General features: G+C 65.2%; 106 protein-coding genes and 1 tRNA gene (2 of these 107 only partly in view). 64 read left to right on the forward strand and 43 right to left on the reverse strand.

Annotated features, from left to right (window positions below; all coding sequences use genetic code 11):
• The 5 genes from AEB_RS10645 to AEB_RS10665 form a co-directional block, all read left to right on the forward strand.
• On the forward strand, positions 1-450 hold the 3' portion of the coding sequence (locus AEB_RS10645; protein ID WP_119084588.1) for a peroxiredoxin. 96 nt of this gene lie to the left of the window's left edge; 450 of the gene's 546 nt are visible here — the last part of the coding sequence; its start codon lies off the left edge, out of view; it ends in the stop codon at positions 448-450.
• Between the two features lie 91 nt (positions 451-541).
• Positions 542-1,669 (forward strand): peptide chain release factor 2, encoded by a 1,128-nt coding sequence (gene prfB / locus AEB_RS10650; RefSeq protein WP_119083177.1) that lies wholly within the window; start codon positions 542-544, stop codon positions 1,667-1,669.
• Between the two features lie 56 nt (positions 1,670-1,725).
• Positions 1,726-2,448, forward strand: a complete 723-nt coding sequence (locus AEB_RS10655) for a methyltransferase domain-containing protein (RefSeq protein ID WP_119083178.1) — start codon at positions 1,726-1,728, stop codon at positions 2,446-2,448.
• Between the two features lie 36 nt (positions 2,449-2,484).
• Positions 2,485-3,891 carry an NAD(P)H-dependent flavin oxidoreductase gene (locus AEB_RS10660; RefSeq protein ID WP_119083179.1) on the forward strand — a complete coding sequence of 469 codons (1,407 nt, stop codon included), beginning with the start codon at positions 2,485-2,487 and terminating at the stop codon, positions 3,889-3,891.
• 124 nt (positions 3,892-4,015) lie between these two features.
• Positions 4,016-4,480 (forward strand): SH3 domain-containing protein, encoded by a 465-nt coding sequence (locus AEB_RS10665; protein ID WP_119083180.1) that lies wholly within the window; start codon positions 4,016-4,018, stop codon positions 4,478-4,480.
• Between the two features lie 21 nt (positions 4,481-4,501).
• Here the strand turns inward: AEB_RS10665 and AEB_RS10670 are convergent, their stop codons facing one another.
• On the reverse strand, positions 4,502-4,891 hold the full coding sequence (locus tag AEB_RS10670) for a hypothetical protein (protein WP_119083181.1): 390 nt from the start codon (positions 4,889-4,891) through the stop codon (positions 4,502-4,504).
• A gap of 96 nt (positions 4,892-4,987) precedes the next feature.
• Positions 4,988-6,184, reverse strand: a complete 1,197-nt coding sequence (locus AEB_RS10675) for a thiolase family protein (RefSeq protein ID WP_119083182.1) — start codon at positions 6,182-6,184, stop codon at positions 4,988-4,990.
• Between the two features lie 187 nt (positions 6,185-6,371).
• Between AEB_RS10675 and ndhC the strand changes: the two genes are divergently transcribed.
• The 23 genes from ndhC to AEB_RS10780 all read left to right on the forward strand — a co-directional run bounded on the left by ndhC (position 6,372) and on the right by AEB_RS10780 (position 26,419).
• A complete protein-coding gene (gene ndhC / locus AEB_RS10680; RefSeq protein ID WP_119083183.1) occupies positions 6,372-6,746 on the forward strand; it encodes an NADH-quinone oxidoreductase subunit A in 375 nt (124 codons plus the stop codon).
• A complete protein-coding gene (locus AEB_RS10685; protein WP_231958677.1) occupies positions 6,737-7,351 on the forward strand; it encodes a NuoB/complex I 20 kDa subunit family protein in 615 nt (204 codons plus the stop codon). Before ndhC ends, AEB_RS10685 begins: the two co-directional genes overlap by 10 nt.
• Positions 7,351-8,325: an NADH-quinone oxidoreductase subunit C gene (locus AEB_RS10690; RefSeq protein WP_119083184.1), complete on the forward strand. Its 975-nt coding sequence runs from the start codon at positions 7,351-7,353 to the stop codon at positions 8,323-8,325. The genes AEB_RS10685 and AEB_RS10690 overlap by 1 nt, the downstream gene beginning before the upstream one ends.
• Positions 8,325-9,539 carry an NADH-quinone oxidoreductase subunit D gene (locus tag AEB_RS10695; protein WP_119083185.1) on the forward strand — a complete coding sequence of 405 codons (1,215 nt, stop codon included), beginning with the start codon at positions 8,325-8,327 and terminating at the stop codon, positions 9,537-9,539. Before AEB_RS10690 ends, AEB_RS10695 begins: the two co-directional genes overlap by 1 nt.
• Before the next feature lie 23 nt (positions 9,540-9,562).
• On the forward strand, positions 9,563-9,868 hold the full coding sequence (locus AEB_RS10700; RefSeq protein WP_119084590.1) for a nuclear transport factor 2 family protein: 306 nt from the start codon (positions 9,563-9,565) through the stop codon (positions 9,866-9,868).
• On the forward strand, positions 9,868-10,536 hold the full coding sequence (locus tag AEB_RS10705) for a complex I 24 kDa subunit family protein (protein WP_119083186.1): 669 nt from the start codon (positions 9,868-9,870) through the stop codon (positions 10,534-10,536). The genes AEB_RS10700 and AEB_RS10705 overlap by 1 nt, the downstream gene beginning before the upstream one ends.
• The gene (locus tag AEB_RS18175; RefSeq protein ID WP_172593063.1) at positions 10,536-10,706 is read left to right on the forward strand and encodes a hypothetical protein; all 171 of its coding nucleotides are present in this window, start codon (positions 10,536-10,538) and stop codon (positions 10,704-10,706) included. Before AEB_RS10705 ends, AEB_RS18175 begins: the two co-directional genes overlap by 1 nt.
• Entirely contained in the window at positions 10,703-10,852 is a 150-nt protein-coding gene (locus AEB_RS18180; protein ID WP_172593064.1) for a hypothetical protein, read from the forward strand. The genes AEB_RS18175 and AEB_RS18180 overlap by 4 nt, the downstream gene beginning before the upstream one ends.
• Positions 10,852-12,144: an NADH-quinone oxidoreductase subunit NuoF gene (nuoF, locus tag AEB_RS10710; RefSeq protein ID WP_119083187.1), complete on the forward strand. Its 1,293-nt coding sequence runs from the start codon at positions 10,852-10,854 to the stop codon at positions 12,142-12,144. The genes AEB_RS18180 and nuoF overlap by 1 nt, the downstream gene beginning before the upstream one ends.
• Before the next feature lie 62 nt (positions 12,145-12,206).
• Positions 12,207-12,923 carry a hypothetical protein gene (locus AEB_RS10715; protein WP_145985294.1) on the forward strand — a complete coding sequence of 239 codons (717 nt, stop codon included), beginning with the start codon at positions 12,207-12,209 and terminating at the stop codon, positions 12,921-12,923.
• A gap of 9 nt (positions 12,924-12,932) precedes the next feature.
• Positions 12,933-14,939, forward strand: a complete 2,007-nt coding sequence (gene nuoG, locus AEB_RS10720) for an NADH-quinone oxidoreductase subunit NuoG (protein WP_119083189.1) — start codon at positions 12,933-12,935, stop codon at positions 14,937-14,939.
• Entirely contained in the window at positions 14,936-15,979 is a 1,044-nt protein-coding gene (gene nuoH / locus AEB_RS10725) for an NADH-quinone oxidoreductase subunit NuoH (protein ID WP_119083190.1), read from the forward strand. Before nuoG ends, nuoH begins: the two co-directional genes overlap by 4 nt.
• Complete coding sequence (locus AEB_RS10730) at positions 15,976-16,455, forward strand: hypothetical protein (RefSeq protein WP_119083191.1); 480 nt, start codon at positions 15,976-15,978, stop codon at positions 16,453-16,455. The genes nuoH and AEB_RS10730 overlap by 4 nt, the downstream gene beginning before the upstream one ends.
• A complete protein-coding gene (nuoI, locus tag AEB_RS10735) occupies positions 16,452-16,937 on the forward strand; it encodes an NADH-quinone oxidoreductase subunit NuoI (RefSeq protein ID WP_119083192.1) in 486 nt (161 codons plus the stop codon). Before AEB_RS10730 ends, nuoI begins: the two co-directional genes overlap by 4 nt.
• A 27-nt stretch (positions 16,938-16,964) precedes the next feature.
• On the forward strand, positions 16,965-17,585 hold the full coding sequence (locus AEB_RS10740) for an NADH-quinone oxidoreductase subunit J (RefSeq protein ID WP_119083193.1): 621 nt from the start codon (positions 16,965-16,967) through the stop codon (positions 17,583-17,585).
• Entirely contained in the window at positions 17,582-17,887 is a 306-nt protein-coding gene (nuoK, locus tag AEB_RS10745) for an NADH-quinone oxidoreductase subunit NuoK (protein ID WP_119083194.1), read from the forward strand. Before AEB_RS10740 ends, nuoK begins: the two co-directional genes overlap by 4 nt.
• A gap of 7 nt (positions 17,888-17,894) precedes the next feature.
• Positions 17,895-19,955 carry an NADH-quinone oxidoreductase subunit L gene (gene nuoL / locus AEB_RS10750; protein WP_119083195.1) on the forward strand — a complete coding sequence of 687 codons (2,061 nt, stop codon included), beginning with the start codon at positions 17,895-17,897 and terminating at the stop codon, positions 19,953-19,955.
• Positions 19,955-21,487, forward strand: a complete 1,533-nt coding sequence (locus tag AEB_RS10755; protein ID WP_119083196.1) for an NADH-quinone oxidoreductase subunit M — start codon at positions 19,955-19,957, stop codon at positions 21,485-21,487. Before nuoL ends, AEB_RS10755 begins: the two co-directional genes overlap by 1 nt.
• Positions 21,487-22,950: an NADH-quinone oxidoreductase subunit NuoN gene (gene nuoN, locus AEB_RS10760; protein WP_119083197.1), complete on the forward strand. Its 1,464-nt coding sequence runs from the start codon at positions 21,487-21,489 to the stop codon at positions 22,948-22,950. The genes AEB_RS10755 and nuoN overlap by 1 nt, the downstream gene beginning before the upstream one ends.
• A gap of 1 nt (position 22,951) precedes the next feature.
• Positions 22,952-23,677: a biotin--[acetyl-CoA-carboxylase] ligase gene (locus tag AEB_RS10765; RefSeq protein WP_119083198.1), complete on the forward strand. Its 726-nt coding sequence runs from the start codon at positions 22,952-22,954 to the stop codon at positions 23,675-23,677.
• A 3-nt stretch (positions 23,678-23,680) separates the two neighbouring features.
• Positions 23,681-24,460: a type III pantothenate kinase gene (locus AEB_RS10770; RefSeq protein WP_119083199.1), complete on the forward strand. Its 780-nt coding sequence runs from the start codon at positions 23,681-23,683 to the stop codon at positions 24,458-24,460.
• Complete coding sequence (locus tag AEB_RS10775) at positions 24,457-26,106, forward strand: ribonuclease J (RefSeq protein WP_231958678.1); 1,650 nt, start codon at positions 24,457-24,459, stop codon at positions 26,104-26,106. The genes AEB_RS10770 and AEB_RS10775 overlap by 4 nt, the downstream gene beginning before the upstream one ends.
• A gap of 4 nt (positions 26,107-26,110) precedes the next feature.
• Positions 26,111-26,419 carry a DUF1467 family protein gene (locus AEB_RS10780; protein ID WP_119083200.1) on the forward strand — a complete coding sequence of 103 codons (309 nt, stop codon included), beginning with the start codon at positions 26,111-26,113 and terminating at the stop codon, positions 26,417-26,419.
• A 12-nt stretch (positions 26,420-26,431) separates the two neighbouring features.
• Here AEB_RS10780 and AEB_RS10785 read toward each other — a convergent pair whose 3' ends face one another.
• The gene (locus AEB_RS10785) at positions 26,432-29,209 is read right to left on the reverse strand and encodes an ATPase (protein ID WP_119083201.1); all 2,778 of its coding nucleotides are present in this window, start codon (positions 29,207-29,209) and stop codon (positions 26,432-26,434) included.
• A gap of 69 nt (positions 29,210-29,278) precedes the next feature.
• On the opposite strand from AEB_RS10785, the gene AEB_RS10790 reads away from it, so the two are divergent.
• The 4 genes from AEB_RS10790 to AEB_RS10810 all read left to right on the forward strand — a co-directional run bounded on the left by AEB_RS10790 (position 29,279) and on the right by AEB_RS10810 (position 33,209).
• Positions 29,279-29,584, forward strand: a complete 306-nt coding sequence (locus AEB_RS10790; RefSeq protein WP_119083202.1) for an Hpt domain-containing protein — start codon at positions 29,279-29,281, stop codon at positions 29,582-29,584.
• Between the two features lie 77 nt (positions 29,585-29,661).
• Complete coding sequence (locus tag AEB_RS10800; protein WP_145985295.1) at positions 29,662-30,837, forward strand: hypothetical protein; 1,176 nt, start codon at positions 29,662-29,664, stop codon at positions 30,835-30,837.
• Between the two features lie 62 nt (positions 30,838-30,899).
• Positions 30,900-31,826 (forward strand): hypothetical protein, encoded by a 927-nt coding sequence (locus AEB_RS10805; protein WP_119083205.1) that lies wholly within the window; start codon positions 30,900-30,902, stop codon positions 31,824-31,826.
• A gap of 3 nt (positions 31,827-31,829) precedes the next feature.
• Entirely contained in the window at positions 31,830-33,209 is a 1,380-nt protein-coding gene (locus tag AEB_RS10810) for a sensor histidine kinase (protein ID WP_119083206.1), read from the forward strand.
• A gap of 3 nt (positions 33,210-33,212) precedes the next feature.
• On the opposite strand, the gene AEB_RS10815 is transcribed toward AEB_RS10810, so the two are convergent.
• The 3 genes from AEB_RS10815 to gltX all read right to left on the reverse strand — a co-directional run bounded on the left by AEB_RS10815 (position 33,213) and on the right by gltX (position 36,175).
• Positions 33,213-33,419: a hypothetical protein gene (locus tag AEB_RS10815; RefSeq protein ID WP_119083207.1), complete on the reverse strand. Its 207-nt coding sequence runs from the start codon at positions 33,417-33,419 to the stop codon at positions 33,213-33,215.
• A 3-nt stretch (positions 33,420-33,422) separates the two neighbouring features.
• The gene (locus AEB_RS10820) at positions 33,423-34,652 is read right to left on the reverse strand and encodes a citrate synthase (protein WP_442858062.1); all 1,230 of its coding nucleotides are present in this window, start codon (positions 34,650-34,652) and stop codon (positions 33,423-33,425) included.
• Between the two features lie 83 nt (positions 34,653-34,735).
• Complete coding sequence (gltX, locus tag AEB_RS10825; RefSeq protein WP_119083209.1) at positions 34,736-36,175, reverse strand: glutamate--tRNA ligase; 1,440 nt, start codon at positions 36,173-36,175, stop codon at positions 34,736-34,738.
• 29 nt (positions 36,176-36,204) lie between these two features.
• On the opposite strand from gltX, the gene AEB_RS10830 reads away from it, so the two are divergent.
• Positions 36,205-38,394 carry a ComEC/Rec2 family competence protein gene (locus AEB_RS10830; RefSeq protein WP_119083210.1) on the forward strand — a complete coding sequence of 730 codons (2,190 nt, stop codon included), beginning with the start codon at positions 36,205-36,207 and terminating at the stop codon, positions 38,392-38,394.
• 31 nt (positions 38,395-38,425) lie between these two features.
• Here AEB_RS10830 and lexA read toward each other — a convergent pair whose 3' ends face one another.
• The 4 genes from lexA to AEB_RS10850 form a co-directional block, all read right to left on the reverse strand.
• A complete protein-coding gene (lexA, locus tag AEB_RS10835) occupies positions 38,426-39,127 on the reverse strand; it encodes a transcriptional repressor LexA (protein ID WP_119083211.1) in 702 nt (233 codons plus the stop codon).
• Between the two features lie 69 nt (positions 39,128-39,196).
• Positions 39,197-40,402, reverse strand: a complete 1,206-nt coding sequence (locus AEB_RS10840) for a molybdopterin molybdotransferase MoeA (protein ID WP_119083212.1) — start codon at positions 40,400-40,402, stop codon at positions 39,197-39,199.
• Positions 40,399-40,869, reverse strand: coding sequence for a cyclic pyranopterin monophosphate synthase MoaC (moaC, locus tag AEB_RS10845; protein WP_119083213.1), 471 nt, complete (start codon positions 40,867-40,869; stop codon positions 40,399-40,401). Before moaC ends, AEB_RS10840 begins: the two co-directional genes overlap by 4 nt.
• A 187-nt stretch (positions 40,870-41,056) precedes the next feature.
• A complete protein-coding gene (locus tag AEB_RS10850; RefSeq protein WP_119083214.1) occupies positions 41,057-41,428 on the reverse strand; it encodes a tRNA-binding protein in 372 nt (123 codons plus the stop codon).
• A gap of 158 nt (positions 41,429-41,586) precedes the next feature.
• Between AEB_RS10850 and AEB_RS10855 the strand changes: the two genes are divergently transcribed.
• Positions 41,587-41,934 carry a PilZ domain-containing protein gene (locus AEB_RS10855; protein ID WP_119083215.1) on the forward strand — a complete coding sequence of 116 codons (348 nt, stop codon included), beginning with the start codon at positions 41,587-41,589 and terminating at the stop codon, positions 41,932-41,934.
• Between the two features lie 15 nt (positions 41,935-41,949).
• On the opposite strand, the gene trpC is transcribed toward AEB_RS10855, so the two are convergent.
• The 5 genes from trpC to AEB_RS10880 are packed head-to-tail and all read right to left on the reverse strand — an operon-like array spanning position 41,950 to position 47,849.
• Positions 41,950-42,738, reverse strand: coding sequence for an indole-3-glycerol phosphate synthase TrpC (gene trpC / locus AEB_RS10860; RefSeq protein WP_119083216.1), 789 nt, complete (start codon positions 42,736-42,738; stop codon positions 41,950-41,952).
• A gap of 48 nt (positions 42,739-42,786) precedes the next feature.
• Positions 42,787-43,782: an anthranilate phosphoribosyltransferase gene (gene trpD / locus AEB_RS10865; RefSeq protein WP_119083217.1), complete on the reverse strand. Its 996-nt coding sequence runs from the start codon at positions 43,780-43,782 to the stop codon at positions 42,787-42,789.
• The gene (locus AEB_RS10870; protein ID WP_119083218.1) at positions 43,779-44,378 is read right to left on the reverse strand and encodes an anthranilate synthase component II; all 600 of its coding nucleotides are present in this window, start codon (positions 44,376-44,378) and stop codon (positions 43,779-43,781) included. Before AEB_RS10870 ends, trpD begins: the two co-directional genes overlap by 4 nt.
• 7 nt (positions 44,379-44,385) lie before the next feature.
• A complete protein-coding gene (trpE, locus tag AEB_RS10875) occupies positions 44,386-45,906 on the reverse strand; it encodes an anthranilate synthase component I (RefSeq protein WP_119083219.1) in 1,521 nt (506 codons plus the stop codon).
• 14 nt (positions 45,907-45,920) lie between these two features.
• A complete protein-coding gene (locus AEB_RS10880) occupies positions 45,921-47,849 on the reverse strand; it encodes a peptidylprolyl isomerase (protein ID WP_119083220.1) in 1,929 nt (642 codons plus the stop codon).
• A 210-nt stretch (positions 47,850-48,059) separates the two neighbouring features.
• On the opposite strand from AEB_RS10880, the gene tpiA reads away from it, so the two are divergent.
• The 3 genes from tpiA to AEB_RS10895 all read left to right on the forward strand — a co-directional run bounded on the left by tpiA (position 48,060) and on the right by AEB_RS10895 (position 51,119).
• Positions 48,060-48,818 (forward strand): triose-phosphate isomerase, encoded by a 759-nt coding sequence (gene tpiA, locus AEB_RS10885; RefSeq protein WP_119083221.1) that lies wholly within the window; start codon positions 48,060-48,062, stop codon positions 48,816-48,818.
• A gap of 97 nt (positions 48,819-48,915) precedes the next feature.
• Positions 48,916-49,326, forward strand: a complete 411-nt coding sequence (gene secG, locus AEB_RS10890) for a preprotein translocase subunit SecG (RefSeq protein ID WP_119083222.1) — start codon at positions 48,916-48,918, stop codon at positions 49,324-49,326.
• Positions 49,327-49,484: 158 nt separating this feature from the next.
• Positions 49,485-51,119: a CTP synthase gene (locus AEB_RS10895; protein WP_119083223.1), complete on the forward strand. Its 1,635-nt coding sequence runs from the start codon at positions 49,485-49,487 to the stop codon at positions 51,117-51,119.
• Between the two features lie 288 nt (positions 51,120-51,407).
• On the opposite strand, the gene AEB_RS10900 is transcribed toward AEB_RS10895, so the two are convergent.
• A complete protein-coding gene (locus tag AEB_RS10900; RefSeq protein WP_119083224.1) occupies positions 51,408-51,896 on the reverse strand; it encodes an Hsp20 family protein in 489 nt (162 codons plus the stop codon).
• A gap of 156 nt (positions 51,897-52,052) precedes the next feature.
• On the opposite strand from AEB_RS10900, the gene grxC reads away from it, so the two are divergent.
• From grxC to AEB_RS10920, 4 genes are all read left to right on the forward strand, one after another.
• Positions 52,053-52,316 carry a glutaredoxin 3 gene (gene grxC, locus AEB_RS10905; protein WP_231958679.1) on the forward strand — a complete coding sequence of 88 codons (264 nt, stop codon included), beginning with the start codon at positions 52,053-52,055 and terminating at the stop codon, positions 52,314-52,316.
• Positions 52,317-52,351: 35 nt separating this feature from the next.
• The gene (locus AEB_RS10910; RefSeq protein WP_119084592.1) at positions 52,352-53,149 is read left to right on the forward strand and encodes a carbon-nitrogen hydrolase family protein; all 798 of its coding nucleotides are present in this window, start codon (positions 52,352-52,354) and stop codon (positions 53,147-53,149) included.
• 2 nt (positions 53,150-53,151) lie between these two features.
• Positions 53,152-53,643, forward strand: a complete 492-nt coding sequence (locus tag AEB_RS10915) for a DUF1178 family protein (protein ID WP_119083226.1) — start codon at positions 53,152-53,154, stop codon at positions 53,641-53,643.
• 41 nt (positions 53,644-53,684) lie between these two features.
• A tRNA-Arg gene (locus AEB_RS10920) sits at positions 53,685-53,761 on the forward strand.
• Between the two features lie 129 nt (positions 53,762-53,890).
• On the opposite strand, the gene AEB_RS10925 is transcribed toward AEB_RS10920, so the two are convergent.
• Positions 53,891-54,643, reverse strand: a complete 753-nt coding sequence (locus AEB_RS10925; RefSeq protein WP_231958680.1) for an SDR family NAD(P)-dependent oxidoreductase — start codon at positions 54,641-54,643, stop codon at positions 53,891-53,893.
• Positions 54,644-54,737: 94 nt separating this feature from the next.
• Here AEB_RS10925 and AEB_RS10930 point away from each other — a divergent pair, with 94 nt between their 5' ends.
• Positions 54,738-55,643 carry a LysR family transcriptional regulator gene (locus AEB_RS10930; protein WP_119083227.1) on the forward strand — a complete coding sequence of 302 codons (906 nt, stop codon included), beginning with the start codon at positions 54,738-54,740 and terminating at the stop codon, positions 55,641-55,643.
• Between the two features lie 376 nt (positions 55,644-56,019).
• On the forward strand, positions 56,020-58,287 hold the full coding sequence (locus tag AEB_RS10935; protein WP_172593065.1) for a putative bifunctional diguanylate cyclase/phosphodiesterase: 2,268 nt from the start codon (positions 56,020-56,022) through the stop codon (positions 58,285-58,287).
• Between the two features lie 99 nt (positions 58,288-58,386).
• Here the strand turns inward: AEB_RS10935 and AEB_RS10940 are convergent, their stop codons facing one another.
• The 3 genes from AEB_RS10940 to AEB_RS10950 all read right to left on the reverse strand — a co-directional run bounded on the left by AEB_RS10940 (position 58,387) and on the right by AEB_RS10950 (position 64,291).
• Positions 58,387-59,967 (reverse strand): DUF6351 family protein, encoded by a 1,581-nt coding sequence (locus tag AEB_RS10940; protein WP_119083229.1) that lies wholly within the window; start codon positions 59,965-59,967, stop codon positions 58,387-58,389.
• A gap of 23 nt (positions 59,968-59,990) precedes the next feature.
• Positions 59,991-60,980 (reverse strand): zinc-dependent alcohol dehydrogenase family protein, encoded by a 990-nt coding sequence (locus tag AEB_RS10945; RefSeq protein ID WP_119083230.1) that lies wholly within the window; start codon positions 60,978-60,980, stop codon positions 59,991-59,993.
• A gap of 149 nt (positions 60,981-61,129) precedes the next feature.
• On the reverse strand, positions 61,130-64,291 hold the full coding sequence (locus tag AEB_RS10950; protein ID WP_231958681.1) for a TonB-dependent receptor domain-containing protein: 3,162 nt from the start codon (positions 64,289-64,291) through the stop codon (positions 61,130-61,132).
• Positions 64,292-64,982: 691 nt separating this feature from the next.
• On the opposite strand from AEB_RS10950, the gene AEB_RS10955 reads away from it, so the two are divergent.
• A complete protein-coding gene (locus AEB_RS10955) occupies positions 64,983-66,287 on the forward strand; it encodes a MarR family winged helix-turn-helix transcriptional regulator (RefSeq protein WP_119083232.1) in 1,305 nt (434 codons plus the stop codon).
• A gap of 20 nt (positions 66,288-66,307) precedes the next feature.
• Here the strand turns inward: AEB_RS10955 and AEB_RS10960 are convergent, their stop codons facing one another.
• Both AEB_RS10960 and hppD read right to left on the reverse strand, forming a co-directional pair.
• A complete protein-coding gene (locus AEB_RS10960; protein WP_119083233.1) occupies positions 66,308-66,859 on the reverse strand; it encodes a hypothetical protein in 552 nt (183 codons plus the stop codon).
• 86 nt (positions 66,860-66,945) lie between these two features.
• On the reverse strand, positions 66,946-68,049 hold the full coding sequence (hppD, locus tag AEB_RS10965; RefSeq protein ID WP_119083234.1) for a 4-hydroxyphenylpyruvate dioxygenase: 1,104 nt from the start codon (positions 68,047-68,049) through the stop codon (positions 66,946-66,948).
• A gap of 125 nt (positions 68,050-68,174) precedes the next feature.
• On the opposite strand from hppD, the gene AEB_RS10970 reads away from it, so the two are divergent.
• From AEB_RS10970 to AEB_RS10980, 3 genes are all read left to right on the forward strand, one after another.
• Entirely contained in the window at positions 68,175-68,495 is a 321-nt protein-coding gene (locus AEB_RS10970) for an FtsB family cell division protein (RefSeq protein WP_119083235.1), read from the forward strand.
• A gap of 129 nt (positions 68,496-68,624) precedes the next feature.
• Positions 68,625-69,731: a pyruvate dehydrogenase (acetyl-transferring) E1 component subunit alpha gene (gene pdhA, locus AEB_RS10975; RefSeq protein WP_119083236.1), complete on the forward strand. Its 1,107-nt coding sequence runs from the start codon at positions 68,625-68,627 to the stop codon at positions 69,729-69,731.
• The gene (locus tag AEB_RS10980; protein ID WP_119083237.1) at positions 69,731-71,116 is read left to right on the forward strand and encodes a pyruvate dehydrogenase complex E1 component subunit beta; all 1,386 of its coding nucleotides are present in this window, start codon (positions 69,731-69,733) and stop codon (positions 71,114-71,116) included. The genes pdhA and AEB_RS10980 overlap by 1 nt, the downstream gene beginning before the upstream one ends.
• A 54-nt stretch (positions 71,117-71,170) precedes the next feature.
• On the opposite strand, the gene AEB_RS10985 is transcribed toward AEB_RS10980, so the two are convergent.
• Genes AEB_RS10985 through AEB_RS10995 form a run of 3 tightly spaced genes read right to left on the reverse strand, consistent with a single transcriptional unit; the run spans position 71,171 to position 74,252 of the window.
• Positions 71,171-71,827, reverse strand: coding sequence for a TadE/TadG family type IV pilus assembly protein (locus AEB_RS10985; protein WP_119083238.1), 657 nt, complete (start codon positions 71,825-71,827; stop codon positions 71,171-71,173).
• Positions 71,824-72,411, reverse strand: coding sequence for a TadE/TadG family type IV pilus assembly protein (locus tag AEB_RS10990; protein ID WP_119083239.1), 588 nt, complete (start codon positions 72,409-72,411; stop codon positions 71,824-71,826). Before AEB_RS10990 ends, AEB_RS10985 begins: the two co-directional genes overlap by 4 nt.
• A complete protein-coding gene (locus AEB_RS10995) occupies positions 72,408-74,252 on the reverse strand; it encodes a TadE/TadG family type IV pilus assembly protein (RefSeq protein ID WP_119083240.1) in 1,845 nt (614 codons plus the stop codon). The genes AEB_RS10990 and AEB_RS10995 overlap by 4 nt, the downstream gene beginning before the upstream one ends.
• Before the next feature lie 104 nt (positions 74,253-74,356).
• Between AEB_RS10995 and AEB_RS11000 the strand changes: the two genes are divergently transcribed.
• Together AEB_RS11000 and AEB_RS11005 are read left to right on the forward strand one after the other, a co-directional pair.
• On the forward strand, positions 74,357-75,004 hold the full coding sequence (locus AEB_RS11000) for a hypothetical protein (RefSeq protein ID WP_119083241.1): 648 nt from the start codon (positions 74,357-74,359) through the stop codon (positions 75,002-75,004).
• A 16-nt stretch (positions 75,005-75,020) separates the two neighbouring features.
• Positions 75,021-75,482: an EF-hand domain-containing protein gene (locus tag AEB_RS11005; protein ID WP_119083242.1), complete on the forward strand. Its 462-nt coding sequence runs from the start codon at positions 75,021-75,023 to the stop codon at positions 75,480-75,482.
• A 13-nt stretch (positions 75,483-75,495) separates the two neighbouring features.
• Here AEB_RS11005 and trmFO read toward each other — a convergent pair whose 3' ends face one another.
• Complete coding sequence (trmFO, locus tag AEB_RS11010) at positions 75,496-76,827, reverse strand: methylenetetrahydrofolate--tRNA-(uracil(54)-C(5))-methyltransferase (FADH(2)-oxidizing) TrmFO (protein WP_119083243.1); 1,332 nt, start codon at positions 76,825-76,827, stop codon at positions 75,496-75,498.
• Positions 76,828-76,874: 47 nt separating this feature from the next.
• Between trmFO and AEB_RS11015 the strand changes: the two genes are divergently transcribed.
• Positions 76,875-77,558, forward strand: coding sequence for a lysoplasmalogenase family protein (locus tag AEB_RS11015; protein WP_119083244.1), 684 nt, complete (start codon positions 76,875-76,877; stop codon positions 77,556-77,558).
• Positions 77,559-77,604: 46 nt separating this feature from the next.
• On the opposite strand, the gene gyrA is transcribed toward AEB_RS11015, so the two are convergent.
• The gene (gene gyrA, locus AEB_RS11020; protein WP_119083245.1) at positions 77,605-80,385 is read right to left on the reverse strand and encodes a DNA gyrase subunit A; all 2,781 of its coding nucleotides are present in this window, start codon (positions 80,383-80,385) and stop codon (positions 77,605-77,607) included.
• A gap of 278 nt (positions 80,386-80,663) precedes the next feature.
• On the opposite strand from gyrA, the gene AEB_RS11025 reads away from it, so the two are divergent.
• On the forward strand, positions 80,664-81,962 hold the full coding sequence (locus tag AEB_RS11025) for a hypothetical protein (RefSeq protein WP_119083246.1): 1,299 nt from the start codon (positions 80,664-80,666) through the stop codon (positions 81,960-81,962).
• Between the two features lie 90 nt (positions 81,963-82,052).
• Here the strand turns inward: AEB_RS11025 and ychF are convergent, their stop codons facing one another.
• The 6 genes from ychF to AEB_RS11055 form a co-directional block, all read right to left on the reverse strand.
• Entirely contained in the window at positions 82,053-83,153 is a 1,101-nt protein-coding gene (ychF, locus tag AEB_RS11030; protein WP_119083247.1) for a redox-regulated ATPase YchF, read from the reverse strand.
• A 90-nt stretch (positions 83,154-83,243) separates the two neighbouring features.
• Positions 83,244-83,525, reverse strand: coding sequence for a PEP-CTERM sorting domain-containing protein (locus AEB_RS11035; protein ID WP_119083248.1), 282 nt, complete (start codon positions 83,523-83,525; stop codon positions 83,244-83,246).
• Between the two features lie 134 nt (positions 83,526-83,659).
• On the reverse strand, positions 83,660-84,229 hold the full coding sequence (pth, locus tag AEB_RS11040) for an aminoacyl-tRNA hydrolase (RefSeq protein WP_119083249.1): 570 nt from the start codon (positions 84,227-84,229) through the stop codon (positions 83,660-83,662).
• Between the two features lie 89 nt (positions 84,230-84,318).
• A complete protein-coding gene (locus AEB_RS11045; protein WP_119083250.1) occupies positions 84,319-84,957 on the reverse strand; it encodes a 50S ribosomal protein L25/general stress protein Ctc in 639 nt (212 codons plus the stop codon).
• A gap of 106 nt (positions 84,958-85,063) precedes the next feature.
• Positions 85,064-85,930, reverse strand: a complete 867-nt coding sequence (locus tag AEB_RS11050; protein ID WP_172593067.1) for a TraB/GumN family protein — start codon at positions 85,928-85,930, stop codon at positions 85,064-85,066.
• A complete protein-coding gene (locus tag AEB_RS11055; protein ID WP_119083252.1) occupies positions 85,927-86,835 on the reverse strand; it encodes a TraB/GumN family protein in 909 nt (302 codons plus the stop codon). Before AEB_RS11055 ends, AEB_RS11050 begins: the two co-directional genes overlap by 4 nt.
• A 128-nt stretch (positions 86,836-86,963) precedes the next feature.
• Between AEB_RS11055 and AEB_RS11060 the strand changes: the two genes are divergently transcribed.
• Genes AEB_RS11060 through ppdK form a run of 3 tightly spaced genes read left to right on the forward strand, consistent with a single transcriptional unit; the run spans position 86,964 to position 93,038 of the window.
• Positions 86,964-87,875 carry a glycine--tRNA ligase subunit alpha gene (locus tag AEB_RS11060; RefSeq protein WP_119083253.1) on the forward strand — a complete coding sequence of 304 codons (912 nt, stop codon included), beginning with the start codon at positions 86,964-86,966 and terminating at the stop codon, positions 87,873-87,875.
• Complete coding sequence (gene glyS / locus AEB_RS11065) at positions 87,872-90,313, forward strand: glycine--tRNA ligase subunit beta (protein WP_119084594.1); 2,442 nt, start codon at positions 87,872-87,874, stop codon at positions 90,311-90,313. The genes AEB_RS11060 and glyS overlap by 4 nt, the downstream gene beginning before the upstream one ends.
• A gap of 55 nt (positions 90,314-90,368) precedes the next feature.
• On the forward strand, positions 90,369-93,038 hold the full coding sequence (ppdK, locus tag AEB_RS11070) for a pyruvate, phosphate dikinase (protein WP_119083254.1): 2,670 nt from the start codon (positions 90,369-90,371) through the stop codon (positions 93,036-93,038).
• 3 nt (positions 93,039-93,041) lie between these two features.
• Here the strand turns inward: ppdK and AEB_RS11075 are convergent, their stop codons facing one another.
• Positions 93,042-93,824 carry a methyltransferase domain-containing protein gene (locus AEB_RS11075; protein ID WP_119083255.1) on the reverse strand — a complete coding sequence of 261 codons (783 nt, stop codon included), beginning with the start codon at positions 93,822-93,824 and terminating at the stop codon, positions 93,042-93,044.
• Positions 93,825-93,901: 77 nt separating this feature from the next.
• On the opposite strand from AEB_RS11075, the gene AEB_RS11080 reads away from it, so the two are divergent.
• The 3 genes from AEB_RS11080 (at position 93,902) to AEB_RS11090 (ending at position 97,173) form a co-directional block, all read left to right on the forward strand.
• Positions 93,902-94,636 carry a ComF family protein gene (locus AEB_RS11080; RefSeq protein ID WP_119084595.1) on the forward strand — a complete coding sequence of 245 codons (735 nt, stop codon included), beginning with the start codon at positions 93,902-93,904 and terminating at the stop codon, positions 94,634-94,636.
• Between the two features lie 357 nt (positions 94,637-94,993).
• Entirely contained in the window at positions 94,994-95,377 is a 384-nt protein-coding gene (gene hisI, locus AEB_RS11085) for a phosphoribosyl-AMP cyclohydrolase (RefSeq protein WP_119084596.1), read from the forward strand.
• Between the two features lie 23 nt (positions 95,378-95,400).
• On the forward strand, positions 95,401-97,173 hold the full coding sequence (locus tag AEB_RS11090; RefSeq protein WP_119083256.1) for an acyl-CoA dehydrogenase C-terminal domain-containing protein: 1,773 nt from the start codon (positions 95,401-95,403) through the stop codon (positions 97,171-97,173).
• Positions 97,174-97,176: 3 nt separating this feature from the next.
• On the opposite strand, the gene AEB_RS11095 is transcribed toward AEB_RS11090, so the two are convergent.
• From AEB_RS11095 to tyrS, 6 genes are all read right to left on the reverse strand, one after another.
• Positions 97,177-98,562 carry an FAD-binding oxidoreductase gene (locus tag AEB_RS11095; RefSeq protein ID WP_119083257.1) on the reverse strand — a complete coding sequence of 462 codons (1,386 nt, stop codon included), beginning with the start codon at positions 98,560-98,562 and terminating at the stop codon, positions 97,177-97,179.
• Between the two features lie 5 nt (positions 98,563-98,567).
• On the reverse strand, positions 98,568-99,269 hold the full coding sequence (locus AEB_RS11100) for a dienelactone hydrolase family protein (RefSeq protein ID WP_119083258.1): 702 nt from the start codon (positions 99,267-99,269) through the stop codon (positions 98,568-98,570).
• Positions 99,266-100,183 (reverse strand): cysteine synthase A, encoded by a 918-nt coding sequence (gene cysK / locus AEB_RS11105; protein WP_119083259.1) that lies wholly within the window; start codon positions 100,181-100,183, stop codon positions 99,266-99,268. The genes AEB_RS11100 and cysK overlap by 4 nt, the downstream gene beginning before the upstream one ends.
• Positions 100,180-101,511, reverse strand: coding sequence for an MFS transporter (locus AEB_RS11110; protein WP_231958985.1), 1,332 nt, complete (start codon positions 101,509-101,511; stop codon positions 100,180-100,182). Before AEB_RS11110 ends, cysK begins: the two co-directional genes overlap by 4 nt.
• Positions 101,512-101,580: 69 nt before the next feature.
• A complete protein-coding gene (locus AEB_RS11115; RefSeq protein ID WP_119083260.1) occupies positions 101,581-101,919 on the reverse strand; it encodes a PilZ domain-containing protein in 339 nt (112 codons plus the stop codon).
• Between the two features lie 73 nt (positions 101,920-101,992).
• Positions 101,993-103,225: a tyrosine--tRNA ligase gene (gene tyrS / locus AEB_RS11120; RefSeq protein WP_119083261.1), complete on the reverse strand. Its 1,233-nt coding sequence runs from the start codon at positions 103,223-103,225 to the stop codon at positions 101,993-101,995.
• Positions 103,226-103,272: 47 nt separating this feature from the next.
• Between tyrS and AEB_RS11125 the strand changes: the two genes are divergently transcribed.
• The 4 genes from AEB_RS11125 to AEB_RS11140 all read left to right on the forward strand — a co-directional run bounded on the left by AEB_RS11125 (position 103,273) and on the right by AEB_RS11140 (position 107,318).
• A complete protein-coding gene (locus tag AEB_RS11125) occupies positions 103,273-103,815 on the forward strand; it encodes a DOMON-like domain-containing protein (protein WP_119083262.1) in 543 nt (180 codons plus the stop codon).
• Complete coding sequence (locus AEB_RS11130; protein WP_119083263.1) at positions 103,812-105,011, forward strand: exo-beta-N-acetylmuramidase NamZ family protein; 1,200 nt, start codon at positions 103,812-103,814, stop codon at positions 105,009-105,011. The genes AEB_RS11125 and AEB_RS11130 overlap by 4 nt, the downstream gene beginning before the upstream one ends.
• 82 nt (positions 105,012-105,093) lie before the next feature.
• On the forward strand, positions 105,094-105,837 hold the full coding sequence (locus tag AEB_RS11135; protein ID WP_119083264.1) for a glutathione S-transferase family protein: 744 nt from the start codon (positions 105,094-105,096) through the stop codon (positions 105,835-105,837).
• An 80-nt stretch (positions 105,838-105,917) separates the two neighbouring features.
• The gene (locus AEB_RS11140; RefSeq protein ID WP_119083265.1) at positions 105,918-107,318 is read left to right on the forward strand and encodes a methyl-accepting chemotaxis protein; all 1,401 of its coding nucleotides are present in this window, start codon (positions 105,918-105,920) and stop codon (positions 107,316-107,318) included.
• 15 nt (positions 107,319-107,333) lie between these two features.
• Here AEB_RS11140 and AEB_RS11145 read toward each other — a convergent pair whose 3' ends face one another.
• The 3 genes from AEB_RS11145 to AEB_RS11155 all read right to left on the reverse strand — a co-directional run bounded on the left by AEB_RS11145 (position 107,334) and on the right by AEB_RS11155 (position 111,869).
• Positions 107,334-108,623 (reverse strand): serine hydrolase, encoded by a 1,290-nt coding sequence (locus AEB_RS11145; protein WP_119083266.1) that lies wholly within the window; start codon positions 108,621-108,623, stop codon positions 107,334-107,336.
• Between the two features lie 27 nt (positions 108,624-108,650).
• A complete protein-coding gene (gene parE, locus AEB_RS11150; RefSeq protein ID WP_119083267.1) occupies positions 108,651-110,627 on the reverse strand; it encodes a DNA topoisomerase IV subunit B in 1,977 nt (658 codons plus the stop codon).
• A gap of 81 nt (positions 110,628-110,708) precedes the next feature.
• A complete protein-coding gene (locus tag AEB_RS11155; RefSeq protein WP_119083268.1) occupies positions 110,709-111,869 on the reverse strand; it encodes a penicillin-binding protein activator in 1,161 nt (386 codons plus the stop codon).
• Positions 111,870-111,889: 20 nt separating this feature from the next.
• On the opposite strand from AEB_RS11155, the gene rsmI reads away from it, so the two are divergent.
• The 3 genes in view from rsmI to gshB are tightly spaced (at most 10 nt apart) and all read left to right on the forward strand, a layout consistent with a single transcriptional unit that may run on beyond the window.
• Complete coding sequence (rsmI, locus tag AEB_RS11160; protein ID WP_119084598.1) at positions 111,890-112,756, forward strand: 16S rRNA (cytidine(1402)-2'-O)-methyltransferase; 867 nt, start codon at positions 111,890-111,892, stop codon at positions 112,754-112,756.
• Positions 112,753-113,103 carry a YraN family protein gene (locus tag AEB_RS11165; RefSeq protein WP_119083269.1) on the forward strand — a complete coding sequence of 117 codons (351 nt, stop codon included), beginning with the start codon at positions 112,753-112,755 and terminating at the stop codon, positions 113,101-113,103. The genes rsmI and AEB_RS11165 overlap by 4 nt, the downstream gene beginning before the upstream one ends.
• A gap of 10 nt (positions 113,104-113,113) precedes the next feature.
• A protein-coding gene (gene gshB / locus AEB_RS11170) for a glutathione synthase (RefSeq protein ID WP_119083270.1) crosses the window boundary here: on the forward strand, positions 113,114-113,673 show its 5' portion. Its footprint extends 400 nt past the window's final position; the window shows 560 of its 960 coding nt (coding positions 1-560); it begins with the start codon at positions 113,114-113,116; its stop codon lies beyond the right edge, outside the window.

Below are 113,673 nucleotides of genomic sequence, written 5' to 3' on the forward strand. Positions count from 1 at the left end.
GAGATCGTCACCAGCGGCGCGCTTGCGGGGAAGACCTTCTCCTTCGATCTGCAGAAGGCGCTGAAGCAGGGACCGGTGGTGCTCTATTTCTTCCCCAAGGCGTTTACCCAGGGCTGTACGCTGGAAGCGCATGCCTTCGCGGAGGCCATGCCGCAGTTCAAGGCCGCTGGCGCGCAAGTGGTGGGCCTTTCCGCCGACGACCTGCCGACGCTGCAGAAGTTCTCGACCGAGGAATGCCGCGATGCCTTCCCGGTTGCCCAGGCGAGCGCACAGACGATCAAATCCTATGACGTGGCCTTCGCGCGCGACGGCAAGGACACGGGCCTCTCGGACCGCACCTCCTACGTCATCGCACCTTCGGGCAAGGTCGTGATGGTCCATTCCGACCTCGACTGGCGCAAGCATGTGGAGCTCACGCTTGCGGCGGTGAAGTCGCTCGGCAAGCCTTAGCTTCCGACGTCCCGCTCGCTTCGGCGGGCGCTCCCCACCACTTTCGCATTCCGGCGGCCTGCGCTAGGGGCCGCTCCCAAGGAGATTTGCCATGCGTGCCGAAGGGCAGGCTAATATTGACCGGATCGAAGCGGCGTTGGCGCTTGTGCGCAAGTCGCTCGACTGGGACCGCGCGCTGCGCCGGCTGGACGAACTCAATGCGCGGGTGGAAGACCCGACGCTGTGGGACAATCCCAAGCAGGCGCAGGCGATCATGCAGGAGCAGAAGCGCCTCAGCGCCGCTATCGGCACCGTGCGTTCGATCACGCAGGAGATGAACGACGCGGTGGAATTCGTCGAACTCGGCGAGGCCGAGGGGGACGACGAAACGATCGCGGAAGGCCTGGCCACCCTGCAGGCGCTGGCCGATCGCGCGGATAAGGACAAGGTGCAGGCGCTGCTGGCCGGCGAGGCCGATGGCTTCGACACCTATCTGGAAATCCACGCCGGCGCCGGCGGCACCGAAAGCCAGGACTGGGCGGAGATGCTCCAGCGGATGTACACCCGCTGGGCCGAGCGCAAGGGCTACAAGGTCGAGCTGGTCGATTATCACGCGGGCGACCAGGCCGGGATCAAATCGGCCACGCTGCTGCTGAAGGGCGAGAACGCCTATGGCTATGCCAAGACGGAAAGCGGCGTCCACCGGCTGGTGCGCATCAGCCCCTATGACAGTTCCGCCCGCCGCCACACCAGCTTCAGCTCGGTATGGGTGTATCCGGTGATCGACGACGATTTCGAGGTCGAAATCAATCCGGCCGACCTCAAGATCGATACCTATCGCGCCTCGGGCGCGGGCGGCCAGCATGTGAACACCACCGATTCCGCGGTGCGCATCACGCACCAGCCGAGCGGCATCGTGGTCGCCAGCCAGATCGACCGATCCCAGCACAAGAACCGCGAAATCGCGATGAACATGCTGAAGGCGCGCATCTTCGAGGAAGAGATGCGCCGGCGCGAGGAAGCCGCCAGCGCCGAGCACGCCTCCAAGAGCGATATCGGCTGGGGGCACCAGATTCGCAGCTATGTGCTGCAGCCCTATCAGCTGGTGAAGGACCTGCGGACCGGCACCACCTCCACCAGCCCGGACGACGTGCTGGATGGCAAGATCGACGATTTCATCGCCGCCGCGCTCGCGCAGCGCGTGACGGGCGAAGCCGTCGAAGTGGAGGATGTCGAATAGCGTCTTCCCGGCGGTGGTTTTGCCGACCGCGTGAAGAGACGCTAGATGTGCAGCCCATGCAGCGCCTGATCGCCCCCGTCCTGCTGGCCTCCTGCCTGGCGGCGTGCCAGCCGGCCGCCGACGACGGCAGGCCGCCCAGCGCGCGCGAGTTCCCGCGTGCCTATCGCGGTGTGTCGGCCCCGGCGGGCAGCAGCGTCAGTTCCGAAAAGGCGCGTGACGACCGGCGCGAGGCCGAGACGGTGATGGAGCTTGCCGACATCCGCCCCGGCATGACGCTGGCCGATCTGGGCGCGGGCGAGGGCTATTATACCGTGCGGCTTGCCGATCGCGTGGGGCCGCGCGGGCGCGTGCTGGCCGAGGATATCGATCCGGGCGTGCGCCGCCGGCTGGCCGACCGCGTGGAACGCGAACGGCTGGACAATGTTTCGGTACAACTGGGCACCGTGGACAATCCGAAGCTGCCGGAAAATAGCTTCGACCGGATTTTCATGGTGCATATGTATCATGAGGTCGCCGAACCCTATGCCTTCCTGTGGAACATGCGTTCCGCCCTGCGCGAAGGTGGCAAGGTGATCGTGGTGGAGGTGGATGGGCCGCCTTCGCAACATGGGCTGGAGCCCAAGCTGCTGTTTTGCGAATTCGACCATGTCGGCTTCCGGCTGGAGGAATTTGTTCGCAAGCCGGAACTTGCAGGCTATTATGCGCAATTCGTGGCTGAAGGCCTGCGGCCTGAGCCGCAGGACATCGAACCATGCAGCCAGCCGGGCGACCAGAATTGAAATGCACCGGGTAACCGGTGTGGTGCGGGGATTTAGATGGATTTCAAAGGGTTAAAGCCCATTCTCTATGGCGGGCGGGAAGTCTGGCCGCTGATCGAAGGCGGCAAGGGCGTATCGGCCACCAATCATGCGAGCTCTGGTGCCTGGGCGGCGGCCGGCGGCATCGGCACGGTGAGCGCGGTGAACGCCGACAGCTATGATGCGGAAGGCAAGATCATCCCGCAGGTCTATGACCAGCTGACGCGCAAGGAGCGGCACGAGCAGTTGGTGCGCTATGCGATCGACGGCGCAGTGGAACAGGTCCACCGCGCCTACGATATTGCCGGCGGCCGCGGTGCGATCAACATCAACGTGCTGTGGGAAATGGGCGGGGCGCAGGCCGTGCTCGAAGGCGTGCTCGAACGCACGCGCGGGCTGGTGGCCGGGGTGACCTGCGGCGCCGGCATGCCCTATCGCCTGGCGGAGATCGCCGCGCGCTTCAACGTCAACTATCTGCCGATCATCAGCTCCGCACGCGCCTTCCGCGCGCTGTGGAAACGGTCCTATCACAAGGTGGCCGATCTCATGGCGGCGGTGGTCTATGAAGATCCGTGGCTGGCTGGCGGCCACAACGGCCTGTCCAATGCGGAAGACCCCACCAAGCCGGAAGATCCCTATCCGCGGGTGAAGGCGCTGCGCGAAACGATGCGCAAGGAAGGCATTCCCGAATCGGTGCCGATCGTAATGGCGGGCGGGGTGTGGTTCCTGCGCGAATGGAACAACTGGATCGACAATCCCGAACTGGGCGCGATTGCCTTCCAGTTCGGCACCCGGCCGCTGCTCACGCATGAAAGCCCGATCCCGCAGGGTTGGAAGGATCGGCTGCGCACGCTGGAACCCGGTGACGTGCTGCTGCATCGTTTCAGCCCCACGGGCTTCTACAGCTCGGCCGTGCGCAATCCCTTCCTGCGCAATCTCGAAGGCCGCAGCGAGCGGCAGATTCCCTATTCGCGTGTCGAAGCGGGCGAGCACACGGTGCAGCTCGACGTTGGCGTGAAAGGCAAGAACTTCTGGGTCACGCCCAAGGACCGCGACCGCGCCCGTGCCTGGGTGGCGCAGGGCTATTCCGATGCGCTGAAGACGCCGGACGACACGGTGGTGTTCGTGACGCCGGAAGATCGCCAGACGATCCGCGAAGATCAGGCCGCCTGCATGGGCTGCCTGTCGCATTGCGGCTTCTCGTCGTGGAAGGACCACGATGATTACACCACCGGCCGCCTGGCCGATCCGCGCAGCTTCTGCATCCAGAAGACGCTGCAGGATATCGCCCATGGCGACGATGTGGAGCAGAACCTGATGTTCGCCGGCCATGCGGCCTATCGTTTCAAGCAAGATCCCTTCTATTCCAACAATTTCACCCCCACGGTGAAGCAGCTGGTCGATCGCATCCTGACCGGGGATTGAGGCGCTATCCGGTGCTGCGGCGTCGCTCCGTTCGGCGGCCCCGAGCAGTGCCGGATTGGGAAACTCGTGCGAGCAGGGCGGGGCGCGCTTGAAGCGAATCCACGCGCGGCGCTAAGGAGCGGAAATGCGCCGCTTTCTTGCCGCCCTTCTGCTGCTCGCCTGCCTGTCCGCCCCCGCCATGGGGCAGGAACGGGAGACGCCCTATTGGGCGACCTTGCGCGCGAGCGAGGTGAACATGCGCGTTGGGCCCAGCTCCGACTATCCCGTCTCCTGGGTCTATCGCCGGCAAGGGCTGCCGGTGAAGGTCATTCGCCTGAACCAGGGCTGGCGTCTCGTGCAGGACCCCGATGGTGCGGAAGGCTGGATCGTCGCCCGCCTGCTCAGCCCCGAACGCGGGGCCATCGTGATCGGCGAGGGCATGGCGGAAATCCACAAGGATGCCGCTGCCGGATCGCCCGTGCTGTGGCGGGCCGAACCGGGCGTGGTCGGCCGGCTCGGCGAGTGCGAGCAAGGCTGGTGCCGGCTCGATATGGACGGCCGCAAGGGATGGGTGCGCGAGGACCGCATCTGGGGCGGCGGGGAGCCGTAATCTCGCCCGCTGCCAGGGGTTTCAGGCGGTCTTTTCGGCGGTGAGCGTCTGGCCGTTTTCCGACGTGATCGTCAAAGTCCCGTCCGCTGCCGGCTTGGTGAGGGTGTAGCAGGTTTCGCCCTCGGCCGTGCCGGCGGACAGGCACAGGCGGTCGCCTTCCTCCTGCCAGCTGCCCTGGGCGATGATGTCTCCGCCGACGCTGTCGATATAGGTGCCGTCCGCGGCCAAAAAGCGGGACAGCGCGCGGCCATCCTCCAGCGTAATCTCATAGGATCCGGCCATGGCGCTGGGCGGCGCCTCCTCCACCAGCGGAGCATTATCGGTTTCCTGCTCGGCGGGCTCCTGTGCGGAACAGGCGGCGAGCAGGCTGAGCGATCCGGCCAGGGTTCCGGCAAGAGCGAGTGTCTTCATGGTTCCTCTCCGTGTTGAGGGGTAGGGTAACATGGCGACGCTGGCGCTGACACCGCCGGGCGGCGGCGCGAGGCTTTGCCCCGCGCCGCTTGGGCATCAGAGGATTTCCACCGCCACGGCGGTCGCTTCCCCGCCGCCGATGCACAGGCTGGCAATGCCCTTCTTTCCGCCGCGCGCCTTCAGCGCCGCCAGCAGGGTGACGATGATGCGCGTGCCGCTGGCACCGATGGGGTGCCCCAGCGCGGTGCCGCCGCCGTTCACATTGATCTTCTCATGCGGGATGCCGATGTCGCGCATGGCGAACATGGCCACGCAGGCGAAGGCCTCGTTCACTTCGAACAGGTCGATCTCGTCCACGCTCCAGCCGGTCTTCTTCAGCAGCTTCTCGATCGCGCCCACCGGCGCAATCGTGAATTCCTTCGGCTCCTGCGCATGGGCCGCCATGCCCACGATCCGAGCGACAGGCGCAAGGCCCTTGTCCTTCGCCACGCTTTCGCGCGTCACCACCAGCGCGGCCGCGCCGTCGGAGATGGAGGAGGACGTCGCCGCCGTGATCGTGCCGTCCTTGGCGAAGGCGGGCTTGAGCTGGGGAATCTTTTCCGGCCGGCCCTTCGAGGGCGCTTCGTCCGTATCGACGGTGACCTCACCCTTGCGGGTGGCAATCGTCACCGGCGCGATCTCCTCCGCGAAGGCACCGCCGGAAATGGCCGAGTTCGCCCGTGCGAGCGATTCGATGGCATATTCGTCCATGTCCTCGCGCGTGAGCTGGTACTGATTGGCCATGGTCTGGGCGAAGGAGCCCATCGCCGCGCCGGCCTCATAGGCATCTTCCAACCCGTCCAAGAACATGTGGTCATAGGCCGTGTCATGGCCGAGCCGTGCGCCCGAGCGGTGCTTTTTGAGCAGGTAGGGGGCGTTGGTCATGCTCTCCATGCCGCCCGCGATCACCATGTCCACCGCGCCGGCGGCCAGCGCTTCCGCGCCCATGATCACGGTCTGCATGCCGCTGCCGCAGACCTTGTTCACCGTCGTGGCCTCCACGGACTTCGGCAGGCCGGCCTTGATCGCCGCCTGTCGCGCCGGCGCCTGGCCGAGACCTGCCGGAAGCACGCAGCCCATATAGATGCGATCCACGTCCTCGCCGCTCACGCCCGCGCGCTCCACCGCCGCCTTCACCGCCGTGGCGCCGAGATCGGTTGCGGAGGCATCCGCCAGCGAGCCCTGCATGCTGCCCATGGGCGTGCGCGCATAGGAGAGGATGACGATGGGATCGGCGTCGCTGAAATTCGGCATGGACGGGCTCTCCTGAGCAGGGATGTGATGGGAAGTGCGATTTAGGAAGCGGATGTGACATTGGCAATTAATACCCCGCACACCCGCTGCGCCGCCGGGGTCGGGCGAAAAGCGCGCCATGCCCCTTGAATGCCGCAATGCAGGGGGATAGGGGCCTCACGTCCGGTATTCCTAGCGAGTCAGCCCTTTGGTCGATCTCACCCAATATCTTCCGATCCTGATCTTCCTCTTCATTGCGGTGGGTCTGTCGTCCCTGTTCGTGTTCCTGCCGATCGGCGTGTCGCGCCTCACCGGCAGCTACAAGCCGTCGGCGGAAAAGCTCAGCGAGTATGAATGCGGCTTCCCCGCCTTCGAAGATCCGCGCAGCCAGTTCGACGTGCGCTTCTATCTGGTGGCGATCCTGTTCATCATCTTCGACCTGGAAGCGGCATTCCTGTTTCCTTGGGCGGTGAGCCTCGATCTCACCGGATGGGCGGGCTGGCTGACCATGATGATCTTCCTGTTCGAACTGGCCATCGGCCTTGCCTATGCGTGGAAGAAGGGAGCGCTGGAATGGGAGTGAAGGACGATATTCCCGGCGCCCATCTGGCGGCCAGCTCGACGCGCGATCCCGCGCATAACGCGGCGCTGCACCACCAGCCCACCGCGCTCGGCGGCGAGACGCGGCATCCGGACGCCGACTATTTCAACGCGCTGCAGACCGAGGTGAACGACAAGGGTTTCCTCGTCACCAGTACGGAAGAGCTGTTCCAGTGGGCCCGCACGGGTTCGCTGTGGTGGATGACCTTCGGCCTCGCCTGCTGCGCGGTGGAGATGATCCATGTGAACATGCCGCGTTACGACATGGAGCGGTTCGGCGTCGCCCCGCGCGCGTCCCCGCGCCAGAGCGACGTGATGATCGTGGCCGGCACGCTGTGCAACAAGATGGCTCCGGCGCTCCGCAAGGTCTATGACCAGATGTCGGATCCGAAATACGTGATCTCCATGGGCAGCTGCGCCAATGGCGGCGGCTATTACCACTACAGCTACAGCGTTGTGCGCGGCTGCGACCGGATCGTGCCCGTGGATATCTACGTGCCGGGTTGCCCGCCGACTGCCGAAGCGCTGCTGTACGGCGTGATGCAGCTGCAGCGGAAGATCCGCCGCGAAGGGACGATTGAACGATAATGGCCGCCGTCCTCCATTCCGCCCCGAAGATCTCCGTGATCGAAGGGATCGCCGATACGCTCGCCGCCGCGCTGGGCGACATGCTGATCCACCAGAAGGAAGAGCATGGCGAGATCGTGCTCTCCGTGCAGCGGGAGCGCGTGGAAGACGCGCTGCGCCTGCTGCGTGACGAGCATGAATACCAGCAACTGATGGAGATCGCCGGCGCGGATTATCCGATCCGCGAAGAGCGGTTCGAAGTCGTCTACATGCTGCTGTCGGTCACCCGCAATCACCGCATCATGGTGAAGTGCCGCGCTGCCGAAAATACTCCCGTACCCACGGTCACCACGCTGTGGCCTAATGCCGGGTGGCTGGAGCGCGAGGTGTACGACATGTACGGCGTGCTGTTCGACGGCAACACCGACCTGCGGCGTATCCTCACGGACTACGGCTTCGAAGGGCATCCCTTCCGCAAGGATTTCCCGCTCACCGGCTATCAGGAACTGCGCTATTCCGAGGAGGAAAAGCGCGTGGTGTATGAACCCGTCGAGCTGGCGCAGGATTTCCGCACCTTCGATTTCATGAGCCCATGGGAAGGCGCGGATTACATCCTGCCGGGCGACGAGAAGTCGCAGGTTCCGCCGCCGGCCCCGATGCCGCAGGCGGTGAAGGAGCCGAATGGCACGGTCGACACCAAGGAACCGGTGACCCGGGGCGACCCGAAGGCCGATGTGCCGCAGACGACCGACAAGCCTTCCGATACCGGCGCGGGCGCGAAGACGGACGCCAAGGCTGCCGATCGTGTGGCGCCCGCATCGCGCGGCGGCACGGTTGCGGGGCAGGGTGACGGCGAGCCGGTGCCGGTCGAGACTGATGTGGCGGAGCCCGAGGCTCCCGAGCCGACCGAGAGCCGGTCTGACGAAGCCGCGCCCAAGCCGCGCGGCCGCCGCAAGAAGGGTTCCACCGCGCCCGGCAAGGACGGAGACGAGTAATGGCGGGCCTGATCCAGGAATCGTCGCCCACCACCGGCGATGACGTCATCAGCAATTACACGATCAACTTCGGGCCGCAGCACCCGGCGGCGCACGGCGTGTTGCGCATGGTCATGGAGCTGGACGGCGAGATCATCGAGCGGATCGATCCGCATGTGGGCCTGCTCCACCGCGGCACCGAGAAGCTGATCGAGCACAAGACCTATCTGCAGGCGCTGCCCTATTTCGACCGGCTCGATTACTGCAGCCCGCTGTGCATGGAGCACAGCTATGTGCTGGCAATCGAGAAGCTGCTGAATCTCGAAGTGCCGCTGCGCGCGCAATATCTGCGCGTGCTGTTTGCGGAGCTGACGCGCATCAGCAACCACCTGCTCAACATGGGCAGCCATGTGATGGACGTCGGCGCGATGACGCCGAACCTGTGGCTGTTCGAACTGCGCGAGGACTGCCTCAATTTCTTCGAACGCGCGTCGGGCGCGCGGATGCACAGCGCCTGGTTCCGTCCGGGCGGCGTGCATCAGGACGTGCCGCTGAAGCTGCTCGCCGATATCGGCGACTGGGTCGACACGCGCCTGCCCGAGCTGTTCGAGGATGCGCTGTCGCTGGTTGCGGACAACCGCATCTTCAAGCAGCGCAACGTCGATATCGCGCTGGTGAGCAAGGAAGATGCGCTGGCCTGGGGCTTTTCCGGGCCGATGATCCGGGCGGCGGGCATCCCGTGGGATATCCGCAAGAGCCAGCCCTATGATGTGTACGACCGGATGGATTTCGAAATCCCGGTGGGCACCAATTCGGACTGCTACGACCGGTTCATGGTCCGCGCGGAAGAGGTGCGCCAGTCCGCTCGCATCATGAAGCAGTGTCTGGCCGAGATTCCGGAAGGGCCGATCGCCAGCAGCGACCGCAAGATTGTGCCGCCCAAGCGCGGCGAGATGAAGCAGTCGATGGAAGCGCTGATCCACCACTTCAAGCTCTACACTGAAGGCTTCCATGTGCCGGCGGGGGAGGTCTATGTGGCGACCGAAAGCCCCAAGGGGGAATTCGGCGTCTATCTGGTGAGCGACGGCACCAACAAGCCCTATCGCTGCAAGATCCGCCCCACGGCCTTCAGCCATCTGCAGGCGATGGATTTCATGAGCAAGGGACACATGCTGCCGGATGCGACTGCCATTCTCGGCGCGATCGACGTGGTGTTCGGGGAGTGCGACCGGTGAGTAAGCTGGCCATCGCCGAACTGATGATCGCGCATTACAACGCGCAGGATGCCGACGCCTATGTCGCGCTGATGACGGAGGATGCCTGCGAGGCAGGCTATCGCGGCGCAGTGGTCCGCGAAGGGCGCGAGGGCACGCGCGAAGGTCTCAAGAAGATGTTCGCCGAGTTCCCGCAGAATCGCGCGGAAATCCTCAAGGGCTACGAACTCGGCGATTATGCCGTGTTGCACGAGCGTGTATCGCGCTCCAGCGACAGCGAGCCGTTCGAAGTCATGTCTGTCTATTCCTTCGAGGGCGACAAGTGCTCTCGCGTGGAGTTTATCCGCTAATGGCTGATCGTCATCTCGAGCCCGACAGCCCGGAAATCCGCGCGCGCTGGGGCAATTGGACCTTCAACGAGAAGTGGGCGGCCAAGGCGAAGGAAGCCGTGGCCCGCTATCCCGAGGGCCGGCAGAAGAGCGCCGTGATGGCGCTGCTCGATTACGCCCAGCGCCAGGTGGGCGAGGAAACGAACACGCAGGGCTGGCTGCCGATCCCGGTGATCGAATATGTCGCCGCGCAGCTGGACATGCCGGTGATCCGCGTGGTGGAGGTCGCGACCTTCTACACGATGTACAACCTCGTCCCGGTGGGCAAATTCCATGTGCAGGTCTGCGGCACCACGCCCTGCATGCTGCGCGGCTCGGACGATATTCTCGATGCCTGCTACAAGCGCGGGATGAAGAAGGGCCACACCACCGGTGATGGCCTGTGGACGCTCAGCGAAGTGGAATGCATGGGCAACTGCGCCAGCGCGCCCATGGTCCAGATCAATGACGACAATTACGAGGACCTCACGCCCGAACGGCTCGACGCCGTGCTCGACGCGCTGGCCGCCGGCCAGACGCCCAAGCCCGGGACCCAGGAGCCCGGCCGTCATACGGTTGAGCCTTCGGGCGGCCCGAGCACGCTGAAGGACATGGTGAGCGAAAATCACGATTACCGGGGTGAGTGGTGATGCCGAAATCGCTCAGGCTTGGCGCTCCGCTGGTCGGGATCGTTTTCCTCCTGCTCGCGGTGTTCAAGTTCCTCACCGGCCACAACTGGATCGTCTGGCTGATCCTGGCTTTCCTGTTCGGCGGCTTCCGCTTCTTCTTCGACAAGGCGGAGAAGGAGCCGGAGGCATGAGTATCGCCACCATCATCATTGCTCTGGTGCTTGCCCTCGTTGCATGGAAAGTGCTCGCCGGAGTTCTCAGGATCGGCGCGATCCTCGTAATCGTCGTGCTTGCCGCCTTCTTCCTTTCGCATGTCCTTTCGCAGGGAACGATCTGATGCTCGCTGACAAGGACCGCATCTTCACCAATCTCTACGGCTATCAGCCGTGGAACCTGCCCGCCGCCCAGGCGCGCGGGGACTGGGACGATACCAAGGCCATCCTCGCCAAGGGGCAGGATGCCATCATCGAGGAAGTGAAGGCGTCCGGCCTGCGCGGCCGCGGCGGCGCGGGCTTCCCCACCGGCATGAAGTGGAGCTTCATGCCCAAGGAATCCAAGGACGGGCGGCCCAGCTTCCTCGTCATTAATGCCGACGAATCCGAGCCAGGGTCGTGCAAGGATCGCGAGATCATTCGCCACGATCCGCATAAGCTGGTGGAAGGGGCGCTGATCGCTGGCTTCGCCATGCGTGCGCGGGCGGCCTATATCTACATCCGCGGCGAATATATCCGCGAGGCCGAAGTGCTCTTCGCTGCCGTGGCGGAAGCCTATGACGCGGGCCTGCTGGGCAAGAACGCCGCCGGCTCCGGCTATGATTTCGACGTCTTCGTCCATCGCGGCGCGGGCGCCTATATCTGCGGCGAAGAGACCGCGATGATCGAAAGCCTCGAAGGCAAGAAGGGCCAGCCCCGGCTCAAGCCGCCGTTCCCGGCGGGCGCCGGCCTCTATGGCTGCCCCACCACGGTCAACAATGTGGAATCGATCGCCGTGGTGCCCACCATCATGCGACGCGGCGGGGCGTGGTTCGCCAGCTTCGGGCGCGAGAACAACAAAGGCACCAAGCTGTTCCAGATCAGCGGGCATGTGGAAAAGCCCTGCGTGGTGGAAGAGGCGATGAGCATCCCCTTCCGCGAACTGATCGAAAAGCATTGCGGCGGCATTCGCGGCGGGTGGGACAATCTGCTCGCCGTGATCCCCGGCGGCTCCTCCGTCCCGCTCGTCCCCGGCGAGATGATGATGGACGTGCCGATGGATTTCGACGGCTGCAAGGAAGTCGGTTCCGGCCTCGGCACCGCGGCGCTGATCGTGATGGACAAGTCCACCGACATCGTGCGCGCGATCAGCCGCCTCAGCCACTTCTACAAGCACGAGAGCTGCGGCCAGTGCACGCCGTGCCGCGAAGGCACGGGCTGGATGTGGCGCGTGATGGAGCGGCTGCGCACGGGGGACGCGCGGGTCGAGGAGATCGACCTGCTGCAGCAGGTGACGAAGCAGGTGGAAGGCCACACGATCTGCGCCCTGGGCGACGCGGCCGCCTGGCCGATCCAGGGCCTCATCAAGCATTTCCGCCCCGAGCTGGAACGCCGCATCGCCGAGCGCGAGGGCGTGCTGCAGGAGGCGGCGGAGTAATGCCCCGCGTCTCGCCCATCCTGCGCGGGCTTGTGCTGTCGGCAGCGATAGTTGCGGGCTACGTGCCCGCCGTCGCCGGCGAGCAGCAGACAGAAGGTGAGAAGCGGCACAGTATCCTCAAACCCGAGCTTCAGACCGGCACTGCCTTCCGCGCAAAGCCGCGGGAAGTGGAAGATCCTGCGGTCGTGAACCGGATGAGCAAGGCAGTGGCCAATTGCGTCAATGGTCGCGAAGCGGGGATGGTCCGCTCTTTCCTGAGCGTGAGCGACCCGGTGGACACCGATCGCGAAGCAGCGGACTTCCGCTGGAGCCGCTTCATGGACGTGTTGGAAGGGTGCATGAAGACGCGCTGGAACGAAATGCCTAACGATCCGCGGCGAACGACGCTGGGTATGGCCTTCAGCGACAGTCGCCTGCGGGCACTTCTGGAAGAAGAAGTGTATCTGGCTCAGAACGACACTGCTCCCGAGGCGGTGGCCGGACAGCCGTTTCAGACCAAGCGCTTCTATGTTTCGTCCGATGAGAATCTGGCCAGAGCACAGGGGCTTGCCGATTTCGCGGACTGCCTCGCGCATCGTGATCCCAAGACGGCGGACGCCTTGCTTCGCACCGAACCTGGATCATCGGCAGAGCGGCAGGCGGCAAAGGCGCTGGCGCCTTCGCTCGGCGCGTGTCTGGCCAAGGATCAAACGATTGAGTTTACCGCCAGCTCGATAAGGGCTCTGGCAGCTGACGGGCTGTGGGCGTGGACCACGCTCGGTCCGGCGACAGCGGAATAGAGGGGCAAGATGCCTAAAGTCACCGTAGACGGCGTAGAGATCGAGGTTCCGAACGGGGCCACCGTGCTGCAGGCTTGCGAGCTTGCCGGTAAGGAAATCCCGCGCTTCTGCTATCATGAGCGGCTGTCGATCGCCGGCAATTGCCGCATGTGTCTGGTCGAGGTGAAGCCGGGGCCGCCCAAGCCGCAGGCGAGCTGCGCGCTGCCGGCGACCGAAGGGCAGGAAATCCGCACCGATAGCGAAATGGTCAAGAAGGCGCGGGAAGGGGTGATGGAGTTCCTCCTCATCAACCATCCGCTCGATTGCCCCATCTGCGACCAGGGCGGTGAGTGTGACCTGCAGGATCAGGCCGTCGCCTATGGCCGCGGCGGCTCGCGCTATTACGAGAACAAGCGCGCGGTGACCGAGAAATACATGGGCCCGCTGATCAAGACGATCATGACCCGCTGCATCCACTGCACCCGCTGCGTGCGCTTCTCGGAAGAGATCGCCGGCGTGGACGAAATCGGCGCGCTCTATCGCGGCGAGGACATGCAGATCACCACCTATCTCGAACGCGCGGCCAGCCACGAGCTGTCCGCCAATGTGATCGACCTGTGCCCGGTCGGCGCGCTGACCAGCCGCCCCTACGCCTATGAGGCGCGGCCGTGGGAGCTCCGCAAGACGCTGGGCATCGACGTGTCGGACGCAATGGGCACCAACATCCGCATCGACAGCCGCGGGCGCGAGGTGCTGCGCATCCTGCCCCGCGTCAATGACGATGTGAACGAGGAGTGGATCAGCGACAAGGCGCGCTTCCAGGTCGACGGGCTCGTCCGCCGCCGCCTCGACAAGGTGTGGATCCGCCGGCGCGGCAAGCTCGAGCAGGCGAGCTGGGACGAGGCGTTCAAGGCCATTGCGAAGGTGAAGCCCGGCGCCAGCACGGCGGCGATTGCCGGCGACATGCTGGACTGCGAGACGATGTTCGCGGCGAAGTCGCTGCTCGGCGCGCTGGGCTCGACCCTGATCGAGAGCCGCCAGACCGGGATGGACTATCCGGTCGGCAATCTCGCCGCGCTGAATTTCAACACGACCTTTGCGGGAATTGAAGAGGCTGACGCGGTCCTCATCGTCGGCAGCCATGTCCGCTGGGAGGCGCCGCTGCTCAATGTGCGGCTGCGCAAGGCGGCCAAGAAGGGCGCGAAGATCTTCCTCATCGGGCCGGAATGGGAGACCACCTATCCGGCCGAGTTCCTCGGCGATGACCCCACACTCTTGCACAACCTCCCCGAAGGCGTTGCAGAGGCGATGCAGAAGGCCGAAAAGCCGGCCATTATCGTCGGCGGGGCGGGGCTTGTGGCCGGCGCGCTCGATCCGGCGCTGACGCTGGCGGAGCAATGGAATCTGGTCCGCGAAGGCTGGAACGGCTTCAATGTGCTGCATTTCTCCGCCGCGCGCATGGGCGCACTGATGCTCGGTTTCGCGCAGAAGGGCGGCCTTGCTGACCTCGTGAGCGCAGAGCCGAAGCTGGTGCTGGCACTGGGCGCAGATGAGGTGGATTTCTCCAAGTTCCCCAATGCCTTGAAGGTCTATATCGGCCATCACGGGGACAAGGGTGCCCATGCCGCGGACATCATCTTGCCCGCCAGCGCCTACACCGAGAAATCAGGCACTTACGTGAACGCCGAAGGCCGCGTGCAGTTCGCCGACAAGGCGGTGTTCGCCCCCGGCGACGCGCGCGAGGACTGGACGATCCTGCGCGCTCTCGCCGATGCGCTGGGTGTCTCCGTCGGCTTCGACAGCTTCGACGAATTGCGCGCTGCGATGATCGCCGAAGTTCCGGCCCTTGGCAGGGAAGGCCTGGCGGATTACGGAGCGCTGCCGAAGGCGAATGCGTCGGCGCGCGCCACGGGTAGCATCGCCTATCCGATCAAGGACTTCTACATGACCAACCCGATCAGCCGGGCGAGCCCCACCATGCAGCGCTGCTCTGCCGAGCTGCTGCATGGCGCCGATCTGGCGGAGGCGGCGGAATGACCGCTTTCTTCGAATCGCTGGGCATGTCCTACGGTTGGGCCTGGGCGGTCGCGACCTTTGCCGGGATCCTGCTGATCGCGCTGCCGCTGATGCTGGCCGTGGCTATGGTGATCTATGCGGAGCGCCGCTTCTGGGGTGCCTTCGCGCTGCGCCGCGGGCCCAACGTCGTGGGCCCCTTCGGGCTGCTGCAGAGCTTCGCGGACGGCCTCAAGGTCTTCCTGCAGGAAACCATCATTCCCTCGGCGGCGAACAAGGGCCTGTTCCTGATCGCGCCGATCATCACCTTCTCCGTGGCGCTGATGGCCTGGGCGGTGATCCCGTTCAATTCGGGCGCCGTGCTTGCGGACATCAATGTCGGCCTGCTCTACGTGCTGGCGATCAGCTCGCTCGGCACCTACGGCGTGGTGATCGCGGGCTGGGCGTCCAACTCCAAGTACCCGTTCTTCTCCGCCATGCGCGCCGCCGCGCAGATGATTTCCTATGAAGTCTCGATCGGCTTCATCCTGATCTCGGTGGTGCTGTGGGCGGGCACGTTCAACATGAACGGCATCGTCGAGGCGCAGCGCGGGGCAATCCTCGGGATCAATGCCTTCGGCGTGAATCCGCTGCTGTTCCCGATGTGGGTGCTGTTCCTGATCTCGGCCATGGCCGAAACCGCGCGCGCGCCGTTCGACCTCACCGAGGCGGAGAGCGAGCTCGTCGCAGGCTACCAGACCGAATATTCCTCCATGGCCTTCGCGCTTTACTGGCTTGGCGAGTACGCGAACGTCCTGCTGATGTGCACGCTCAACGCGGTGCTGTTCTGGGGTGGCTGGCTGCCGCCGGTGGATTGGGCGCCGCTCTACGCCGTTCCGGGCGTGATCTGGCTGCTCGCAAAGACCTTCTTCTTCTTCTTCGTGTTCAGCTGGGTGAAGGCCACCGTGCCGCGCTATCGCTACGACCAGCTGATGCGGCTTGGGTGGAAGGTGTTCCTGCCGCTGAGCCTGCTGTTCGTGGTGCTCGTTTCCGGCTTCCTGATGCTTACGAGGTATGGCGCATGAAGTGGGTCGTCATCATTGCTGCGGGAATCGCTTCACAGGCGGCCGCAGCCGAAACCTCAGCATACGATTGTATGCTTGGGGAAATCTATTCGATCCGTGCCGATAGCGAAGGCAAGGACGTCGTCAATCCAATCCAGTTTCGTGGCGGTCTCGGTGATAAGGCGTGGGGCTTCTCGCTCATCCAGGACGAGGAAACCGTCGAGATTTCTTGGCCCGAAAGCCCAATGCAATTTTCCGGGAAATCTCCACTGATCCAGACGAGCGAAGATTCCTATGCAAGTTTTCGCGTTGGGCGAGGGCCGTGCCTTTTCACGGAAGGCCACTGCGGAACGCTGCTTCAGTTCGCCAAACAGTCTGACGGGCGCCTCAAAATTCAGCTTCAGCCGATAGCGCTTTTGAGTTTCGAGGATGGGCATCGTGAGCCATTCATTGCGTACATCAACGGAACTTGTGAAGCGAAGGACGGCGATCAATGACTCCCGCCCAGCTCGTCAAATCCTTCACCCTGTGGGAATTCCTCAAGGCGCATTCGCTGACCTTGAAATATTTCTTCAAGCCGAAGGCGACGATCAACTATCCCTTCGAGAAGAACCCGCTGTCCCCGCGTTTTCGCGGCGAGCATGCGCTGCGCCGCTATCCTAACGGGGAAGAGCGTTGCATCGCCTGCAAGCTGTGCGAGGCGGTGTGTCCGGCACAGGCGATCACGATCGAAAGCGAACCGCGCGAGGACGGCAGCCGCCGGACGACGCGCTATGACATCGACATGACGAAGTGCATCTACTGCGGCTTCTGCCAGGAAGCCTGCCCGGTGGATGCGATCGTCGAAGGGCCGAATTTCGAGTACTCCACCGAAACGCGCGAGGAGCTGCTCTATGACAAGGCAAAACTGCTGGCGAACGGGGACAAGTGGGAGCGGGCGATTGCCGCGAACCTTGAAGCCGATGCGCCCTATCGTTAACCGGCGCACGGGATCGTACGGGGCTTCATGATTCACATATTCGCCTTCTATCTGTTCGCCGTGCTGGTCATCGCCAGCGCCACGCTCACCGTGATGGCGCGCAATCCGGTGCATTCGGTGCTGTGGCTGATCCTCTCCTTCTTCAATGCGGCGGGGCTGATGATCCTGGTCGGCGCAGAGTTCATCGCGATGCTGCTGGTGATCGTCTATGTCGGCGCGGTCGCGGTGTTGTTCCTCTTCGTGGTGATGATGCTGGACATCGACTTTGCGGAGCTGCGGGCCGGCTTCGTGAAGAACTTCCCGCTCGGCATCGCCATTGCGCTGGTATTGCTGGCGGAGCTGGTCCTGGGCGTCGGTGCCTATCGCGTAGGCGCGCTGCAGCTCGGTACCCCGTCCGGTGACGCAGCGCCGATCCTGGGCGAAAGCAATATCGAGAACATCGGCGCGCTACTCTACGGCAAGTACCTGTTCCTGTTTGAAAGCGCGGGTGTGATCCTGCTCGTGGCAATGGTCGGCGCGATCGTGCTCACTCACCGCGAAGTGCGCGCCCCGCGCGGACAGCAGAAGATTTCCCGCCAGATCGCCCGCCGGCCGGAAGAGGCGACTGTCAACGCGCGACCCGAAGTGGGCAAGGGGGTGCAGCTGTGATCGGCATCGAACATTATGTCGTGGTGAGCTCGATCCTCTTCGTGCTCGGCGTGCTCGGCATCTTTCTCAACCGCAAGAACATCATCATCATCCTGATGGCGATCGAGCTGATCCTGCTCGCGGTGAACATCAATCTGGTCGCCTTCAGCGCCTTTCTCGGCGATCTGACAGGGCAGATCTTCGCCATGTTTGTGCTGACCGTGGCTGCCGGTGAGGCCGCCATCGGACTCGCCATTCTGGTGATCTATTTCCGCAGCCGCCACACGATCGCGGTGGACGACGTCAACCGGATGAAGGGGTAACGGTCAGGTGTCGTCCATACTGGTCATCGTATTCCTGCCGCTGCTGGCAGCACTCGTCGCAGGGCTGGGCAATCGCGCCATCGGCAATGTGCCCGCGAAGGTGGTCACCACCGGCGCACTGTTCCTTTCCTGCGCGCTATCCTGGCCGATCTTCCTCACCTATATCGGTGGCGACGTGCCGGCGCAGGTCGTGCCGGTCCTCAAGTGGGTGCAGTCCGGCGCGCTGACGTTCGACTGGGCGCTGCGCGTGGATACGCTCACCGCGATCATGCTGGTCGTGGTGACCAGCGTCTCCGCGCTCGTCCATCTCTATAGCTGGGGCTACATGTCGGAAGACCCCGACCAGCCCCGCTTCTTCGCCTATCTCAGCCTGTTCACCTTCGCCATGTTGATGCTGGTGACGGCGGACAATCTGGTGCAGATGTTCTTCGGTTGGGAAGGCGTGGGTCTCGCCAGCTACCTGCTGATCGGCTTCTGGTTCCGCAAGCCGAGCGCGAGTGCCGCCGCGATCAAGGCCTTCGTGGTCAACCGCGTGGGCGATCTCGGCTTCATGCTCGGCATTTTCGGCACCTTCCTGGTGTTCCAGACCGTCTCCATTCCCGAGATCCTCGCTGCCGCGCCGGCCATGAAGGGTGCGTCCACCATCGGTTTCCTTGGCATGCGGCTCGATACGATGACGGTGCTGTGCCTGCTGCTGTTCGTGGGCGCGATGGGTAAGTCGGCCCAACTGGGGCTGCACACCTGGCTTCCGGATGCGATGGAGGGCCCGACGCCGGTGTCCGCGCTGATCCACGCCGCCACGATGGTGACAGCGGGCGTGTTCATGGTGTGCCGCCTTTCGCCGATGTTCGAAGCGGCTCCGGCCGCGCTGACCTTCGTCACCTTCATCGGCGGCGCGACCTGCTTCTTCGCCGCGACGGTGGGTACCACGCAATGGGACATCAAGCGCGTGATCGCCTATTCCACCTGCTCGCAGCTGGGCTACATGTTCTTTGCGGCAGGCGTAGGCGCCTATGGCGCGGCCATGTTCCACCTGTTTACGCATGCCTTCTTCAAGGCGCTGCTGTTCCTGGGCGCCGGCTCGGTGATCCATGCGATGCATCACGAGCAGGACATGCGGTACTATGGCGCGCTGCGTAAGCAGATCCCGATCACTTTCTGGGCGATGATGGCCGGCACGCTGGCGATCACCGGTGTGGGTGTGGCGGGCGTGTTCGGCTTTGCCGGCTTCTATTCCAAGGATGCCATCATCGAAGCGGCCTATGCCAGCGGTACGGAAATGGGCCGCACGGCCTTCTGGCTCGGCGTCGTGGCTGCGCTGCTGACGAGCTTCTATTCCTGGCGCCTGATGTTCCTGACCTTCTGGGGCAAGCCGCGCTGGGCCGACAGCGAGCATATCCAGCACGCCGTCCACCACGGGCATGACGAGCCGGAAGATGCCAATCCTCCCTCGCAGGAAGATGCCGGGCATGATGCGACGCATCACGTGCCGAGCCCGCACGAGGACGATGGCACCGCCGGCTATCAGCCGCATGAAAGCCCGGTGGTGATGCTGGTGCCGCTGATCGTGTTGTCGCTGGGGGCGGTCTTTGCCGGCTTCCTGTTCTACGCGCCTTTCATCGAAGGCGAGGCGTTCTGGAACGGATCGATCGCCTACAACGAGCATCTGGTGCATGCGATGCACGGTGTGCCGCCGCTGGTGAAGCTGGCTGCCACAATCGTGATGCTGATCGGCCTCGTCAGCGCCTGGTATGCCTATATCCGCAACACGGCAGTTCCGGCCGCGGTGGCGGAGCAGCTCGGGCCGGTTTACCGCTTCCTCTACAACAAGTGGTATTTCGACGAGATCTATCATTTCCTGTTCGTGAAGCCCGCTTTCGTGATCGGCCGCCTGTTCTGGCTGCGCGGCGACGTGGGCCTGATCGATCGCTTCGGTCCCAATGGCGCGGCCTGGGTGGTGGAGAAGGGCTCTGTGCTCGCGCATCGCGTGCAGTCGGGCTATCTCACCAGCTATGCCCTGGTGATGCTGCTCGGCCTTGTCGCCGCTATCAGCTGGGTGCTTGTCTGATGGGAGGCTTCCCCATTCTTTCGCTGATGTTGCTCGTTCCGCTGGCGGGCGCGATCGCCTGCCTGTTCGCGGAGGCGAAGCTCGCCCGCATGATCGCGCTGGCTGCGACGCTGATCGATCTGGTGCTCGGCATCGCCTTGTGGGCCAGCTTCGATGTGGGCGGGGCACAATGGCAGTTCGTCGAACGGGCGCCGATCTTCGCAACCTTCCAATGGGCGCTGGGGATCGACGGCATCGCACTGATGCTGATCGTGCTCAGCGTGTTCCTGATGCCGATCTGCATCGGGGCGAGTTGGAACGCGATCACCCGCCGCGTGGGCGAATACATGGCGGCCTTCCTGCTGATGGAAGTGCTGATGATCGGCGTGTTCGCCGCGCAGGACCTGTTCCTGTTCTACATCTTCTTCGAAGCTGGCCTTATCCCGATGTATCTGATCATCGGCATCTGGGGTGGCGATAACCGCATCTACGCGAGCTATAAGTTCTTCCTCTACACGCTGCTCGGCTCGGTGCTGATGCTGATCGCGATGCTGTGGATGGTGAATGTCGCGGGCACTACGGACATCCCCACGCTGATGGCCTATGACTTCCCGGCAGGGGCGCAGACCTGGCTGTTCCTGGCATTCTTCGCCAGTTTCGCGGTGAAAATGCCGATGTGGCCGGTGCATACCTGGCTTCCCGATGCGCACGTTCAGGCGCCCACTGCGGGCTCCGTCATCCTTGCCGGCGTGCTGCTGAAGATGGGCGGCTATGGCTTCATCCGCTTCAGCCTGCCGATGTTCCCGGAAGCGAGCGCGCAATTCGCCTGGCTGATCTGGGGCCTCTCCATGGCGGCGGTGGTGATCACCAGCCTCATCGCGCTGGTCCAGCACGATATGAAGAAGCTGATCGCCTATAGTTCGGTAGCCCACATGGCCATCGTCACCATGGGCCTGTTCGCTTTCAACACGCAGGGCCTGGAAGGCGCGATGATCGTGATGCTCAGCCACGGCCTCGTGTCGGGCGCGCTGTTCCTCTGCGTCGGCGTCATCTACGATCGCCTGCATACGCGGGAAATCGATCGTTATGGCGGCCTGTCGATCAACATGCCGCGCTATGCGATGTTCTTCCTGCTGTTCACCATGGCGAGCATCGGCCTTCCGGGCACGAGCGGCTTTGTCGGCGAATTCCTGAGCCTCGCGGGCATCTATCAGGCGTCCAGCTGGGTCGCGCTGATCGGTACGACCGGGATCATTCTCGGTGCGGCCTATATGCTCTTCCTCTATCGCCGCGTGGCTTTTGGCGAGCAGAAGAACGCCGACGCAGCCGCCATGCCCGATCTCGATGGACGTGAGTGGCTGATGCTGGGTTCGCTCGCTGCCGCTGTGCTGTGGATGGGCGTCTATCCCGAGAGCTTCCTTGCCCCCATCCGGCAGGATATCCAGGCGCTTGATGCCCGGGTTGCGCGATCGGCGCCGCATGGCGATGCCAATTTGAAGATCGGCGCGCCCCTGCCCGCCGCAGAAACTGAAGCGCACGGGGAGGCGCACTGATGGAGTTTTCGACCTCCCTTGCGCTGATCGCGCCGGAGATTGTCCTGTCCGTCAGCGGCCTTGCGCTGCTGCTCGTTGCCGCCTGGGGCGGGGACAAGGCGTCGCGCCTGATCAGCATCCTTGCCTGCGTGGCCCTCGGTGGCGCCTTCTTCCTTGTGGCGCCAAGCGTCTGCGGCGCAGCTGCTGGCCCGGATACGATTGCCTTTGGGGGCCAGTTCGCGGCGGATGCCTTCGCCGGCTTCGCCAAGCTGATGATCTTCGCGGCTTCGGGCGCCGTGCTGGTGGTGGCTCCGGCCTTCCTCGAGCGTACGGGCTCCATGCGTGCCGAATTGCCGGTGCTTGTGCTGTTCGCCGCCCTGGGCATGAGCATCATGGTCTCGGCGACAGACCTGCTGACGCTCTACATCGGGCTCGAGCTCAACAGCCTTGCGTCCTACGTGCTTGCCGCGTTCCTGCGCACGGATGATCGCTCGGCGGAGGCGGGCCTCAAGTATTTCGTGCTTGGCGCGCTGGCCTCGGGCATCCTCCTCTTCGGCATCAGCCTGACCTACGGCTTTACCGGCAGCACCAGCTTCGCCGGGATCGGCGCTGCCTTTGCCGGTGCGCTGCCGATGGGTGCCCTGTTCGGACTGGTGTTCGTTCTCGCGGGCCTCGCCTTCAAGATCAGCGCCGTGCCGTTCCATATGTGGACGCCAGACGTTTATGAGGGCGCGCCCACACCGGTGACGGCCTTCTTCGCCACGGCGGCGAAGGCTGCGGCGGTGGTGCTGCTGGCCCGGGTTTCGCTCAGCGCATTCGGCGGCCACGCGGATGTCTGGCGCCAGATTGTGGTGTTCCTCTCGCTCGCGTCGATCGTCGTCGGCGCACTGGGCGCGATCGGGCAGAGGAGCCTGAAGCGGCTGCTCGCTTACTCATCGATCAACAATGTCGGCTTCCTGCTGATCGGCCTTGCCGCTGCAACGCCGCAGGGTGCCAGTGCGATGCTGGTCTATCTCGCCATCTATGTCGCGATGACGGTGGGCAGTTTCATCGTGCTGATGATGCTCAAGGATGCGCAGGGCGAACCGGTGGTGGCGATCGCTGATCTGGCCGGCCTGTCAACCACGCGCCCCGCGCTGGCATGGTGCATGATGGCGCTGATGTTCAGCACCGCTGGCATTCCGCCGCTGTTCGGCTTCTGGGCGAAGTTCGTCGTCTTCCAGGCCGCAGTGCAGGCCGATCTGATTGTGCTGGCAGCCCTGGGCATTGCCGCATCGGTGATCGGCGCCTTCTACTACATCATGATCGTCAAGGTGATGTTCTTCGACGAGCCGGTGGACCGGGTGAAGGGCGAGAGCGACTGGGCGCACTGGGCGCTGCTGGCGATCAGCACGCTGGTGATTTCTCCGCTGGGCTATCTTCTCACGGGCTGGCTCGGCAGGCTGGCGGACGGGGCCGCCGCGGCACTCTTCCTGCTGGCCTGACTTGCCTCCCCGCTTCGAGATCGTTCGCGAGACGGGCTCTACCAACGCGGATCTGCTTGCGCGGATTCGCTCGGGCAACGCCCCGCCGGAGGGCTTCTGGCTAATCGCTGACGCGCAAGTGGCCGGTCGCGGGCGGCAAGGGCGCAACTGGCTGGACGCGCCGGGCAATTTCATGGGCTCCACGGTGGTTCACCTTGGGCCGGATCAGCCGCCCCCCGCGAGCCTGTCATTCGCAGCGGCCCTGGCGCTGTACGAGACGATCATCGAAGTCCTGGGCCGTCCCGTGGGGGTCACCCTGAAATGGCCGAACGACGTCTTGATCGGCGGCGCGAAGTTCTCCGGCATATTGCTGGAGCGGGAAGGGGCCCATGCGGTGATCGGCATCGGCGTGAATCTCTCCGCTGCCCCGGACATCGCCGGCCGATCGACCCGCAGCCTTGCCCAGAGCGGGCCGGCGCCCGATCGCGATGCTTTCGCCCGCGTGCTCGCCCTGCAGATGGATCGCGAATTGGCTCGCTGGCGCGAGTTCGGCCTCGCACCGCTGCTGGAGCGGTGGCTTGCAGCTGCGCATCCGGCGGGCGCGCCGCTTTCGGTGCATGATTCGTCAGGCGTGCGCTTGTCCGGCCATTTTGCCGGGGTGACCGACGACGGCGCCCTGCGGCTGAGCTTGGCGAATGGTGAAGTGCGTGTCATCCACGCGGGCGACGTGGAGCTGGAAGGGAACTGAGCGATGCTGCTCGCCGTGGACGTCGGCAACACTAATGTGGTCTTCGCGCTGTTCGAGGGCCGCGAAATCCGTGCACGCTGGCGGATCGCCACCGACCCGCGACGGACTGCCGATGAATATGCTGTGTGGCTGCTCCAACTCCTCGCAATAGAGGGGAGGGGCCCCGGCGACGTCGACCGGATGATCATTTCCACCGTCGTCCCGCGCGCCCGGCACAATCTGGCAGTGCTAGGGCAGAAGTATTTCGGGCTGACGCCGCTGTTCGCCGGCGAGGGGGCTGCCGACTGGGATTTCCCGATTGAGGTCGAGGCCCCGCGCTCGCTGGGGGCCGATCGCGCGGTCAACGCCGTGGCTGCCCATGCGAAGTATTTCGGCGACCTGATCGTAATCGATTTTGGCACGGCCACGACCTTCGATGTCGTGGATTTCAAGGGCGCCTACAAGGGCGGGATCATTGCGCCCGGCATCAATCTTTCGCTGGATGCGCTGGTGAACAACACGGCCAAGCTGCCGCGGATCGCGATTGAGGCGCCGCGGGGCAATTCGCTGATTGGCCGGAATACGGAAGACCAGATGCTGATTGGTGTGTACTGGGGCTACGTGGCGATGATGGAAGGGCTGATTGCCCGCCTGCGCGCCGAAATCGGCAGACCGGCAAAGGTGGTCGCCACGGGCGGGCTGGCCTTGCTGTTTGACAAGCACACGGAGATTTTTGACGCGGTGGATGCAGATTTGACATTGGAAGGCCTGGCGATCCTGGCCGCAAAGGCGGATGCGGCGTGAAGAAGGATTTCACGCCGGAAAACGAATTGCTGTTCCTTGCGCTCGGTGGATCGGGCGAGATCGGAATGAACGTCAACCTCTACGGCTGCCAGGGCAAGTGGCTGATGGTCGATCTCGGCATGAGCTTCGGCGCCAATGAGTATCCGGGCACGGAGCTGCTGTTTGCGGATATCGAGTTCATCGAGGAGCGCGCCGACGACCTGCTGGGCATCGTGCTGACCCACGCGCATGAAGATCACATCGGCGCCGTGCCCTATTTCGCCGCGGAACTGGGCGTGCCGCTTTATGCCACGCCGTTCACGGCTGAACTGGTGATGCGCAAGCTCGAGGAAGCAGGCCTGGTCGGCGAGGTGGAGCTGAACATGGTGGGCGAGGATCACGGCAGCATCGCCCTGGGCCCGTTCGAGGTCACCTATATCCCGCTCGCGCATTCCATCGCGGAGGGGAATGCGCTGCTTATCGAAACACCCTTCGGCAGGATTTTCCATACCGGCGACTGGAAGCTCGACGAGGAGCCGCTGGTGGGTGAGCCCGCCACCGAAGAGGAACTGACCGAGATCGGTGACGAGGGCGTGCTCGCGCTCGTGTGCGATTCCACCAATGTCTTCAATCCGGCGCCGTCGGGCTCCGAAGGGGCGGTCTATCGCGGCCTGCTGGAGGAAGTGCGACGGCACCCGGGCAAGAGGGTGCTGGTGACGACCTTTGCATCCAATGTCGCCCGCCTGCAGACGCTGGGCCATGTGGCGGAAGAGACAGGGCGGCAGCTCTGCGTGGCTGGTCGATCGCTCGATCGCATCATCGAGGTGGCGCAGAACAACGGCTATCTGGAGCATCTGCCCCCGCTGATCGACTTCAACACCGCAATGGATTTGCCGCGGGGAGAGGTGCTGATCCTGGCGACCGGCGGTCAGGGGGAACCGCGCGCGGCGCTGGCGCGCATTGCGGAGGACAATCACCCGATCTCGCTGACCGAAGGCGATGTGGTGCTGTTTTCCAGTCGCCAGATCCCCGGCAACGAAATTGCCATCGGCCGCGTGCAGAATCGCCTGGCCGCGCGGGGGATCACCATGGTCACCGACCGGCAGAGTGAAATCCATGTCTCTGGCCATCCCGGCCGGCCCGAGCTGGAGGCGCTCTATGGCTGGCTCCGCCCTGAGATCCTCATCCCCGTGCATGGGGAGATGCGGCACATGCAGGAACAGGCGCGCGTCGGGCTTGAAAGCGGCATCCCTTCTGCCGTGGTGCAGAAGAACGGGGACATCGTCCGCATAGCGCCCGGCGCGCCCGGCAAGCTGGCCGAAGTGCGCTCCGGCAGGCTGGTGCTGGACGGCGACATCATCGTTCCCGCCGATGGGGAGGCGATCTCCATGCGCCGACGGCTTGCCCGTGATGGCCTGCTGATCGTAGTTCTCGATCGGCAGGCGAAAGCCCGGATCGAAGGGATCGGGCTTCCGCTGGATGAGGATTACGCCGCCTTCATTGAAGAGGCGGAAAGCGACGTGGCGAATGCGCTCCGCCGTCTCAAGGGGCGGGACCGCAACGATCCCGACGCCGTCACGGAAGCCGCACGGCTTGCGGCGCGCCGCGCGGCGCAGCGCTGGTCGGGCAAGAAGCCGCAGACCCGCGTGATCCTGCCGGCGGAGTAGGCCCATGGCCTGGACATCGATCCTCGCGATCTATTTCCTCTGTTGGGTGTTCAGCGCGCTGCTGGTGCTGCCCTTCGGCGTGCGCACCCATCAGGAGGCGGGGCTGGATCTGGTGCCGGGACAGGCCGACAGTGCCCCGGCGAATTTTCGCCCCGGCCGGGTGATCCTGCGCGCGACGGTGCTGGCGGCGGTGCTCTGCGGCCTGTTCGTGGCCAATTACATCTATGGCTGGATCAAGCTGGAAGACATCGATTTCTTCGACAGCGGCCCTCCCGGATGGGTCGATCCGGAAGCAACACCCGGAGCCGGCTGACCCTCCGCGCGATCACGAGCGCAGCCGGTCGATCGACTGCGCCAGGGCAACATAGAGCTTGCCCATGTCGGAGGAGAGCAGCGTCACCGCCAGCGTATTGCCTTCGCGCGTGGACAGCACCGACCGCAGCATCCCTTCGAAGTCGTGGATGTAGCGGTTGATCGTCTCGCGAAGCTCCGCATCGTCGCCATAGAGTTCGGCCACAGCCTTACTGTTCTGGTTATCGAGCAGCCGGACCGCACGGCGCGTGAAGATGCCCCGGTCGCCCCGCAGATAGCTGGCCCACGCCGTATCCGTCACTTCGCTGTCGAGCGCCTTGGCGATATCGATCGCAGCCGAATTGAGACCTTCGGTGATCAGTGTCATGCGACGCGTGAAATCGCCGTCGACTGTCTCCTCGGCCTGCTCGCGCGCATGCGCCACCCGCCGCTCAAGATTGCCCGCGAGTTCGTTCACCATCGCCAGCTGATCGCGCAGCTGGATGGCCGTTTCGCGGCCCGCATCGCCTGCATGCACAGCCGCTTCCTGCAGGTCCATGATCGCCTGCGTGACGTGCTGTTCCACTGCCTGGCCGATCGCTTCGCTGCTCTCGCTGCCGATGCGCTCGGCCATTTCCCGGATCCGCGCGGCCTGCTCGTCGCTCAGCCCATTGAGCGCCTGGCCCGCTGCTTCCTGCAGCGTGGCCACCGCTTCCTGCAGTTCCCCCCTGGCTTGGGCGGAGAGCGCCTCAGACTGCGCGGCCAAGGCTGCAAGCCGCTGCTCCAGCTCGGTCAGTTGCTCGGCCGTGGCTGTGCCGCTGCGCTGCGCCTGATCCACATTGCTCGCAAGCGCTGCGCCCTTGGCGCCCGCCTCGGCGATCAGATCCTTGAGCGAGCTTGCATGTGCTTCAAAGGCAAGCAGACGCTCCTCCGCTTCACCAATGGCCAGCGGCAGGTCTTCGCGGCTGTGCTGAGCGCCGGAACGAATGATCTCCAGCAGGCGGACGCTGGAATTGGTGAGCTCGGAAACCTTGTCGCCATTCTCATTGAGGATCGCCCTGCTTTCGGCCAGCTTCTCCGCCAGCCCGTGCGCGGCATGGGTGAGATTGTCCTGCGTGCGCCGGCCCTGGCTGGCGAGTCGCTCCATCTCGGCGCCGAGTTCGGCAAGCCGCTCCGCCATGGCCTCGCCCCGTTCGGCCAAGCCTGCCACATGCGCCAGCTGCTCCTCCTGCCGCTCGGCGATCTGTCGATCGAAGCGGGCGAGACGATGCTCCAGCTCCGCGAGCGAGGCAGCTTCGCGCTCGTTTGCCTGAACATTGCGCTGCTCCAGATGCGCTTCGAAAGCTTCGAACCGCTGGACGATCATGGCATCGACCCGTCCGGCCTCTTGGCTCAGGGCATCCAGCCGCTTGCGCGCGTTGGCCAGTGCCTGCTGGTCCACGTCCGAAACCTTGCGGATCGCTTCGAACATGCGCTCCTCCAGCGCTGAAACAGCAGCGGCCCAGGCTTCGGCGGCGTCGGTTTCGCCTTCGCGCAGGATGTCGGAGATGCGCTTTCCTTCCTCCACCAGCTGGGCGAGTCGGGCGCGCAGCACTTCCAGCGCCGCCTCCTCTGCCGCCTGCACCTCGTGCCGCTGCTGGTCGAGCTCTGCCCCGAGAGCGCGCGCGCGGTGACGCACGGCCGCCAGCGCAGCCTGCTCTGTGGTCTCCAGTTCGGCCCGGCGGGCGGCCAGCTCGGCGCGGAGGGTGTCGGCACGATCGCGCAGCTGTTCGAGCGCTGCATCTTCCGCGCTTTCGGCGTCGCGGCGGCGGTTCTCCAGTTCCTCTTCCAGAGCTGCCGCACGGCGCCGCAGCGCAGCAAAGCTGTCTACCTCACGCCCGTCGAGCTCGGCGCGGAAGGCCGCGCTGCGTTCGTTGAGCGCGGCGAAGCGCCGCTCAGCGATGTCGCCCAGATGGCTGGCCTGCTGAGCGAACGCCGCCACGGCCTCGTCCACCCGCTCGTGCAGCGCGTCCACCTGGCGTCCGCTGGCCTCGCCGAATTCGTTCAGCCGCTTCATCCCGGCGATCATCTCGCCAAGCTGTTCGCGGGCCACATGGCCAGCATTGCCGATCTGGTTGCTCACATCACGTGCGGAATTGGCGATCACAGGCAGCTCACCGCGCAGGCGATCCATGTTCTCCAGCGCCGTGCTGCTGACCTTGCCGATGACCTCCACCTGCGCGCCATTGTCGCGGATGAGACCCTGCAACCGATCAGCATGTTCGGAAAGCCGGTCGCTCGCCACACGGCCAAGGGATTCGAGATCGCGCGACTGGGCGGCGATGAACTCTCGTGCCAGGCTTAGCTCGCGATTGACCGTCGAAAGGCGCGTTTCCAGCTGTCGCGACTCCTCCGACAGAGAACGCGCTGTGGCAGCGAAGCGTCGTGCCTCTTGCCGGCTGTTACGGACTGCCAACAGCCACAGTGCCACGACCAGCAGGACGGGCACGGCCCAGTCCACAATCCAGCCCTGCCACTGCAGGGGTGTGGCGCCGCGGAACATCTCGGCTTGATGGACCCAGCCGAAGAAGCCGGTCCAGCCGATCACGGCCAGAGCGGCGACGACAGGCACCACCCAGCCGAAGCTGCGCGCTGCGCCTGCTTCCATATCGGCGGCCCAATCGCCGGCCTGCGCGGAGCTATCCACCCGTGTCTCCTCCGCCGCCGGCACCTGCTCCTCCACAGCCGCTGCGCCGCCTTCGGACGAAGCCACTTCCGTGCCATCCCTCTGCGATTCGGGGCCGATTGCCACCAGATTCTTTCTGCCTGCCATCGGCCGAGATTATCACACGGCCGGATGCGATAAACCCCGGCTTAACTGCTGATCCACTATCGCGTTTCCATGGTGGATGAGTCGGGAAATTTCGATTCGCATCTGGCGGCTGCGGCCGGCCAGGATTTGGGGCTGCTGGCGGAATTGCGCGCATGTTTCGTGGACAGCCTCACCCAGCATGTCGATCTTCTCGGCCGCGCGCGCTGCGATGCCAATTGGATCATGGCGGCGCTGCGGCTGAAGGGCCTTGGGGCGACCTTCCATTCCTCGGAACTGATCGATCTGGCCGGGGAGGCGGTGGACGGCGCCCCGGGTGACCCGGTGGTGCTGCGCAAGCTCGGCCGCTTTCGCGACCAGTTCACGACGAGCCATTGAGCGCCCGCGCGCATCGCTTGCGCTCGAGGGGGCTGAACGCCTAGTCACTCCCCCTTCGACAGATGGGAGCGATCCGGGTGCGTGCCGCCCTTATTTCGATAGCAGGACAGCCGCGTAATGCGGCAGGCGATGCGCCTCTCGCAGTAGCCGGTCGTTCGCTGGCTCTGCGCCAGCTGGACCTCGCCCGCGCGGCGGGGTGCGAGCGGATCATCGGCTTCGGCGGCGGAGCAGGCGGCGATGCGCTGGCCTTGCAGCACGCCGCCGAGGATGCGGGGCTGCGGTTTCAATCCATTGGCGGTGCACATGGCTTGCTCGGCGCTGTGCGTGCAGCTGACGAATTGCTCGTGCTGGCTCCCGGACTTTTCGCGGAGGATCGGCGCGGACTGGAGCAATTGAGGCGCGGTGGGGGTGTGCTGACGCTGCCTGCTGGGCCGGCCATTGCAGCAGGCTTCGAACGGATCGACCTCGAACGGGCCTGGGCCGGTGCCCTGCTGGTTCCGGGTGGACTGGTCGAACGGCTCGCCGACCTGCCGGATGACAGCAATCCCTTCGCGGCCCTGCTGCGGATCGGGCTCCAGGCCCGTCTCCCCGAGCGTGCGCTGTCGGAGGAGGTTCTGGTGGAGGGTAGCTGGTCCCTGCCGCGCAGCGACAAGGACGCGCGCGATCTGGAAGACAGCTGGCTGGATCGGCACCAGTCGCGTGGGCCCAGTTCCTCTCTCGCCGGAAGCGCCGCCCTCCTACTGCTGCGGCCGCTGGCGGGGCAATTGCTCGCCCGGCCGCGTGCGCTGCCGGGGGCGCTGGGACTGACGGGGCTGGCGATCGCTGCGGCGGCCGGTGCTGCGGCAGCCGGTTTTCCAGCCGTGGGCTTCCTCCTGCTCGCCATGGGCGCTGTCGGCATGCCCTTTTGCGCCGGGCTCGCGCAGCTGAACGCCGCGCCCTTCGGCCAAGCGCGCACTGCGCCCGTTCTGGTGCTGGAGCGGCTGTTAGACCTTAGCCTGGCCGTATGTGGCGCATCAGCCATAGAGGGTGGTGCCCTCCATGCGCTGTTCCCGCCGCTCGTACTGGTGGCCAGTCTGCACGCCGTGAATCCGGGAAGCGCCAAGCCGCCGGTGTCGTTGCTGGGGGACCGGGCGGTCCTCTCCCTGTTCCTCGCCAGCGCTGCAGCGTTCGGGCTGGCGGAAGCGGCACTGATGTTGCTGGCCCTTGCAGTGCTTGCCTTCGGCGTCGTAGCGCGATGGCGGAATAGCGGCTAACGCGCATTTAACCTTGGTCTGCTACGGCAGGCCGATGAGGCGAACCCCATGACGGAGCAGGCGTGAGCGAGGTTGAAGGCATCCTGCGCGAGAGGCTTGCACGCGATGGTGCGGTGCTTGCCGGCGTCGCCCCGGTGCTTCGCCACCTGCTGCGCGGCGACGCGGGCGAGTTGTTTGCCGACGAGGTGGTGGCCCGCGTCCGCGGCATGCTGGCGGACCTTGCCGAGCAATTGCTGCTTGCGCTCGCTGTGCATGCCGATGTTCCCGATCGCGATGCCTTCCTCGCGGCGCAGTCGGATCATTTGATCGACCGTATGGCTGCAGATGGCGGGCTGCTGGGGCATGTTCACGGGCTGGCTCTGGAGGGCCGGCTGACGGAGCAGCTGCAACAGCGCAGTGGTATCGACGGCGTGCTGACCCCGCTGGTGCAGGATCTCGCCGCATCTCCGGAGCCGGAAATTTCAGCGCGCGCGATGGCATTTCTCGCTTCGCAAGCTCGCTTCGTGCAGCAGCAAAGGCGCATGGACCTGCCCCTGGGGGAGTTGCCGGGGGATTATTTCCACCGGGCCCTGTGCGCGCTCGCTGCTCATGCCGAGGCGGCCGATTGCGGCGGCGCTGCCGAGCCCGCCTGCGCGGCCCTGCGCGAAACGTTCGAGGAGGCCCGTAGCCGACTAGGGCTCGCGGCCCGCATCCTCCTGGGGCTGGGAGAGGATATCGCGCCGGCGCTGCAGGTGGAGCAAGCCGGAGTTGCCCTTTTCACCACGGCGCTGGCGCTGGTGACCGAGCAGGAACGCACGATGGTGTTGCTGTCCTTCGGGCAGGCAGCGTCGGACCGGCTTGCCGTTGCGCTCCGGACCGCCGGGCTTGACCGCGACGGCCTCCATACGCAGCTTTTCTTCATCAAGCCGGATGCCGATGTCGTTCGCGGTCTCGATCTGATCGACGGCGACACCGCAAGCGCGCTACTGCGCGAAGAGAGCGGGGCCTGAGCGATGTCGGGAACGACGATCCACATCGCCCGCGCGCGCACGGATACGGGCGACCGGCTGATCGAAGCAGAAGAACCGCTGGCCAGTCTTCAGCGGCGATTGGGTGGCGAGCTTCCCGGCGTGGTGGCCGCGCCCGCTCTGCTCGAGCTAATTCGCAAGGCGCGCCTTTATGGACTGCGTTTTGCAAGACCGATCCGCGCGCAGGACGGGGCGGAGCGGATTACGGCCTGGGCGGAAGTGGTGCCCGATGCAGACGGCTGCGCCATCAGCATGTCCAACTGGCACGTCGCTCCCCTTTCGCCCGCCGAGCTGCAGAAGACGGCCGAACGCCGCTCGAGCATCCTCCGTCAGTCAGCGGAGCTCTCCGCAAGGTTGGGGCCGGAGCAGGAATTGCTCGCGGTGGAGAGCCGCTGTGTCGATTTGGCAGACTTGTCCAGCCGGATGGAGCTGGGGCGCGGCCGACGCTGGACCGAATTCGTCGGTCTCGCGGGCGCCGAAGGAGGCCAGAAGCAGAACCTTCATTGGCGCCTGTTGGACGGCGCACGGCTGACGATCGACGGATCATCGCGCAGCTGGACCGCGCATCTCATTCCGCTAGGGGCTGCCGCACCCGGCCGAGATGGCTTCGAACTGCATCTGGTTGCGGATGAGCCCCCGCTTGCGGAGCACGTCCCGCCAATGGTCGGCGCGACGAGGCAGGCCATGACCGCTGCCCTTGGCCGGGAACTCGCCCCCGTGCTGCGGCAGCCGGTGGCCCGGATCATCGCCAATGCGGAGACGATCCGGACGCAGCTCGCCGGTCCGCTGGCGGAGGAATACAGCAATTACGCCGCAGACATCGCGACAGCCGGCGAGCATCTGCTGGCCTTGATCGACGACCTTGTCGACCTTGAAGTGGTGGAGGACGAAGATTTCAGTACCGCCCCCGACCATATTGACCTGGCCGATGTCGCGCGGCGGGCGGCGGGCATTCTCGGCATGCGGGCGCGGGAGCGCGGGATAGGCATAGATGCCCCCAAGCCTGACGAGAGTGCGCCGGCAGTGGCCGAGTTCCGCCGCGTGCTGCAGATCCTGCTCAATCTCGTGGGGAATGCCATCCGCTACACGCCGGAAGGTTCGCAGGTTTGGCTTCGCGTCGAGAGCGAAGGCGCAATTGCCCGGCTTGTCGTGGCGGATCAGGGCGAAGGCCTCTCCGAGGACCAGCAGACGCGAATTTTCGAGAAGTTCGAGCGCCTAGGCCGGACAGGCGATGGCGGATCGGGTCTCGGGCTGTATATCTCGCGGCGCCTTGCCCGCGCGATGGGCGGTGAACTTCGGGTGGAAAGCGCGCCCGGGCAGGGCGCTCGTTTCATACTGGACCTGCCGGCCGATCCCGAGGGCTGAGCCTCAGCGGCGCGCGACGCGCCCGGCCAGCCAGATCAACACCAGGCCAATTGCAGCGGTGATCGCGCCGCGCACAGCCCAGCTGCGGTCGGCCAGCATGAAGCTTTCCTGAGGCCACATCACGATGCCGAGCCCCTGCAGAGTCCACAGGAGCCCGGCCGCGAATAGCAATATGCCCAGGACCCGGATGATCCATCCGAGCAAGCGCATGGCTCAGCGCTTCTCCACCGGCACGTAATCGCGCTGCGTCGGCCCTGTGTAGAGCTGGCGTGGGCGACCGATCACCTGGCCGGGATCGGAGATCATCTCGTTCCACTGCGCCACCCAGCCGACCGTGCGGGCAAGGGCGAAGAGGGCAGTGAACATAGTGGTCGGGAAGCCGATGGCGGAGAGGATGACGCCCGAGTAGAAGTCCACGTTGGGGAACAGCTTCTTCTCGACGAAATAGTCGTCCTTCAGCGCCAGTTCCTCGAGCCGCAGGGCGGTTTCGAACACCGGATCGGTCACGTTGAGCGCGTCGAACACCTCGCGCACGGTCTTCTGCATCACCGTGGCGCGCGGATCGTAGTTCTTGTACACGCGGTGGCCGAAGCCCATCAGGCGGAAGGGATCGTTCTTGTCCTTCGCCCGCTCGATGTAATGGGGAATGCGGTCGGGCGTGCCGATCTCGCGCAGCATGTTCAGCGCCGCTTCGTTGGCACCGCCATGCGCGGGGCCCCACAGGCAGGCAATGCCTGCCGCGATGCAGGCGAAGGGGTTCGCGCCGGAGGAACCGGCAAGTCGGACCGTAGAAGTCGAGGCGTTCTGCTCGTGATCGGCATGGAGGATGAAGATCCGGTCCATCGCCTTTTCCACCGCCGGAAGCACCTCATATTCCTCGGCCGGGACGCCGAAGGTCATGCGCAGGAAATTGCCGGTGTAGCTCAGCGAATTGGTCGGCTGCATGAAAGGCTGGCCGATCGAATATTTGAACGCCATGGCCGCGATCGTCGGCATCTTGGCGATCAGCCGGTGGCTGCTGATCCGGCGATGCTCCGGATCGGAAATATCCGTGCTGTCGTGATAGAAGGCCGAAAGCGCACCCACCACGCCGCACATGATCGCCATGGGATGCGCATCGCGGCGGAAGCCCTGGTAGAACTGCCGCAGCTGGTCGTGCAGCATGGTGTGGCGGGTGATCGTGTAGGTGAAAGTGTCCAGGTCATCCTGGCTCGGCAGTTCGCCGTTCAGCAGCAGATAGGCCACTTCCATGAAGCTGGAATGTTCGGCCAGCTGCCCGATCGGATAGCCGCGGTGAAGAAGGACACCTTCCTCGCCGTCGATATAGGTCAGCGCGCTCTCGCAGGACGCGGTGGACTTGTAGCCCGGGTCGAAGGTGAACATCCCGGTGGTGCCATAGAGCTTGCGGATATCGACCACATTGGGCCCGCAAGTGCCTTCCATGATCGGGAAGTCGAAATCCTGCCCCCCGGCCGACAGTTGTGCCTGCTTGTCCGACAAAATACGTCTCCTTGCGATCGATAATGTTAACCCGGCGCGCTGGCTTGCGCGTCGATCCGCGCCAGGCTCTCCTCTCGGCCAAGGAGGGCCAGCACATCGAAAATTCCCGGGGATGTGGTTTGCCCCGTCAGTGCCGCGCGAAGCGGCTGCGCGAGTTTCCCGAGGCCGAGCCCAAGCTCCTCTGCATAGGCTTTCAGATTGGCCTCCAGAGCCTCGATTGTCCAGTCCTGTTCGGCCTGCAAACGCGCGGAAATCTGCGACAGGAGCTGCCGTGCATCCTCCGTCAGCAGGCTCTCGGCCTTCTCGCTCATCGGCAGGGGCAGCTGCTGGAACAGGAACGCCGCGCCCTCGGCCAGTTCGTTCAGATCGCGCGCGCGGGTCTTGAGCACGGGCATGGCCCTTTCCAGCACCGCCGCGTCAGCCTGCGCGCCGATCCGCGGCGCCACCAGCGCCGCCAGCCGCGCGTCGTCCGCCCGGCGGATGTAATCGCCGTTCATGCTCTGCAGCTTCTTGAGATCGAAGCGCGAAGGGCTCCTGCCGACGCCTTCCAGCGTGAAGGCGGCGATTGCCTCCTCCCGGCTGAATTCCTCCTGGTCGCCGTGGCCCCAGCCGAGACGAAGCAAATAGTTGAACAGCGCTTCGGGAAGGATCCCGAGTTCGTCACGATAGGCATCGACGCCCATCGCCCCGTGCCGCTTGGATAGCTTGGCGCCGTCATTCCCGTGAATCAGCGGAATATGAGCGTAGATCGGGTCTTGCCAGCCGCCTTCGATCGCATCCATGGCGCGGATGATCGGCAGCTGGCGGAAGGCGTTGTTGAGGTGATCGTCGCCCCGGATGATATGCGTTACGCCCATGTCGTGATCGTCGACCACCACGGCGAGCATATAGGTGGGCGTGCCATCGGCGCGCAGAAGAATGTAATCGTCGATCTCGGCGTTCTTCACCGTCACGCGGCCCTGCACCGCATCCTCGATCACCGTCTCCCCTTCGTCCGGCGTCTTGAGCCGGACGACGAAAGGCGCGCCCAGCGGAGCATCGGCGGGATCACGATCGCGCCAGCGCCCGTCATAGCGCAGCGGCTGCCTGGCGGCGCGCTGCGCGGCGCGCATCTCCTCCAGCTCCTCGGGCGTGGCGTAGCATTTATAGGCATGGCCGGCGGCCAGCAGCTTTTCCGCCACTTCGACGTGCCGGGAGCCACGCTCCGATTGGTAGACCGTATCCCCGTCCCAATCGAAGCCCAGCCAGCCGAGTCCATCAAGAATGGCGTCGATCGCCTCCGTGGTGGACCGCTTCTGGTCGGTATCCTCGATTCGCAACAGCGCCTTGCCGCCGTGGTGGCGGGCGAACAGCCAGTTGAACAGCGCCGTGCGGGCGCCGCCGATATGCAGAAAGCCTGTCGGGGAGGGCGCAAAGCGGGTCACGACAGGCCGATCCGATGCCGCCGTCACGCTATCGCTTGCCATCTGCACTCGCTTCCTATCCAATAACCATCATGGCTACGCGCCATTCGCCACTCGTTCCGTTGGGGGAGGACACGGGGGATGCTGCGTTGCAGCAGCCGCCTTGGCGAATGCGCGGCCTCTTGTCCAGCTTTGCAAATGGCGCCGAAGGGTTCCTGGCCGGTGCTGCGCTTGATCGCGGGCCATGGCTCGCGGTGGCGCTGGCAGCGGGAATCGCGGCCTGGTTCGCGCTCCCTACGCAAGCGAGCTGGGTGGCTGCCCTGGCCGGTGGCCTGCTCCTGGCGCTTGGCGCGGGCGCAATGTGGCGTGGGCGCCACGAGCGATCCCACCTGCTGACCGCTTTCGCCGTCGTGGGCTTGCTTTTCGCCTTTGGCGTCACGCTCGCCTGGACCCGGTCCGAAGTGGCCGGGACCGAACCCATCGCGCGGCCGATGTCGGCCGTGGTGGAAGGACGCGTGCTTCAGCGGGAGGAGCAGCCGGCCGAGGAGCGTGTTCGTCTCGTCCTCGCTATCCGGGAGCCGGGCGCCGGTCGGGCGATCAAGGTACGGATCAACATTCCGTTGGCACAGGACGACCCGCGGTTCACCGAAGGGGCGCTGCTGCGGCTGCGGGCACGGCTGATGCCGCCAGCCGCCCCCATGCTGCCCGGCGGCTATGATTTCGCGCGCACGGCTTGGTTCGCGGGGCTTGCCGCAACCGGCTCCGTGCAGGGGCCCGTCGTCGTGCTGGAAGAGGGGCCGGGCGGTGCTGTGCTGCCGGATCTGCAGCGGCGCCTGTCTGCCCATGTGCGGGAGAGGCTGGGGGGCTCCCCCGGCGCAATCGCGGCGGCCTTCGCCAGTGGAGATCGCGGCGCTATTGCCGAGAGCGATGAGGCGGCGATGCGCGATGCTGGCCTGACGCACCTGCTTTCGATCAGCGGTCTCCATGTCAGCGCGGTGATCGCCGCCGCCTATATCCTCGCCCTGAAGCTGTTGGCCCTGTGGCCCTGGCTGGCGCTGCGCGTGCGCCTGCCGCTGCTTTCGGCCGCTGTCGCCGCGATGGCGGGGATTGGCTACACCCTGCTGACGGGGGCGCAGGTGCCCACGGTGCGCAGCTGCGTGGGCGCGCTGCTGGTGCTGGGGGCGCTTGCATTGGGGCGTGAGCCGCTGAGCCTGCGCATGGTGGCCATCGCCGCGGTGGTCGTCCTGCTCCTGTGGCCGGAGGCGCTGGTTAGCCCCAGCTTCCAGATGAGCTTCGCGGCGGTAATTGCGATCGTGGCGTTGCATGAGGCTAGGCCGATCCGCGCCTTTCTCGCTCCCCGTGAAGAGGGATGGCTGTCGCGGGCCGGGCGGCGCGTGGCGATGCTGCTGCTCACCGGCCTGGTGATCGAGCTGGCCCTGATGCCGATCGTGCTGTTCCATTTCCATCGCGCCGGGCTGTACGGCGCCTTTGCGAATGTAGTAGCCATTCCGCTCGTGACCTTTCTGTCCATGCCGCTGATTGCATTGGCGCTGGTGCTGGACCTCGCCGGGCTGGGCGCGCCGTTCTGGTGGATGGCCGGCAAGTCGCTCGATCTCCTGCTCTTCATCGCCTATCTCACCGCCGGGCAGGCGGGGGCCGTCAAGCTGATGCCGCAGATGGGCGGCCCGACCTTCGCCCTGTTCCTTGCGGGTGGGCTGTGGCTGGCGCTGTGGCGCGGACGGATGCGGCTGCTCGGTCTCGTTCCCACGGCGCTGGCGACCCTGCTGCTGCTGGCAACCCCGCGGCCGGACCTGCTGATCTCCGGCGACGGGCGTCATGTCGGAATCGTGGGCGAGGATGAGCGGCTGATCATGCTGCGCGACAGCCGCAGCGACTATGCGAAGGACAATCTCCTGCAGATGGCTGCCCTTGAAGGGGAGCCGGTGGCGATGGCGGACTGGCCGGGAGCGAGGTGCTCGCGTGACTTCTGCGTCGTCTCCCTGCGGCGGGGTGGGCGGGACTGGCACATCCTGATGAGCCGTAGCCGGGAGATCATCGCTGAGCGGGCACTGGCAGCGGCCTGCGAGCGGGCCGACATCGTCATCGCCGATCGCTGGCTGCCGGCCAGTTGTCGGCCGCGCTGGCTGCGGGCCGACCGGCGCATGCTGAGCGAAACCGGCGGCCTCGCAATCGTGCTTGCCAGCCGGCACATCGACACGGTGGCGGAGGGGCAGGGCGACCACGGTTGGTGGCGCGCCGGCGTGCAGCGGAGCCGCCGCTGACCCGCCCTCACCAAAGTGGGGCCTCAGCCCCTCAGTGGTAGCGGCGCAGCAGGCCCGCGAGCTTGCCCTGAACCTTCACCTCATCAGGGCGGAAGAATTGCGGATCGTAGGAGGCGTTGGCGGGATCGAGCCGGATCATGCCGTTTTCCCGCCGCAGATATTTGAGCGTAGCCTCTTCATCGCGCACCAGCGCGACCACGATTTCGCCGTCCCGCGCCGTATCGGTGCGGCGGACGAGCGCATAATCGCCGTCAAAAATACCCGCTTCCACCATGGAGTCGCCGGATACCTCTAGCGCGTAATGCTCCCCCGCGCCCAGCAGGGCGGCGGGAACCGGCAGCACGCGGCTGTCCTCCAGCGCTTCGATGGGTACGCCCGCGGCAATGCGCCCGTGGAGGGGGATTTCGATCACGTCATTGGCCGGGGAAGGGGCCGCGCGCGGTGCCGTGGCCACCTTGCCGACCACAGAGGCGGACGAGCCCGTATCATTGGCGGCCTGCCGCAGCGATGCCGTCCGGTCTTCAGGCTGGCGCAGCACTTCCAGCGCGCGGGCGCGATTGGGCAGGCGGCGGATGAAGCCGCGTTCCTCGAGAGCGGAAATCAGGCGATGGACCCCCGATTTGCTCTTCAGGTCGAGCGCCTCCTTCATTTCCTCGAAAGACGGGGAAATGCCTGATTCCTCCAGCCGCCGCTGGATGAAAAGCAGGAGCTCGTGCTGTTTGGCGGTCAACATGAAGCCACTCCTCGAGATGTTCCAATTCGGGAACGAACATGGAACAATTAGGCAACCCGCGCTTGCCCGTCAAGCAATTCCGCCATTCTCGAGCAGATAGGCCTGAACCATCTCTCCTGCCCGCGCTGCGGGGGCGCCGATCTCCCGCCGGATCAGCGCGTCTGCGCTGCCCAGCGCGGCAAGGGCGCTGCTGTCCTGCTGCGCGATCGGCGCGAGCCCGCCGGGATCGAGGCGCGCGCGGACGAATTCCAGCCGCCCGCCCACGCCGGGCAAATCGCCGGCCAGGGGGAAGCCGAGAAGGCGGGGAAGGGGCTCCGCCGCGCCGGCGATGCGGCGCAGCAGCGGCAGCAGGAAAAGGAACGCGGTGACATAGCTCGACACCGGATTACCCGGCAGACCGAGCACGATCTGCCGCCCGCGCCGGGCCACCAGCAGCGGCTTGCCCGGCTTCATCGCCACGCGCCAGAAATCGATCCGCGCACCCCAGGCCTCCAGCGCGGGGCGGACAAGATCGTGATCGCCCACCGACGCTCCGCCGCTGGTGACCACCACATCGGCCCCTTCGGTACGGGCGAGAGCGTCTGCAAGGGCGCCAAGATCGTCCCTGACCGGACCGATCCGCATGACCGATCCAGCCCAAGGCGCGGCCATGGCAGCGAGCATGGCCCCGTTACTGGCGGGAATGCGATGCGGCGGACAGTTCTCGGGCGTCTCGGCCAGTTCGTCCCCGCTGTCGATCACGACGAGCGCGGGGCGCTGGCCGACAGGCACCGAGGCATGGCCGGCGGAGATTGCGAGGGCGATCTGCGCCGGGCCGAGCCGGGTGCCGCCCGCGAGCAGGCCAGCCCCGCGGCGGAAATCAAAGCCCGCTCGGCGCACATGACGCGGCGCAGCCTCTCCTGCGGGGGCGAGCGTGAGCCGCTCACCCTCTCCCACCGCCTCTTCCTGCAGCAGAACGGCCCCACCTTCTGCCGGCATCAGCGCGCCGGTGGAGATGCGGATCGCTTCTCCCCGCCGGAGCGCGCCCGCAAACGGGTGCCCGGCCGCGCTTTCGCCCACCACCTTCCACGGACCGGAGAGATCATCCGCGCGCATGGCATAGCCATCCATGGCCGAGAGGTCCGCCGCCGGCTGATCGCGCTGCGCTGCCAGCTCGGCCGCAAGAAAGCGCCCCAATGCCGCCTCGACCGGCAGGGTTTCGCTGCCGCGCGGCTCTGCCATTGCGAGCAGCCGCGCCTGCGCCTCACCAAGCGGAATGGGTTCCGGCAGACTCATGCCGCGCGCCAGGTGCCGCTCTTGCCGCCGGTCTTTTCCAGCAGGCGGATGCTCTCGATTACCATGCCCTTGTCGATCGCCTTGGCCATGTCGTAAATCGTCAGCAGCGCGAGGGAGACGGCTGTCATCGCTTCCATCTCCACGCCGGTGCGGCCGGTGAGCGAGGCGCGCGCGGTCACCTCCACGCTGTCATCCGCGAAGGTGAAGTCCACCGTCACCGCGTCCAGCGCGAGGGGGTGGCACAGCGGAATCAGGTCACCCGTGCGCTTGGCCGCCATGATGCCGGCGATGCGCGCGGCGGCCAGCACGTCGCCCTTGGGCCCGCTGCCGTCCCGGATCGCATGAAGTGCTTCCGGGCTCATGCGAATGCGGCCCGTAGCGGTAGCGCTGCGTGCCGTTTCCGGCTTGCCGCCGACATCCACCATGCGCGCCGCGCCGCTCTCGTCGAGATGGGTAAGCCTGGTCATCGGATCTGCTTTTGCTCCCTGGTGGATGGGCTGGCTGGAACACGCTGGAACAGGGTTCGTGCCAAAAAATTATCCCGGTATATCATCTGTGTGCGAGTAGGATCGGCAGAGGGGGTGGAACATTTCGCATTCCCCGCCCATGCCGCGCCGGCCTGGCTGTAGGACAGGCGGGCATGGAGCCGCTCCGTCAGAACAAGCGCCCGCCATCGGGCACCTTCCTGTCGGGCGAGAACAGCACCACATGTCCTTCCTCATCGGGGAAGCCCAGGGTGAGCACCTCGCTCATCATCGGGCCGATCTGGCGCGGTGGGAAGTTGACCACCGCCGCCACCTGCCGCCCAATCAGATCATCCAGCAGGTAATGCTCCGTGATCTGCGCCGAGCTCCTCCTGAGGCCGATCGCGGGGCCGAAATCGATCAGCAGGCGATAGGCCGGCTTGCGCGCTTCGGGGAAGGGTTCCGCCTCCACGATGGTACCGACGCGAATGTCCACCTTGAGGAAATCCGCGAAGGCGATTTCGGGAGCGGCGGGAGCGGCGGGGTCGTGGTGCATATGCATCGTGCCGCTCTAGCCTTCATGGTCGGCGAGGACTAGACCGGCGCAAAGGCGGAAGACCGCCATGGGTTCGCGCGACCCGGCAGCAACCTGTCCTGCAAAGCCCGCCAGCGGGCGCTGCGGAGGAAACCCTGCCGGGGCGCAAGTGTATTGAAGGCGCAATGGCACGGAAAACCGATCGCGCGCAAAGGCGGCTTATCGCCCTGAAGGCGCAAATGCGTGTGGGGGAGCACTGCGCCGAAATCACCATTGCCAATGTCTCCGCCACCGGGCTGCTGGCGAGGGCGGACTCACCCCCGACGGTGGGCACGCAGGTGGAAATCCTGCGGCGCGGAACGCGGATAGCGGGCGAGGTGGTATGGACTGCGGGGCGGCGCTTCGGCGTGCGCGCGCATGAGGAGATCGATCTGGCGGCGCTGCTGGGGGAATCGGGGATCGGGGCGAACCTTTCCCAGGCCGAATCGCGCCCGAGCGCCCAAACGGGCTGGTGGCACTGGCGGCGGAAATAGCCGCGCGGGTGCCGCTCAGCCGGCCAGCAACGCGCGGGTCGCCTGCTCCACATCCGTTTCGCGCATCAGGCTTTCGCCAACCAGGAAGCAGCGCACGCCCGCGCGCGCCAGCCGCGCGCAATCGGCGTGGCTGTTGATACCGCTTTCACCCACCAGCAGCGTGCCTTCGGGGGCCAGCGGCGCCAGCCGTTCGGTGGTGCCGAGATCGGTAACGAAGCGCTTGAGATCGCGATTGTTCACTCCGATCAGGCGCGACTGGAGCCGGGCGGCCCGTTCCATCTCGCCTTCGTTGTGCACTTCCACCAGCACATCCATGCCCCGTTCGATCGCGGCAGCTTCGATCTCCGCCATCTTCGCATCGTCCAGCGCGGCCACGATGATGAGGATTGCGTCCGCCCCGATCGCCCGGGCTTCGGCCACCTGCCAGGGATCGACCATGAAATCCTTGCGCAGCACGGGCAGCGAACAGGCGGCCCGCGCATCCACCAGAAAATCCTCATGCCCCTGGAAATAGGGGGCATCGGTGAGCACGGAGAGGCAGGCGGCGCCGCCCCGCTCATAGGCCACCGCATGTTCGGCCGGGCGGAAATCGGCGCGGATCAGGCCCTTGGAAGGCGATGCGCGCTTGATCTCCGCGATCAGCCCGAAGCCCGTGCCGGCCGATTTCGCTTCCAGCGCCCGGCGGAAGCCACGTGGGGCAGATTGGGCGGCGGCCAGCCGGTCAAGATCGGCCACGGTCGCCAGTGCCTTGCGCGCGGTGACCTCTTCGCGCTTCGTCGCGCAGATCTCGGTGAGTTTATCCATCGCGCGTTCCATGGCGGCGGCCGGCGGCGAAGTCGAGAGCGAAGGCGGTCAGCGCCGGGTGACGGCAACCCAGCAATCGAGCAGCGCCTTGGCCAGCCCCTTGTCGATGGCTTCGGCTGCTTCTTCCACGCCTTCGGCCCAGCTTTCCACTTCCTCCGCCACCAGCAGCGCGCCGGCGGCATTGAACAGCACGGCCTCGCGATAGGGGCCGGGGGCGCCCATCAGCAGATCGCGCAGGGCCGCCGCATTATGCGCCGGGTCGCCGCCGCGAATGGCCTCCACCGGGTGGCGCGGCAGGCCGGCATCGGCGGGATCGACGCGCGACATCCGTACCTCAGCGCCGGTGATCTGGGCCACTTCATTGCCGCCCGCCAAGCTCAGCTCGTCCAGCCCCTCGTCGCCGGAGACGACGAAGCTGCGCTCCGTGCCGAGCCGGGCCAGCGCCTCGGCATAGATGGGCACATAGGCGGGGCGGGCGATGCCGATCAGCTGCCGTTCCACGCGCGCGGGATTGGCGAGGGGGCCCATCAGGTTGAAGATGGTGCGGCGGCCGATCTGGCGGCGGATCGGCATGATGCGCGCCATGGCGGGATGGTGCTTGGCGGCGAACAGGAAGCCGATGCCGAGATCAGCCAGCGTTTCCTCCGCAGTTTCCGCCGCGCGATCCAAATCGAGGCCGAGCGCCTCCAGCGTGTCCGCCGCGCCGGCCTTGGAGGAGGCGGCGCGGTTGCCGTGCTTGGCCACCGGCACACCGCAGGCCGCGACCACCAGGCTGACGGCGGTGGAGACGTTGAGGGTGTGGTGCCCGTCGCCCCCCGTGCCGCAGACGTCGATGGCGCCGGCAGGGGCCGTCACCGGGATCAGGCGGCTGCGCATCGCCCGCGCGGCGCCGGCGATTTCCGCTGCCACCTCGCCGCGTTCAGCCAGTTCGAGCAGGAAGCGGGCGACATCCTCGTCCGCATGGCGCCCGTCGAGCATGGCGCCGAAGGCATCTTCTGCCTCATCCTCCGCGAGCGGGCGCTCGACCGAAGGCAGGCCGGTCACGCCCGCGCCTTCGCTTCGAGCCCGCAGATCCGGAGGAAGTTGGCGAGGAGTTCGTGGCCGTGTTCGGTGGCGATGCTTTCCGGGTGGAACTGCACGCCGTGGATCGGCAATTCGGCATGGCGGAAACCCATCACCGCAGTGCCGTCGATTCCCGGGGTCTCGCTCTCCGCATTGATGACGAGGCTGTCGGGAATGCCTTCCACGATCAGCGAGTGATAGCGGGTGGCGGTGAAGGGGGAGGGCAGGCCGGCGAAGAGGCCGGTGCCGTCATGCGTCACCGGGCTGGTCTTGCCGTGCATCAGCCCGCCGCGGACGACGCGCCCACCGAAATGCTGGCCGATCGCCTGATGGCCCAGGCACACGCCCAGCAGCGGCCGCCGCTCCGCCGCGCAGGCGGCGACAAGATCGAGGCTGACGCCGGCTTCGTTCGGCGTGCAAGGGCCGGGCGAGATCAGGAAGCCGCTGGCACCCGATGCCAGCGCCTCGCGCGCGGTCAGCGCATCATTGCGCACCACCTCCACCTTCGCGCCCAGTTCCATCAGGTAATGGACGAGGTTGAAGGTGAAGCTGTCGTAATTGTCGATGACGAGGATCATGCGCGGCCTACTGCCCGAAACCGGGTTCGGCGGCAATCCGCGCCGCCTCGCGCGCGGCGGCAATCAGCGCGCCGGCCTTGTGGCGGCATTCGGCCGCTTCATAGGCCGGCTCGCTATCGGCCACGATGCCCGCCCCGGCCTGTACATGCATCACCCCGTCCTTCACCACGGCGGTGCGCAGGACGATGCAGCTGTCGACTGAGCCATCGGGCGCGAAATAGCCGACGCCGCCGGCATAGGGGCCGCGCGTCTCCGGCTCCAGCTCGGCGATGACCTGACACGCGCGGATCTTGGGCGCGCCCGACACGGTACCCGCGGGGAAGCCGGCGAACAGCGCATCCAGCGCATCGCGATCCGCCGCCAGCCGGCCGACCACATTGCTGACGATGTGCATCACATGGCTGTAGCGCTCGATCGTGAAGCTGGCGGTGACAGCGACGCTGTCCGCCGCGGCCACGCGCCCGACATCGTTGCGCCCGAGGTCGAGCAGCATCAGATGTTCGGCGCATTCCTTCGGATCGGCCAGCAGGCTGCGCTCGTTCTCGCGATCCTCCGCCGCATTGGCACCGCGTGGGCGCGTGCCGGCGATCGGCCGGATCGTCACCTCGCCATCGCGCACGCGCACGAGGATTTCGGGGCTCGATCCCACCACGGCGAAGCCCGGCAGATCGAGGAAATAGAGGAAGGGCGAGGGGTTCACCCGCCGCAGGGCCCGATAGAGCGCCAGCGGGGGCAGGGGGAAGGGGCAGGTGAAACGCTGCGCCAGCACCACCTGGAAGATGTCGCCCGCAGTGATATACTCCTTCGCGCGGCGGACCATCTCGGCATAATCCGCCTCGTCCATCACCGGCTGCAGATCCATCGGCGGCAGCTGTTCCGCCTGTGGCAGCGGTGCGGGCCCGGCGGCGAGGCGGCGCAGCGCCTCGTCGATACGCTCGCCGGCGCGCTCCACTGCCAGCACCGGATCGCTTCCGCCCGCCCATACGGGGGCGATGCAGAACAGATCGTCGGTCAGGCCGTCGAACACCAGGATCAGCGTGGGGCGCGCGAACAGCATGTCCGGCAGGTCGAGCTCGCTTTGCGGCGCGCGGGGCAGCTTCTCGACCAGGCCGATCGTCTCGTAGCCGAAATAGCCGACGAGGCAGGTAAGCGCGCTCGGCAGTTCCGGCGGCACGTCGATCCGGCAGGACTGGGCGAGGGCGCGCAGTTCCGTGAGGCTGTCGCGCTCCAGCGGTTCGAAGGCTTCGCGATCCTGCTGCCAGCGGCGGTTGACCTCGCAGGCGGCACCGCTCGCACGGAACAGCAGATCGGGATCGAGGCCGAGGAAGGAATAGCGCCCGCGCACCGCGCCGCCTTCGACGGATTCGAGCAGGAAATCGCCGCGCCCCGGCTCGATCAGCTTGAGCGCCGCGCCGACCGGCGTCTCCGTGTCGGCCACGACCTTACGCCATACGAGCGCCGGCGCGCCCGATTGCAGGCGCTCGACTGCCGCCGCTGCGCGATCACCATCCGTAACGGGCCGGGACACGGACAGGGCAGGCCTCAGTTCGCGTTGCCGACGAGCTGCGCGCGCACCGCGTCAATCGCGGCCTGGTTCCGCTCGCTGCCGATCTGTGCCTGAACCGCTGCCATGAACTGTTCAGCGTATTCGTCGCCCGTCACATTACCCAGCTGGCTCGCGGTGGTGGCGATGATCGGATCGTCTTGCTTGACCGTGCCCGGCTCGACCTTGTCGAGCTTCACGAGATACCAGCCGCCTTCGGCGCGTCCCTCGAGCTTCTTCACCGTGCCGGATGCCATGCTGAAGAACAGTGCCAGCGGTGCGGGGACCTGGCCCTGCTGCGTCAATTCGCGGCGGGTCATGCTGATGCGTTCGGGCGGCGGAGTGCGCTTCTTTTCCTCGCTCATCGCCTGGGCGAGGCTCGCGCCTGCGGCGACGCGCTTCATCACGCGGTCGGCCGCCTGCTTCGCCGCGATGTTGCCCTGGCTGCGGCGCCAGGCGAGGGTCACGTCATCCTTGATCTCGGCCAGCGGTGCGACGGCCGAGGGGGTGATGTCCGAAGCTTCGAAGATAATGAAGGAGTCGTTGCCCAGCGTCGCCAGCTGCGGCTCGCCCTCGTCCATTTCGAACGCGGTGTTGAGCACCGGGCCGAGCTGTTCCGGCGCCGGCTCCCCGCTGCCGTACACGCGGCCGTCGGCGGTCAGCGGCTTGCTCACCACCGGATTGAGCTTCAGCTCCTTCGCCACATCGGCAAGGCTCCGCCCGTCCTCCAGCTCGCTTTCGATGCGCACCGTCAGGTCGTCCACGGCCTGGCGGCGCTGCTCGGCCGCCAGCGTATCGCGAATCTCGCCCCGCACATCGGCCAGCGCGCGGGCCGGCTGCTTGTTCACGGCGTCCACCCGCAGCACATACCAGCCGAGCCCGCCCCGCGCAGGAGCGGCGATCGCGCCCTTCGCGGCGGAGAAGGCCGCCTGGGCGACGGCGGTGGAGGCCGAAGTGGTCAGTTCCGCCTGCGAAACGGGGCCGAGAGTGGTCGTGGCAAGACCCTTCTCCTTCGCCGCGGCTTCCAGCGACTTGCCGCCCTGCGCCTGCGCCGCAATGGCGCGCGCATCGGCTTCGTTCGGCACCACGAGCTGGGTGAAGGTGCGCGTTTCCTTCGCGGCATATTGTGCCTTGTCGCGATTGAAGCGCGCCGCGACCTGCGCCTCGGTCGGTTCCACCGGGCGGGCAAGCGCTTCCTCGCCAAAGGTGACATAGCGGATCACGCGCCGTTCGGGGCGGATGAAGTCGCTTTCGTGCGACTGGTAGAAGGCCTTAAGCTGCGCGTCGGTTGGCGCGCCTTCCGGGGCATAGAGCGCGGTCGGCAGCAGCGCGATTTCGCCGCTGCGTTCTTCCAGCAGCAGGGCGGCGTAACGCTGCGCGAGCTTTTGCGGCAACTGCGCATTGGCGGCCACCGGTGTCACCGCCTGCCGCGCGAGCAGACCCATGGCGAGATCATCCCGCACCGCGGCTTCGGTCAAACCCCGCTGGCGGATGGCCGCGAGGAAAGCGTTCTGGTCGAATGCGCCGTCAGGGCCGCGGAAGGCGGGAATCTGCAGGATTTCGCTGTCGATCAGCCGGTCCCCGGCGCGCAGTCCGGACTGGCGCGCGAATTCCGCGATCGCGGCGCGGCGCAGCATCTGATCCAGCACCTCGTCGATGCCGCCACGAGCGATGAAGGACTGCACGGTTACCCGAGGATCGCGCTGCCGCACCTGCTCCACCGCGTTGCTGACATTCATCGAAAGCTCGGAGGTGCTGATCTTGGAATCGCCCACCACGGCCACGCGGTCACCGCCCGAAACACCGCCGAAGGTTCCGGTATTGGCCACGTCCGAGCTGGCGAAGGCGAGGGCGATCAGCGCGAGGAACACCAGGGTGATGACGACGCCGAGCTTCGATTTGAAGAAGTTGCGAAAGAACTGGAGCATGGAAGGTGGTCTGCAATCTCTGACGTGTCGCGCGCTGGCGCCTTTGGTGGGCGCTTTATCCGGCCTGCGTCCCCGCCGCAACAGTGGACAGGCGGCTTGCCTCCCATGTGGAAAAGCTCTTTTGACAACGGCTGCCGCGCGGACTAGCGGGCTCGATGCTTGGCCCCCGGAGGGGCTATTCAACCAACCTGTATTTTTCGAGGACTATAGATGGCCCTGCGCCCCTATATCGTTGGCAACTGGAAGATGCATGGCACCCGCGCCATGCTTTCGGAAGCTCGTGCGATTGACCGTGCAGCCGAACGGCTGCTCAAGGCCGAAGTGGCCCTCGCGCCGCCCTACACGCTGATCCACGCGACCCGCAAGGAAGCGACGCTGATCGGTGTGGGCGCGCAGGATTGCCATGCCGCGGAAGGCGGCGCCCACACCGGCGATATTTCCGCCGCCATGCTGAAGGACGCCGGAGCCGGCTTCGTGATCGTGGGCCATAGCGAACGGCGCGCCGATCACGGCGAAACCGACGCCGTGGTGAAGGCCAAGGCGGAAGCCGCGCTGGGTGCGGGCCTTTCCGCAATCGTATGCGTGGGCGAAACGGAAGCCGAACGCGATGCCGGAAAGGCGGAGGCGGTCGTTTCTGCCCAGCTCGAAGGCTCGTTGCCGACCGGCGATGGGGCGGCAGAAAAAGTCACCGTAGCTTATGAACCCGTCTGGGCGATCGGCACCGGCCGCACCCCGACAGTGGAAGATGTGGGTGCGATGCACCGTTCGATCCGGCAGACGCTGGAACGGATCTATGGCGAAGCCGGGGCCCAGGTGCGCATTCTGTATGGCGGTTCGGTGAAGCCGGACAATGCCGCAGAACTGCTGGCGGCCGATGAGGTGGGCGGCGCCCTGGTGGGCGGAGCCAGCCTGACGGCGGAGCAGTTCCTTGGCATCATCGTCGCCGCGGCGGAGCTGGGCGAACATTGATCGCGCGTGGTCGCGCCGGACCGCCCGGTGCGATCCTTGCCCCGCCGGGCTACTGCGCCTACATGGCGGGCGAATTGCCGAAAGCAGAGAACAGTTCATGTCGCTTTTCATTTTCCTGACTGTCGTTCAGGCGCTCGTCGCCGCCGCACTCGTCGGCGTCATCCTGATGCAGCGCTCCGAAGGTGGCGGCCTGGGAATGGGCGGCGGCGGCAGCCCCGGTGGCCTTATTTCGGCGCGCGGCGCGGCCGATTTCCTTACCCGCATGACCAAGTGGCTCGCGGTGGCCTTCGTGGGCCTTTCGATCCTGATGGCGGCCGTGGCGGTCGATACCACCGGCGGTCGCGAGATCGACGATTCGCTTCAGCGGAGCGTGGGCGGTACTGCCCCGGTCGACCAGCTGGTGCCGCCGGCGCAGGGGCAGCCTGGCACGGCGGCTTCGCCGGCAGCGGAGGCCACCCCGTCACCCGCTCCGGCCAGCGACGATCCGCTCGCGGGCGTCGCGAACTAAACGTTTAAATCGGAATTGGATGACCGGCCGGCCTGTTGCCGGCCGGCTGCATGTGCGTGGAGAAGAGACAGGTGACGAAGGCAATCGATCAGGGCTGTGCAAATAGATGCTTCGGCCGCTTGCCTCGAATCCGGTTTCACCCCTAAGGCCCGACTCCCATGGCGCGGTACATTTTTATCACCGGCGGCGTGGTTTCCTCGCTCGGCAAGGGACTGATGGCGGCGAGCCTCGGGGCACTGCTCCAGGCGCGCGGCTACAAGATACGCATCCGCAAGTTCGACCCCTATCTCAATGTCGATCCCGGCACGATGAGCCCTTACCAGCATGGTGAGGTCTATGTGACGGATGACGGGGCGGAGACCGATCTCGATCTCGGCCATTACGAGCGCTTCACGGGGGTTTCGGCGCGGCAGAGCGACAATGTCACCTCGGGCCGCATCTACCAGCAGATCATCGCGCGCGAGCGGCGGGGGGACTATCTCGGCGCGACGGTGCAGGTGATCCCGCATGTGACGGACGCGATCAAGGAATTCGCCCTTGCCGATACCGAGGGGCTGGATTTCGTGCTGTGCGAAATCGGCGGGACGGTGGGCGACATCGAAAGTCTGCCGTTCATCGAAGCGATCCGCCAGCTGCGTAACGAACTGGGGGTGGAGAACACGGCCGTCGTCCACGTGACGCTGGTGCCCTATATTTCCGCTGCGGGCGAGCTGAAGACCAAGCCGACGCAGCATTCGGTGCGGGAACTCACGAGCCTGGGCGTGCAGCCCGATCTGCTGCTGTGCCGCTGCGAACACCCCCTACCGGAAAGCGAACGGGCCAAGATCGCCCTGTTCTGCAATGTGCGGCGCGAAGCGGTGATCCAGGCGCTGGACGCCTCCAGCATCTACGCCGTGCCGCTGCAATATCATGCCGAGGGGCTCGACAACGAAGTGCTGCGCCACTTCCGTCTCGAAGCGCCGCAGCCCGATCTTTCGGGTTGGGTCGATATCGTCGATCGCTTCCAGAACCCGGAAGGGGAAGTGACGATCGGCGTTGTGGGCAAATATGTCGGCCTGCCCGACGCCTACAAGTCGCTGAACGAAGCACTCGTGCATGCCGGCATGGCCAACCGCGTGAAGGTCAACATCCGCTGGCTGGACGCCGAATTGTTCGAACAGGACGATGCCGAAATCGCCGCCCGGCTCGAACCGATGCACGGCATTCTGGTGCCCGGGGGCTTTGGCGAACGCGGTTCCGAAGGCAAGATCGCCAGCGTCCGCTTTGCGCGCGAACGTGGCGTGCCGTTCTTCGGCATTTGCCTGGGCATGCAGATGGCGTGCATCGAAGGGGCGCGGAACACGGCGGGCATTGCTGCCGCTTCGTCCACCGAGTTCGGCCATACGGATGAACCGGTGGTGGGTATCATCACCGAGTGGATGAGCAAGGAAGGCTTGCAGCAGCGCAGCGCGGAGGGCGATTTGGGCGGCACCATGCGGCTCGGCGCCTATGCCGCGCGGCTATCGGGCAACAGCCATGTCTCGCGCATCTATGGCGGCGCGACGGAGATTTCGGAGCGGCATCGCCATCGCTACGAGGTGAACTCGGCCTATCGCGATCCGCTGGAGAAGGGCGGGCTGGTGTTTTCCGGCATGTCGCCCGATGGCCTGCTGCCCGAGATCGTGGAGCGGCCCGATCACCCGTGGTTCGTGGGTGTGCAGTTCCACCCCGAGCTCAAGAGCCGGCCGTTCGATCCGCATCCGCTGTTCGCAGGCTTCGTGGCGGCGGCGTTGCAGCAGGCCCGATTGGTCTGACACCAGCCTGTCGTTTTTTGGGAACCGTTCGCAGAAAGCGCTTGCGCACAAAGGCACACAGACCCTAGCCGTGGGGCGACATTCTGCTGCCCTGCCTTGGGGGGACGGCTTCGCCCGGCGCATCGGGTGAAGTATAACGGGCGGCCTGGCGAGAGCTTGTCGACATGCTTCGGCCGTCTTTTGCGACCCGGACGGCCATTGCGTGGAGACAGGTCGGCGCTTCCAAAGCGTCGAGGGGGCGAAGCCTTGCGGCTTCGCCCCCGTATCATTTGCGCGAGTGAGGAGGGATCAGGCCGCGTCGGCGGTGCCGTGATCCTCGCCCGCTTCGCCGTCCTTCACGACTTCCAGCTTCCGCTGGCCGCCGATCTGTACCTTCTTGGGCTTCATCGCCTCGGGCACTTCCCGCACCAGGTCGATCACCAAGAGGCCATCGGCGAGATCCGCCTTGTCCACGCGGACGAAGTCGGCCAGCTCGAACCGGCGTTCGAAGCCGCGATTGGCGATGCCGACATGGAGCAGGTCGCCCTCGGGCTCGTCCTCGCGCCTGCGGCCCTGGATCACCAGCAGGTTCTGCTGCGCGGTGATGTCGATATCCTCGGCGCGGAAGCCGGCCACGGCCACGGTGATGCGATATTCATCCTGCCCGCGGCGCTCGATATTGAAGGGCGGATAATTGTCCCCGCCGCCATTGTTGCGCACCTGCTTCTCCAGCAGGTCGAACAGCCGGTCGAAACCGACGGTGGAGCGGCGATAGGGGGTGAAATCCATACGGTTCATCGAAACAAATCCTCCATTGAGCAATTTGACCTATGCCGAGCCCGCACGTGCGGCGCTCGTGCCCCGCAGCCCTTACGGCGCCGCGCGGCAATGCCTAGATATGGCAGCAAGCGGCTCTTTCAAGGAGCCCAGCAAGCTGTTCGGAAAGGAAGTTACGTGGCCACTCCAAAGGTTGAAATCTATACCAAGTTCTATTGCGGCTATTGTCAGCGCGCCAAGAGCCTGCTGAATTCTAAGGGCGTCGAATTCACGGAATACGACGTCACCATGGGCGGCCCGGACAAGGACAAGATGATGGAGCGCAAGCCCGGAGCGAGCACCGTTCCGCAGATCTTCATCGACGACAAGCCGATCGGTGGCAGCGACGAACTCGCCGCGCTCGACCGCGAGGGCAAGCTGGACGCGCTGCTCGGCCTGTGACGTGGGCCGCGCCCACCCGCATCGCCGTCTTGCAGATGACGAGCGGGATCGATCCGCAGGAGAATGCCCGCACGCTGGTGGCCGCCGTCGAGCAGGCTGCGGCGGGCGGCGCGGCCATGCTCTTCACGCCGGAAATGTCGGGCCTGCTCGATCGCGACCGAGCCCGCGCCGCCGCACATATTGTGCCGGAGGAAAGCAATCCGGTGCTTGCGGCGGTGTGCCGGGCGGCAGCGGAGCACGGGGTCTGGGTGGCGCTGGGTTCGCTTGCCGTCCAGCGCGGGGACGGTCGCTGGGCCAACCGTTCGCTGCTGGTCGACGCCAGGGGCCAAATCGCCGCACGCTATGACAAGATCCACATGTTCGACGTACAGCTTGCGAATGGCGAGAGCTGGCGCGAATCCGCTACCTATCAGCCGGGCGAGGAGGTGGTGATCGCCGATAGCCCCGCAGGCCGCTTGGGGCTCGCGGTGTGCTACGACATCCGCTTCCCAGCGTTCTTTTCAGCGCTCGGCGCAGGCGGTTGCGACCTCATTGCCATCCCGGCTGCCTTCACGGTGCCCACCGGCACCGCTCACTGGCACCTGCTGCAGCGCGCCCGCGCCGTGGAAGCGAGCGCCTATGTCGTGGCCGCCGCCCAGGTGGGGCATCACGCCGACGGGCGCGACACCTACGGCCATTCGCTCGTTGTCGATCCCTGGGGCGAGGTGCTGCTCGATCTGGGTGGAGAAAAGCCGGGGCTGGGCTTTGCCGAAATCGACCCGGCGCGCATTGCAGACATTCGCGCCCAGCTGCCGAGCCTTGCCAATCGCCGCGACATTACTACAGCCGCGTGACGATGATCGTTTACGACCTTGTATGCGCAGCGGGCCACCGCTTCGAAGGCTGGTTCGGCTCCTCTGCCGATTACGCCGCGCAGCATGATGGCGGCCTGCTTAGCTGTCCGCATTGCGGATCGGCTGAGGTGGGCAAGGCTCCCATGGCCGCGGCGGTGCCGAAAAAGGGCAACCAGCTGCCGGCTCCGCATCGTGCACGGACGGGAAACCATCCGGCCGAAGGAGAAAGCCAGGCGCTCTCCGCCGGGCCGCTGCCGCCCGCAGTCGCCAAGGCGCTGCAGCAACTGGCCGAAGCGCAGTGCAAGGCGCTGGAGAGCTCCACCTGGGTGGGCGATCGTTTTGCGGAGCAGTCCCGGGCGATGCATTACGGTGAGCGCGACGCGGAGGCGATCCATGGCCGCGCCACGGTCGCCGACGCCAAGGCGCTGCTGGAAGAGGGCATCCAGATCGCGCCCTTGCCGTTTCCGGTGCTGCCGCCAGACGAACTCAACTGATTGCCTTGCCCCGCCGCCTCCCCTAAATGCACACCCTGTGTGCGCCCGTAGCTCAGCAGGATAGAGCATCGGATTCCTAATCCGGGGGCCACAGGTTCGAATCCTGTCGGGCGCACCAAATTCCGCCGATTCCCCCATTTCGGAGTGCCCCGTGAACAATGCCTTCAGGCGTCGAAACGACGGCATTTGACGGCAACAAAGTTCAAATGGTTTTCGGTCGAAAAGGCGCGCGCTTCTCCGACGATTCTCACCAGGGAACGTTGCGCCCCTCGCGGTCGAGATACTGAAGGCCGGGCTTTCCCTGCTGCGCGAGAAGCGTGGTGACGATCTGCGGCACGGTCTCCTCCATCCCGAAAGGCGCATCGGGACCGCCGAGTCCGGTGCGAATCCAGCCGGGAGCCATGAGCACTAGTGCGCGGGGATCGTCGGCATGGCGAGCCGCATAGCTGCGCATATACTGGTTCAGCGCAGCTTTGGACCCACGATAAACCTCATGACCGCCGTTCGTGTTGTTGGAAATGCTGCCTTGTCCCGATGACATGACACCGATCAGACCGGCCGGCGCAACGCGATCCTGCATGCCTTCGACCACCCGCATGGGGCTGAGCGCATTCGTGACCATCACGCGGATGAACTCTTCCGTCAAAACCTCTGCGATGGTCTCGTCCTGATTGTCGTTCGCCGTGCCGGCGTTGACGAACAGGATGTCGATGCCCGGCCCCTCCAGCCGATCGCGTAACGCCGCGATCTGCTCCGGCTCGGTCACATCGAGCTGCTCGATTTTGACGTAATCCGGATGCGCGTCGGCAAGCTCGTGCAGCGAGGTGCGATCGGGGCCGCGCACCGTCCCGATGACATGCCAGCCGCGCTTGAAGAATTCCGCCGCCATCGCGTGTCCGAGGCCGCGCGAGGCGCCGACGATGAGGATGGTGCCAGTGGTTTCGTTGTCATGTTTTGAGGTCATGGTTCCGCCTTTTCTTTTGATGTCGGCAACAATCATCCTCGCCGCTCATCGGATGCACCAGACGCACAGGATACAAACTATTGCTGCATAAGACGCTATGCAGCACTGCAGGGTCGACTAGAATGTGCCGATGGATACCATCGACCTCAATCTCTTGCCGGCACTGGACGCGCTTCTGGCTGAAGGCAGCGTCACGGCAGCGGCGCGGCGCCTTGGGCTCAGCGCGTCCGCCATGAGCCGGACTCTGGCCCGGCTGCGTGCAGCAACCGGCGATCCCCTGCTCGTGAGGGCAGGCCGTGGGCTGGTGCCAACGCCGCGTGCCCTGGCGCTGCGCGAGCGCGTTCATACGCTGGCGCGGGACGTGCGGGACGTTCTTAGCCCGCAGGAGGGCGCTCTCGATCTTGCCACGCTGGAGCGGACCTTCACGATCCGCGCCAATGAAGGCTTCATCGCCTTGTTTTCTGCTCCCCTGGTCGCCGCCGTGAGCGCGGCCGCCCCAAGCGCGCGCCTGCGCTTCGTAGCAAAGCCCGTCAAAGAGGCCGGTCCGCTCCGGGACGGAGCGATCGACCTTGAGATCGGCGTGCTCGGCGACTTCGCTCCGGAGGTGCGAACGCATCTTCTGTTCCGCGACCGGTTCGTCGGCGTTGTCCGCGACGGGCATCCGCTCCTGTCAGCACCGATGACGGAGGAGCGCTATGCTGTCGCCCGGCACGTCGTCGTATCTCGCAACGGGCGATTCAGGGGGCCGGTTGACGCCGCGCTGGAAGCACGGGGCCTGACCCGCGCGATCGTCGCCGTGGTGCCGGGCTTCCCGGATGCCTTGCGGATTGCGCGCCATTCCGATCTCGTCGCCCTGGTGACGCAATCAAGTTTGTCTGACCCACGGTTCGCGGATGGCCTCACCAGCTTCGCACTGCCGGTCGCAACACCGGAAATCGGGGTCAGCGCACTATGGCATCCACGCATGGAGGTGGATCCCACCCATCGCTGGCTGCGCGATATCGTTATAACAGCGTGCCGTCCGCATCGCGACTGAGTCAAAGGAGGGCTATGGCGTAGACATAGCTCTCATCCTCACCCGGTGCGGTGCACCATTCTTTCAAGCACTTGGCGAAGACGCAGCGAAGCGGTTCGCAGCCGCTTGGAAACTTCGCGAATCTTCCCGGCCCCCGGCAACCGGCTGAGGGCGTGTGCCTCTCCTGGATCGGATGCGCTGACCGGATATACGCTCATCGGGTTCCGGCATCAGAATGTCGTGCAATTACCAGCGAGACGACGTTGTTTTCGCGTGTTCTGGATGTGTTGGCGTTGGTTGAACGTTTACGTTTTTGACCCACTATCCGACTGTCATGCTTCAGTTTTCATCCTTGAAGAGTGCAGGACCGAGGCAACGGTTCATAGCTTTCGTAGCATTGCCCGGGATCGGCTTCGCGGTCGCGCTCGTGCTGTTCGGCCTCTGGAGCCTGTGGATCACTGCAGAACGAAGCGATCTGGCCACACGCGATCGACAGGTGCGCGACGTCCATCTCGCCATCGGCGCGACGCTGGATGAACTGACGCAAAGTCAGGCGGGCGTGGCGATTTGGGATCCAGCCGTAGCGGAGCTCGAGAAGCCGAAGCCAGATCTCGATTGGCTCGATCAAAATGTCGGCGCGTGGCTGAACTATGTCTTCAACCATGAGCTGGATCTGATCCTAGATGGCACGGGCCGCCCGGTCTATGCCATGGAAAAGGGAGTGCGGGTGCGACCGGACACCTTCGACCGCATCGAGCCTGAATTGCGCCCGTTGCTGGACGGGGTCCGCGGCCTCAGCCGCATGCCCGCCAACCCGCATGAACGCCTGCCCAACCAGCCGCTTCATCCCGATAGCAGCGTCCGGACGTCTCCTGCGGCGCTTCACGCGACCGACCTTGTCATGCTCGACGGCGAGGCCGCCGCCGTGAGCGTCATGCGCATGGTGCCCGATTCCCGGGCATCCACGACCGCGCCCGGATCGGAGCCGCTGCTCATCAGCGTTCGCTATCTCAATTCCAGCCTCATGCGCGAATTGCAGCGCGTGCGCGGGATCGTGGGCGCGCGCGTCACCCGATCACCGGCGGTTGGCGGTTCCGGCGAATACAGCGTGCCGCTTTCCTCATTTCGGGGCCAGCGCATCGGCTATTTCACCTGGCGCCCGGAGATGCCCGGCAAGGCAATCCTGGGATCGGTGCTGCTCCAAGGCGGCGGCGCGCTCGCCGCGCTGCTGGTGCTGCTGGCGGGCCTGATCTTTCGCATTGGCAAGCTGATGTCGAGGGACGCGAGATCGATCGCGGTGCTGGAGGAAGCGCGTCTGGAACTGCAGGCGAAGGAGGCACAGGCACAGTATCTCGCAAACCATGATCCGCTTACCGGGCTGCCGAACCGCGCATTGTTCGGCAGGTTCGTGGAAGAAGCGATTGCAGGCATGGGCGAGCAATGGCTGGTCGGAGTGATGCTGATCGACCTGGATCGCTTCAAGAACGTCAACGATACGCTGGGCCATCTTGCAGGCGACAGGCTGATTCAGAGCGCTGCCGTCAGGCTCGCCGATTGCGTCGGAGACCGTGGCATCGTGGCACGTCTGGGCGGTGACGAATTTGCGATGTGCCTCGCGGACTGCAGCACTACCAGCCAAATCATCCAGGTGGCCAAACGGGTTCTGGGGGAACTGCAGGCCCAACATTACATCGCGGGATCCTCTTTGCGGGTGAGCGGCAGCATAGGGATCTCAGTATGCGAGGGGCGGGGGACCGACAGGGCGGAGCTGCTTCGCAAGGCCGACATTGCCATGTATCGGGCCAAGGAGACCGGGGGCAATACATATCGCTTCTTCAGCCCTGAAATGGATGAAAGCATCGCGAGCCGACAGGTTATCGAACGCGATTTGAGGCTGGCGCTTCAAACCGGCGATCAGTTGTTCGTGGCCTATCAGCCCAAACTCGAAGCGTCCTCCGGACGTATCATCGGACTTGAGGCATTGGTACGCTGGCGGCATCCGGCCCGCGGCGAGCTGGCGCCGGACGTGTTTATCCCGGTGGCGGAGGAATGCGGCCTTATCGCTGCGGTCGGTGAGTGGGTACTGGGCGAAGCCTGCAGGGTTGCGAAGCGCTGGCCAAGCTTGTCGGTCGCCGTGAACGTCTCGCCTGCCCAGTTCCGGTCGCCGGGACTGGCGGCATCGATCCGTTCGATCGTGCGCGGCGCCCGCGTGAGGCCGCAGCAGATCGAGCTGGAGGTCACGGAAAGCATCTTGCTCGAGGATGACACCGTGCTCCAGGCGGCCTTGAAGGAGCTACGGTCGGCGAAGTTCCGCATCGCGTTGGACGACTTCGGCACCGGCTATTCCAGCCTGAGCTATCTGAAAAAGTTCAATGTCGATAGCATCAAGATCGACAAGGGCTTTGTGAAACGCCTGGGCCAGGATCCCGAGGCGATCGCCATCGTACAGGCGGTCATCGCCCTGGGGCATGCGATGTCGCTTTCGGTAACCGCCGAAGGCGTGGAAACCGAGGAACAACGGTGCCTGCTCCGAGCTGCAGGGTGCAACGAGCTTCAAGGCTTTCTTTTTTCAAAGCCAGTGGTCGAAAGCGAACTGGCAACGCTGATCAACGATGCGCGTAATCCCACATGGCCGAGTGATTCTGCAGAGCCTGTGTCGGCCTAGCATGTCGCCCGCAGCACCGGGGTCACGCCAAACGCTATCCGAGCGGTCTTATCCTATCGGGGCAGAAGCCTTCATGGTGATGCGAGGGTCGGCGGACACTTACCCTTCCTTCGGCATCCGGCAGGAATAGCTCGCCGCCGCAGCCGGATCGCCGCCGTCGAAATGCGCATAGGCAGGATGGGGGCACATTGGCCGCTCTTCTGAATGGTCTTTTCGCCACGCGGTTACCCGTTCGGCGGGCTGATTCCGCTCCACCCAGTCCACCAGCGGTGTGAGCAGGTCGAAGGTCTCGAAGGAATTGCCCCCTTGGCAGTGCATCATGCCGGGGACCATGTAGAAGCGGCTGGCGTCGGCGAAGGCCGTCCCGTTCGCGGCGACAGCGCGCTGCCAGTAATCCCAGGTGTCGAAGGCCGAGAACCACGGGTCGCTGACGCCGTGGAAGAACAGCGCCTTCCCGCCGTGGCCCAAGAAGGTGGAGAGGTTGGTCCAGACATTCGTGTCGGTCAGCCGGGCGTTCGCGTCCGCGCGCAGCGCCTGCAGGCGCGCGTCCACATCAATGTCCAGAGCACGGGAGGGCGGGCCGAACACGCCCGGCGCTCCAGTGGGGAGATAGCCGGGCAGCTGGCCGGGCTTCATGTCTACGATGCCCGTATCCCAGGGGATCGGCACATACACCGGATACCCCGCGGCGTCCTTTGGCCCGGCGAAGGCGCGCTTCAGGCCATCCACCTGGGCAGCGGACAGGCATCCGTCCTTCTTCTCGCCCGTACATTGCAGGCGTTCCGGCGCGAAATGGCATTGGGCCACATTCATGATCATGCCATCGGCGCGACCGTCCCGCGCGTCACACTGATCGAGCAGGCCGGTGAGGATCGTCTTCCGGTCCGCGGCGGAGAAAATCTGTGAAATGATCGGGAGCCCTTCAGCATCGCGCGGCGCCGCGCGGTTCAGCTGCACGGTCGCGTATTCGATGCCGAAATTGGAGTAGCCGGGCCGCATCGCCGGCGCCCCGATCACGATACCGTCGAACAGTTCGGGATAGCGCTGCATGGCAAGCATGCCTTCGCGGCCTCCGGTGGAGCAGCCCGTCATATAGCTATGGCCGATCGGCCTGCCGTAATAAGTCTCGGTCAGCGCCTTCCCGCGCTGCGCGGCCTTCAGCACGGCCGTTTCGGCGAAGTCGAGCGCCGCGCGCTGATCCGCCATGAAGCTCTGGTCGAAAACCGCGCCTTCGTGCCCGCCATCATGGCTGATCACGGCGAATCCGCGGGCGAGGGCGGGGCGGTCTCCTGAGGCGACCGGGCCGATCGGTGCCCGCACCACGCCATTCATGCCGCCGCCGCCCTGCAGCAGGAAGCGGCCGTTCCAGGCATCGGGCAAGGCCAGCGCGAAGCCGATCCCATATTGCGTCCCATCGTTGCCGCGGTGCGGGTCTATCGTGCCTTCCACCAGGCAGTGCGCCGGCAGGGGCGGAGTTGGCGGAGCTCCCGCTTCGGCGGGCGCGCTTGCCGGGGACGCTGCGATATGGCGCGCGGAGGATATGATCGTGCCGGGCCATATCTCCTGCCCGCGCATCGCTGCGCAGCGGTCAGCGAGATCGGCCGGCTGATCGGCGGCGCCATTCGGAACGGTGGCCCCTGCCAAAAGCGGCGCGGCAAGCGCGATCCAGAATATGCGCATGAGATTCTCCCCCTGATGGCCGGTCAGATGGTGACGACGACCTTGCCGACCTGCTGATTGGATTCGAGGAACCGGTTGGCCTCCGCCAGCTGATCGAGCCCGCGGAACTCGCGCGCGATCACGGGCCGCAGATGCCCGCCCGCAAGGCCGGCGAGGATCTTCTCCTGCGCGGCCTTGTAGCGATGCGGGTGGTTCCAGATCTCGCTCGCCACCCAGCCGCGCATGGACAGGCCCTTGAAGGCGCATTGCCAGTGCGGATAGGGCGTCTCCTGGCCGCTCAGCCCGCCATAGATGAACAGGATTCCACGTGGGGCGAGGGCGCTCGCCAGCGTTTCGACATAGGGGCCGCCCACGGGATCGAAGGCGGTGCGCGCGCCCTTGCCGCCGGTGATCTCCATTACCCGCGCGACCAGGTCCTCTTCCTCCGTGGCGATCACATGCGCCGCGCCTTGCGCCAGCAGGGCCTCGGTCTTGTCATGCTTGCGCGTGCAGGCGATCGAGATTGCGCCGGCCCAATTGGCGAGTTGGATCGCCGCTATCCCGACGCTGGAGGAAGCGGCGCGAACGATCACGCCGTCGCCGATGCCGATGTCGGCGACCTCGATGAGAGCGAAGGCCGTCATATACTGCATCCAGATAGATGCGGCTTCGGCTGGTGTGAGGCCGGGCGGGGCGGGGAGCAGGATGCGCGCGGGCACGATCGCGGCCTCCGCCCAGATGCCATACTGGCCCTGCTGGATCATCGGCAGCACGCAGACGCGCTGGCCGATTTCGAATCCTTCCACGCCGTCGCCCAGCGCCTCGATCACGCCCACGCCCTCATAGCCGATCAGGCTCGGCAACTGCGGCGTCACCGGATAGCGCCCGGCGCGATACATCGCCTCGGCGCGATTGAGCCCGACAGCCTCCACCCTGATGCGCACTTCGCCCGCGGCGGGATCGCCGATGTCGATATCCTCAATGCGGAGCACCTCCGGCCCGCCGAGTTCGTGAATGCGAACGGCCCTGGTCATCCCAATTCCCCTGTTAATTTTCTGCGAGGATGGCGGCGGAACGGGGTGCTTGTCCAGCCCGAAGGACGCAGCCCAGAAGGAAAGTGCCGCCCAAAGAAAAAGGCCCTCCCGCAAGGGGAGGGCCTTAGGCTTGGCTATCGCTTCAAGGCTTAGAACTTGATGTTCGCGCCCAGATAGAAGCGGCGGCCGTTATCGTCATAGAACCCGGTTCCGAGGCTGCCGCCGGCCTGGTTCCCTGTACCGAGCGGATTGGTGTTACCCGGGTTGTACGTGACCCGCGGCGGAGCCTTGTTGAACAAATTGTCGATACCGAAGCGAATGGTCACGTCTTCGGTAAGCCCATAGCTGCCGTTCAGATAGAAGATGTTGTAAGCTGGTGCGCCCACCGTCGTGGTCGGGAACTGGGCTTCCGTCGCATCTTCGATCGAAGGCAGGTGCTGCCACTGCAGACCCAGCATAAAGCTGTCGATCCGATAGTTGAGCGTCGTGAACACGCGATAATCGTAATTATTTCCGTTCAAGCCGCTTGACGTCGGGCCCTGAGTGCCCGCGAACTCCAGCAGAGGATCCGTGGGAAGCTCCGCAGCCTTGAACGAAAGCAGATAGGTGAACTGCACGTTCAGGCCGAGAGTGCCCGGTCCCACATCGGCGCCCCAGTCAAGCTGAGCGTCAATACCCTGCACGCGGAACCGACCGTTGTTGACGTAGGTGAGGTTCACGTTCTCCAGACCGCCCGTTGTGGCATTGCGCGCAATAGCACGACAAGCAGCTGTCTGTGCGGCTGCTGCCGGATCCGAGGTTACCAGCGGATTGAGGCTGGGATCGAAACAGGTGCGCTGTGCTATCGCCACGGTCTGCTGCCCGATCGCATCCTTCACCGAGATGTTGTAATAATCAACGGTCAAGCGCGCGCGGGACAGCAACGAGCTGTTGAACGGCGAATTCAACACCATGCCGGCCGTCCACGTATCCGCCTTCTCCGGGCGGAGATTGGGGTTGCCGATTGCGCTCGGCCAGGCAAAGCCGAAGGTCGAGTTGTCGGTTACGCCCGGGCCGCCGTTATAATAGGCGTCCGATGCCTGTTGGTTGGGCATCATCGCGAGGCAGGTCTGATAAACCGCATCGCCATTGGCATTTGCCGGGTTGGCCGAGTAGGGCCCAGGATTGGCGCGCGAGCATAGATCGCCCACGGTGTTGGTGCCGAAGGTCTGCTGGCGTGCCAGGTAGAGTTCGGCCAGGTTCGGAGCACGCTCCGCGCGGTTGTAGCCGCCGCGGAAGCGCAGCCAATCGGTCACTTCCCAGTCACCGAGTGCTTTGTAAGTGTAGCTGGTACCCGTGGTGCTGTAGTCGGAGATACGGCCGCCGAGTTCAAGGTTGAACTGCTGGATGCCGGGAATGTCGGCGAGGACCGGCACGAGCAACTCGCCGTAGATTTCCTTCACGTCGAAGAAACCTTCGGAGTTGCCGCTCGGATAGATGCCCAGCGCCTGATCGTTGAACGAGCGCCCCTGAGTGGTCAGCGTGTCATTGGTGAACTCGAAATCGAGTTCACGATAGGTCGCGCCGATCGCAGCCCGCAGATCGCCGGCCGGCAGCTTCGCCAAGGCGCCCTGCATGTTGGCTTCAACGATGGTCTGGCGCGTGTAGGTGCGGTTCTTCAGGTCCGCGCGGATGGCTTCAAGGCAATCCTCCGAGAAGCCGCCCTCGGGCGGAACGAAGAAGTTGAGGCCGCTGGTGCAGGTTGCAGTGGAAGCGCCGAAGCCGCCACCGGCCGCATTACCGGTGAAGGTGGCCCCTCGGCCGAAGTTCGGCGCCTGGACAACTGCCCGCAAACGCTCAAGCGAGTAGATACCCGTCTGAATCGCGTTGACCGACGAAACGCCGTGGTTGACCGACGCGTCCCAGGTCCAATCTGTCCCCGGTATGCTGCCTTCCAGGCCCGCGACCAGGTTGTAGGTCATGACGTCGGTGGATGTCTCACGGTTATCAGGTAGCAACGTCGTGATAGCGAACGGTGCGCTGGGGTCGGCCCGGCTGTTGAGGAGATCCCACATCGCGGCGGGAAGCTGATCCTGATCCAGCCCCGTCGGATCGACGCTCACGCCCCAGCCACCCGTGATCGGACCCGGCTCGTTGCGGGTGAACGTCTCGACATGGCTGAACATGGCTTGGCCAAATACGCCGATCCAGTCGTTGATCTCGTAATTGCCGCGCGCAAGGAAGTTGTAGCGTGTCAGCGGCAGGACAAGGAACAGTTCCGTGTTGTTCTGGACCAGCGTGCCGGTGTCGGTGATTTTCGTATTATAGCCGTCAACCGGATCGGTGTTCCCGTAATAGTTCACGTAACGCGTGAAGGGAGCGCCGTAGATACCCGAAGTATCAAAGAAGGAGCCATTCACGAACGGGTTGCCGTTGCTGTCCAGGTAGACAGTGGTTCCCTGCACGTTCGGGCTGAAGCGCCCTTGCGGGAATAAGGTTGTGAGACCGGAGGCGTAGTTCCCTCTCGTGCCGTCAAGCAGGATGCCGGGATTGTCGATGAAGAACTGTGCGCCGCCGCTGGCATTCAGACCAGTGCTGGGATCGGCGTAGAGGTCACGATACCACTTACGATCGCTGCGGATATTCGCTTCGCGAGTGTTCATCGACATGGCGAGGCTGATGTTGCCGCGACCATCGTCGAAATCGGTGCCCATGATACCGGACAGCTGATATTCGAAGCCGTCACCTTCCTGGGTGATGCCGACCTGACCGTCGAGCTCGAGGCCCTGGAAGTTCTTCTTCAGGATGAAGTTGGTGACGCCGGCCACAGCGTCCGCGCCGTAGGTGGACGAAGCGCCGCCGGAGATGATCTCCACGCGCTCGATCGCCGCGCTAGGGATCGACGTGATGTCGATCACGCCCTGAGCATTCGCGGGCGTGCCCCGACGACCGTCGATCAGCACGAGATTGCGGTTGGAGCCGATGCCACGCAGCGACACTGTGGCCGCGCCCGGCGTATTGGTCGCCGTCGGCTGAATGTCGGCGCCCGCCTGCGGGGTCTGCGCCGGCGTGAACTGCGGCAGCTTGTTCAGGTTGACTTCGATGGCCGCGGTCGACGATTGCTCCAGAAGAGCTTCGTCAACAGTCACCGTCGGGCTGTTGTTCTCGAAATCGGCCCGCTGGATGCGCGAGCCGGTGACGACGATGGTGTTCTGCTGAGCGCCTTCGCCAGCGCTATCCTGCGCGACTGCTGGCGCCGAAAAGGCGAACGTGCCGGCGCAACCCGCCAGCAGGAGGGCCTTATGAAGCCCCATGTTATGCAATCTCTTCACTTTGTGCTCCCTTCACAAAAGAATAATAGAGCGGCCGCGGGGCCGCTTAGGCGTTCAGCCAGTCACCGTCCGCGCACGCGCATGAGCCGGGCTCTCACACACGAGAACCCGGGCGAGCCGGATGGATTGCGGCGGAATTGCAGAGGGTGAGATTGCGTGCGCTGTTCGGCTCTGCCGAAGACGCAAGCGCGTTTACACGCGGATATCCCATAGTCACCCCTCCCTACGGCCAGCCTTGATTGAATCGGCAGTTACCGCTCTCCGGTGATCTCATATTGCGCTTGTCCGACACTGTCCAGCGGCGAGGGAGCGATGGAGGCCGAAAGGTGCAATTTTGCATGCCCGGCGGACGATTTGCCGGGCCAACTATCGCTTGCGCCGGTTCGAGGCAGCGCGTGGTTTCGAATACAATACACGGAAAACAAAGCATAATAATTTCTTTCTCTACATGCAATGGCCCCGAGTGTTGCAAGTCTGCATCGCTTTGACCGTCCTTTTTTCGGACGGCGGCGAGGCTGCCCTTATGGCGCATTTGGGCCGCGGATTTGGCCCGGTGGAGTGGGTATTCGTTTCAAGAGTCCTGTTCCGACGTCGAGAAATGCCCTAGGCGGCTGCACCCTGTTCAACCGTTGCAATAGGGGCTAGTGACGGGTTCGAGGGATGACCGCTTGGGGACGGGCAAAGCGCACCGATGAACAGGCAGAAGGCAGGCGAGCGCACGGACGATGCACCGGCGCCCCAGGAGAATCCGGAGGCTGCCGCCCGGTGGCGAGACGCCCTGCGTGATCACGCTCGCGAAATTATCCAGGGCGCGCGGGGCTCCCGCGAAGGCGAGGACACGCATGGCGTCATTTCACCCGATCTCGGTCCACTTGCGCGTGATGCACTGGAGATCGTGGAAGCCTTCGCTCTCGGTTCCCGTGAACTGGCGCAATCCCGGCCTATTGATTTGAATGAGTTCTCCGCCCGGCTGCAAATCGTCCTTGCAGGGATCGAGGGCGAACTGGCGAGACGGCAAGCGGCGGTTATTCCGGAGCGGGAGCAGCCGCATGTGATCCAGGGCGAGTTGTGGCAGGTGCTGAGGAAGACGCGCGAAAGCGCCGACCTTGCCTATGCCCGCGAGTTCGATCTGGCGGAACTGGACCGCAGGATCCTGTTCCTGCTGGCAAGCCAGGGGCCGCTGGTGCCTGCCGATGTTTCGGCCGGAGTGGGGGTAGACAAGGCGCAGGTGAGCCGTGCGGTGAAGCGCCTGCTGGAAATGGGGGCGATAGAGCGCGAGCAGATCCGCGCGCCCTTGCGCCTGACCGACGAGGGGAAAAGGCTCAGCCAACGCCTGATCCGGCTCGCCGAACTGCGGCATCGCGAACTCACCTTCGACATCGGGGAGGAAGAGCTCGAGGATTTCGTCGACATGATCGAAATCCTGCTGGAGCGCGCGGTCACGCTGTACGAGCAGGAGCGCGATCTGGCGCAGACTGCCGGCAAGAATGGCAAGACCGCTGAACCCGTGGATCACCGGCGCGTTGACCGCGTGGTGATCGAGCGGGGGCGGATCATCTCGGTGTTGATGACCCTCAGCGCTTATTCAAGCCGCAGTGGCGCACTGGCATTCCGCCGTCTCACCGGCCTTTCCAACTTCGAGGCTTTCGTCCTCTATGAGGTGGGCAAGCATCCGCCGATCGGATGGACGCCGCTGGTGCAGGCGCTGGAGCGGGATCACAGCCAGGCCGGGCGCACGATCACCAATCTGGTCGAGCGCGGTCTGGTGGAGCGAGAGGGCCGCCCCGGCCGTCGCCACGGCCGTTTCTTCCCGAGCCAGGAAGGCTCGCGTCTATGGCATATGATTGACGAGGCGGGGCGGGAGCGCAGCGCTTTCCTGCTTGCTCCGCTGGATGCGGAGCAGCGTAGTCGCTTCATGCGGACGTTCGACAAAATTCGCCGCAACGCTGCCGCCCAGCTGGAGCGGGAGCGCGCCTTTGCGGAACTGGAGAACTGAGCTCGCGCTGGGGCGGGCGCCTACTTGACCCGTTCGACCCGCACCGCCGCCTGCTTGCCGATCTGCATTAGATAGCTGCCCAGCGCCGCCCGGCGGATTTCCACCGTGTCGCCCTTGCGCGGCGGCTGATAGAAACGATCCACGCTTTCGCTGAACAGCCACTGCGCGCCATCTTCCATGCCGACGAGGTAAACGCCGGGCTCCCGCTCGCGGACGGAGGTGACGCGCGCGCTGATCCGCTCTGCCTCGCCTTCCGGTCGAGCGAAGCGCTCGGGACTGCTGGCCCGTACATCCTCGCTGCCGAAGCCGGAGGTACCGCTGCCCACCGGAGCGGTGGCAGAGCCGGCCGGGGCTGGCGCAGCGCCAGGAACGGTGCGGCGCGGAGCGGCGCCGGCCGACCTTATATTGTTGTCGTAACAGGCGAGGCGCGCGCCGGGATCGTCGATCTTGGCGCATTCGCGCAGGATGTTGATCACGATGTCGTCGCTCACCTGCGCAGAAGCGGGAGCGGAAGCCAGCGTAAGGGCGGCGGTAGCCCCCACCAGCAGCGCGGTAGCGCGATGCGCTGTCATGGAACGATAAACTCCTCTCGACCAGCCCGCTTAGTGGCGCGTGGCCTGCCCGCGTGCAAGTGCCTTGCACGCAGGAGCGCGAAAACTCAGCCTTCGCTGCCGGCTTCGGAATCCTTCCGTTGCAGCACTCCGCGCCGAAGCTGATCTTCCTCCATGGATTTGAACAGCGCCGAGATATTGCCTTCGCCGAAGCCCTCGTCGCCCTTGCGCTGGATGAATTCGAAGAACACCGGGCCGACCATCAGCTGGCTGAAAATCTGCATCAGCAGGCGCGGCTCGCCGCCCTCAGTGGTGCCATCGACCAGGATGGACCGCTTCTTCAGCTCCTCCACCGGCTCCCCATGGCTGGGTAGCCGATCATCCAGCATCTCGTAATAAGTATCGGGTGGGGGCGGGGCGAACGCCAGGCCCTTCTGGGCGAGGCTGTCGAGCGAGGCATAAAGGTTGCCGCTGCCCAGCGCGATGTGCTGGATGCCTTCGCCATTATAGGCGCGCAGATATTCTGCGATCTGGCCTTTGCCGTCTGCGCCACCTTCTTCGTTGAGCGGAATGCGAATCTGGCCATCGGGCGCCATCATCACCTTGGTGTTGAGCCCGGAATATTCGCCGGTGACATCGAACTGGCGGAACTCGCGGAAGCCGAAGATGCGCGAGTAGAAGGATTCCCAATGCGCCGTGCGCCCGGCATAGACATTGTGGGTGAGGTGATCGATCGTCTGGAACCCGGCACCCGGCGGGAAGCGTTCCACGCCTTCCTCGTAAACGAAGTCGATGTCGTAGATGCTGAGATCGTCGCCATAGCGGTCGATCAGATAGATCAGTGAATGCCCGATGCCGCGGATCGCGGGGATGTTGAGTTCCATGACCCCGGTCGGCACATCGACGGGTTCGGCTCCGCGTTCGATCGCCAGCCGGAAGGCCTTGGCGGCGTCACGCACCCGAAAGCCCATGCCGCAGGCGGAAGGCCCGTGTTCGGCCGCGAAATAGGCGGCGGGGCTCTTCGGCTCGTAATTGGCGATCAGGTTGATATGCCCCTGCCGCCAAAGCTGAACATCCTTGCTCCGATGGCGAGCGACCAATGAGAAGCCCATGCGCTCGAAGGCCGGCTCCAGTATGCCCTTCTCAGGCGCGGAAAACTCGAGGAATTCGAAGCCGTCCAGCCCCAGCGGATTGTCGAACAGATCTGCCATGGTTTCAATCGTAACCAATCTCCGTCGCGGCTGCAACCGGCCTGCCGGGCGACCTCGCGGCAATCCGCCGCAATCCCGCAAGATTGCTTGATAAACCAGCGCGGTTATGCTCATTTCAGCAGACCATGAATCTGGTCACCTCCAAGCGCGAAAGTCTTCGTGAACGGCTCAGCCAGTTCGGCGCGCTGGGCTATCTGCTGCTGCTTGGCGGGCTGGCACTTGCTGGGCCCTATGGCGTGCTCTCCTGGGGGGAGAACATCTCGCTTCTGGAAAAGCGGCAGGTGCGGATCGAGAGGCTGAAGCAGCAGCGGGCGGAGCTATCAAACCGGGTCGCGCTGCTGGATCCACATAATGTGGATCCCGACCTCGCGACGGAGCTGACCCGGCGCAATCTCAACGTCGCTCACCCTGACGAATATATCATCGAACTCAAGCCGCAGAACTGAGCCCGCGCGGGCGATGATGCTGCATCGCAACAAGAAAAGGCTTCATCGCGGGCGTTGCATGGCGCGCTCTCATCCGCTTATAGGCGGGCCGAAACCTGCGCCCGCGTGGCGCCATTAGGGGAAGACGCCTTGGCACGAGCCGCCACTCCCGATTCCGGCAAACCCAAGCGGTCGCCGGCCGTCAAGAAACCTGCCGCCGCAGCCGATGCTGGCGACAATTTCGAGCTTCGCAGCCTGCAGGAATCCTTCGCGAAGGATAAGCGCTATGGTGCGAGCAAGGATGAGATGCTCGACTTCTACAAGACGATGCTGCTCATCCGCCGCTTCGAAGAGAAGGCGGGCCAGCTCTATGGCCTCGGTTATATCGGCGGCTTCTGCCATCTCTACATCGGTCAGGAAGCGGTCGCCGTGGGGCTGCAGTCCGCGCTGGAAGGCGGCAAGGACAGCGTGATCACCGGCTATCGCGATCACGGGCACATGCTGGCCTATGGTATCGATCCGAAAGTGATCATGGCGGAACTGACTGGGCGCGAAGCAGGCATCAGCCACGGCAAGGGTGGTTCGATGCATATGTTCAGCACCGAACATGCATTTTACGGTGGCCATGGCATCGTGGGCGCGCAGGTGCCGCTCGGCGCGGGGCTGGCTTTTGCGCACAAGTATAATGAGGATGGCGGCGTGTGCCTGGCCTATTTCGGCGATGGCGCGGCGAACCAGGGCCAGGTCTACGAGACGTTCAACATGGCGTCTTTGTGGAACCTGCCGATCGTGTTCGTGGTGGAAAACAATCAGTATGCCATGGGCACCTCGGTCAAGCGCAGCTCTGCCGAGACGGAGTTCTACCGTCGGGGCACGGCGTTCCGCATCCCGGGCATCGCGGTCAACGGCATGGACGTGCTGGAAGTGCGCCAGGCGGCGAACATCGCCATCGAGCATGTGCGCGAGGGCGGCGGCCCGGTGCTGCTCGAACTGAACACCTATCGCTATCGCGGTCATTCCATGTCCGATCCGGCGAAATACCGGACGCGCGAGGAAGTGCAGGGGGTGCGCGAGAAGCGCGATCCGATTGAAGGGCTCAAGGCCGACCTGGCCAAGGCCGGCGTGGATGAGGACACTTTGAAGGACATCGACAAGACGATCCGCGCGACCGTCAACGAGGCGGCCGAGTTCGCCGAAAATTCGCCGGAGCCGGAGCCGTCCGAGCTCTACACCGATGTGCTGGTGGAGAGCTACTGATGGCGATCGAGCTGAAGATGCCCGCCCTTTCCCCGACCATGGAGGAGGGCACGCTGGCCAAGTGGCTGGTGAAGGAAGGCGATACCGTCACCGCTGGCGACGTGTTGGCCGAAATCGAGACCGACAAGGCGACGATGGAATTCGAATCCATCGACGAAGGCACGGTGGGCAAGATCCTCGTTCCCGAAGGCACCGAGAATGTTGCCGTCGGAACGGTGATTGCCGTGCTTGCGGCCGAGGGTGAGGATGTGTCTTCCGTGGAAGCGCCCGCCGAAGCCTCGCCCGCACCGACCGAGAGTGCGGAGCCTAAGGGCGCGACCGCGGAAGCCAGCACGGCGGAATTGATGAAGCCGAAGCCCGGCCCCAAGAAGGCCGATCCGGAGATTCCTGCCGGAACCAATATGGTGAAGCTGACGGTGCGTGAAGCGCTGCGCGATGCCATGGCGGAGGAGATGCGCCGGGATGAGCGCGTGTTCGTGATGGGCGAGGAAGTCGCCGAATATCAGGGCGCGTACAAGGTTACCCAGGGACTGCTCGAGGAATTCGGCGAGAAGCGCGTGATCGACACACCGATCACCGAATATGGCTTCGCCGGTATCGGCACGGGTGCCGCCATGGGCGGTCTGCGGCCGATCGTGGAGTTCATGACGTTCAACTTCGCCATGCAGGCGATAGATCACATCGTGAACTCGGCGGCGAAGACGAACTACATGTCCGGCGGGCAGATGCGCTGCCCGGTGGTGTTCCGCGGACCCAATGGCGCCGCCAGTCGCGTGGCGGCCCAGCACAGCCAGAACTACGGGCCGTGGTACGCCAGTGTGCCGGGCCTGGTGGTGATTGCACCCTACGACGCGTCCGATGCCAAGGGTTTGCTCAAGGCCGCCATCCGCAGCGAGGATCCGGTGGTGTTCCTCGAGAACGAGCTGGTCTACGGCCGCAGCTTCGAAGTCGCCCAGTTGGACGATCACGTGCTGCCGATCGGCAAGGCGCGGATCGTGCGCGAGGGCAGCGACGTGACCATCGTCTCCTACTCCATCGGTGTCGGGCTTGCGCTGGAAGCCGCAGAGAAGCTGGCCGATGAGGGGATCGATGCCGAGGTGATCGACCTTCGCACGCTCCGTCCGCTCGATCGTGAGACGGTGCTGGAAAGCCTTGCCAAGACCAATCGCCTGATCGTGGCGGAAGAAGGCTGGCCCACCTGCTCGATCGCGTCGGAGATCATCTCCATCTGCATGGAGGATGGCTTCGATCTGCTGGATGCGCCAGTGCTGCGCGTCTGCAACGAGGACGTGCCGCTGCCTTATGCGGCCAATCTCGAGGCGATGGCTCTGATCGATACGCCGAAGGTCGTCGCTGCGGCCAAGCGGGTCTGCTACCGCGACTGATCGCGGGGACGAACAAAGTTGAAGGGGCGCTGTCGGCAGGCGGCGCCCTTTTCGTTAGTCGCAGGTCGCCGGGGTGACGCCAGGAGAGGCGTAGATTTTCGACAGGTCGCGGTCGTCGCGCACATACATGGCGGCGATCTTGTGGATCGGGCCGGACGGCAACAGTTCGCCAAAGGCGATCGGCTGATAGTCGTAGAAGACTTCCACGAACATGATCGCATAATCCTGCTCGGCGGCCACTCGCCGATCGGGCGGCCCCATGCCGGTCATGCCGGTGCCGTATTTTCCGTCATCCTCCTCGCCATAGGTGGAGGAATAGGGCGCTTCGCCCGCGCAGCGCTGCCAGTGGATCCACTGCCCTCCGGAGCTGTTCCTCTCCAGGCTGGAAAGGATCATTCGGCCATGCTCGGCGAAATCCAGGCCACTGGCCTGCTTCTCCGCCCCCATGAAGGCTTGCTCCACGTCATATTCGCGGATGATCGGGTTGCTGCCCACGAGCTCTTCCTTGAAGCGGGAGCTGTTGTCGGCGAGCGAGATCGCAAGCTGGCTCACCCGCATATGCGTGATGGCATAATTGGCCAGTTCGATGCCGCCGAGGCCCAGCACCATAAGGATGGGCAGGCTGTAGGCGAATTCGATCAGCGCCAACCCGCTCTCGTCGCGCCGCAGGCGGTGGAGGGCATTGCGCAGCGGGGCGATCAACCCGGTCATGGGCACATATACTCCACCTTGCGGCCCGGCTGCGATCCGAAGGGCTGGTTGCGCAGCGTGGTGGATGCCGTGATGCTGGTGTCCTGTGTGCCGCCCAGAAAGCGCCAGAGCGGGAACAGATGATCGTAATTCACCGTCGCGGTGTAGAGCACGACATCCTTTGCGGAGCCCTGGCCCGCCTTGCCGCGATCGTCCCACAGGTCGTTATCGTTGGCGTCGTAGAAGCACTCGTCATCGTCATAGACGCCGTTGTCATTGGCATCGATGAAGTCTTCTGCTTCGCCCACATCGCCGAACTCCCAGTAGTTCTTGCGGTCGAACTCCATCTCTCCGCCCGGCACCAAGGCCAGCACCTGATCGCTGACATATTGGTCGATCTTGGCGAGGTTCTCGGGCCCGCTTTCGAGGCCCGAATTGCGCCCGGCCTGCTGCAAGGCGCCGTCCAGCACCGCGCGGATATAGATCCCGTGGCCGAGGTCGAAGATGCCCATCAGCATCAGCAGGAACACCGGCGCCACGAAGGCGAACTCCACCAGCGTGGTGCCCTGCTGGTCAGCGCGCAGATGGCGCAGACGGCGGATCATTTGCCCAGCCTCAGGTCGGCCACCTGCGAAGCGATGTATTTGAACGTGTTGCGCAGATCGGTGGTGTTCTTGGACGTGTAATAGCGGCCGTTGCTGGCGCAGTATTTCATGTCGCTCGTCACGCTCGTGCCGAAGGCGATCATGTAGACGGTGTAGCCTTCGGCCTTCACCTCGTCGCAAACGGCGCGGAAGCGCTTGCTGTGAAGGGTCGCCAGCGCGCTGTTGCTCGCGTTTACAGGCCCCACGCGGTTGTCGCTCTGCTCGACGCCATAGGCAGTGAACGTGGTGCGATTCGGCTCAAGCGCGCCGTCGGTCATGAAGATCAGGTGGCGGCTGACATTTTCCTCGTCACCCTCGTTCACATTGGCTTCCATGATCCCGCGCGGGCTGGCGAGGCGTCCACCCCAGATCATGCCGATGTCGTGGTACGTATTGCCGGTGGCGACCAGATTGTTGAGATAGCTGTCCAGCCAGGTCGGGACGTTGGTGGTGCCGTCCAGCTCGATGTCGGTGAACTTCTTCATCGGGGCGGGGCAATAATCACCGGAATGGCTACCGGACGTTGATTCGTTCACCCCGGCGGTGCGGTAATAGGATATTCCGTTCCAAATCGGCCGCCAGCGGGTTTCGTCGCTGTCGGGGATGTAGTTGAGATCGAGATCATAGGCGCCGTCCGGGACCGGATCGAAATCGTCCGTCCGCACGGTGTCACGTTCGACGATGCAGCCGTTCCACGTCGCATTGCTGGTGCCCATGCTCGGGATGGACATGTTCGGCAGCTGCTCGAGCGTGTATTCGCCGGGGCTATCTAAATAGGATTTGCTCGGGTCGAAGCTGGTCGCATAAGGCGTGCTGGAGAAGGTCTTGAAGGCGGACACATCGATGTTCGCCTGCTTGTACTTCCAGCCGCTGTAGTAATAGACGTCGCGGTAGTGGGTCACCGTCGTCTTTTCGGTGCGTTTGCAATAGGCATTGCTGCCGCTCGTCCACGCCCAGCTCTTGGCAACGGTAGTCACATCGTCCGGCGCAGTCCCAGTCGTGGTCGTCTGGGAGGATTTATCATTGCACGACGTGCTGTTGGGGTAATTGTTGTCGCGATACGTGTTCGTTGTCGTCTCACTGCCCGTCTTCAGCGGGCGCTTGTCGTCGAACACTGCAAGGCGCGTCTGATAGGGGGCGGAGCTACGGAAATGCGACATGGGAATGTCGCCATCCGCCACGAGTTCGTGGGCGTTGACGGTGGTCGAATAGGGCACGAAGCCGTAGCGGACGCGCGTGTCGTCATCGATCACCGCTTCGGCGATCGTTGCGTGGAAGTCGCGCACGGCATCGCGGAGCCCCTGGATTCGCGTCCCGGACATCGAGCCGGTGGTGTCCAGAACGAACATCACGTCGACATTCGCCAGTTGCAGTTCCGCCATGCATTCGGCTGAAAGCGGGATGCTTTCGACGCCGAAGAAATACATCACCGCGGTGGGCATGGTGAGGCTGGCTGTGCCGGTCACCTGCCCTTCGTCATTGTCGTCCGTGTCGAAGGTGGGATCCTGCGCCTCGATCGTCGCGGCATCGAGGTTGAAATCGAACATCGCCTGCGCCTTGTTGCGCTCCGCCGTGGTATAGACGCCCGTCTTGGCCATGGCGCGGCGGCCGGCGAGCACGCCCGCGTCACAAGCGGCCTGCAACTGAGTCTTGGCCATATAGGCCCGGCTGATGTCCACGCCGCCGCCGATCAGCGCCAGCATCGGCAATACGGAAGCGGCGACGATCGCCAGCACATTGCCGGAACGATCATCGCGCAACTTCCTGAGCACGCCTGCTTGCAAGCCCTGCAAGTTCGCCATCGAAACGATCCTTGGTTCTATTCTCGGATCGTCCTGTTAAGCGGTCGCAGTTAATTGATGGCTAACTCGCGCAATTTCCCGGAGTCGCGCTGTAAGGAGTGCTTATGACGGCCGAGCTGACTGAAGCTCTGCCCCCGCCGCAACGGCTTGCCCTGTCCTATGCCTCGTCGCGATCGCGGCCGGCACATCTCGCACTTCTTTCGCTCGACGCGCGGATGGGCGGCATTATCCGCAACCGGGGCGAGCCGCTGCTGGTGCAGATGCGCCTCGCATGGTGGCGCGACATGCTGCGCAGGCCGGCGCGGGAATGGCCCGGCGGGGATCCGGTGCTCGATCGCCTGGCCGGATGGCGCGAACCAGCCGGGCTGGCCGCGCTTGCCGATGGATGGGAGGCATTGCTGGCGGACGATCTCGGCGCTTCGGCAATCGCCGAGTTTGTCGGTGGCCGGGGAGAAGCCTTTGTGTGCCTCGCTCGCCAGCTTGGGGTGGAGGCAGAGGCGGATGTGCGCGAGGCGGCGGAGAACTGGGCGCTGGCGGATCTTGCGGCCAACCTCACCGATGGCGAGGAGCGGGCTCTGGTGGTGGACTATGGCCGCAGCCGGCCCGCCGCGCCGCGCCTGTCCGCGAGCCTTCGGCCGCTGGCGGTGCTGGCCGGGCTCGGTACGCTGGCGCTGCAACGGAGCGGCGCGCCATTGTTGCATGGTCCGCGTAGCTTGGCGATTGCACTGCGGATAGGATTTACCGGGCGCTAGCGGGAGAGGGGATCGCGTGAATCGGATCGTACTGGGCGGATTTATCGCGTTGGTGCTGGTGGGCGTGGGGCTGTTCTGGCTGCAAGGCCGCGCAGCCGTGGAGCGGGGCGCTCCGCCGCCCGATCCGGGCCTGGACATCGCTGCTCCCACAGGTCTGCCCAGCGCCGACATTGCCGGCCTCACCGGGCCCGAGCCCCCGGAAGCGGACGAGCTCACCCGCGAACAGCGCCGCTTCTTCCGCTATGACCGCAATCGCGATCTCAGGATCACGCGGGACGAGATGCTCGCCACCCGCACGGCCGCCTTTCGGAAGCTGGATCGGGATGGCAACAATTTGCTGACCTTCGAGGAATGGGCCGTGGCCACGGCCGACCGGTTCGAGCAAGCCGACAGCAATGGGGACCGGGAACTGAGCGCGGCCGAGTTCGCAACGACGAAGCCGAAGTCCACCAACGGAACGGCCAGTTGTAGCTGCTAGCTCCGGCGGTTTTCTACGCCGGAACAGCTTCCATTTCGCTGAGCCAGGCGCCGAAATCGGCTTTGCCCCGTTCGGTATAGGCTTCCTTGCGCTGCTTTTTCTTCACATCGTGCAGCGGGGGGAAGAGGCCGAAATTGATGTTCATCGGCTGATAGCTCTCCGCCTCGGCATCCCCGGTGATATGGCTCAGCAGCGCGCCCATGGCCGAAGTGCGGGGAGGGGAGGACCAGCTTCGCCCGCCCAGTTCCGCCGCCGCCATCAGACCGGCGAGCAGCCCCACCGAGCTGCTTTCCACATAGCCTTCGCATCCAGTGATCTGCCCGGCAAAGCGGATATGCTCCGCCCCCTTCAGCCGCAGTTGCCGGTCCAGCAGGACCGGTGAATTGAGGAAGGTGTTGCGGTGCAGCCCGCCAAGCCGCGCGAACTCCGCCTTCTCAAGGCCCGGGATCGTGCGGAAGAGACGCACCTGCTCGGCATATTTCAGCTTCGTTTGGAAGCCGACCATGTTCCACAGCGTACCCAGCTTGTTGTCCTGCCGCAGTTGCACCACGGCGTAGGGCCAGCGGCCGGTGCGCGGATCATCCAGGCCCACCGGCTTCATCGGCCCGTAGCGCAAGGTGTCCACGCCGCGGGCCGCCATCACCTCAATCGGCATGCAGCCTTCGAAATAGGGCGTGTCGGCTTCCCACTGCTTGAACTCGGTCTTCTCGCCCTCGATCAGGCCTTGATGGAAGGCGAGGTACTGCTCCTTGTCCATCGGGCAGTTGATGTAGTCCTTGCCGTCTCCCTTGTTCCACCGGCTCTGCATCCAGCATGTGTCCATATCGATGCTCTCGTGGTGCACGATGGGCGCGATGGCATCGAAGAAGGCGAGACTCTCGGCGCCGGTGGCGCGGCCGATGCTCTCCGCAAGCGCGGGCGCGGTCAGCGGCCCGGTGGCGACGATCGTCAGCCCGTGATCCGGAAGAGACTCCACACGTTCCCGCACGATCTCGATGTTGGGATGGTCCTCCAGCGCCTTCTGCACTTCGGCGGAAAACAGGTCCCGGTCCACGGCCATTGCAGAACCGGCGGGCACACGCGCCACTTCTCCGGCACGCATAATCAGCGAATCCAGCCGGCGCATTTCGTGATGCAGCAGGCCCACCGCGTTGCGCTCGTCATCGTCGGAGCGGAAGCTATTGGAGCAGACGAGCTCCGCCAGCCCATCGGTCTGGTGGGCCGGGGTATTGCCGCCGCCGCCGCGCATTTCCGAAAGCCGCACCTTCGCGCCGCGCCGCGCCAGCTGCCAGGCGGCTTCGCTGCCTGCGAGACCGCCGCCGATGATATGCACGTCATAAGCCATGCAGCAGGCGCTTGCTCCCGCGCCCGTGTCAGGTCAAGGGATGGGCGATGCCCAAACGCGCACTTGCACAGAAGCGGCCTTTCCTTCTCGCCAGCATCGCCGCGGCGCTGGCCTTCTATTACCTGCGGGCTGGCCCTTGGCCGGAACTCTATCTCATCCCGCTCAAGGGCACGGCGGTGGGGTTGCTCGCGCTTTACGCGCTGCTGCGGCACGACAGCCAGGATGCGAAGCTGCTCGCCGTGATGATGGCGATCGCTGCGATCGGCGACATGGTGATGGAAATCTATGTGGAAGCCGGGGCAATTGTGTTTTTCGGCTATCACCTCGTCGCCCTGATGCTCTATCTGCGCCACAAGCGCGAGGTGCTGGGAACGCGCGAGAAATTGACCGTGGTGGCATTGCTCGTGCTGCCCTCCCTGATCGCCTATTTCCTGACGGTGGAGGACGCGGCGCGCAGCGAGGCGGCGCTTTACGCTCTGGCGATGGGCGGGATGGCCTCGGCCGCCTGGGCCAGCAGTTTTCCGCGCTACCGCGTCGGCGCCGGGGCGATCCTATTCGTGATTGCGGACCTGCTGATCCTCGCCGGCTACGGTCCGCTGCAGGGCAGTTCCGTGCCGCAGATCCTGTCCTGGCCGATCTACTACCTAGGCCAGCTACTGATCGTGATCGGCGTGGCGCAGACGCTGCACAAGCGCAACCCGCGCCTGAAGCTGGTCAGCCGCCGGGACTGACCGGGGGGGAGGCAGACGCCCACTCCGCACCCGGTCAGCCTGTCGCTCAATCCTCGTCGAGCGTGTCGTCGCGGGTCGGCGGGTTCTCGGGCGCGGTCTCTTCCGTTCCGCGAGCGATCATCTCTTCGACCACGGCTTCTTCCGCCGCATCTTCCGGCGCTTCCTTCTCGTCGATGCGAACCGCGCTCACCACATGTTCGTCCTTGCCGACGTTGAAGAGGCGCACGCCGGCGCTGCTGCGGCCGATCACCCGCAGCGTGTCGAGCCCGATGCGAATCAGCTTGGCCTGGTTGGTCACCAGCATCAGCTGGTCCAGCTGGGTGGCCGTGAAGCTGGCCACCACCGGGCCGTTGCGGGCGATGTTGTCGATATTGGTAATGCCCTGGCCGCCGCGCCCGATCCGCCGATATTCATAGGCGGAGCTCAGCTTGCCATAGCCATTGGCGCAGACGGTGAGGATGAACTGCTCCTTCTCCGCCAGCTCGGCGAAGCGTTCGGGCGAGAGTTCGGGGTCGCCTTCCTTTTCGGCCTTCCACGGGGCGAAGCGCAGATATTGCTCTCGCTCTTCCGCCTGCGTGCCCACGCGGTGCAGGATGGACAGCGAAACCACCTCGTCATCACCTTTCAGCGTCATGCCGCGCACGCCGGTGGAGGTGCGACTGGTGAATTCGCGGATGTCATCCGCGGCGAAGCGGATGGCCTTGCCCTCGCGGCTCGCGAGCAGCACGTCGTCACCCGGATCGAGCAGGGCAACGCCGATCAGCTTGTCGTCGCTGCCCTCTTCGAAGCGCATCGCGAGCTTGCCGTTGCTGGGGATGTTGGCGAAGGCATCCATGCTGTTGCGGCGGACGCCCCCGCGGGCGGTGGCGAAGACGACGCTGAGCGCGCCCCAGCTGTCCTCGTCTTCCGGCAAGGGCAGCACGGCCGCGATGGTTTCCCCAGGGTCGAGCGCCGGCAGCAGGTTGACGATCGGCCGGCCGCGCGTGGCAGGCCCGCCTTCGGGCAGCTTCCACACCTTGAGGCGATAGGCCTTGCCGGCGGTGGAGAAGAACAGCACCGGATTATGCGTGCTGGTGACGAACATCGCCATCACCGCATCTTCCTGCTTCGTCGCCATGCCCGAGCGACCCTTGCCGCCACGGTTCTGGGCGCGGAAGGTGGAGAGCGGCGTCCGCTTGATATAGCCGTCCAGCGTCACGGTCACGACCATCTCGTCGCGCTCGATCAGATCCTCGTCATCCAGCCCGTCCCAGGCAGGGGCGATCTCGGACACGCGGGGCGTCGCGAAATTGTCGCGGATCTCCACGAGTTCTTCGCGCATCACTTCGTACAGCCGCCGCCGATCGCCGAGGATGGCGAGATATTCGGCGATCTTGATCGCGAGCTCCTTGAGCTCGTCGCCGATTTCGTCGCGGCCGAGGGCGGTGAGGCGGTGCAGCCGCAGTTCGAGAATGGCGCGGACCTGGGTTTCGGAGAGGCGATAGGTGCCGTCCGGCCCCGTCTGCTCGTCCTCCACTGCTTCGACGAGGCTGAGATAGGGCGCGATCTCGGCTGTCGGCCAATCCTTCGCCATCAGCTTCGCACGGGCATCGGCCGGGTTGGCGGATCCGCGGATCATCGCCACCACCTCATCAAGGTTCGACACGGCCACGACGAGGCCGAGCAGGATGTGCGCCCGGTCGCGGGCCTTCAACAGCTCATACTTGGTCCGCCGGGTGATGACCTCTTCGCGGAACTGGATGAAGCTCTGCACGATGTCGCGCAGCGCCAGCGTTTCCGGCCGGCCACCGCGGATCGCCAGCATGTTGGCGGGGAAGCTCGATTGCGCCGGCGTGTGCCGCCAGATCTGGTTCAGCACGACTTCTGCCGTCGCATCGCGCTTGAGGTCGATCACCACGCGGACGCCCTGGCGATTGGACTCGTCGCGGATGTCGGAGATGCCCTCGATCCGCTTTTCCTTCGCCGCTTCGGCGATCTTCTCCACCAGCCCGGCCTTGCCGACCTGATAAGGGATGGAGGTGAGCACGATCGACTGGCGATCCCCGCGCTTCTCCTCGATCTCGTGGCGGGAGCGGGTTAGGATCGACCCGCGCCCTGTGGTATAGGCCGCGCGGCTGCCGGCATTGCCGAGGATGATCGGGGCCGTGGGGAAATCCGGCCCCGGAATATATTCCATCAGCTCTTCGGAAGTGATGCCGGGGTTTTCGATGAAGGCGAGGCAGCCGTCGATCACTTCGCCCAGATTGTGCGGCGGAATATTCGTCGCCATGCCCACGGCGATGCCGCCTGCGCCGTTGACCAGCAAATTGGGGAAGCGCGCAGGGAGGACGGCGGGCTCCTGCCGCGAACCGTCATAGTTGTCGACGAAGTCGACCGTGTCCTTGTCGATATCCTCCAGCAGCGCCATCGCGGGCTTCGCCAGCCGTGCCTCGGTATAGCGTTCCGCTGCGGGCGGATCGGGGTCCATGGAGCCGAAATTGCCCTGGCCGTCGATCAGCGGCACCCGCATCGACCACGGCTGCGCCATGCGCGCCAGCGCGTCATAGATCGCCTGGTTGCCGTGCGGGTGATAGTTGCCCATCGTGTCGCCGGTGATCTTGGCGGATTTGCGATAGGGGCGACCGGGCACGAAGCCGCCTTCCTGGCAGGCCCACATGATCCGGCGATGCACCGGCTTCAGCCCGTCGCGCACATCGGGCAGCGCGCGGGAGACGATCACGCTCATCGCGTAATCGAGATAGCTCGTCTTCATCTCATCGACGATGTCGATGCGGCCGTAGTCGCCGGGCCCGTGGGTGGGTTCAACTGTGTCTGTGGTATCGTTCACGAGAGCGTTTTGCCCGTTCTTGTTGTTGGTGCTTATCCCCGGCAGGCCTAGGCGATAGGAGCCACGGAGGCCAGCGGAACGGCCGGTGGGCCGGGGATGCGGGGCGCTTTATCCACATTTGGGGGCGCCTGCGCGGCCTGCCACGGTTAAATAGCCATTCAGCCCGAGCTTTCTAGGACCGGTTTGCAATTTGGCGCATTTCGCGACAGTAGCGCCAACGACACGAAACGGTCCTATCGCTACGGATAGGTCTTCAGTCCCGACAGGAGAGACGATTGATGCTTCCGATGTCCACCCCTGCCAAGCGCCTTCGCCGGCGCGGTGTTTCCTCCACCTTCGCGATGGCGCTGTGCCTCGCCGCTGCGGGCCTGATCGGCACCGTCGCGCTGGATGCCCCCGCACAGGCGCAGAACAAGAAGAGCAAGGATGACGGCAAGCCGAAGAACTCCAAGAAGTTCTCCGAAGCCTATCAGCCGGTGGCCAAGATCGTGAATGAGGAAGGCGGCGACTATGCCTCCGCCAAGTCGATGCTGCCCGGTGTGATTGCAGCGGTGGAGAACGACGCGGATCGCTTCTTCGCCGGCAATCTCTCGCTCATGCTCGGCAACAAGCTCAACGACAAGGCGCTGCAGCGCCAGGGCCTGCAAATGATGGTCGACAGCGGGCAGACCACGCCGGAGCAGGTTGGCCAGTTCAACTTCTTCATCGGCAATCTCGCCTATGACGCGAAGGATTACGATGCCGCTCGCACGGCGCTGATGGCCGCGAAGCAGGCGGGCTATGTCGACCCCAACGACAACCTCGATCCGCTGTTGGCGGAAACCTATTTCGCGTCGGGCCAGGCGGCACAGGGCGTGACCTTTATCGAGGGACTTGCGAAGGAGCGGAAGGCGGCGGGGCAGGCCGTGCCCGATCAGTGGCTGCTGCGCGCGCTGCAGATGGCCTACAATGGCAAGATGAACCAGGAAGCTAACGATCTTTCGGTCCTGCTGGTGTCATCCAACCCCACGCAAAAGAACTGGGTTGCCGCACTGCAGGTGGTCAATGCGATCAACTCGCTCGATCCGCAGGCTCAGCTCGACCTGTTCCGCCTGATGCGCGAAACCAATTCGCTCACCGAGCGGCAGGAATTCGTCGGCTATATCGAAGCCGCCGATCCGCGAATCATGTCGAACGAGGTGCAGAAGGTGCTCGACGCCGGCGTGGCAGCCGGTGCGCTGAGCGCTTCGGATGAATATTACGCCGACGTGAAGCGCGTGGTGGACACGCGCAAGGCGCAGGACCGCGCCGAAGCGCCCGGCCTCGTCAAGGAAGCCCAGGGGGCCGCCACGGGTTCGAAGGCGCTCAGTGCGGGCGACGTCCTGCTCTCGCTCGATGAGAACCAGCAGGCGGCCGACATGTATCAGATGGCGATCGATAAGGGCGGGGTGGATCAGCAGGTCGCCCTCACGCGTCTCGGCATTGCCAAGGCCAAGGCGGGTGACTATGCCGGTGCGCGCGAGGCGCTGGCCAAGGTCACCGGCCCCCGCCAGATCGTGGCGCGCGCATGGATGGCCTACGTCGACGGTAAGGCCTGATCACCTGCACGACAGGTCAAGAAAAGGCGCGCGGGGATCGCTCCCCGCGCGCCTTTTTCTTTGTCCATCGTGCGGCGCGTTATTTGCGCGTCAGACGTTGAACTTGAACAGCATCACGTCGCCATCGCGGACGACATACTCCTTGCCTTCCTGCCGCAGCTTGCCCGCCTCGCGAGCGCCGCTTTCCCCGCCGAGCGCAACGTAGTCCTCGAATGCGGTCGTTTCAGCCCGGATGAAGCCCTTCTGGAAATCCGTGTGGATCTCGCCCGCCGCTTCAGGCGCCTTGGCGCCATCGCGGAAGGTCCACGCTCGCGCTTCCTTGGGCCCGACGGTGAAGAAGGTCTTGAGGCCAAGCAGGTCATAACCGGCACGGATCACGCGGGTGAGGCCGGTTTCTTCCAGCCCCAGGGAAGCGAGATATTCGCCGCGCTCTTCCGGCTCCATCCCGACCAGCTCGGCTTCGATCGCGGCGGAAACCACCACGGCCTGCGCCCCTTCGGCCGCTGCCTTTTCGAAAACCTTGCGGCTCAGCTCGTTACCGCTCGCCGCATCCTCTTCCGCCACGTTGCAGACGTAGAGCACGGGCTTGGCCGTCAGCAGCTGTGCCTGCTCGAACAGCTGCGCTTCCTCGTCATCCTGCGGCTCCGTCAGCCGGGCGGGCTTGCCGTCGCGCAGCAGCTCCAGCGCCTGGCCCAGCACACTGACCAGCGCCTTGGCTTCCTTGTCGCCGCTCGTGGCGCGCCGGCGGGCGTTCTCCACCCGCTTTTCCAGGCTTTCGAGGTCGGCCAGCATCAGCTCCGTCTCGACAACTTCGGCATCCGCGATCGGGTCAACCTTGTTGGCCACGTGCTGGATATCGTCATCCTCGAAGCAACGCAGCACATGCACGATGGCATCCACCTCGCGGATGTTACCGAGGAACTGGTTGCCGAGGCCTTCGCCCTTGCTGGCGCCCTTCACCAGCCCGGCAATGTCCACGAAGGACAGCTGGGTGTTGATTACCTTCGCGCTGCCGGCAATCTTCGCGAGCTGTTCCAGCCGCGGATCGGGCACGGCGACCTGGCCGACATTCGGCTCGATCGTGCAGAAGGGATAATTGGCCGCCTGGGCGGCCTGCGTTTCGGTGAGTGCGTTGAACAGCGTGGATTTGCCGACATTGGGCAAACCCACGATCCCGCAGCGGAATCCCATGAATTTCGGTCCTACCAGCCTTTTGCTGCGCCGCCCTTAGCGGCGGCGGCAGCGAAAGGCCAGTGGAGCGGAACTGCGTCGTGCAGTGCCTCAGCTTTTGCGGCGGCGGCGCGCCCGGGCGATGCCCACGCCCAGGATGCCGGCGCCGAACATGCCCAGCATGCCGGGCTCGGGCACCGCAGTGCCGCCGGAGGTGCTCGAACCGCCCGAGCTGGAGGAGCCGGGATGGCCACCCGAAGACCCGCCACCACAGAAGCGGCAGCCACCGGAGCTGGAGGTGGAACCACCCCAGTGATATCCGCCGGCCGACGCGGGAGCGGCGATTGCCAGGGCGGCTATCGCGACGGCGGATAAAACGAGCTTGCGAGTCATGCTGATCCCCTGATTTGTAACGATCCAGCGTCCCCTTGGGGTGGGATCGGGGCGGCTTACAACGCAGTGAGCGAGCGGTGTGCCATTCAGGGAAAGACGCGCGAGGGGGATTAACGGATCGCGGGAGGGACGGGTCAGTCTTGCTGGCGCAGCGCCACGTCACTCATGAAACGGGCATCCTCACCCTTTGCCAGCCAATCGGCCTCCGACCCGATCGCACCCAGCATGCCGACGAGATCGTCCTGTTCCGCCTTGGCGAAATTGCCAAGGACATAGCCGGTCACGCGGTCACGATGGCCGGGGTGGCCGATGCCGAGGCGCACCCGCCGGAAGTCGGCGCCGAGATGCTGGTCGATCGAGCGCAGGCCGTTGTGCCCCGCGGTGCCGCCGCCGAGCTTCACCTTGACCTTGAACGGCGCGAGATCGAGCTCGTCATGAAAAACGGTGAGGGCATCGAGGCCGAGCTTGTAGAAGCGCAGGGCCTCCGCAACCGAGCGGCCGCTTTCGTTCATGAAAGTGGCGGGCTTCAGCAGCAGGACCTTATCTCCGCCCACGCGCCCTTCCTGGACCCACCCCTGGAACTTCTTCTGCACCGGGCCGAAGCCGTGCATATCGGCGATGACGTCCAGCGCCATGAAGCCGACATTGTGCCGGTGGAACGCATATTGCGGACCGGGATTACCAAGACCTGCCCATATCTGCATGGCGGTTCCCTATGCGTGGAGGCCGGAAAAGCAAAGCGCCGGCCGCGCTGAAAGCGGGCCGGCGCCTGAATGCCAAGCTGGCGAGGGGATCAGCCCTCGGCTTCGCCTTCGCCTTCTTCAGCGGCTTCCGCATCGGCGGCTTCGGCGTCGGAACGCTTCAGCGCAGAGGGGGCAACCACCGTGGCGATGGTGAAATCGCGATCGGTGATTGCGCTTTCGGAGCCGCTCGGCAGGGTCACATGGCTGATATGGATCGAATCGCCGACTTCGAGGCCGGTGACATCGATCTGGATCTCACCCGGAATCTTGTCCGCTTCGCAGACCAGTTCCAGCTCATGCCGCACGATGTTGAGCACGCCGCCACGCTTGAGGCCGGGGCTCGCTTCCTCGTTGACGAAGACCACGGGCACTGCGACTTCGATCTTCGCATCCTTGGAAAGGCGCAGGAAGTCGACATGGAGCGGGCGATCGCTCACCGGGTGGAGCGCCACGTCCTTGGGGAGCGTGCGCAGCGTCTTGCCGCCGACCTCGATCATCACGATCGAGTTCATGAAATGGCCAGTGCCAAGCTGCTTGACGAGGAGCTTTTCCTCGACGTGGATCGTGGTGGGTTCTTCCTTGCCGCCATAGATAACGGCGGGAACACGACCTTCGCGGCGCAACGTGCGGGAGGCTCCCTTGCCAGCCCGTTCGCGCAGCTCGGCCGGCAGGGTAAGAGCGTCGCTCATCTTCGTGCCTTTCGAATGCGTTGATGTACTAGTTCCGCCACGCCTCCAGGGATGACCATGGCCGGAAGAGGGCGCCCTTAGGGCGAAGGCGCCGAGAAAACAAGCCTTACTGGATACGCTGCACCCGATAGCCGGCTGCTTCCAGCAGGGCGGGCAGGCCGTCTGCACCCAGCAGATGCGCTGCGCCCACTGCCACGAAGGGACGCCGGCCGCCATCGATCAGCGCGGCGATGCGCGGCGCCCAGTTCCGGTTGCGGTCCACCAGTAACGCGCGCCGAAGCTCGGGAAAGGACAGGATGCCCTGTTCCGCCTGCTTCTCCAGCGTCGGCAGGTCGCCGGTGAGCCAGGCGACAATCGCGCCGTCCTCGTCCTCCGTTTCCGCCTCGCGGGACACGGCGACGAGGAAATCCGTCTGCGCGGTGGGGGGCAGGCGATCGAAGCGGTCGAACTGGTCGGCGAAGCTTTCGAGCCCCAGCACCGGCTTTCCGGTGGCGAGCAGCGCCCGATCCACGCCGTTGCCCGGCTCTGCCGCGCGCGCGGCATTGGCGAGGACCAGGGCGGCGGCCCAGCTTTCCATCCCCGCCACGTCGTCCTCCGACAGGCCGGCTCGCTCCATCAGCGCGCGCAGGGCAGGGCGATCCGCCGCCGGCACACGCTGTGTCAGCGGCGGCAGCCCGGCGCTAGGGGACCGCGCGGAAAAGGCCGCGTTGGCGGCACCGGTATCAACGAGGTCGGCGATTTCTACCACCAGCGTGCGGGCCTCGGCGAGCTGCGCATCCAGCGCCGGGGTTCGCCATTCGACGCCAGCGGGCAGGGCGTGGACGGTGCCGAACAGCCAGCCGCGCTCCCCTGCAGGCGAGGTCACCTCCCAGAGGGCCGGGTGTGGGGGTGGCCAGTCGCGCGCCTTTTCGCCGCCTGTGCCGCAGCCGGAGAGCCACAGCGCGGCCAGCCCAGCGAAGAGGAGGCGGATCACTCCCAGACGCGCTTCGCCTTGAGCCCGTGGCGTCGCAGCTGATCCTGCACGCTGCCCTTGCCGGCCAGATGGCCCGCACCCACGGCGACGAACACGGTGCCGGGCTCTGCCAACCGATTTTCGATCCAGCCCGCCCAATTGGCATTCCGCTGGGTGAGCAGGCGCGCATAGAGCGCCGGATCGGTGAGTTCCGAATTGAGCAGCTTCGCCAGTTCCTGCGCATCGCCCTTCGCCCACTCGGCGACCATGGCGTCGAGCGACTTGCTGGCATTCGGCACGGCTTCCACCGTCTGGTCGAGAAATGTCAGCTGTGCATCCATGGGGAGGCCGTCGAACAGATCGATCTGCTGCTGGATCGTCTCCAGCGCGCCGCGTTCCTTGCCGGCCGCCTTCTTGCCCAGCGCCAGTTCCACGCCGCTGTCAGTCTGATAGCCGTCCTGTACCAGCGGCAGCAGGGTGAGCGTCATCGCGGCGAACCACGGCTCGAAGCGGTCGAGCGCTTCCACCGGAAGGCCGAGCGAGACGAGCGCCTCTTCGAACTGCACGCGGTTTTCCTCGCTCATCAACTCGCGCAGGTTCTGCCCGGGCGGAAGCATGCCGGCCGCGGCCAGCGCCTGCGAAGAGGCGGCAGCCTGATCGAGGTCGATTTCGGTCACCAGTTCCTGCGAACCGTGAAAGGCCCGCTCGATCCGACCGTCGAACCAGTTCACATCCTTGGGGAGGGCATGCACCGTACCGAAGAGATAGATCGTCGTATCCTCGTCCGCCACCTTCCACAGCGCAGGGCCGGGCACCGCCCCCTCGGGCGGCGTTTCCGCGGCGAAGCTCGCCCCATTCACGCAGCCGCTGGTGGCGACCAGGGCGATTGCGGCGAGCGAAGAGAGGAACAGCCGTTTCGGCTTCATGCGCGATCCTTCAGATAATTGGGCAGGGGTTTAATGGCTTGCGGCGAAACGCACCACACCCGCGACAAATTTATCGGGAGCGTTGCGCCATTGACGCTCCCTGGCCCTTCGGCCATTGCCCCGGCGCGATGAACAGCGCGACGCAGAGAGAGCCGCAGAAGAGCTTCCAGGACATGATCCTGGCGCTCCATGATTATTGGAGCGCGCAGGGCTGCCTGATCCTGCAGCCTTACGACATGCGCATGGGCGCGGGCACCTTCCACACCGCCACCACGCTGCGCGCGCTGGGGCCGGAGCCGTGGAACGCCGCCTTCGTGCAACCCTGCCGCCGCCCCACGGACGGCCGCTATGGCGAGAATCCCAACCGCCTGCAGCATTATTACCAATATCAGGTCATCCTGAAGCCCAGCCCGCCGGACCTGCAGGAACTCTACCTGCGCAGCCTGGAAGTGATCGGCATCGATTCGCTGAAGCACGATATCCGCTTCGTGGAGGATGACTGGGAAAGCCCCACGCTGGGGGCCTGGGGCCTGGGCTGGGAAGTCTGGTGCGACGGCATGGAAGTGACGCAGTTCACCTATTTCCAGCAAATGGGTGGCTTTGACTGCAAGCCGGTCGCCGGCGAACTCACCTACGGGCTCGAACGGCTCGCCATGTACATCCAGAACGTCGACAATGTGTACGATCTCGATTTCAACGGCCGCGGCGTGACCTATGGCGACGTGTTCCTGGAAAACGAGCGCCAGATGTCGAAATGGAACTTCGAAGTGGCGGACACGGACGCGCTGTTCGATCTCTTCGCCAAGGCGGAGGCCGAATGCCGCAACTGCCTGGAAAACGGCGTGCCGATCGCCGCCTATGAGCAGGCGATCGAGGCGAGCCATGTGTTCAACCTGCTGCAGGCGCGCGGCGTGATCAGCGTGCAGGAACGCGCCAGCTACATGGGCCGGGTCCGCGATCTCGCGCGCGGTTCGTGCGAGGCCTACATGGCCAAGGAGAAAGACCGCTGGGCCGCTGAGTACGAAGGGTGGGCGGCATGAGCGACTTCCTGCTCGAATTGCGCTGCGAGGAAATTCCCGCACGCATGCAGAAGGGCGCCCGCGCCGATCTGGAAAAGCTGTTCCGCGCGGAACTGCAAGCCGCTGGCCTCGCTCCCGGTGCCATCACTGTCTGGTCCACCCCCCGCCGCCTCGCCCTTATTGCCCGTGACCTGCCGGATCAGACCGAGGCCGTGCGCGAGGAGACGAAGGGCCCCGCCATCGGCGCGCCGGCGCAGGCCCTGGAAGGCTTCCTGCGCAAGACCGGCCTGAGGCAGGACCAGCTCGAAATCCGCGATCTCAAGGGCAAGGACACCTATTTCGCTGTGGTGGAAAAGCCCGGCCGCGCGGTGAAGGATGTGCTGGCCGAAGCGATTCCGGCGATCATCCGCGCCTTCCCTTGGCCGAAGAGTATGCGCTGGGGCGCCGCCTCGCTCTCGACGGAGAGCCTGCGCTGGGTGCGCCCGCTGTCCGGCATCGTCGCCATTCTGGGTGAGGAACTGGTGGAGTGCGAAGTGGGCGGCGTGCCGTCCGGCTATGCCACCGTGGGCCATCGCTTCCACCATCCCGGCGCGATCACCATCGGCGGCGCCGACGATTATGCCCAGAAGCTGCGCGCCTGCCATGTGATCGTCGATCAGGCCGAGCGCGAGGCAATCATCCGCGAAGGCGCCACCCGCGCTGCGGCCGAAGCCGGCCTGACGCTGGTGGAGGATGAAGGTCTGGTGGTGGAGAATGCCGGCCTCACCGAATGGCCCGTGCCGCTGCTCGGTCGGTTTGACGAGGCGTTCCTGCAAGTTCCGCCCGAAGTGATCCAGCTGACCGCGCGGGTGAACCAGAAGTATTTCGTTTGCGAGGACGCTGCGGGCACGCTCGCCAACGCCTTCGTCTGCACCGCCAATATCGAAGCGCGGGACGGCGGCACCGCCATCGTTGATGGCAACCGCAAGGTGCTCGCCGCCCGCCTCTCCGACGCGCGCTTCTTCTGGGACGTGGACCGCAAGGTGCCGCTGGAAGAGCAGGCGAAGAAGCTGGAACGGATCACCTTCCACGAAAAGCTCGGCACCGTGGCCGACAAGGTGGAGCGCGTGGCAAGGCTGGCGCGCTGGCTGGTGGAAGAGGGTGTCGTCACCCCGGCGCAGGCGGGGGCCCAGAACGGAGACGAGCAGCCCGGCCATCTGGATTCCCGCCTTCGCGGGAATGACGAGGGGGTGGTCGAACTCGCGGACATGGCCGAACAGGCCGCGCGTCTGTGCAAGGCGGACCTTGTCACCGAAATGGTCGGCGAATTTCCCGAATTGCAGGGCCTTATGGGCGGCTATTACGCCCGCGAGCAGGGCTTGCCCGTGGAGGTCGCCGAGGCGATCCGCGATCACTACAAACCGGTGGGACAGGGAGATGACGTCCCCACCGCGCCGGTGACGGTGGCCGTGAGCCTGGCCGACAAGCTGGATACAATCGCCGGGTTTTTCCTTATCGAGCAAGCGCCGACCGGTTCAAAGGATCCGTTTGGGCTTCGTCGCTCGGCTATCGCTGTCTGCAGTCTAGTGCTTGGGAATGAGAGCCGCCTTCCGGTGCTTGTCACGCTGATGAATTGCGTGATCGGGTATGTTGAGACTGCACTGGCCTGGGCAGCCCGGAGCAGTTTTGCCCTAGGAGAGGCGACTCAATCGGCCGATCTGTGGAAGCAAATGGCTCGATCTGGCCAATATGCACCTGCTGTACGTGATGCACTCGCTCATCTGGAAGAGGTGAACGTCGGTGCAACTGCTGCAAAGGAATTGCTTGCACGCCTCCGTGATCTGTCAGCGCATGATGTGGTGCATAGGGCGGACGAGGCTAAGCTGTTCATAGTGGACCGCCTCAAGGTTCAGCAACGCGAGGCGGGCGTCCGGCACGATCTGATCGATGCGGTGTTCTCCCTGGGCGGCGAGGACGATCTCGTCCGGCTGCTGGCAGGGGTGAACGCATTGCAAAGCTACGTCGAAACCGCCGAGGGCGCCAATCTGCTCGCCGCGTACAAGCGCGCGGCCAACATCCTCAAGAAGGAGGAATGGGAAGGCACCGAGGGTGAGATCGCGCAGACCGGGGAGGAGGATCCGCTGGCGCTGGTCGACGATCCCGATCTCAAGGCGGTGATCGACGCCAAGATGACGGAACGCCGCGGACGCGAGCTGTCCTACACCCCCGAACCGGCCGAGAAGGCGCTGATCGAGGCGCTGGACGCAGCCGAGCCTCGCGCCGCCGCAGCGATAGAGGCGGAGGACTTCGCGGCTGCCATGGCGGCACTGGCCGGGCTGCGCGCTCCGATCGACCGCTTCTTTGATGAGGTGACGGTGAATGTTCCGGAACAGGACAAGCGTGCAAGCCGGCTGGATTTGCTTGATCGCTTCCGTGCTGCGGTGCACAAAGTGGCTGATTTCTCGCGTATCGAGGGCTGAGATTTTTTAACAAGGAACCCTGTTCCAAGGTGTTCCAAGGCTGCAGGTTGGGGGCATGACGAAAACGGTTTACACCTTCGGCGGCGGCGCGTCGCACAGCGATCCGCGCGCCACGGACAAGACCATCACTGGCGGCAAGGGCGCCAATCTGGCCGAGATGGCCGGAATCGGCCTGCCGGTTCCCCCGGGCTTCACGATCACGACCGAAGAATGCGTGCGCTATCTGCGCGAAGGGTCCGATTTCTCCGACCAGCTGCGCGCCGATGTGGCCGCCGCGCTGACCCATATCGAACGGGCGGTGGGCAAGAGCTTCGGCGATGCCGCCGATCCGCTGCTGGTCTCCGTCCGCTCCGGCGCGCGGGTTTCCATGCCGGGCATGATGGACACGGTGCTGAACCTCGGCCTCAATGACGCAACGGTGGAAGGCCTAGCCGCTACCTCGGCCGACGAGCGTTTCGCGTGGGACAGCTATCGCCGCTTCATCCAGATGTATTCCGATGTGGTGCTGGGCCTCGATCACGGCCTGTTCGAGGAAGCACTGGAAGTCGCCAAGGAGGAAAACGGCTATTTCGCCGACACCGAGATGAGCGCCGCGGACTGGAAGGCGCTGGTGACCGAATACAAGGGCATCGTGCAGCAGGAACTGGGCACGCCCTTCCCGCAGGACGTGAACGAGCAGCTGTGGGGCGCGATTTCCGCCGTCTTCGATAGCTGGGATTCCGATCGCGCCAAGGTCTATCGCCGGCTGAACGACATTCCGGGCGACTGGGGCACTGCGGTCAACGTGCAGGCCATGGTGTTCGGCAACATGGGCGACACCAGCGCCACGGGCGTCGCCTTCACCCGCGATCCGGCCACCGGCGAGAAAGCCTATTACGGCGAATATCTGGTGAACGCCCAGGGCGAGGATGTGGTCGCCGGCATTCGCACGCCGCAATATCTCACCAGAGCGGCCCGCGAAGCTGCCGGTGCTACGGCCCCGTCGATGGAAGAGGCGATGCCCGATGCCTATCGCGAGCTGGCCGACGTGTTCGAGCTGCTGGAAAAGCACTATCGTGACATGCAGGACATCGAATTCACGGTGCAGCAGGGCAAGCTGTGGATGCTGCAGACCCGCAGCGGCAAGCGCACCGCCAAGGCGGCGCTCAAGATGGCGGCCGACATGGTGGCCGAGGGGCTGATCGACGAACGCACCGCCGTGCTGCGCGTCGATCCCATGGCGCTGGACCAGTTGCTCCACCCCACGCTCGATCCCGATGCAGCGCGCGACGTGTTGACCAAGGGCCTGCCGGCTTCCCCGGGTGCCGCCAGCGGGCGCGTGGTGCTGGATGCCGACACGGCGGAGCAATGGGCCGGGCGGGGCGAAAAGGTGATCCTGGTGCGCGTGGAAACGAGCCCCGAGGATATTCACGGCATGCATGCCGCGCAGGGCGTGCTCACTGCGCGCGGCGGCATGACGAGCCATGCGGCCGTGGTGGCGCGCGGCATGGGGCGCCCCTGTGTTTCGGGCGCTTCGGCGGTGTCGATCGACGCCAAGACCCGCAGCCTGCGGATCGGCGCGCGCGAGCTGAAGGAAGGCGATACGCTCACGCTCGATGGCTCGACCGGCGAGGTGATGGCGGGCGAGGTGCCGACCATCGAGCCGGAGCTGGCGGGCGATTTCGCCACGCTGATGGAATGGGCCGATGCGCATCGGCGGATGAAGGTGCGCACCAATGCGGAAACGCCGGCCGATTGCCGCATGGCACGCCAGTTCGGCGCGGAAGGCATTGGCCTCTGCCGCACGGAGCATATGTTCTTCGACGCCGGGCGGATCAGCGCGGTGCGCGAAATGATCCTGGCCGACAGCGAGGCCGGGCGGCGCAAGGCGCTGGCGAAGCTGTTGCCCGAACAGCGCTCGGACTTCGTGGAGATCTTCTCCACGATGGCCGGCCTGCCGTGCACCATCCGCCTCCTTGATCCGCCGCTGCATGAATTCCTGCCGAATGAGGACGCGGAATTTGCCGATCTGGCGGATGTCACCGGCTATGGCGTGGACCACCTGCGCCGCCGCGCCGCGGAGCTGCACGAATTCAATCCGATGCTTGGCCATCGGGGCTGCCGCCTCGGCATCACCTATCCCGAAATCTACGAGATGCAGGCGCGCGCGATTTTCGAAGCCGCCTGCGAGGTGGCCGAAAGCAGCGGCGAAGCCGTGGTGCCGGAAGTGATGATCCCGCTGGTCGGCACCAAGCGCGAGCTGGAGATCCTGCGCAAGCTGGTGGACGACACGGCGCAGACCGTCTTTGCGGAGAAGGGCCGCACGCTCGAATATATGGTCGGCACCATGATCGAGCTCCCGCGCGCGGCGCTGATGGCGGGCGAGATTGCGGAGGAGGCGCGTTTCTTCTCCTTCGGTACCAACGATCTCACCCAGACGACGCTCGGCGTCAGCCGCGACGATTCCGCCCGCTTCCTCGCGGTCTATGTCGAGAAGGGTATCTATCAGCGCGATCCCTTCGTCAGCCTGGACGTGGAAGGTGTGGGGCAGCTGGTGGATTTGGCAGTCGAACGCGGCCGTGCCACGCGGCCCGACCTCAAGCTGGGCATATGCGGCGAACATGGCGGTGACCCGTCGAGCATCGCCTTCTGCGAGAAGGTGGGCCTCGATTACGTCAGCGCCTCGCCCTATCGCGTGCCGATTGCGCGGCTTGCCGCAGCCCAGGCATCGTTGCGGGCGGAATGAGGCCTAGCGATCCTGGCGCCGGCGGCCGCTGAGCGTCAGGATCTCGAAGGTCTCCGTGACGCGGCCCGCCGTATCGCCCTGCGCGGCAAAGGCCTGCTCGGCTTCGGCAAGCTGTGCTCGGGAAAGCGGGGGCGGGGCCGAGGCAAGCACATTGCCGAGCCCCTGCGCCCGCAGGTCCCCGAGGAGGCGGCCGAGGGAGGAATAGCGGACCTTTAGCGAGTGGCTGTCCACCACCGGGTCGGCCCAGCCCGCGCGCTGGAGCAATTGCGCCCCGGCGCGAACGTCGACCATCGGATGGAGATGCGGCGCGGGCCGCTCGCGATCCGCGGCAAGCATTGCGGCGCGCAGGGCCGGCAGGCTGCCCGCCCCGGCGAAGCTCGCGATGGCGAGGCCGCCGGGGGCCAGGGCGGCGCGGATATGGATGAGGGCGCCGGGCAGGTCGTTCACCGTGTCCAGTGTCGCCAGGCTGGCGATGAAGTCGAAACCGGCGAAGGGGTAGGGCCGCTCCTCGTCCAACAGGACCTCCTCACCGGCGGGCGCAGGATCGGCCCGGATCACTTCGGCGCCCCCTGCCGCCAGAGCGTCGGAGAGTTCGCCGGTCCAGTCCCCCACCACCAGCGCGCGGCGCGGCTCGTGGCGGACAAAGGCAAGTCGGTCACGGATGTCCTCCACCATGTCCGCCAGTACGAAGCGGGCCGCGTCGGAGCCACGCTGGAGCGCGCGGGCGCGGCGGCGGGCGGCAAGGCGGCGAGCGGGGGCGAAGATCGTAGGGGGCGTGGTGGCCATGCCAAGTGCCCTGCCGCGCCGAAGCGGCCCATGCAAGGCAGCTTGCAGCCGGTCGCGGTGCAGGGCAGGAACCGGCCGTGCTGACACGGCAATCCTTCGCCCCGCTGATCGATCTCCTCTACCCGCCACGCTGCCCGGCTTGCGGTGCCGGCATTGCCGCGCAGGATGGGCTTTGCGCCCTGTGCTGGGGTGAGCTGGCAATCCCGGGCGAACCCGCCTGCGCCCGATGCCAGCGCCCCTTCGCGAGCGATTCGCTGGGGGAGGGGGCAATCTGCGCTCCATGCCTCGCCAGCCCGCCGCGGCACGACGGCATCGCCGCCGCTACACTCTACAACGATGCGTCGCGTCGCCTCGTGCTCGGCTTTAAGCACGGCCGCCGGATCGGGATGGCCGCGATGCTCGCCCGGCTCATCGCCGCGCGCCTCCCGATTCTGGAGGGCGAATGGCTGGTGGTGCCTGTGCCGCTTCATCGCTGGCGGCTGTGGCAGCGTGGCTACAACCAGTCCGCTCTGCTGGCCCGCGAGATCGCGCGCATCCGCGGCCAGCGCGTGCTCGTGGACGGGCTGCTGCGGACGAAGGCTACGCCATCTCTCGGTGGCCTCGGCCGCAAGGCCCGCGCGCGGGCGCTTTCCGGCGCGATCATCGTCCGGCCCGGCGGCGCCGCTCGCCTGCAGGGCTCGAAGGTGATTCTGGTGGACGATGTGATGACCAGCGGTGCCACCTCCGCTGCCTGTGTCAGCGCTTTGAAGCGCGCCGGGGCGGAGAAAGTGCTGGTGGCCTGCTTCGCCCGCGTTCTGGACGAGGCGCTGTGAGCGTGGAGCAGACAAAGCAAAACGCCCGGGAGCAAGCCCCCGGGCGTTCGCGTGACGAAAATCGCTGGGCCAGCAACACATCACCCCCCACGCGGATGTGGTGGCCCAAACCCTCATGTTTCGATCCGTCCTTCCCGGACAGGTATCGATACCCCCCAATACCTTGGCGCATTTCCGGCGCTACCGGTCTTGAAGCGCGGCCCGTCACGGCCGCAGAACCTGTTAATCCCACTGAAAGGCTCGGATACAAAGAGCCTTCGCAGCGCATCATGGATTTTGCGGGCAGTCTGTGGTTATCGTGCAACAAACGATCACGTCGCGGACAGATCACCGCCACAAGAGCAAAGGAAACGAGCAATCTCGGGACACAGTGACGATGTCGCGCTGCGGGAACAGGGGGAGAATTTTCTCCCGAAGTTTGGCGAGACAGGCCTGATAACCGCCATAGCCCAGGATGTCGGAACCGGCGAGATCCTGATGGTCGCCTTTATGGATCGCGAAGCTCTGGCGAAGACGCGCGAAACCGGGCTCGCCCACTTCCACTCGCGCAGTCGCGGGCGCCTTTGGCTGAAAGGCGAGACCTCCGGCCATACGCTGAGCGTAGAGACGATACTCGTGGACTGCGACCAGGATGCATTGGTGCTGAAAGTCCATCCTGCCGGGCCTGCATGCCACACGGGCGCGCGCAGTTGCTTCTACCGGGCATTGGACGGTGAAAAGCTGACTCGCCTTGAGAACTGAGCGGCGCTAATCGGCATATTGTTATGCCTGATTACAATCCTCCTGCTCGCGATGTGCGTTTCGTTCTGAAGACGCTGCTCCGCATTCCTTCGCTCGCCAACACGCCGGCCTTCGCCATGGTGGACGAGGATTTGATCGATACGATCGTGGAAGAGGCTGGCCGGTTCTGTGCCGAAGTCTTCGCGCCACTCAACCCGGTGGGCGACATGCAAGGCTGCAAGCGCCATCCGGACGGCAGCGTCACTACGCCCGAGGGTTTCGCTTCCGCCTATCAGCGATATTGCGAATCGGGCTGGGGCACGCTGGCCCTGCCGGAGCAATATGGCGGGCAGGGCATGCCGCATGTGCTTGCGACCGTGGTGGAGGAATTCGCCAACTCCGCCTGCCATGCGCTCTACATGTATCCGGGGCTCACACACGGCGCCGTTTCGGCGCTGCTGGCCAAGGGCAGCGAGGAGCTGAAGGACATCTATCTGCCGCGCCTCGTTTCGGGCGAGTGGCTTGGGACGATGGCCCTGACCGAGGCGCATTGCGGCACGGATCTTGGGCTGCTGCGCACCCGGGCCGAGCCGCTGGAGGATGGCAGCTTCGCAATCAGCGGAGAGAAGATCTTCTGTTCGGGGGGCGAGCATGATCTCACTGCCAACATTGTGCATCTGGTGCTGGCCCGCACCCCGCAGGCGGCGGCGGGCTCGCGCGGCATATCCCTGTTCGTCGTGCCGAAGTTCATTCCCGATGCGGAAGGGGAGCCCGGCGAGCGCAATGCCGCGACCTGCGGTGCGATCGAGCACAAGATGGGTATTCGCGGCAGCGCCACCTGCGTAATGAATTTCGACCGCGCGAAGGGCTGGATGGTTGGCGCAGAAGGCGAAGGCTTGGCGGCCATGTTCATCATGATGAACGCGGCGCGCCTGTCCTGCGGCAACCAAGGGCTGGCTCAGGCGGAGCGTGCCTATCAGGGGGCGGTCACATACGCGCTGGAGCGGCGGCAGGGGAAGGCGGCAGGCGAACGGCCCGATCCTACCGCCGCGGCCGATCCGTTGGTGGTGCATCCCGATGTGCGGCGCATGCTGATGGATGCCCGTGCCTTTACCGAGGGATTTCGCGCGCTGGTGCTGTGGACTGCGCTGCAGATCGACCTGTCTCATGCCTCGGAGGATGCGGAAGAGCGCCGGCGAGCGGATGAGCTAGTCGGTTTCCTCACCCCGGTTATCAAGGCTTTCGGCACCGATCGCGGCTTCGAAACGGCCGTGGACATGCAGCAGATCTTCGGCGGGCATGGGTATATCGCCGAATGGGGCATGGAGCAGATCGTGCGGGATGCGCGTGTGGCGCGCATGTACGAAGGCGCCAATGGCGTGCAGGCCCTCGACCTCGCCGGGCGCAAGCTGGCGCGCGACGGCGGAGCGATGGCGGAGGTGTTCTTCTCGCTCGTGGAGGCGGATTGCTCCACCGCTCCGGCGTTCATCGCCACGCCCCTGCGCGAGGCACTGTCGGAGGCGCGCGCCGCCGCCCGCTGGCTGATCGACCATGCGGGCGACGATCCGAACACGCTGGGCGCCGGCTCCTATCCGTTCCTGCAGGTGATCGGCACGCTCGCGATTGGCTGGATGTGGGCGCGCATTGCCGCCGTGGCAGAGGAGGAGGCAGAAGACCCCTTCAACGCGGCCAAGCTTGCCACGGCGCGGCATTATGCGGGGCGCAGCCTGCCGCGCTGTGCGTCGCTGCGCCGCGAGGTGGAAGCCGGCGCCGAGGCGCTGATGGCTATCCCGGCAGAGCTGTTGCAGCGGGCCTGATACTCAGCTCTCGAAGCCGAACAGCAGGCTGTCGGGATCGTGTTCCCGGCGCAGACGGGTGAGGCGGCGCAGAGCTTCCGATGTGAAGCATTCCGCCACTCTTCCGTTGTCCGCAGCAAGGCTGGCTTCCCCCACATAGCGGCCGTCTCGATGAGGGGCGAGCGAGACATTCGCGGCGCGCACCCAGTCTAGGTGCAAGGGATCGTCTATCGGATCGTCCCACATGGCGTAGATACCCGCTTCATTGCCGCCGCCAACCGAAAGGGCACCATCGCGCCCGAAGGCAAAGTTGGGCACGCACTCGCCGCCGCCAAAGCCGAACAGATTGATGGTAGAGGACTTGCCGGGAATCCCCGCAAGATGGTGCACGGCGAGGAGCATCTCTCCAAGCGATGACTCGCTCCAGATATGGTCTGCCGCCACGCGCTTGCCGGTCGGCATGGAGGAGAGCTTGGTCAGATCGGCGAAGTCGGTCACCTCCCATTCCGGCGCTCCAATCTGCCGCGCAGGGGGCAGGGGGCTGTCGAAGGAGCCGATGCGGCGCCAGGCCTCTCCGCTCTCCTGCGCCATTCCCACGGCGCGGATTGCAATGGCCGGCTCGCCGGTATGAATATCCGGCCCCACCAGGCAGGCGATCTCCGAGGAGGAGTGGGCTCCACGGACCGCACGGTCGAGCCAGTCTGCCATCAGGGGCGCGTCCGCGGCGGCGAAGCGTCCGCTCCAGGTCGCGGCGGCCTGGGGGAGGGGGTGAAGTTTCAGCCGATAGCGTGTGGCCACGGCGCAGAGCCCTGCTCCGCCACCGCGCGCTGCCCAGAACAGCTCCGGGTGAACCGTCTCACTGGCCTGAAGGACGGCGCCGCTTGGCAGCACCAGTTCCACCTCGCTCACACTCGCGCAGGCCGGGCCCCAGCTGCCGGAATTCCACCCGAAGCCGCCGCTGAGCAGATATCCGCTCAGGGATACGTCGGAACAGTGGCCGATGGGGAAGCCCAGCCCATACTGGGCTAGTTCCTCGATCAGCCGCCCACCCTGAACGCCCGCGCCGACCCAGGCGGAGCGGGCGCCGGCATCGATGGCTATTTCATCGAAGCCGCCCAAATCGAGCAGGAGGCAATCGTCGCGCAGCGCGCGCGCCTCGTAATTGTGCCCGCCGCCTCGGGGAGACACGCGGATCCCCTGAGCGCGGGCGAAGCGCAGGGCCTCCGCCACTTGTTCGGCCCGGCTTACGCGCACGATCAGCGCTGGCGCACGAGAATCGGCGAGGCGCTTGTTCCAGCTCAGCGCGTCGCGCACCTCGCCATATTCCGGGTTGCCGCTGATGGTGACTTTGGCCCCGGTGGGGCAGAGGGTTTCAATGGCAAGGCGGGCGAATTCGGCGGATGATGTCATCCGCGTTAAGCGAGCACCTCGTCGAACAGTTCCAGCATGGCTGCCCAGCTCTGGCGATCAGCGCTGGGGTCATAGGCGGTGGCGGGGTTGGGATTTGCATCGGGGTTGCAAAAGCCGTGCTTCACCCCGCTGTAGGCGTGGAAGTGCCAGTTTCCGCTCGCAGCATCCATCTCTTCCCAGAACGCCAGCACCTGAGCTCGCGGCACGAGCGGATCGGCGTCGCCGTGGCAGATCAGGATGCGCGTGCGCAGGTCGCCCGGCCGGGCCGGTTCATCTGTGCTCAATATGCCGTGAAAGCTAACGGCGGCGAAAAGCGGCGCGCCGTCGCGGGCCAGTTCCAGCGCCGCCTGCCCGCCCATGCAGAAGCCGATCGCACCGATCGGCAGCCCTTCGGCACTCTCCATGGTGGCAAGGGCGCGGACGGCCGCACGCAGCCGGCGGCGATAAGTCTCCGGCGTGTCGCGGATTGCCATGGCGCAGCTGCGCGCGGCATCCATGCTTTCGGGCTGCTCGCCGTAGAAGTCCGCCACCAGCGCCAGATAGCCGGCATCGGCCAGCGCGCGTGCCTTCGCCAGCACGAAGCGGGTGGGATTCATGATGGTCGGGAATACCAGCACCGCCGCGCGCGGCGTGCCCGTGGGCCGTGCCACATGGCCCGTCAGCCGCGTTTCGCCGTCGCCGTAGGCGAGGGGTTCAAGATCGCTCATTGGGGCAGGAATTCCGGCACCGAGAGATAACGCTCTCCCGTATCGTAGTTGAAGCCCAGGATCCGCGTGCCCGGGGCAAGCTCGCCAGCCTTGGCCTTGATCGCGGCGAGGGTGGCGCCGCTGGAAATGCCAACCAAGAGGCCCTCCTTGCTTGCGCAAAGCCGGGCCATCTCCTTGGCGTCTTCCGCGTCGACCTTGATGGCTCCGTCGATCGCCTTGGTGTGGAGGTTTTCCGGGATGAAGCCGGCGCCAATGCCCTGGATCGGGTGCGGTCCGGGCTGGCCGCCGCTGATGACGGGCGAAAGCTCGGGCTCGACGGCATAGGCCTTCAGCTCCGGCCAGCTCTTCTTCAGCTCTTCCGCGCAGCCGGTCAGATGGCCGCCGGTCCCCACGCCGGTGATCAGCACCGCGGGCGGGGCATCGGCGAAATCGGCCAGGATTTCTTGCGCCGTGGTGGCCGCGTGGATCGCGGGATTGGCCGGATTGTCGAACTGCTGCGGCATCCACGATCCCGGCGTCTTTTCCACCATTTCGCGCGCGCGCTCCAGCGCGCCCTTCATGCCCTTTTCCTTGGGCGTGAGGTCAAAGCTCGCGCCATAGGCGAGCATCAGCCTGCGACGCTCCACGCTCATGCTCTCGGGCATGACGAGGACGAGCTTGTAGCCCTTCACGGCGGCCACCATGGCGAGGCCGATGCCGGTGTTGCCGCTCGTCGGCTCGATAATCGTGCCGCCGGGCTGGAGCGTGCCGTTCTTCTCCGCATCCTCCACCATGGCCAGCGCGATGCGGTCCTTGATCGAGCCACCCGGATTGGCGCGTTCGCTCTTCACCCACACCTCGTGATCGGGGAACAGGCGCGCCAGGCGGATGTGCGGCGTGTTGCCGATGGTCGCGAGAACATTGTCGGCCTTCATGCTTTTTGCTCCTCTCCGGAATCCTCTGGGAGATATTTGGGGCTAAAGGTCCGCGCCCGGCGAAGTTCCGGGAAGATCCATGCCCACAGCGCAGTGATCACTATCGCACCGACTCCGCCGAACACAACCGCCCCGGTGGCGCCGAGCAGGCCGGCGGCGAGGCCCGACTGCAATTCGCCCAGCTCGTTGCTGGCGGAGATGGCGAGGCCCGATATGGCGGACACGCGGCCGCGCTTGTCGTCGGGTGTGTTGAGCTGGACCAGCGAACTGCGAATATACACGGAAATCATGTCCGCGGCGCCGAGCGCCGCCAGCAGCAGCAGTGAAAGCGCGAAATTGCGGGATAGTGCAAAGCCGATCGTGGCGATGCCGAAGGCCACCACCGCCCAAAGCATCTTTACGCCGACGTTGCTCTCGAACGGGCGGAATGACAGCCGGGCGGCGACCAGTGCCGCACCAACCGCCGGAGCCCCACGCATGAAGCCGAGGCCCTCTGGCCCCACGTGCAGGATGTCGCGCGCAAACACGGGCAGCATCGCGGTCGCGCCGCCGAGCAGCACGGCAAACAGGTCCAGCGTGATGCAGCCCAGCAGGAACCGCTCTCCGGCGACGAAGCGGAACCCGTCGGTGATCTGGCGCAGAGGATGCGCCGGTGGCCCCTCGTGCTTGGCGCGCATTGGACGAACCGTGGAGATCAGCATGCCCGAAACCAGCAGCAGACCGGCGGAGAGATAGTAGGGCAGCGAATTGCTGTGGCCGAACAACAGCCCGCCGGCCGCGGGTCCGATTACCGTGCCCACCTGCCAGGCGATGGAACTGAGCGCGATCGCGCGAGGCAGCAGCGCGGGGGGCACGATATTGGGCGCGATGGCCGAGAGGGCAGGGCCGTTGAACACGCGCGCCGCGCCATGGCTGGCGGCCAGGGTGAAGAGCAACGGCAGCGTGAGTGCGTCGAGATGCGTCGAAACCGCCAACGCAAGCGCGATGCAGCAATCGACGACATTGGCGCACAGCACCACCCGCCGCCGGTCAAACCGGTCGGCCACCACGCCGGCCACGGGCGTGAGCAGAAGGATCGGCAGGAACTGTGCGAAGCCCAGCAGCCCCAGCATGAATGCGGCGTCGCGCGTGCCCATGCCGTAATCTGCGCGGGCGACGTCGTAAGTCTGGTAGCCGACCAGCACCACCATCGAGAGGGTGGCGAAAACAGCGAGAAAACGCGCGAGCCAGAAGCGCCGGTAATCGGCAATCTGCAGCGGCGACGTGGGACTATCGGTGGTAGCGGTCACCCGCGCCCAATGGCAGGCGGCAGCGGCGCTGCCAAGCAGGCTCAACTTGGTTGGGCTTCAGCCTGGCTTTTGCCCGCTGTTCTCCGCAGGCAAAGGAGTGGCCGGAGCTCAGCCCTTGCTGCGCAGGCGCGGATTGGGCTGCAGCTCGCGAATGATGGCGGTGAAATCGTCCTGCCGGATGATGCGTTCGAACTGGAAGCCGGCGCGATCCTCGGTCGTCCAGATGCAATAGGCTTCGATCCGCCCGATCACCGGCAGGCGGATCATCACGCGCCCCCCGCGTTCCAGCTTCGGCGAGTGGTCGGTCATGAAGCCATGCGCCGAGATATTCGCGATGTGCAGCCGTAAATCGCCGCGCTCGCGATGCTCGGCGATCACCAGGTGATCGACGGGGTGGCGCGCGGAACGGCGCATGTCGGTTACAGAGAGCTGTGCCCCGCCGGCCATGTTCGAGCGCCTTTCCTTTTTCTTCGAAGCCACTCCGATGGCAGAAAAAGCTGGAGAAAGGGTAAAGACCGACTCAGCAGCCGCGCAAAATCCCGTGGCGCTTCTTGCCCACGCTGATTTTCGCCTCGGCGCCTGCGGCAAGCTGGATCAGGTGAGCCGGATCGGTGATCGCGACATCGTCCACGCGCACGGCCCCTTCGGCGATCTTCCGCTTGGCTTCGCCATTCGAAGCGGTAAAGCCGATGGCGGCGCAGGCGGCACCCAACCGAACGCCTTCGGCGGTCACTTCCAGCACCGGCAGATCCTCGCCCAATCCGCCGCCGGCAAAGGTTTGCGCAGCGGTCGCTTCCGCGCCGCGAGCCGCGTCCTCGCCACGCACCAAGGCGGTGACTGCATTCGCCAGGACAACCTTGGCGTGGTTGATGTCGGCGCCTTCCAGGGCTTCCAGCCGGGCGATCTCGTCCAGCGGCAGATCGGTGAACAGGCGCAGGAACTTGCCAACATCCTGATCGTGCGTGTTGCGCCAATATTGCCAGAAATCATAGCTCGGCAGCTGCGCTTCGTTGAGCCACACCGCCCCGGAAGCGGTCTTGCCCATCTTTGCCCCGTCGGCAGTGGTCACCAGCGGGGTCGTCAGGCCGAACAGTTCCGTTCCATCCATGCGCCGGGCAAGCTCGATCCCGTTGACGATATTGCCCCATTGGTCGCTGCCGCCCATCTGAAGGCGGCAACCGATCCGCTGCGACAGCTCGCGGAAGTCGTAGGCCTGCAGGATCATGTAGTTGAATTCGAGGAAGGTCAGCGGCTGCTCCCGCTCCAGCCTCAGACGAACGGAATCGAAGGTGAGCATGCGATTGATGGTGAAATGCGGGCCCACCTGACGGAGCAGCTCGACATAGCCGAGCTCGCTCAGCCACTCGTCATTGTTGACCATCACGGCGTCTGTCGGCCCGTCACCGAAGGTCAGCAGGCGTTCGAAGACGGTGCGAATGGAGGCGATGTTGCCTTCGATCGCTTCGGTCGTGAGCATGCGGCGGCTTTCGTCCTTGCCCGACGGATCCCCCACCTTCGTCGTGCCGCCGCCCATCACCACCACGGGCTTGTGCCCGGCCTGCTGCAGCCTGCGCAGCATCATGACGGACGCCATATTGCCGACATGGAGCGATGGCGCCGTCGCATCGAAGCCGATATAGGCGGGCACGATCTCCCCGCCCGCAAGGGCGTCCAGCCCCGCAGGATCGGTGACCTGATGAATGTGGCCGCGCTCGTCGAGCAGGCGGAGGAGATCGGATTGGTACTGGCTCATGTCGCTCTCTTCGTTTCGGCGCGGGCGCGTAGCACGCGAAGGGGCACATGCAAAACTATCCGCTGACGGCGCATCCCGACTTTCCGCCGCTGGCCGCCCGGCGCGTGGAGGCGCGGGTGATCGGCGCCGATGCCAATTGGCTGCGCCTTCGCTGGCGTATCGACGGGGTGGAGAAGCTGGTTGTCCCGTCATTTGGCGGGAAAGGACGGGCTGACGGCCTGTGGCAGACCACCTGTTTCGAGCTGTTCCTCCGCCCCGACGGCGGCTCTGCCTATTGTGAATTCAACCTGTCGCCGTCCGAGCGGTGGGCCGCCTATGATTTCGCGTCCTATCGCGAGGGCATGAGCGAACGCCTGGCGCCGCGAGAGCCCAACTGCACGATGCGCCTGGGCCAAAGCATGGCCATCTTCGATGCCGCCATACCGCTGCCTGCCCTGCCGGCTGCCGATTGCGCGATGGGGTTTAGCGCGGTGATCGAGGAGGAGGGGGGCACAAAGTCCTATTGGGCGCTGGCGCATCCCGCAGGTAAGCCCGATTTCCATGACGCGGCTTGCTTCACTGGCCGGCTTGCGGCACCGGAGGCGGCATGAAATTCGGCATTGACCGGCTGCTGGCCGATCCGGACCTGAGAAAGCCACTGGAAGGCCGGCGCGTGGCACTGGTTGCCCATCCGGCCTCGGTTACGGAGAATCTCACCCATTCGCTGGACGCGCTGATCGAGGCGGGGGTCAATGTCACCGCCGCCTTCGGCCCGCAGCATGGGATCAAGGGCGACAAGCAGGACAATATGGTGGAGACGCCGGACGAGGTGGATCCGCGCTACGGTATCCCGTTATTCAGCCTCTACGGCGAAGTGCGCCGGCCCAGTGCGGCCATGATGGACAGTGCCGACGTCTTCCTGTTCGACCTGCAGGATCTCGGCTGCCGCATCTACACCTTCTGCACCACGCTGCTCTATCTGCTTGAAGAGGCGGCGGCGAAGGGCAAGTCCGTGTGGGTGCTGGATCGCCCGAACCCCGCGGGGCGGCCGGTGGAGGGCACGCTGCTGTTGCCGGGGCAGGAGAGCTTCGTCGGCGCCGGCCCCATGCCCATGCGACACGGCCTGACTATGGGCGAGATGGGGCACTGGTTCGTGCAGCGCTTCGGGCTCGATGTCGATTACCGCGTGGTCACCATGGAAGGCTGGCTGCCGGATGCGGCACCGGGCTTTGGCTGGCCGGAGAGCCGGATCTGGATCAACCCGAGCCCCAACGCGGCGAGCCTTAACATGGCGCGCGCCTATGCCGGTACGGTGATGCTGGAAGGCGCCACACTTAGCGAAGGCAGGGGGACGACCCGTCCGCTGGAAGTGCTCTTCGGTGCGCCTGATGTGGATGCCGCTGCCGTACTGGCAGTAATGCAGGCGCAGGCACGGGAATGGCTTGACGGTTGTGCGATCCGGCCGTGCTGGTTCTCGCCGACCTTTCACAAGCATGCGTGCGAACTGTGCAGTGCATTGATGGTCCATGCGGAAGGCAAGTTCTACAACCACGCAGCTTTCCGGCCTTGGCGCCTGCAGGCGCTGGCCTTCAAGGGCATCCGCACGCTCTATCCCGATTACGACCTGTGGCGGGATTTCCCCTATGAGTATGAGCTGGAACGGCTTGCGATCGACGTGATCAACGGCGGCCCGGCGCTGCGGTTGTGGGTGGACGATGCCGCCGCCCAGCCGGGGGATCTGGAAGCGATCGCAGCCCCGGACGAGGCGCAATGGTGCGATGAAGTGGCGCCGCTGCTGCTGTACTGAAGGCAGCAGGAGGGTCGGGGATTTCGCTTGCCCTCCGCCGCGGCGCCTCGCTAAGCGAAGACAAAATCAACGGGAGATCGCGATGCTCAAGCTCTACAGCTTCGGCCCTGGCGCCAATTCGATGAAGCCGATGCTCACCCTCTTCGAGAAAGGGCTGGAATACGAACAGCATCTGCTCGACCCCTCGAAGTTTGAGCACCATTCCGACTGGTTCAAGAAGGTCAACCCGCGGGGCCAGGTGCCGGCGCTGGTGGATGGCGACAAGGTCGTCACCGAAAGCACTGTGATCTGCGAATATCTCGAAGATGCGCACCCTACCGAGGTGAAACTACGGCCGGATGATCCGTATGACCGGGCACAGATGCGGGTGTGGACCAAATGGGTGGATGAGTATTTTTGCTGGTGCGTGTCCACAATCGGCTGGCACCGCGGCGTGCGCCACATGGCGCAGAAGCTCACCGATGCGGAGTTCGAGGAGCATCTGAAGAACATCCCGATCCCGGAGCAGCAGCTGAAGTGGCGCCGCGCGCGCGAGGGCTTCCCGCAGGATCTGCTGGACGAGGAGATGCGCAAGATCGGTGTCTCCGTCCGCAAGCTGGACGACCATCTGGCCGATCACGAATGGCTCGCTGGCGAAATGTTCACACTGGCGGACATCTGCAATTTCTCCATCGCCAACGGCATGCAGAATGGCTTTGCCGAACTGGTGAACACCAGCGACACGCCGCATCTGGTTCGCTGGATCGAACAGATCAATGCGCGCCCGAAGGTGCGCGAGATGTTCGAAAAGGTGCCTCGCGAAAGGCTCGGTCCGCCGAAGGATTGAGCCGACCGGCTTCCGTCTTAAATCTTTCCTTACCACCGTGTGCCTAGATCTCCCGCAAACAGGGGCGGGCGCAGCGAGTTATGGAGCAGACGGTAGTCGAGCGGGAAAATGCGAGCGTGCTCGATCGGATACCGCGCGACTGCGGCGATGTAACAGTCGGCTGCAGCGACGTGGCGGGCATTGTCCAGGCGGTGATCGAATCCTCCAGTCGCCTGCGCGCAGAGCATGCAGCGCTGCAAGACACGGTGGCGGCGCTCGAGAATGACGAGAAGCACATCGCCGATGCCTGCGAGGAATCGCGCCTGCTTTCCAATCGCGCGATGGAACGGCTGGGCGAGGGCACGCAGCAGATCCATTCGTCCCTCGGCGTGGTCAGCGAGTTGCTCGATCTCGTGGATACGCTCACCCAGCATGTCACCGGCTTCGCTGCGGCGATGAACCAGGTCCGGCAGTGTTCGCTGGACATCAACAACATCGCCGAAACCACCAATATCCTGTCGCTCAACGCCGCGATCGAAGCTGCGCGGGCCGGGGAGGCGGGGCGTGGCTTTGCCGTGGTGGCGAGCGAAGTGAAGAGCCTTGCCGGCAAGACGCGCGAGGCGACTGACGAGATCGGCCGTACGATCGACGCCCTCGGTGCGGAAGCCGAGAAGGTGATCATCCGGATCGAGGAGGGCGCCAAGGCGAGCAGCGAGGCCAAGGGCTCCGTCAGCAGCATCGCCAGCACGATCGACGGCGTGAGCGCGCTCGTGGCTGAGGTGGACGCGCATAATGAAACGATTGCGCAGGCCAATGCCACCGTCAGCCGCCACGTCGTTTCCATTCGCAGCGTGCTCGACGAGTGCGACGAAGTGGCGGTGGAGAACGAAGCGGAATTGCGCGGCGCCCACGCTCGCATGGAAGAGCTGGAGATGACGGCGAGCGCCATGTTCGACACGATCGTGCATGCCGGGCTCTCGCCGATGGATAGCGTCATGGTGGAGCGCGCGCAGAGCCATGCCGCAGAACTCGTGCGCCTCACCGAAGCGGATCTGGCCTCAGGCGTGCTCAGCGAAGCCGCGCTGTTCGATCATGACTATCGGCTGGTCGCCGGATCGGCGCCGCCGCGCTATCGCACGCGGCTGGTGGACTGGGCAGATCGGAACTGGCGGCCGATACTCGACCGGCTGGCCGAATCCGATCCCTGCATCCTCGCATCGGCCTGCACCGACATGCACGGTTTCCTGCCCACCCATCTCACCTGCTATTCACGGCAGCCAACCGGCGATCTGGCACATGACACGCGCTTTTGCCGCAATGGCCGCAAGATCTTCGATCCCATCGACCGAAAGGCCAAGCAGAGCGCAGCGCCCTTCATGATGGCCGTCTACCGGCAGGAGGGGGACGGCCGCGAATATCAGGTCGTACGCAACGTTTATCTGCCGCTGCATTTCAACGGCCGCCGCTGGGGTGATCTCGAGCTGGCCTACAGCTTCGACTGAGCCGGCGGGGGCCGTTCAGCCGCCGGGAACAAGCGCCATTGCGCGCCGGGCGAGCAGTTCGAATGTCGTCTGGTCCAGTGCAGCTTCGGGAATGTTCCAGCTCATCGCCAGTGCATACCAGTCGCCCGTGCGCGAGCGGAGCAGCCAGGTGAAGTTGAGCACGCCGGGCTCAGAGCCACCCTTGTAGCCGATATAGGCCCATCGCGCGCGCTCGGCCTGGCTGGCGGCGGGCTCCACAGAGAGAATGTCCATAACGACCGGATCGCCCAGATCGCGTAGGCGCCGCAGCACGGCAGTCAGATCCAGCGTCGAGGCAAACCATTCGATGCCTAGAAGGCGCGGCCCGGCTGCGAGTGCGGCGTTCACCTCAGCAAGGCTCACCTCCTCCGGAGCCAGGCGTTCCAGCACGCTTCGCCGTACCGCGGTGTCGCCCGCCTGAAAGTCAGCGGCCAGGCCTGCCCTGCTGGGGGCCTTCAGTGCGAACATTTCCCGCGTGGTGAGGAGGGGCGTGTTGCCGCGCGGCTTGGCGTGGCCAGCAGCTGCTATTTCTGCTTCCACCGCCTCGCGCCCAAGCAGCCGGATGAGCTGGTCCGTCGCGGTGTTGTCGCTGATGGAGATCATCAGCGTGGCGAGCGTTTGCAGCGTGAGAGGCGCGCCATCGGGCCAGCCCTGCAGCTCTCCGCTGGGGAAGCTTTTCTCCCCCAGCCTCACCACCTCGTCCCATCGATGTCGCCCCTCCCGGATCGAGCGAGCCAGCGATGAGAGGACATAGAGCTTGAAGGTGGAGCCGATCGCCAGCTGCTGGTCTGCATTGTGGCTGAGCAGAGGCTCCCCGCCATCGAGCGGAGCAAGATAGATCGCCGTTTCGCCGGGCAGGGCGGCAAGGTCTGCCTGAGTTCTTTGCGCCGTATCTGCGATGAGGCGGAAATTGGTGATGAGCAGTCCTGCTATGCGTTGCGGCTCATTCGCCTCGAGCTGCATCTCGCCATCTGCCAAAGCGCGCTCAAACCGCAGCACGATCACTGCGCTGCCGGGATTTGCCCCCGGAGTGACGCTTTCGACGCCCGTCATGGCGCCGAATTGTGCGTTCATGTCACGGCTCATCGCCGCCAGGCGATCGGCCGGCACGGCGGCCAGAAAGGTCGGGGTAAACACTTCCTCTGGCGGCCGTTCACCACGCAGCACGGCCACGGCGTCGGCGGCTCTTCCAGCCAGCCTGTCTGCGCTTTCCGCCGCGGCAATCTCTTGCGCCTGGCTGCCGGCAGGAACGGCGAGAAGCAGAAGAGCGAGTACGAGCCGGATCACCGTGGTTACTCCCCTGTCTGCGCGTTCTCAGGCGTCGATCAGGTCGCGGTCGATCTCGCTCGCTCGGTTCTGGATGAAGTTGAAGCGATGTTCGGGATTGCGGCCCATCAGCTGGTCGACCAGTTCCTTCACCGCATAGCGCTGCTCATGCTCGGCAGGCAGCGTCACGCGCACGAGGCTGCGGCTTTCCGGGTTCATGGTGGTTTCGCGCAATTGCTGCGGGTTCATTTCCCCCAGGCCCTTGAAGCGGCTGACCTCCACCTTCTTGCCCTTGAACAGCCCTGCTTCCAACTCGGCGCGATGCGCGTCGTCCCGGGCATAGCGGCTCTCCTTGCCTGCCGTGAGGCGGTAGAGCGGGGGCTGGGCGAGGAACAGGTGCCCCTTGCGAACGAGCTCGGGCATTTCCTGGAAGAAGAATGTCATCAACAGGGTGGCGATATGCGCGCCATCCACATCTGCGTCGGTCATGATGATCACGCGGTCGTAACGTAGCTGCTCCGGGTCGCAATCCTTGCGAATGCCGCAACCCAGCGCGAGGACGAGGTCCGCGATTTCCGCATTCGCGCGAATTTTCTCCGCGCTGGCGCTGGCGACATTGAGAATCTTGCCCCGGATCGGGAGGATTGCCTGCATCTTGCGGTCGCGCGCCTGCTTGGCGCTGCCGCCGGCGCTGTCGCCTTCCACGATGAAGAGTTCTGTCTCGCCATCACCCTCGCCGGAGCAATCGGTGAGCTTGCCGGGAAGTCTCAGCTTCTTGGCATTGGTCGCGGTCTTGCGCTTAACCTCCCGCTCTGCCTTGCGGCGCAGGCGGTCGTCCATGCGCTCCATCACCGAACCAAGCAGGGCTCGGCCCCGCTCCATATTGTCCGTCAGGAAGTGATCGAAATGATCGCGCACGGCGTTTTCGACGAGACGCGCGGCCTCAGGCGAGGTGAGCCGGTCCTTCGTCTGGCTCTGGAACTGCGGATCACGGATGAAGACGGACAGCATGATTTCCGCGCCGGTGATCACGTCATCGGCGGTGATGTCCTTCGACTTCTTCTGTCCGGTGAGTTCGCCGAAAGCGCGAATGCCCTTGGTTAGCGCGGCGCGCAGCCCTTGCTCATGCGTGCCGCCATCCGGGGTGGGCACTGTGTTGCAGTACCAGCTGGTGGCGCCATCCGACCACAGCGGCCAGGCGATGGCCCATTCCACGCGGCCTTGATCCTCGGCGAAATCCTGCTTGCCGGTGAAGAAGTCGCTGGTGACGCATTCGCGATCGCCGACCTGTTCCTTCAGGTGATCGGCAAGGCCGCCGGGGAACTGGAACACAGCTTCTTCCGGCACATCCGCGCTGGCGAGCGAAGGAGCGCATTTCCAGCGGATCTCGACCCCGGCGTAGAGATAGGCCTTGGAGCGCGCGAGCCTGAACAGCCGTGCGGGCTTGAAGGCCCGATCGCCGAATATCTCCGTATCGGGCGTGAAGCTGACGCTGGTCCCGCGGCGGTTGGGCGTGTCACCCACCTTCGCCAGCGGTGCCAGCGGCATCCCGCGGGAGAACTCCTGCGCGAAGACTTCCCGATTACGCGCCACTTCCACGCGCGTGGCGGACGACAGCGCGTTGACCACGCTGACGCCAACGCCATGCAGGCCGCCGCTGGTGGCATAGGCCTTGCCGGAGAACTTGCCGCCGGAATGCAGGGTGGTGAGGATCACTTCGAGCGCCGACTTGCCGGGAAACTTCGGGTGCTCGTCCACCGGCATGCCCCGGCCATTGTCGGTGATGGTGAGGCGATTGCCCTCCTCCAGCGTCACCTCGATCCGGTTCGCATGGCCGGCCACAGCCTCGTCCATCGAGTTGTCGAGCACTTCGGCAGCTAGGTGATGCAGGGCCCGCTCGTCCGTTCCGCCAATATACATGCCAGGGCGGCGACGGACGGGCTCAAGTCCTTCAAGGACTTCGATGGAGGAAGAATCATAATCGCCGCTGCTCGCCTGCGGCTTGTCGAACAGGTCGTCGCTCATTCCCGGCCTATAGGGGCTGGGGTCCAGCCCCAGCAAGCTGCGTAGGGAGAGTTTTCCGCCGTGCTGCGTCGCCGGCGCCGATCAATCGAATTTCTGCGGCGCAGCTTCGACCACCGCGATCGTCCCGTTGCGCACCTCGCGCACCTCCATCGCCCGTTCACCGACGCCATCGGCGCGGAAGCGGAAGGGGCCGTCCAGCCCCAGGAAACCGTCTTTCGCCAGCAGGTTGCGGGTTGGGAAGGGCGTGCCGGGTTTCCAGTCCCGCGCCACGCGCAGGGTCAGCAGCACGGAATCATAGCCGAGCGTCGCGATGCGGAACGGCGCCTGGCCGAACCGGGCGCGATAGCTGTCCACGAACTGGCGATAGCGGGCATCGGACACGGCGGAGAACAGCGCCCCGCGCATTGCCGTGGCATCGGCGATCCCCGCTTCTCCGCTCCACAGCTCCGTGCCCAGGATCTTGGGCACCAATGCCTGCGGATCGCGCAGGGCACCGGCTGCCATGGCGGAAAGCCGCGCACCGTCGGCAATCAGCACCGTATCGAACCCGCCTTTGGCCTTGAGCCGCTCTGCCGCGCTGAGGATAGAGGTGTTGCCCCGGTCGTAGCTTTCCACGGCCACCAGGCGGCCACCATCATTCGCCACGGCGGCAGCGAGCGCTTCGCGCGCACGGCGGCCATATTCGCCATTGGGGATGAGCGCCGCGAAGTTGCGCGATCCGTGGCCGGTGGCATAGCCCACCGTCCGCTCGACCGATTGTTCGGGCACATGGCCCATCACGAACACGGTTGGCGCCGCCACGGATGCGTCGTTGGAGAAGGTGATCAGCGGCACATTGGCCGGCCGGGCCTTGCTCAGAACCGCCTCAACGTTTTCGCGCGTCAGGGGGCCGAGGATCAGGCGGTTGCCATCCGCAATTGCGCGCGCAGCGGCGCTCTCCGCGCCGGTGGCGGTGTCGTAAGTGGTGATCCGCAGGTTTTCCGCGCTCGTATCAAGCAGCGCCATGGTGGTGGCGTTGGCGATCGAGCGGCCCACTTCGGCGTTGCTGCCGGACATGGGCACAAGCAGCGCGACGCGGTGGCGGCTCGTATCGACGGGCAGCGCGGTTTCGCTCGGCTCCGGAGTCGCGGCCGGTCCCTGCGTGCCGGGCTGCACTTCTCCGCCGCCGGGGATGACCTGGCAGGCAGCGAGGCCCGTCGCGAGCGCAAGGGCGAAGAGCCCACGCTTGAGATATGCCAACATGCTTGCCGCTCCCGCTGTTCATGGTCCACAAGGCGCGCGTGAGCGACACCAGTGACCTGCAATCCTTGACGCCCGGCCTCTATATTGTCGCCACGCCGATTGGCAATCTTGGTGACATCACCATGCGCGCGGTCGAGACCCTCCGGCGGTGCGACGCCATCGCCTGCGAGGATACGCGTGTCACGCATAAACTGTTGCGGCACCTGGAAATATCGAAGCCGCTGTGGCGCTATGACGACCACAGCGATGCGGATGAACGGGCGCGGCTGATCGAATCCCTGCAGCACAAGGCGGTGGCGCTGGTGACCGATGCGGGGACGCCGTTGGTTTCCGATCCCGGCTATCGCCTGGCGCGGGAGGCGCGGGAGGCGGGGATCGCGGTGACGAGCTTGCCGGGCGCCAGCGCGCCGATCGCGGCCTTGACGATTTCTGGCCTGCCGAGCGATCGCTTCCTCTTCGCGGGGTTCCTGCCGCCCAAGGAGAAGGCGCGGCGGGACGTGCTGGCGGAGCTGGCGGGGCTGCGCGCGACGCTGATCTTCTTCGAAACCGCGCCCCGCCTGCTGAAGGCGCTGGAGGCAATCGGCGAAGTCCTGCCGGGCCGGGATGTCGCCGTGGCGCGTGAGATTACAAAGCTTTACGAGGAATGTCGCACAGGCAGTGCGAACCAGCTGGCGGAGCATTACGCCGCCCATCCGCCGCGCGGGGAAATCGTCCTGCTGGTCGGCCCGCCCGCCGATAACGCAGGCGAGGAGATGGATGCGGAGGGGCTGCTGGCGGAAGCGCTGGCGGATATGAAGCCTTCCCAGGCGGCGGCGGCAGTGGCCAAGGCCACGGGGCTCGACCGCAAGGCCCTCTATGCCCGCGCCCTCGAAATGCGCGAAAAGTGAACCGTGCAAGGGCAGAGCAACGGGGCCGCAAGGGGGAGACAATTGTTGCTTCATGGTTGCGGCTGCATGGCTGGCGGATTCTGGCCCGGCGGGTAAAGACGCCCCGCGGCGAAATCGACCTCGTCGCCCGCCGTGGCGGCACGGTCGCTTTCGTGGAAGTGAAGTGGCGCGGCGCCCCGGCGGCGCGCGACCAGGCAATCGACGAATGGCGCCTGCGCCGCGTCGCAGCGGCCGTCGAAGCGGTGGCGCATCGCTATGCCCGGCCGGGCGAAACCGTGCGGATCGACGTGCTGCTGCTTGCGCCGTGGCGCTGGCCACGCCACATCGTCAACGCCTGGCAGCCCTGAGGGATATGGAATGACTCTGCGCGTTGCGGTCCAGATGGACCCGCTTGAAAGCATCAACATCGCCGGCGATTCCAGTTTCGCCCTCATGCTCTCGGCGCAGGCGCGGGGGAGCCGGCTGTTCGTCTATGATGTGAAGTCCCTCGCCTGGGAGAACGGGCGGATCACCGCCTGGGCGCGCGAAGTGAGCGTGCAGCGCGTGGCCGGCGAGCATTTCCGTTATCTCGACGAACTGCGCCGAATCGACCTCGGCCGCGACATCGATGTGGTGCTGATGCGGCAGGATCCGCCATTCGACCTCGGCTATATCAGCGCCGCCCTGCTGCTCGACCGGCTGAAGGGCGAGACGCTGGTGGCGAACGACCCGCGCCAAGTGATCAACGCGCCGGAAAAGATGTATGTGCTGGATTATGCGCGCTTCATGCCGCCCACGCTGGTGGCCCGCAAGGCGGAGGACGTGCGCGAATTCCAGCAGAAGCACGGCGCCGTGGTGGTGAAGCCGCTGCACGGCAATGGCGGCAAGGCAATTTTCCGCATCGAGGCGGACGGCACCAATCTTTCCGCCCTGCTGGA

Source organism: Altererythrobacter sp. B11 (genome assembly GCF_003569745.1).
Classification (GTDB): domain Bacteria; phylum Pseudomonadota; class Alphaproteobacteria; order Sphingomonadales; family Sphingomonadaceae; genus Croceibacterium_C.

Coding starts and splice junctions, on each gene's coding strand:
- prfB (WP_119083177.1), top strand. CDS start 542: ATGCGTGCCGAAGGGCAGGCTAATATTGACCGGATCGAAGCGGCGTTG.
- AEB_RS10655 (WP_119083178.1), top strand. CDS start 1,726: ATGCAGCGCCTGATCGCCCCCGTCCTGCTGGCCTCCTGCCTGGCGGCG.
- AEB_RS10660 (WP_119083179.1), top strand. CDS start 2,485: ATGGATTTCAAAGGGTTAAAGCCCATTCTCTATGGCGGGCGGGAAGTC.
- AEB_RS10665 (WP_119083180.1), top strand. CDS start 4,016: ATGCGCCGCTTTCTTGCCGCCCTTCTGCTGCTCGCCTGCCTGTCCGCC.
- AEB_RS10670 (WP_119083181.1), bottom strand. CDS start 4,891: ATGAAGACACTCGCTCTTGCCGGAACCCTGGCCGGATCGCTCAGCCTG.
- AEB_RS10675 (WP_119083182.1), bottom strand. CDS start 6,184: ATGCCGAATTTCAGCGACGCCGATCCCATCGTCATCCTCTCCTATGCG.
- AEB_RS10685 (WP_231958677.1), top strand. CDS start 6,737: ATGGGAGTGAAGGACGATATTCCCGGCGCCCATCTGGCGGCCAGCTCG.
- AEB_RS10690 (WP_119083184.1), top strand. CDS start 7,351: ATGGCCGCCGTCCTCCATTCCGCCCCGAAGATCTCCGTGATCGAAGGG.
- AEB_RS10695 (WP_119083185.1), top strand. CDS start 8,325: ATGGCGGGCCTGATCCAGGAATCGTCGCCCACCACCGGCGATGACGTC.
- AEB_RS10700 (WP_119084590.1), top strand. CDS start 9,563: ATGATCGCGCATTACAACGCGCAGGATGCCGACGCCTATGTCGCGCTG.
- AEB_RS10705 (WP_119083186.1), top strand. CDS start 9,868: ATGGCTGATCGTCATCTCGAGCCCGACAGCCCGGAAATCCGCGCGCGC.
- AEB_RS18175 (WP_172593063.1), top strand. CDS start 10,536: ATGCCGAAATCGCTCAGGCTTGGCGCTCCGCTGGTCGGGATCGTTTTC.
- AEB_RS18180 (WP_172593064.1), top strand. CDS start 10,703: ATGAGTATCGCCACCATCATCATTGCTCTGGTGCTTGCCCTCGTTGCA.
- nuoF (WP_119083187.1), top strand. CDS start 10,852: ATGCTCGCTGACAAGGACCGCATCTTCACCAATCTCTACGGCTATCAG.
- nuoG (WP_119083189.1), top strand. CDS start 12,933: ATGCCTAAAGTCACCGTAGACGGCGTAGAGATCGAGGTTCCGAACGGG.
- nuoH (WP_119083190.1), top strand. CDS start 14,936: ATGACCGCTTTCTTCGAATCGCTGGGCATGTCCTACGGTTGGGCCTGG.
- AEB_RS10730 (WP_119083191.1), top strand. CDS start 15,976: ATGAAGTGGGTCGTCATCATTGCTGCGGGAATCGCTTCACAGGCGGCC.
- nuoI (WP_119083192.1), top strand. CDS start 16,452: ATGACTCCCGCCCAGCTCGTCAAATCCTTCACCCTGTGGGAATTCCTC.
- AEB_RS10740 (WP_119083193.1), top strand. CDS start 16,965: ATGATTCACATATTCGCCTTCTATCTGTTCGCCGTGCTGGTCATCGCC.
- AEB_RS10755 (WP_119083196.1), top strand. CDS start 19,955: ATGGGAGGCTTCCCCATTCTTTCGCTGATGTTGCTCGTTCCGCTGGCG.
- nuoN (WP_119083197.1), top strand. CDS start 21,487: ATGGAGTTTTCGACCTCCCTTGCGCTGATCGCGCCGGAGATTGTCCTG.
- AEB_RS10770 (WP_119083199.1), top strand. CDS start 23,681: ATGCTGCTCGCCGTGGACGTCGGCAACACTAATGTGGTCTTCGCGCTG.
- AEB_RS10780 (WP_119083200.1), top strand. CDS start 26,111: ATGGCCTGGACATCGATCCTCGCGATCTATTTCCTCTGTTGGGTGTTC.
- AEB_RS10785 (WP_119083201.1), bottom strand. CDS start 29,209: ATGGCAGGCAGAAAGAATCTGGTGGCAATCGGCCCCGAATCGCAGAGG.
- AEB_RS10790 (WP_119083202.1), top strand. CDS start 29,279: ATGGTGGATGAGTCGGGAAATTTCGATTCGCATCTGGCGGCTGCGGCC.
- AEB_RS10810 (WP_119083206.1), top strand. CDS start 31,830: ATGTCGGGAACGACGATCCACATCGCCCGCGCGCGCACGGATACGGGC.
- AEB_RS10815 (WP_119083207.1), bottom strand. CDS start 33,419: ATGCGCTTGCTCGGATGGATCATCCGGGTCCTGGGCATATTGCTATTC.
- AEB_RS10820 (WP_442858062.1), bottom strand. CDS start 34,652: ATGGAAGGCACTTGCGGGCCCAATGTGGTCGATATCCGCAAGCTCTAT.
- gltX (WP_119083209.1), bottom strand. CDS start 36,175: ATGGCAAGCGATAGCGTGACGGCGGCATCGGATCGGCCTGTCGTGACC.
- AEB_RS10830 (WP_119083210.1), top strand. CDS start 36,205: ATGGCTACGCGCCATTCGCCACTCGTTCCGTTGGGGGAGGACACGGGG.
- lexA (WP_119083211.1), bottom strand. CDS start 39,127: ATGTTGACCGCCAAACAGCACGAGCTCCTGCTTTTCATCCAGCGGCGG.
- AEB_RS10840 (WP_119083212.1), bottom strand. CDS start 40,402: ATGAGTCTGCCGGAACCCATTCCGCTTGGTGAGGCGCAGGCGCGGCTG.
- moaC (WP_119083213.1), bottom strand. CDS start 40,869: ATGACCAGGCTTACCCATCTCGACGAGAGCGGCGCGGCGCGCATGGTG.
- AEB_RS10850 (WP_119083214.1), bottom strand. CDS start 41,428: ATGCATATGCACCACGACCCCGCCGCTCCCGCCGCTCCCGAAATCGCC.
- AEB_RS10855 (WP_119083215.1), top strand. CDS start 41,587: ATGGCACGGAAAACCGATCGCGCGCAAAGGCGGCTTATCGCCCTGAAG.
- trpC (WP_119083216.1), bottom strand. CDS start 42,738: ATGGATAAACTCACCGAGATCTGCGCGACGAAGCGCGAAGAGGTCACC.
- AEB_RS10870 (WP_119083218.1), bottom strand. CDS start 44,378: ATGATCCTCGTCATCGACAATTACGACAGCTTCACCTTCAACCTCGTC.
- AEB_RS10880 (WP_119083220.1), bottom strand. CDS start 47,849: ATGCTCCAGTTCTTTCGCAACTTCTTCAAATCGAAGCTCGGCGTCGTC.
- tpiA (WP_119083221.1), top strand. CDS start 48,060: ATGGCCCTGCGCCCCTATATCGTTGGCAACTGGAAGATGCATGGCACC.
- secG (WP_119083222.1), top strand. CDS start 48,916: ATGTCGCTTTTCATTTTCCTGACTGTCGTTCAGGCGCTCGTCGCCGCC.
- AEB_RS10895 (WP_119083223.1), top strand. CDS start 49,485: ATGGCGCGGTACATTTTTATCACCGGCGGCGTGGTTTCCTCGCTCGGC.
- AEB_RS10900 (WP_119083224.1), bottom strand. CDS start 51,896: ATGAACCGTATGGATTTCACCCCCTATCGCCGCTCCACCGTCGGTTTC.
- AEB_RS10910 (WP_119084592.1), top strand. CDS start 52,352: ATGACGAGCGGGATCGATCCGCAGGAGAATGCCCGCACGCTGGTGGCC.
- AEB_RS10915 (WP_119083226.1), top strand. CDS start 53,152: ATGATCGTTTACGACCTTGTATGCGCAGCGGGCCACCGCTTCGAAGGC.
- AEB_RS10925 (WP_231958680.1), bottom strand. CDS start 54,643: ATGATTGTTGCCGACATCAAAAGAAAAGGCGGAACCATGACCTCAAAA.
- AEB_RS10930 (WP_119083227.1), top strand. CDS start 54,738: ATGGATACCATCGACCTCAATCTCTTGCCGGCACTGGACGCGCTTCTG.
- AEB_RS10940 (WP_119083229.1), bottom strand. CDS start 59,967: ATGCGCATATTCTGGATCGCGCTTGCCGCGCCGCTTTTGGCAGGGGCC.
- AEB_RS10945 (WP_119083230.1), bottom strand. CDS start 60,980: ATGACCAGGGCCGTTCGCATTCACGAACTCGGCGGGCCGGAGGTGCTC.
- AEB_RS10955 (WP_119083232.1), top strand. CDS start 64,983: ATGAACAGGCAGAAGGCAGGCGAGCGCACGGACGATGCACCGGCGCCC.
- AEB_RS10960 (WP_119083233.1), bottom strand. CDS start 66,859: ATGACAGCGCATCGCGCTACCGCGCTGCTGGTGGGGGCTACCGCCGCC.
- hppD (WP_119083234.1), bottom strand. CDS start 68,049: ATGGCAGATCTGTTCGACAATCCGCTGGGGCTGGACGGCTTCGAATTC.
- AEB_RS10970 (WP_119083235.1), top strand. CDS start 68,175: ATGAATCTGGTCACCTCCAAGCGCGAAAGTCTTCGTGAACGGCTCAGC.
- AEB_RS10980 (WP_119083237.1), top strand. CDS start 69,731: ATGGCGATCGAGCTGAAGATGCCCGCCCTTTCCCCGACCATGGAGGAG.
- AEB_RS10985 (WP_119083238.1), bottom strand. CDS start 71,827: ATGACCGGGTTGATCGCCCCGCTGCGCAATGCCCTCCACCGCCTGCGG.
- AEB_RS10990 (WP_119083239.1), bottom strand. CDS start 72,411: ATGATCCGCCGTCTGCGCCATCTGCGCGCTGACCAGCAGGGCACCACG.
- AEB_RS10995 (WP_119083240.1), bottom strand. CDS start 74,252: ATGGCGAACTTGCAGGGCTTGCAAGCAGGCGTGCTCAGGAAGTTGCGC.
- AEB_RS11000 (WP_119083241.1), top strand. CDS start 74,357: ATGACGGCCGAGCTGACTGAAGCTCTGCCCCCGCCGCAACGGCTTGCC.
- trmFO (WP_119083243.1), bottom strand. CDS start 76,827: ATGGCTTATGACGTGCATATCATCGGCGGCGGTCTCGCAGGCAGCGAA.
- AEB_RS11015 (WP_119083244.1), top strand. CDS start 76,875: ATGCCCAAACGCGCACTTGCACAGAAGCGGCCTTTCCTTCTCGCCAGC.
- AEB_RS11025 (WP_119083246.1), top strand. CDS start 80,664: ATGCTTCCGATGTCCACCCCTGCCAAGCGCCTTCGCCGGCGCGGTGTT.
- ychF (WP_119083247.1), bottom strand. CDS start 83,153: ATGGGATTCCGCTGCGGGATCGTGGGTTTGCCCAATGTCGGCAAATCC.
- AEB_RS11035 (WP_119083248.1), bottom strand. CDS start 83,525: ATGACTCGCAAGCTCGTTTTATCCGCCGTCGCGATAGCCGCCCTGGCA.
- pth (WP_119083249.1), bottom strand. CDS start 84,229: ATGCAGATATGGGCAGGTCTTGGTAATCCCGGTCCGCAATATGCGTTC.
- AEB_RS11045 (WP_119083250.1), bottom strand. CDS start 84,957: ATGAGCGACGCTCTTACCCTGCCGGCCGAGCTGCGCGAACGGGCTGGC.
- AEB_RS11055 (WP_119083252.1), bottom strand. CDS start 86,835: ATGAAGCCGAAACGGCTGTTCCTCTCTTCGCTCGCCGCAATCGCCCTG.
- AEB_RS11060 (WP_119083253.1), top strand. CDS start 86,964: ATGAACAGCGCGACGCAGAGAGAGCCGCAGAAGAGCTTCCAGGACATG.
- glyS (WP_119084594.1), top strand. CDS start 87,872: ATGAGCGACTTCCTGCTCGAATTGCGCTGCGAGGAAATTCCCGCACGC.
- ppdK (WP_119083254.1), top strand. CDS start 90,369: ATGACGAAAACGGTTTACACCTTCGGCGGCGGCGCGTCGCACAGCGAT.
- AEB_RS11075 (WP_119083255.1), bottom strand. CDS start 93,824: ATGGCCACCACGCCCCCTACGATCTTCGCCCCCGCTCGCCGCCTTGCC.
- AEB_RS11090 (WP_119083256.1), top strand. CDS start 95,401: ATGCCTGATTACAATCCTCCTGCTCGCGATGTGCGTTTCGTTCTGAAG.
- AEB_RS11095 (WP_119083257.1), bottom strand. CDS start 98,562: ATGACATCATCCGCCGAATTCGCCCGCCTTGCCATTGAAACCCTCTGC.
- AEB_RS11100 (WP_119083258.1), bottom strand. CDS start 99,269: ATGAGCGATCTTGAACCCCTCGCCTACGGCGACGGCGAAACGCGGCTG.
- cysK (WP_119083259.1), bottom strand. CDS start 100,183: ATGAAGGCCGACAATGTTCTCGCGACCATCGGCAACACGCCGCACATC.
- AEB_RS11115 (WP_119083260.1), bottom strand. CDS start 101,919: ATGGCCGGCGGGGCACAGCTCTCTGTAACCGACATGCGCCGTTCCGCG.
- tyrS (WP_119083261.1), bottom strand. CDS start 103,225: ATGAGCCAGTACCAATCCGATCTCCTCCGCCTGCTCGACGAGCGCGGC.
- AEB_RS11125 (WP_119083262.1), top strand. CDS start 103,273: ATGCAAAACTATCCGCTGACGGCGCATCCCGACTTTCCGCCGCTGGCC.
- AEB_RS11130 (WP_119083263.1), top strand. CDS start 103,812: ATGAAATTCGGCATTGACCGGCTGCTGGCCGATCCGGACCTGAGAAAG.
- AEB_RS11135 (WP_119083264.1), top strand. CDS start 105,094: ATGCTCAAGCTCTACAGCTTCGGCCCTGGCGCCAATTCGATGAAGCCG.
- AEB_RS11140 (WP_119083265.1), top strand. CDS start 105,918: ATGGAGCAGACGGTAGTCGAGCGGGAAAATGCGAGCGTGCTCGATCGG.
- parE (WP_119083267.1), bottom strand. CDS start 110,627: ATGAGCGACGACCTGTTCGACAAGCCGCAGGCGAGCAGCGGCGATTAT.
- AEB_RS11155 (WP_119083268.1), bottom strand. CDS start 111,869: ATGTTGGCATATCTCAAGCGTGGGCTCTTCGCCCTTGCGCTCGCGACG.
- rsmI (WP_119084598.1), top strand. CDS start 111,890: ATGGTCCACAAGGCGCGCGTGAGCGACACCAGTGACCTGCAATCCTTG.